The organism is Streptomyces sp. NPDC096105 (assembly GCF_044763335.1).
In the GTDB taxonomy this organism is placed as follows: Bacteria; Actinomycetota; Actinomycetes; order Streptomycetales; family Streptomycetaceae; genus Streptomyces.
Map to the genome: position 1 here is coordinate 1 of NZ_JBIWGC010000018.1, position 115,343 is coordinate 115,343.

The 115,343-nt window shown below is 72.6% G+C and carries 68 protein-coding genes and 13 pseudogenes (1 of these 81 running past the window's edge); 49 read left to right on the forward strand and 32 right to left on the reverse strand.

Annotated elements, in window-relative coordinates; all coding sequences use genetic code 11:
• Positions 1-18,077: amino acid adenylation domain-containing protein (locus ACIQ8B_RS24705; RefSeq protein WP_403549695.1), on the reverse strand; the 18,077-nt coding region annotated here is incomplete at its 3' end.
• Positions 18,078-18,524: 447 nt separating this feature from the next.
• Between ACIQ8B_RS24705 and ACIQ8B_RS24710 the strand changes: the two genes are divergently transcribed.
• Positions 18,525-20,054 carry an MFS transporter gene (locus tag ACIQ8B_RS24710; protein ID WP_403549697.1) on the forward strand — a complete coding sequence of 510 codons (1,530 nt, stop codon included), beginning with the start codon at positions 18,525-18,527 and terminating at the stop codon, positions 20,052-20,054.
• A gap of 431 nt (positions 20,055-20,485) precedes the next feature.
• On the opposite strand, the gene ACIQ8B_RS24715 is transcribed toward ACIQ8B_RS24710, so the two are convergent.
• Positions 20,486-21,250 (reverse strand): NAD(P)H-dependent oxidoreductase, encoded by a 765-nt coding sequence (locus ACIQ8B_RS24715; RefSeq protein WP_403549699.1) that lies wholly within the window; start codon positions 21,248-21,250, stop codon positions 20,486-20,488.
• Positions 21,251-21,294: 44 nt separating this feature from the next.
• On the opposite strand from ACIQ8B_RS24715, the gene ACIQ8B_RS24720 reads away from it, so the two are divergent.
• A complete protein-coding gene (locus tag ACIQ8B_RS24720; RefSeq protein ID WP_403549701.1) occupies positions 21,295-22,302 on the forward strand; it encodes a GlxA family transcriptional regulator in 1,008 nt (335 codons plus the stop codon).
• Positions 22,303-22,548: 246 nt separating this feature from the next.
• Positions 22,549-22,749 (forward strand): hypothetical protein, encoded by a 201-nt coding sequence (locus ACIQ8B_RS24725; protein ID WP_403549703.1) that lies wholly within the window; start codon positions 22,549-22,551, stop codon positions 22,747-22,749.
• A gap of 245 nt (positions 22,750-22,994) precedes the next feature.
• Here the strand turns inward: ACIQ8B_RS24725 and ACIQ8B_RS24730 are convergent, their stop codons facing one another.
• On the reverse strand, positions 22,995-23,312 hold the full coding sequence (locus ACIQ8B_RS24730; RefSeq protein WP_290003665.1) for a hypothetical protein: 318 nt from the start codon (positions 23,310-23,312) through the stop codon (positions 22,995-22,997).
• Between the two features lie 425 nt (positions 23,313-23,737).
• Positions 23,738-25,462, reverse strand: a complete 1,725-nt coding sequence (locus ACIQ8B_RS24735; RefSeq protein WP_403549845.1) for a discoidin domain-containing protein — start codon at positions 25,460-25,462, stop codon at positions 23,738-23,740.
• Positions 25,463-25,889: 427 nt separating this feature from the next.
• On the opposite strand from ACIQ8B_RS24735, the gene ACIQ8B_RS24740 reads away from it, so the two are divergent.
• From ACIQ8B_RS24740 to ACIQ8B_RS24755, 4 genes and pseudogenes are all read left to right on the forward strand, one after another.
• Positions 25,890-28,082, forward strand: coding sequence for a discoidin domain-containing protein (locus ACIQ8B_RS24740; protein ID WP_403549705.1), 2,193 nt, complete (start codon positions 25,890-25,892; stop codon positions 28,080-28,082).
• Between the two features lie 326 nt (positions 28,083-28,408).
• A pseudogene (locus ACIQ8B_RS24745) lies at positions 28,409-28,839 on the forward strand (discoidin domain-containing protein); the annotation flags it as partial.
• A 97-nt stretch (positions 28,840-28,936) separates the two neighbouring features.
• The gene (locus ACIQ8B_RS24750; RefSeq protein WP_403549707.1) at positions 28,937-30,013 is read left to right on the forward strand and encodes a DUF1996 domain-containing protein; all 1,077 of its coding nucleotides are present in this window, start codon (positions 28,937-28,939) and stop codon (positions 30,011-30,013) included.
• Positions 30,014-30,129: 116 nt separating this feature from the next.
• Positions 30,130-30,336 carry a hypothetical protein gene (locus ACIQ8B_RS24755; protein ID WP_403549709.1) on the forward strand — a complete coding sequence of 69 codons (207 nt, stop codon included), beginning with the start codon at positions 30,130-30,132 and terminating at the stop codon, positions 30,334-30,336.
• Positions 30,337-30,342: 6 nt separating this feature from the next.
• On the opposite strand, the gene ACIQ8B_RS24760 is transcribed toward ACIQ8B_RS24755, so the two are convergent.
• Positions 30,343-31,659 (reverse strand): ROK family protein, encoded by a 1,317-nt coding sequence (locus tag ACIQ8B_RS24760; RefSeq protein ID WP_403549846.1) that lies wholly within the window; start codon positions 31,657-31,659, stop codon positions 30,343-30,345.
• A gap of 200 nt (positions 31,660-31,859) precedes the next feature.
• Between ACIQ8B_RS24760 and ACIQ8B_RS24765 the strand changes: the two genes are divergently transcribed.
• The 4 genes from ACIQ8B_RS24765 to ACIQ8B_RS24780 are packed head-to-tail and all read left to right on the forward strand — an operon-like array spanning position 31,860 to position 36,464.
• Positions 31,860-33,176, forward strand: a complete 1,317-nt coding sequence (locus ACIQ8B_RS24765) for an ABC transporter substrate-binding protein (RefSeq protein WP_403549711.1) — start codon at positions 31,860-31,862, stop codon at positions 33,174-33,176.
• Between the two features lie 16 nt (positions 33,177-33,192).
• Positions 33,193-34,185: a carbohydrate ABC transporter permease gene (locus tag ACIQ8B_RS24770; protein WP_403549714.1), complete on the forward strand. Its 993-nt coding sequence runs from the start codon at positions 33,193-33,195 to the stop codon at positions 34,183-34,185.
• Positions 34,186-34,213: 28 nt separating this feature from the next.
• Positions 34,214-35,053: a carbohydrate ABC transporter permease gene (locus ACIQ8B_RS24775; protein WP_290003836.1), complete on the forward strand. Its 840-nt coding sequence runs from the start codon at positions 34,214-34,216 to the stop codon at positions 35,051-35,053.
• Between the two features lie 55 nt (positions 35,054-35,108).
• A complete protein-coding gene (locus ACIQ8B_RS24780) occupies positions 35,109-36,464 on the forward strand; it encodes a GH1 family beta-glucosidase (RefSeq protein WP_290003653.1) in 1,356 nt (451 codons plus the stop codon).
• 574 nt (positions 36,465-37,038) lie between these two features.
• Here ACIQ8B_RS24780 and ACIQ8B_RS24785 read toward each other — a convergent pair.
• Both ACIQ8B_RS24785 and ACIQ8B_RS24790 read right to left on the reverse strand, forming a co-directional pair.
• Complete coding sequence (locus tag ACIQ8B_RS24785; protein WP_403549716.1) at positions 37,039-39,054, reverse strand: SpoIIE family protein phosphatase; 2,016 nt, start codon at positions 39,052-39,054, stop codon at positions 37,039-37,041.
• A 448-nt stretch (positions 39,055-39,502) separates the two neighbouring features.
• Positions 39,503-39,946: pseudogene (locus ACIQ8B_RS24790) on the reverse strand (FAD-dependent monooxygenase); the annotation flags it as partial.
• Between the two features lie 43 nt (positions 39,947-39,989).
• Between ACIQ8B_RS24790 and ACIQ8B_RS24795 the strand changes: the two are divergent.
• Both ACIQ8B_RS24795 and ACIQ8B_RS24800 read left to right on the forward strand, forming a co-directional pair.
• Entirely contained in the window at positions 39,990-40,349 is a 360-nt protein-coding gene (locus tag ACIQ8B_RS24795; RefSeq protein WP_403549718.1) for a MarR family winged helix-turn-helix transcriptional regulator, read from the forward strand.
• A 437-nt stretch (positions 40,350-40,786) separates the two neighbouring features.
• Positions 40,787-41,164, forward strand: coding sequence for a nuclear transport factor 2 family protein (locus tag ACIQ8B_RS24800; protein ID WP_403549720.1), 378 nt, complete (start codon positions 40,787-40,789; stop codon positions 41,162-41,164).
• A gap of 81 nt (positions 41,165-41,245) precedes the next feature.
• On the opposite strand, the pseudogene ACIQ8B_RS24805 reads toward ACIQ8B_RS24800, so the two are convergent.
• The 4 genes and pseudogenes from ACIQ8B_RS24805 to ACIQ8B_RS24820 form a co-directional block, all read right to left on the reverse strand.
• Positions 41,246-41,656: pseudogene (locus ACIQ8B_RS24805) on the reverse strand (transposase); the annotation flags it as partial.
• 107 nt (positions 41,657-41,763) lie between these two features.
• Positions 41,764-41,823, reverse strand: a pseudogene (locus ACIQ8B_RS24810) (transposase); the annotation flags it as partial.
• Positions 41,824-42,016: 193 nt separating this feature from the next.
• Positions 42,017-42,592, reverse strand: a complete 576-nt coding sequence (locus tag ACIQ8B_RS24815; protein ID WP_403549722.1) for a transposase — start codon at positions 42,590-42,592, stop codon at positions 42,017-42,019.
• A complete protein-coding gene (locus tag ACIQ8B_RS24820; RefSeq protein ID WP_403549724.1) occupies positions 42,589-43,104 on the reverse strand; it encodes a winged helix-turn-helix domain-containing protein in 516 nt (171 codons plus the stop codon). The genes ACIQ8B_RS24815 and ACIQ8B_RS24820 overlap by 4 nt, the downstream gene beginning before the upstream one ends.
• A 131-nt stretch (positions 43,105-43,235) precedes the next feature.
• On the opposite strand from ACIQ8B_RS24820, the gene ACIQ8B_RS24825 reads away from it, so the two are divergent.
• Positions 43,236-43,703 (forward strand): hypothetical protein, encoded by a 468-nt coding sequence (locus tag ACIQ8B_RS24825; RefSeq protein WP_403549726.1) that lies wholly within the window; start codon positions 43,236-43,238, stop codon positions 43,701-43,703.
• Between the two features lie 18 nt (positions 43,704-43,721).
• Positions 43,722-44,521 (forward strand): IS5 family transposase gene (locus ACIQ8B_RS24830; protein ID WP_403549849.1). Its coding sequence is split into 2 segments (ribosomal slippage): positions 43,722-44,061 and positions 44,061-44,521, totalling 801 coding nucleotides; the frame shifts between segments, so codons are not numbered across the junction.
• 118 nt (positions 44,522-44,639) lie between these two features.
• On the opposite strand, the gene ACIQ8B_RS24835 is transcribed toward ACIQ8B_RS24830, so the two are convergent.
• Complete coding sequence (locus tag ACIQ8B_RS24835; protein ID WP_403549728.1) at positions 44,640-45,074, reverse strand: hypothetical protein; 435 nt, start codon at positions 45,072-45,074, stop codon at positions 44,640-44,642.
• A gap of 341 nt (positions 45,075-45,415) precedes the next feature.
• On the opposite strand from ACIQ8B_RS24835, the gene ACIQ8B_RS24840 reads away from it, so the two are divergent.
• The 3 genes and pseudogenes from ACIQ8B_RS24840 to ACIQ8B_RS24850 all read left to right on the forward strand — a co-directional run.
• Complete coding sequence (locus ACIQ8B_RS24840; RefSeq protein ID WP_403549730.1) at positions 45,416-46,324, forward strand: MerR family transcriptional regulator; 909 nt, start codon at positions 45,416-45,418, stop codon at positions 46,322-46,324.
• 1 nt (position 46,325) lies between these two features.
• A pseudogene (locus ACIQ8B_RS24845) lies at positions 46,326-46,553 on the forward strand (hypothetical protein); the annotation flags it as partial.
• Positions 46,554-46,826: 273 nt separating this feature from the next.
• Positions 46,827-47,420 (forward strand): annotated as a pseudogene (locus ACIQ8B_RS24850) (transposase); the annotation flags it as partial.
• On the opposite strand, the pseudogene ACIQ8B_RS24855 reads toward ACIQ8B_RS24850, so the two are convergent.
• Positions 47,349-48,494, reverse strand: a pseudogene (locus tag ACIQ8B_RS24855) (serine hydrolase domain-containing protein); the annotation flags it as partial. The pseudogenes ACIQ8B_RS24850 and ACIQ8B_RS24855 overlap by 72 nt on opposite strands.
• A gap of 181 nt (positions 48,495-48,675) precedes the next feature.
• Between ACIQ8B_RS24855 and ACIQ8B_RS24860 the strand changes: the two are divergent.
• Positions 48,676-48,842, forward strand: a pseudogene (locus ACIQ8B_RS24860) (transposase); the annotation flags it as partial.
• Between the two features lie 386 nt (positions 48,843-49,228).
• Here ACIQ8B_RS24860 and ACIQ8B_RS24865 read toward each other — a convergent pair.
• The 4 genes and pseudogenes from ACIQ8B_RS24865 to ACIQ8B_RS24880 form a co-directional block, all read right to left on the reverse strand.
• Positions 49,229-50,578, reverse strand: a complete 1,350-nt coding sequence (locus tag ACIQ8B_RS24865) for an oxygenase MpaB family protein (RefSeq protein ID WP_403549732.1) — start codon at positions 50,576-50,578, stop codon at positions 49,229-49,231.
• A 146-nt stretch (positions 50,579-50,724) separates the two neighbouring features.
• Complete coding sequence (gene uppS / locus ACIQ8B_RS24870; RefSeq protein ID WP_403549734.1) at positions 50,725-51,438, reverse strand: polyprenyl diphosphate synthase; 714 nt, start codon at positions 51,436-51,438, stop codon at positions 50,725-50,727.
• Between the two features lie 252 nt (positions 51,439-51,690).
• Positions 51,691-51,879 (reverse strand): annotated as a pseudogene (locus ACIQ8B_RS24875) (sigma factor-like helix-turn-helix DNA-binding protein); the annotation flags it as partial.
• Positions 51,880-52,338: 459 nt separating this feature from the next.
• Positions 52,339-53,637 (reverse strand): helix-turn-helix domain-containing protein, encoded by a 1,299-nt coding sequence (locus ACIQ8B_RS24880; RefSeq protein WP_403549736.1) that lies wholly within the window; start codon positions 53,635-53,637, stop codon positions 52,339-52,341.
• A 674-nt stretch (positions 53,638-54,311) separates the two neighbouring features.
• Here ACIQ8B_RS24880 and ACIQ8B_RS24885 point away from each other — a divergent pair.
• Complete coding sequence (locus ACIQ8B_RS24885; protein ID WP_403549738.1) at positions 54,312-54,989, forward strand: PAS domain-containing protein; 678 nt, start codon at positions 54,312-54,314, stop codon at positions 54,987-54,989.
• A 102-nt stretch (positions 54,990-55,091) separates the two neighbouring features.
• Here ACIQ8B_RS24885 and ACIQ8B_RS24890 read toward each other — a convergent pair whose 3' ends face one another.
• Together ACIQ8B_RS24890 and ACIQ8B_RS24895 are read right to left on the reverse strand one after the other, a co-directional pair.
• Complete coding sequence (locus ACIQ8B_RS24890) at positions 55,092-55,610, reverse strand: RNA polymerase sigma factor (protein ID WP_403549740.1); 519 nt, start codon at positions 55,608-55,610, stop codon at positions 55,092-55,094.
• Between the two features lie 62 nt (positions 55,611-55,672).
• Positions 55,673-56,977: a condensation domain-containing protein gene (locus ACIQ8B_RS24895; RefSeq protein ID WP_403549742.1), complete on the reverse strand. Its 1,305-nt coding sequence runs from the start codon at positions 56,975-56,977 to the stop codon at positions 55,673-55,675.
• A 470-nt stretch (positions 56,978-57,447) separates the two neighbouring features.
• On the opposite strand from ACIQ8B_RS24895, the gene ACIQ8B_RS24900 reads away from it, so the two are divergent.
• From ACIQ8B_RS24900 to ACIQ8B_RS24915, 4 genes are all read left to right on the forward strand, one after another.
• Positions 57,448-66,087 carry an amino acid adenylation domain-containing protein gene (locus tag ACIQ8B_RS24900; RefSeq protein WP_403549744.1) on the forward strand — a complete coding sequence of 2,880 codons (8,640 nt, stop codon included), beginning with the start codon at positions 57,448-57,450 and terminating at the stop codon, positions 66,085-66,087.
• A complete protein-coding gene (locus ACIQ8B_RS24905) occupies positions 66,080-69,967 on the forward strand; it encodes a type I polyketide synthase (protein ID WP_403549746.1) in 3,888 nt (1,295 codons plus the stop codon). Before ACIQ8B_RS24900 ends, ACIQ8B_RS24905 begins: the two co-directional genes overlap by 8 nt.
• A gap of 22 nt (positions 69,968-69,989) precedes the next feature.
• A complete protein-coding gene (gene ccrA / locus ACIQ8B_RS24910) occupies positions 69,990-71,219 on the forward strand; it encodes a crotonyl-CoA carboxylase/reductase (protein WP_403549747.1) in 1,230 nt (409 codons plus the stop codon).
• A 68-nt stretch (positions 71,220-71,287) separates the two neighbouring features.
• The gene (locus ACIQ8B_RS24915) at positions 71,288-71,482 is read left to right on the forward strand and encodes an antitoxin (RefSeq protein WP_106410836.1); all 195 of its coding nucleotides are present in this window, start codon (positions 71,288-71,290) and stop codon (positions 71,480-71,482) included.
• Positions 71,483-71,530: 48 nt separating this feature from the next.
• Here the strand turns inward: ACIQ8B_RS24915 and ACIQ8B_RS24920 are convergent, their stop codons facing one another.
• From ACIQ8B_RS24920 to ACIQ8B_RS24930, 3 genes are all read right to left on the reverse strand, one after another.
• Positions 71,531-72,142, reverse strand: coding sequence for an enterobactin synthetase (locus ACIQ8B_RS24920; protein WP_403549749.1), 612 nt, complete (start codon positions 72,140-72,142; stop codon positions 71,531-71,533).
• 436 nt (positions 72,143-72,578) lie between these two features.
• On the reverse strand, positions 72,579-74,063 hold the full coding sequence (locus ACIQ8B_RS24925; RefSeq protein WP_290003627.1) for a class I adenylate-forming enzyme family protein: 1,485 nt from the start codon (positions 74,061-74,063) through the stop codon (positions 72,579-72,581).
• Positions 74,063-74,311 carry an acyl carrier protein gene (locus ACIQ8B_RS24930; protein WP_290003626.1) on the reverse strand — a complete coding sequence of 83 codons (249 nt, stop codon included), beginning with the start codon at positions 74,309-74,311 and terminating at the stop codon, positions 74,063-74,065. The genes ACIQ8B_RS24925 and ACIQ8B_RS24930 overlap by 1 nt, the downstream gene beginning before the upstream one ends.
• Positions 74,312-74,633: 322 nt before the next feature.
• Between ACIQ8B_RS24930 and paaA the strand changes: the two genes are divergently transcribed.
• From paaA to ACIQ8B_RS24975, 9 genes are read left to right on the forward strand one after another with little or no spacing between them, the layout of a single operon-like run.
• Positions 74,634-75,659 carry a 1,2-phenylacetyl-CoA epoxidase subunit PaaA gene (paaA, locus tag ACIQ8B_RS24935; RefSeq protein ID WP_403549752.1) on the forward strand — a complete coding sequence of 342 codons (1,026 nt, stop codon included), beginning with the start codon at positions 74,634-74,636 and terminating at the stop codon, positions 75,657-75,659.
• Positions 75,656-75,967 (forward strand): 1,2-phenylacetyl-CoA epoxidase subunit PaaB, encoded by a 312-nt coding sequence (paaB, locus tag ACIQ8B_RS24940; protein WP_106410831.1) that lies wholly within the window; start codon positions 75,656-75,658, stop codon positions 75,965-75,967. The genes paaA and paaB overlap by 4 nt, the downstream gene beginning before the upstream one ends.
• A 10-nt stretch (positions 75,968-75,977) precedes the next feature.
• A complete protein-coding gene (gene paaC / locus ACIQ8B_RS24945) occupies positions 75,978-76,769 on the forward strand; it encodes a 1,2-phenylacetyl-CoA epoxidase subunit PaaC (RefSeq protein WP_403549851.1) in 792 nt (263 codons plus the stop codon).
• The gene (gene paaD / locus ACIQ8B_RS24950) at positions 76,766-77,278 is read left to right on the forward strand and encodes a 1,2-phenylacetyl-CoA epoxidase subunit PaaD (RefSeq protein WP_403549755.1); all 513 of its coding nucleotides are present in this window, start codon (positions 76,766-76,768) and stop codon (positions 77,276-77,278) included. Before paaC ends, paaD begins: the two co-directional genes overlap by 4 nt.
• Before the next feature lie 8 nt (positions 77,279-77,286).
• Positions 77,287-78,417 carry a 2Fe-2S iron-sulfur cluster-binding protein gene (locus ACIQ8B_RS24955; protein ID WP_403549757.1) on the forward strand — a complete coding sequence of 377 codons (1,131 nt, stop codon included), beginning with the start codon at positions 77,287-77,289 and terminating at the stop codon, positions 78,415-78,417.
• A gap of 39 nt (positions 78,418-78,456) precedes the next feature.
• Entirely contained in the window at positions 78,457-79,233 is a 777-nt protein-coding gene (locus ACIQ8B_RS24960; RefSeq protein ID WP_403549759.1) for an SDR family oxidoreductase, read from the forward strand.
• A gap of 25 nt (positions 79,234-79,258) precedes the next feature.
• On the forward strand, positions 79,259-80,107 hold the full coding sequence (locus tag ACIQ8B_RS24965) for a tryptophan 2,3-dioxygenase family protein (RefSeq protein WP_366252049.1): 849 nt from the start codon (positions 79,259-79,261) through the stop codon (positions 80,105-80,107).
• Complete coding sequence (locus ACIQ8B_RS24970; RefSeq protein WP_403549761.1) at positions 80,097-80,945, forward strand: alpha/beta hydrolase family protein; 849 nt, start codon at positions 80,097-80,099, stop codon at positions 80,943-80,945. Before ACIQ8B_RS24965 ends, ACIQ8B_RS24970 begins: the two co-directional genes overlap by 11 nt.
• Positions 80,942-82,201, forward strand: a complete 1,260-nt coding sequence (locus ACIQ8B_RS24975) for a kynureninase (RefSeq protein WP_403549763.1) — start codon at positions 80,942-80,944, stop codon at positions 82,199-82,201. Before ACIQ8B_RS24970 ends, ACIQ8B_RS24975 begins: the two co-directional genes overlap by 4 nt.
• Here ACIQ8B_RS24975 and ACIQ8B_RS24980 read toward each other — a convergent pair.
• Positions 82,179-82,322, reverse strand: coding sequence for a hypothetical protein (locus tag ACIQ8B_RS24980; RefSeq protein WP_290003615.1), 144 nt, complete (start codon positions 82,320-82,322; stop codon positions 82,179-82,181). The two genes, ACIQ8B_RS24975 and ACIQ8B_RS24980, sit on opposite strands and share 23 nt — an antisense overlap.
• A 593-nt stretch (positions 82,323-82,915) precedes the next feature.
• On the opposite strand from ACIQ8B_RS24980, the pseudogene ACIQ8B_RS24985 reads away from it, so the two are divergent.
• Positions 82,916-83,388 (forward strand): annotated as a pseudogene (locus ACIQ8B_RS24985) (MarR family winged helix-turn-helix transcriptional regulator); the annotation flags it as partial.
• Between the two features lie 197 nt (positions 83,389-83,585).
• Here ACIQ8B_RS24985 and ACIQ8B_RS24990 read toward each other — a convergent pair.
• The 5 genes and pseudogenes from ACIQ8B_RS24990 to ACIQ8B_RS25010 form a co-directional block, all read right to left on the reverse strand.
• On the reverse strand, positions 83,586-84,191 hold the full coding sequence (locus ACIQ8B_RS24990; protein ID WP_290003611.1) for a lytic polysaccharide monooxygenase: 606 nt from the start codon (positions 84,189-84,191) through the stop codon (positions 83,586-83,588).
• A gap of 424 nt (positions 84,192-84,615) precedes the next feature.
• Positions 84,616-85,080: pseudogene (locus ACIQ8B_RS24995) on the reverse strand (IS6 family transposase); the annotation flags it as partial.
• Between the two features lie 82 nt (positions 85,081-85,162).
• Positions 85,163-86,062 (reverse strand): S1 family peptidase, encoded by a 900-nt coding sequence (locus ACIQ8B_RS25000; RefSeq protein ID WP_403549766.1) that lies wholly within the window; start codon positions 86,060-86,062, stop codon positions 85,163-85,165.
• 2,259 nt (positions 86,063-88,321) lie between these two features.
• On the reverse strand, positions 88,322-89,851 hold the full coding sequence (locus tag ACIQ8B_RS25005; RefSeq protein WP_403549768.1) for an MFS transporter: 1,530 nt from the start codon (positions 89,849-89,851) through the stop codon (positions 88,322-88,324).
• A gap of 125 nt (positions 89,852-89,976) precedes the next feature.
• Positions 89,977-90,675 (reverse strand): LuxR C-terminal-related transcriptional regulator, encoded by a 699-nt coding sequence (locus ACIQ8B_RS25010; RefSeq protein ID WP_403549770.1) that lies wholly within the window; start codon positions 90,673-90,675, stop codon positions 89,977-89,979.
• A gap of 810 nt (positions 90,676-91,485) precedes the next feature.
• Here ACIQ8B_RS25010 and ACIQ8B_RS25015 point away from each other — a divergent pair.
• From ACIQ8B_RS25015 to ACIQ8B_RS25055, 9 genes are all read left to right on the forward strand, one after another.
• Positions 91,486-92,754 (forward strand): 3-deoxy-7-phosphoheptulonate synthase, encoded by a 1,269-nt coding sequence (locus tag ACIQ8B_RS25015; protein ID WP_403549772.1) that lies wholly within the window; start codon positions 91,486-91,488, stop codon positions 92,752-92,754.
• Positions 92,755-92,786: 32 nt separating this feature from the next.
• Positions 92,787-93,221, forward strand: coding sequence for a chorismate mutase (locus ACIQ8B_RS25020; RefSeq protein ID WP_290003570.1), 435 nt, complete (start codon positions 92,787-92,789; stop codon positions 93,219-93,221).
• A complete protein-coding gene (gene pabB, locus ACIQ8B_RS25025; protein WP_403549775.1) occupies positions 93,202-95,271 on the forward strand; it encodes an aminodeoxychorismate synthase component I in 2,070 nt (689 codons plus the stop codon). Before ACIQ8B_RS25020 ends, pabB begins: the two co-directional genes overlap by 20 nt.
• Positions 95,268-96,197, forward strand: coding sequence for a 2-dehydropantoate 2-reductase N-terminal domain-containing protein (locus ACIQ8B_RS25030; protein WP_403549777.1), 930 nt, complete (start codon positions 95,268-95,270; stop codon positions 96,195-96,197). The genes pabB and ACIQ8B_RS25030 overlap by 4 nt, the downstream gene beginning before the upstream one ends.
• 71 nt (positions 96,198-96,268) lie before the next feature.
• Entirely contained in the window at positions 96,269-97,495 is a 1,227-nt protein-coding gene (locus ACIQ8B_RS25035) for an aminotransferase class I/II-fold pyridoxal phosphate-dependent enzyme (RefSeq protein WP_403549778.1), read from the forward strand.
• A gap of 99 nt (positions 97,496-97,594) precedes the next feature.
• Positions 97,595-99,928, forward strand: a complete 2,334-nt coding sequence (locus ACIQ8B_RS25040) for a HemK family protein methyltransferase (RefSeq protein WP_403549780.1) — start codon at positions 97,595-97,597, stop codon at positions 99,926-99,928.
• A gap of 42 nt (positions 99,929-99,970) precedes the next feature.
• Positions 99,971-103,105, forward strand: coding sequence for an amidohydrolase family protein (locus ACIQ8B_RS25045; protein WP_403549782.1), 3,135 nt, complete (start codon positions 99,971-99,973; stop codon positions 103,103-103,105).
• Positions 103,106-103,236: 131 nt separating this feature from the next.
• Positions 103,237-103,800, forward strand: coding sequence for a GNAT family N-acetyltransferase (locus ACIQ8B_RS25050; RefSeq protein ID WP_290003555.1), 564 nt, complete (start codon positions 103,237-103,239; stop codon positions 103,798-103,800).
• 593 nt (positions 103,801-104,393) lie between these two features.
• Positions 104,394-104,744 (forward strand): IS3 family transposase, encoded by a 351-nt coding sequence (locus ACIQ8B_RS25055; RefSeq protein WP_403549784.1) that lies wholly within the window; start codon positions 104,394-104,396, stop codon positions 104,742-104,744.
• On the opposite strand, the gene ACIQ8B_RS25060 is transcribed toward ACIQ8B_RS25055, so the two are convergent.
• Positions 104,732-105,373, reverse strand: coding sequence for a fascin domain-containing protein (locus ACIQ8B_RS25060; protein ID WP_403549786.1), 642 nt, complete (start codon positions 105,371-105,373; stop codon positions 104,732-104,734). The two genes, ACIQ8B_RS25055 and ACIQ8B_RS25060, sit on opposite strands and share 13 nt — an antisense overlap.
• A gap of 737 nt (positions 105,374-106,110) precedes the next feature.
• Positions 106,111-106,392, reverse strand: coding sequence for a transposase (locus tag ACIQ8B_RS25065; RefSeq protein WP_403549789.1), 282 nt, complete (start codon positions 106,390-106,392; stop codon positions 106,111-106,113).
• 678 nt (positions 106,393-107,070) lie between these two features.
• Between ACIQ8B_RS25065 and ACIQ8B_RS25070 the strand changes: the two genes are divergently transcribed.
• The 6 genes and pseudogenes from ACIQ8B_RS25070 to ACIQ8B_RS25095 form a co-directional block, all read left to right on the forward strand.
• Positions 107,071-108,321 carry an MFS transporter gene (locus ACIQ8B_RS25070; RefSeq protein ID WP_004993370.1) on the forward strand — a complete coding sequence of 417 codons (1,251 nt, stop codon included), beginning with the start codon at positions 107,071-107,073 and terminating at the stop codon, positions 108,319-108,321.
• Positions 108,318-110,147 (forward strand): prolyl oligopeptidase family serine peptidase, encoded by a 1,830-nt coding sequence (locus ACIQ8B_RS25075; protein WP_403549791.1) that lies wholly within the window; start codon positions 108,318-108,320, stop codon positions 110,145-110,147. Before ACIQ8B_RS25070 ends, ACIQ8B_RS25075 begins: the two co-directional genes overlap by 4 nt.
• A gap of 308 nt (positions 110,148-110,455) precedes the next feature.
• Positions 110,456-112,357 (forward strand): RiPP maturation radical SAM C-methyltransferase, encoded by a 1,902-nt coding sequence (locus ACIQ8B_RS25080; protein ID WP_403549794.1) that lies wholly within the window; start codon positions 110,456-110,458, stop codon positions 112,355-112,357.
• A gap of 32 nt (positions 112,358-112,389) precedes the next feature.
• Entirely contained in the window at positions 112,390-113,049 is a 660-nt protein-coding gene (locus ACIQ8B_RS25085; protein ID WP_290003545.1) for a DUF5825 family protein, read from the forward strand.
• A 543-nt stretch (positions 113,050-113,592) separates the two neighbouring features.
• A pseudogene (locus ACIQ8B_RS25090) lies at positions 113,593-113,814 on the forward strand (transposase); the annotation flags it as partial.
• Positions 113,790-114,722 (forward strand): annotated as a pseudogene (locus ACIQ8B_RS25095) (IS3 family transposase); the annotation flags it as partial. The pseudogenes ACIQ8B_RS25090 and ACIQ8B_RS25095, both read left to right, overlap by 25 nt.
• 315 nt (positions 114,723-115,037) lie before the next feature.
• Here the strand turns inward: ACIQ8B_RS25095 and ACIQ8B_RS25100 are convergent.
• Both ACIQ8B_RS25100 and ACIQ8B_RS25105 read right to left on the reverse strand, forming a co-directional pair.
• A complete protein-coding gene (locus ACIQ8B_RS25100) occupies positions 115,038-115,265 on the reverse strand; it encodes a hypothetical protein (RefSeq protein ID WP_403549797.1) in 228 nt (75 codons plus the stop codon).
• A 10-nt stretch (positions 115,266-115,275) separates the two neighbouring features.
• Positions 115,276-115,343 carry the end of an alkene reductase gene (locus ACIQ8B_RS25105; RefSeq protein WP_403549799.1) on the reverse strand. Its footprint extends 1,018 nt past the window's final position, so the window shows 68 of its 1,086 coding nt (coding positions 1,019-1,086); its start codon lies off the right edge, out of view — the gene reads right to left on this strand; its stop codon occupies positions 115,276-115,278.

The following is a 115,343-nucleotide window of genomic DNA, read 5'->3' on the forward strand; positions in this document are numbered from 1 at the left end:
CCGGCGATGTACAGCTCCCCGGGCGCGCCGGGCGGCACCGGACGCAGCCGGCCGTCGAGCACATAGGCGCGCATGCCGTCGCGGGCGCGGCCGATCGGCACGGCCGACGGGACCGCGTCCCGGTTCTCCATGGTGTGCGCGGTGGCGTACACGGTGATCTCGGTCGGGCCGTACGCGTCGGTGACCACGGTCCGGGGGCAGTGCTCCAGCACCCGGCGCACGGTGGCGGCCGTGACGACGTCGCCGCCGACCATCACCTCGCGGACGCCGGCCAGGCAGCCCGGGTCCTCCTCCGCCACCACGCGGAAGAGTCCGGCCGTCAGCAGGAGCAGGGTGACACCGTGCTCGCCGACCGCCCGCGCGATGACCGCCACGTCCGGGTCACCGGGCGGGGCCACCACGATCTCCCCGCCGTTCAGCAGCGGGACCCACAGCTCGCAGGTGGACGGGTCGAAACCGTACGGCGAGTGCAGCAGCGTCCGGACCGGGCGCCCGGCGTCGAACGCGGTCGTCCAGTGGCGGTCGGCGGCCAGGCTCACCACACCGCGGTGGGTGATCTCCACGCCCTTCGGCTCGCCGGTGGAACCGGAGGTGAACATCACGTAGGCGGCGCTGTCCGGGTGGGGGCGCACGGCGGCCGGAGGGTGGCACGGGTCCTCGTCGGCCACCGTGACGAAGTGGTCGGCGCGAGGCAGCAGGGCGGGTGCCGTGTCATGGTGGGTGCCGTCCGTGACGACGACCGACGCCCCGGTCTGCCGCAGCATCGTGTCCAGCCTGGCCGGGGGGAGGTCGGGAGCGAGGGGCACGTAGACCGCCCCGGCCTTGAGCACTGCGAGGACCGCCGTCACGACGTCCGGCGAGCGCTCCATCAGCAGCGCGACCCGCTCCTCCGGGACGACGCCCAGGGACAGCAGCCGCGCCGCGAGCCGGTCCGCCCGCTCGTCCAGTTCGCGGTACGTGCGCACGCCGCCGTCCCAGCGGACGGCCACGGCCTCCGGCGTCCGCGCCACCTGCGCCGAGAACGCCTCGGCGACGCTCGTCGCGGGTCTCACCGAGTCCGCGTCGACGTCGTTCCAGTCGGTCAGGACGCGGTGCCGCTCCTCGGCCGTGAGGACCTCGACGGTGCCGGCGGTCCGGTGCGGCTCGTCCACGAACGTCCGCAGCACCCGGACGAACCGGTCGGCGAGCACGCGTGCCTCCTCCTCGCCGAACGCGGTGGGCGCGTACTCGATGCGCAGGGACACCCCCTGTTCGTGCGGTGCCGCGAGCAGCATGAGCTGGTAGTGGGCCGCCTCACGGGTCTCCGCGCGGGTGAGGACGAGGGACGTGCCGGTGAGGGCCGTGGCTTTCTCGTCGACCGGGTAGTTCTCGTAGACCATGGCCGAGTCGAACAGGCGGGGCAGTCCGGCGAGACGCTGGATGTCGCTCAGTCCGAGATGCTGGTGGGCCATCAGGTCGGCCTGCTCGTCCTGGAGGCCGCGCAGCAGGTCCTCCAGGGTCCGGTCCTGGTCGAGCCGTGCCCTGACGGGCAGGGTGTTGATGAACAGGCCCGCCATGGTCTCGATGCCGGGTATCTCCGGCGGACGGCCGGAGACCGTCGTGCCGAAGACCACGTCGTCGCGGCCGGTCAGCCGGGACAGCAGCAGCGCCCACGCGCCCTGGAGGACCGTGTTGACGGTGAGCCCGCGGGACCTGGCGTACGTGACGAGGCGGGTGGCCAGGCCCGGCGGGAGCTCAGGGTGCACCCGTTCGGGGCGCGCGGCCGGCGCGGTCCGGTCGGGGGCGGCGGGCGCGGCGAGCGTGGGCTCGTCCACCCCGTCCAGGGCCCGGGCCCAGGCGGTGCGCGCGGCGTCGCGGTCCTGTGCGGCCAGCCAGCTCAGGTAGTCGCCGTAGGGGGCGACCCGGGGCAGCGCGACCGCCACGCCCCCGGCCGCGTACAGGGCGAACAGGTCCCGGGCGAGGACGGGCACCGACCAGCCGTCCAGCAGGATGTGGTGGTGCGTCAGCACGAGCCGGTGGTGCTTGTCGCCGAGGCGGAGCAGCGCGGCCCGCAGCAAGGGCGGGCGCGCGGGGTCGAAGCGCTCGGCGAGCTGCGCGTCCGCGATCCGGTCGCTCTCGGCGGCCTGCTCGGGCTCGGGCAGGGCGCTCAGGTCGGCCGTGAGCCAGGGGAGTCCGGGAGCGCTGACGACCACCTGGACCGGGGTCTCCGTGACGTCGTGGACGAACGCGGCCCGCAGGTTGGCGTGCCGGTCCAGCAGCGCCGTGCAGGCGGCCCGGAGCGCGCCCGCGTCGAGGGGCCCTTCGAGGTCGAGGCAGAGCTGCGGGGTGTAGACGTCGCTCTCGCCGCCGTCGTAGACGGCGTGGAAGAGCAGGCCCTCCTGGAGCGGGGAGAGCGGCAGGACGTCCTCCAGGCCGGGGTAGGCGGCCTCCAGGGTCTCGACCTGCTCCTGGGTGAGCGCCGGCACGAGAGGGAAGTCGGACGGCGTGTGACCGCCGGTCCCGGTGTCCGTGCCCAGGTCCGCGAGGGTCTCCAGCGCCCGCAGCCACCGCTCGGCCAGGTCCCGCACCTCCGCCTCGTCCAGCAGCCCGCCCGCCCACGCGAACGTCGCCGACAGCACCGGACCGTCCGCACCGTCGACCGCGACCGCGTTGACGTCGAGCACGTGCAGCAGCGGTGTCGCCGGATCGGTGCCGGCGCCGAGGCCGTGCGCGTCGTCGGCCACCGTCCAGTCGCCGTTCTCCGAAGCCGACAACGACGTGCCCGTGCGGCCCAGGTAGTTGAAGCCGATCTGCGGCCGGGCGCAGTGCGTCAGGAGCGGGGCCGTCTGCGGGTTGAGGTAGCGCAGCAGTCCGTGGCCGGAGCCCTGGCCGGGCACCCGGCCGAGCTGTTCCTTGGCCTGCTTGGCGGCGCCCACGGGGTCGTCGCCCGTGACGTCGAGCCGTACGGGGTGGACGCGGGTGAACCAGCCCACCGTGCGGGAGAGGTCCACGTCCGGGCGGTCGCCGTCACGTCCGTGGCCCTCCAGGTCGATCAGCACCCCGCCCTCGGCGCCGCCCCCACGGACCTCGCGCCACTGGCGCACGGCGAGGGCCAGCGCACCCAGGAGCACGTCGTTGACGCCGCCGTGGAGGGCCGCCGGGACGGACGACAGCAGCGGGCCCGTGCGCGCCCCCGGCAGTGTCACCGTGAACTGCCGCGCCGTGGCCACCGTGTCCTGCACGGGGTTCAGCGGGCGGCCGCCCAACGGCGGCTCCGGGGCCGCGAACGTGTCCGTCCAGTACGGCAGTTCCTCCAGCAGCGCCGGGTCCTGCGCGCGCTCGCCGAGCAGGGCCGCCCAGCGCCGGAACGACGTGCCCACCGGATCGAGCCGGACCGGCTCACCGGCCGCCACCGACTCCCAGGCCTGCCGCAGGTCCGGCAGCAGGATGCGCCACGACACCCCGTCGACCGCCAGGTGATGCACCACGACCAGCAGCCGGCCGGAGTCCTCCGGCCCCGCGTCGAACCACACCGCCTGCACCATCACGCCCGACTCCGGCGCCAGCCGCGCCACCGCCGCCCGCGCCTCCTGCGCCACGTCGGCACCGGCCGGGGACACGCGGCGCACGCACCGGGCGGCGTCCACGGACCCGCGCTCACCCGCCTCCAGCGCCCAGACCAGTCCGCCCGCCGTGCGGGTCAGCCGCAGCCGCAGGGCGTCGTGGTGGTCGAGCAGTGCCTGCACGGCCGCCGTGAGCCGCTCCTCGCCCAGCCCCGCCGGGACCTGGAGCAGCACCGACTGGTGGAAGGCGTCGACGGGGCCGCGGCGCTCGCGCAGCCGGTGGACGATCGGGGTGAGCTCGACGGGTCCGGTCCCGTCGTCCTCGGCGCGCACGGCCGGCCGGTCGTCCTCGCGCCTGCCGACCCGCGCCAGCTCGGCCACCGTCTGGTGGGTGAAGACGTCGCGCGGGGTGAGGACCAGGCCGGCCCGCCGCGCCCGGCTGACCAGCTGGATCGACATGATGCTGTCGCCGCCCAGCGCGAAGAAGCCGTCGTCCATGCCCACGCTCCGGGCGTCGACGCCGAGCAGCTCGGCGAAGACGCGGCGGAGGGTCTCCTCGTCCGGGGTGCGCGGCGCGCGTCCTCCGTCCGCCGGACCGGCGGGGTCGGGCACGGGGAGAGCCGCGCGGTCCAGCTTGCCGTTGGGTGTGACGGGGAGCGCGTCGAGCACCATGACCTCGGCGGGGACCAGGTACTCGGGCAGGCTGTCGGCGGCCCGGCGGCGCACCTGTCCGCCGTCCAGGGTGCGGCCGGGCTCGGGCACGACGTACCCCACCAGGCGCTTGCCGCCGCCCGCGGGATTCTCATGGGCCACGACCACGGACGCGGACACACCGTCCTGCTCGCCGAGCGCGGCCGCGGCCTCGCCCGGTTCGACGCGTACGCCGCCCACCTTGACCTGGTCGTCGACGCGGCCCAGGTACTCCACCACCCCGTCCTCGGTCCAGCGGGCGAGGTCGCCGGTGCGGTACATCCGGGAGCCGGGCGGGCCGAAGGGGTCGGCGACGAAGCTCTCCGCCGTGGCGCCGGGACGGCCGAGGTAACCGCGGGCCAGCTGGGCACCGGCGATCCACAGCTCGCCCGGGGCGCCCGGCGGTACGGGCTGGAGGGCCGCGTCGAGGACGTACAGGCGGGTGTTGCCGACCGGACGGCCGAGCGGCGGCGGGCCCTCCGGGTCGGCCGGGCAGCGCCACCAGGTGACGTCGATGGTGGCCTCGGTGGGGCCGTACTGGTTGAACAGGGCCACACCCGACGCCCCGAGGGTGCTGTGGAAGCGCCGCACGAGGTCGGCGGGCAGGGCCTCACCGCCCGAGAACACCCGGCGCAGGCCGGTGCACTCGGCGGCGCCCGGCCGGTCGAGGAAGGCACGCAGGACGGTCGGCACGAAGTGCGCGGTGGTGACGGCCCCGTCCCGGATCAGCTCGGCGAGGCGGGCGGGGTCGCGGTGCGCGTCGGGCTCGGCGACGACCACGGCGGCGCCGGTGAGGACCGGCCAGAAGAGCTCCCACACGGAGACGTCGAAGCCGGCCGACGCCTTGTGCAGCACCCGGTCGTCGGACCGGAGGCCGTACTGCTCCTGCATGCCGAACAGGCGGTTGACGACGGCCCGGTGAGGGACGGCGACGCCCTTGGGGCGACCGGTCGAGCCGGAGGTGTGGATGACGTAGGCGGTGCTGTCGGGGTGGGGCGCCGGGAACGCGGCCGCCGGGGACGCGGGCGCCGTCCCGTCGAGGAGCAGCACCGGGACCCGCACGGCGGCGGGCAGCAGGCCGCGCGTCCCGGCCGTGGCCACCACGCACACCGGGTCGGTGTCGGCGAGCAGCAGGGCGACGCGCTCCGCCGGGAGGTCGGGGTCCACCGGCACGTACGCGGCACCGGTACGCAGGACCGCGTGCAGGGCCACGGGCAGGCCCGCCGAGCGCGGGACGAGTACGGCGACGCGGCGCTCCGGTCCGGCCCCGGCCGCGCGCAGGCGGCGGGCGAGGGCGTCGGCGCGGGTGTCGAGCTGCGCGTAGGTGAGCCGGTCGGCGCCGCAGACGACGGCCTCGGCGTGCGGGGTGCGCGCGACGCGGTCGGCGAGGAGTTCGGGGATCGTGGTGGACGGGACGTCCATGGTGGTGTCGTTCCAGTCGGTGAGGACCTGCCGGCGTTCGTCGTCGGCGGTGGTGGCGGCGCGGGACACGGTGAGGTCGGGGTCGTCGGCGAATGACTCCAGCAGCCGGGTCCAGCGCTGGGTGAGCAGCCGTACGGCCGCCGGGGTGAAGAGGTCCGCGCGGTACTCGACGCGGCCGTCGATCCCGTCCGGGACGCCCTCGGGGGTGCGGCGTTCGGCCATGTTGAAGGAGAGCTCGAAGCGGGCGGTGGTGGCGCCGACGCGCATCAGCTCGGTGTCCAGGCCCGGGAGCGCGACGGCGTCGCGGGTGAGTTCGGGCTGGGCGGCCAGCATCACCTGGAACAGCGGGTTGCGGTCCGCCGAGCGGGCCACGCCCAGGTGGTCGACGAGCCGCTCGAAGGGCACGTCCTGGTGGGCGTAGGCGGTGAGGTCGGTCTCCCGCACCCGCCGCAGCAGTTCCCGGAAGTCCGGGTCGCCGCCGGTGTCGGTGCGCAGGACGAGCGTGTTGACGAAGCACCCGACGAGGTCCTCCAGCACCTCGTCGCCGCGTCCGGCCACGGCCGTGCCGAACGGGATGTCCGTCCCCGAGCCGAGGCGGGTCAGCAGGGCGGCGAGGGACGCCTGGAGCGTCATGAAGACGGTGGCGGAGTGCTCGCGGGCCAGCTCCGCCAGGCGGGCGTGGAGCGGCGCGGGGAGACGGAAGGCGTACGAGCCGCCGGGCGCGGCACCGGCGGTGTCACCGGACGCGGCGGCGCGGGGGTCCACGGGCAGGTCGATGCGGTCCGGCAGGTGGGCGAGCTGCTGGCGCCAGTAGGCCAGTTGCCGGGCCGTCACACCGTCCGCACCGTCGTCCGCCAGCAGCTCGTGCTGCCAGAGGCTGTAGTCGGCGTACTGGACGGGCAGGGGCGTCCGGTCGGGAGCCCGCCCCGTCGTACGGCTCCGGTACGCGGCGGACAGATCGGCGGCCAGCGGTCCGAACGACCAGCCGTCGGCGGCGATGTGGTGCAGCACCAGCGCGAGGACGTGGTCGTCCTCACCCAGCTCGAACAGGGTCGCCCGCAGCGGGATGTCGGAGGCGAGGTCGAAGGGCCGCCGCACGGTCCGCTCCAGCGCGGCGGCCAGATCCGCCTCGGCGACCCGGCCGGTCTCCAGGACCGGGCGGGCCCGCTCGGCGCCGGTGTCCAGGATCTCCTGGCGAGGAAGGCCCTCGGCGTCGGGGAAGACCGTACGCAGCACTTCGTGGCGGTCCGTCAGGTCGGTGAGCGCGGCGCGCAGCGCGGGGACGTCGAGACGGCCGCGCAGCCGCAGCACCACCCGCATGTTGTAGGCGTCCGTGGTCCCCTGCGCGAGCTGGTGCAGGAACCACAGGCGTCGCTGGGCGGAGGACAGCGGGATGTCGTCCGGCCGGGCCACGGCGGTGGGCCGGGGCCGGGCCGGGGCGCCGGTGGCGGCGGCGACGTGTTCGGCGAGCTCCGCGACCGTGGGGGCCTCGAAGACGGCGCGGACGGGGAGATCGACGCCGAGCGCGTTGCGCAGGTGGGCGACGAGGCGGGTGGCGAGCAGCGAGTGTCCGCCCAGCTCGAAGAAGCCGTCGTCGATGCCGACGCGTCGGCCGGTGCCCAGGAGCCGCGCGTACAGCCCGCACAGCACTTCCTCGAGCGGTGTGCGCGCCTCGCGACCGCCGTACGCCGCGGAACCGTCGGTGGGGCCGGGGGCGGGCAGGGCGCGGCGGTCCACCTTGCCGTTGGGGGTCAGCGGCAGCCGGTCCAGGACGACGAACGCGGCGGGCACCATGTACCCGGGCAGCCGGGCCGCGGCGTGGCGGCGCAGCTCGGCCGGGGCCAGGGTGCTGCCGGACTCACCGGGACCAGTGGGCTCACCGGACTCCGGGAGGACGTAGGCGACCAGCCGGGGGTCGCCTTCCGGGGTGTCCCGGCGCACGTCCGCGACGGCGCGGGCGACCGCCCCGTGCCCCTCCAGAACCGCCTCGATCTCGCCGAGTTCGACGCGGTGGCCGCGCAGCTTGACCTGGTGGTCGGCGCGGCCGAGGTGGTCCAGGCGGCCGTCCGCGGTCCAGCGGGCCAGGTCGCCGGTGCGGTACATGCGGGTGCCGGGCCCGCCGTACGGGTCGGCGAGGAAACGCTCGGCGGTCGGGCCGGGGCGGCCCGCGTAGCCGCGGGTGACGCCGGGTCCGGCCAGGTAGAGCTCGCCCGGAGTGCCGGCCGGGACCAGGCGCAGGCGGTGGTCCAGGACGTAGGCGCGGACGCCCGGGCGGGGGCGGCCGATCAGGAAGCGGCCGCCGGACCGCAGCGCGCCCGGCTCGTCCACCGCCTGGAAGGTGCTGCTCATGGTGGCCTCGGTGGGCCCGTACTGGTTGACCACCAGCGGGCCCCCGAGAGCGGCCACCCGCTGAAGGTGACCCTCGGTGAGCGCTTCGCCGCACGTCATCACCAGCCGCAGGGAGGGGCGCTCGCCGGCGGGCAGCCGGTCCGCCTCCTCGTTCAGGGCGGTCAGCAGAGACGGTACGACGGACAGCAGCGCGGTGACCCGGTGGCGGCGCAGGGCGCGGACGAGGGCGCGTGCGTCGTTCGCCTCGCCGGGCGGCACCATGACCACGCATCCGCCGGCCGCCAGGGTGCCGAGGATGTCACGGACCGAGGGATCGAAGGACACGGACGCCAGGTTGAGCACGACGTCCTCGGGGCCGAGCCCGGCGACGCCGGACGTCAGGTACGGCACGTAGGCGGCGACCCCGCGGTGCGGCACCACCACCGCCTTGGGCCTGCCGGTGGAGCCCGAGGTGTGGATGACGTAGGCCGGGTGGGCGGGCGTCGGCGGTTCGGCGCTCCCGTCGTCGGTGAGGTCGCCGTCCGGCAGGGCGGACAGCGCGCGTCCGGTGGCCGGGTCGTCGAGCAGGACGGCGGTGCCGCGGGCGTCCTCGGGCAGCGATGCCGACGCCTCGGTGGTGGTCAGCACCGTCACCGGCCGGGCGTCGGCGAGCATGTGCGCGATGCGGTCCGCCGGGTAGCCCGGGTCCACCGGGAGGTACGCCGCGCCGGACTCGACGACCGCGAGCAGGGCCACCACCAGCTCCGGGGAGCGGGGCACCGCGACGGCGACGGTCCGCTCGGGGCGGGCGCCCCGGGCGACGAGCAGACGGGCCAGGCGGTTCGCGCGGGCACGCAGCTCCCGGCGGGTGAGCCGCTCGTCGCCGAAGAGGACCGCGGGCGTGTCGGAGCCGGTGGCCGTCCGGTCGCGGAGAATGCCGGTGACGGTGCCGGCCGCCGTGGCCTCGTCCCCGTCCGGTGCCCCCTGCCACGCGGTCAGCAGGCGGCCGCGTTCGCGCGGGGTGAGGATCCCGGCGTGTCCGGCGGGCCGGTCGAAGCCCTCGCCGAACTCCTCGAAGAGCCGCACCAGCCGGTCCATCAGCGTGTGGGCGGCCTCCCGGTCGTAGACGGAGGTGTGGTAGCCGAGGGTGAGGTGCATCCGTTCGCCGGGGGCGGCCAGGAGGCGCAGCGGGTAGCTCGTGGCCACGCCGCCGTCCACGGCGGAGACACGGACGCCGTCCGCCGGCCGGAACGCGTCCGGTTCCAACGGGAAGTTGAGGAACACCACCATCGTGTCGGCGAGCGTCGAGGCGGCGTCGGCCTGCCGCTGGATCTCCGGCAGTCCGAGGTGCTGGTGGGCGGCGAGGCGGGACTGCTCCTCCTGCAGCCGGCGCAGGACGGCGGCCGCAGGCCGCGCCGGATCGAGGCGGACCCGCACCGGGACGGTGCTGAGGAACAGACCGATGACGGACTCCACGTCCTCGACGTCGGCCGGACGGCCGGCGCTGGGTGCGTCGAGGACGACGTCGTCGCGGCCCGTCAGCGCGCCGATCAAGGTGGCCCACACGCCCTGCACCAGGGTGGCCGGGGTCAGGTCGTGGCGGCGGCAGTGCGCGGCCAGGCGGGCGGTGAGGTCCGGGGGCAGCAGCCGTTCGACGACCTCGTGTCCGGGTGCGCCGGCCGCGTGGCCGTCCGTCCGGCTGCCGGTCACCGGCACCACGAGGGTGGGCTCGGCGCCGTCGAGCGCCTGCCGCCACGCCTGCCGGGCGGCGTCCTTGTCCTGCCGGGCGAGCCAGGCCAGGTACCGCCGGAACTGGGGCGCCGGGGGCAGCGGGGCCGGCTCCGCGTAGGCGGTCAGCAGCTCGTTCAGCAGCAGCGGCTGCGACCAGCCGTCGAGCAGGAGGTGGTGGTAGGTCACGATCATCGTGTGCCGGTGCGGGGCCAGCCGGGCCAGCGCCACCCGCAGCAGCGGCGGCCGGGCCGGGTCGAACGGGGCCGTCCGTTCCCGGGCCCGCAGCACGGTGAGGCGGGACTCCCGCTCCGCCTCACCGGCCGCGGACAGATCCGTCTCCCGCCAGGGCAGGTCCACCGTGCCGGGGACGACCTGCACGAGGCCCGCGTCCGCGTCGTGCACGAAGGCGGCGCGCAGGCTGTCGTGCCGGGCCAGCACCCGGGCCCAGGCGGCACGCAGCCGGACCGGGTCGAGGGGGCCGTCGAGCGTGAGCGCCAGCTGGACGGTGTAGTCGTCCGCCCGGTCCGGGCCGTCCTCACCCGCCGCCGACGGGGTGCGCGGGGCGGCCAGGGACTCGAAGAGCAGGCCCTCCTGCAACGGTGTGAGGGGCAGGATCTCCGCCGGGCCCGGGTACGGGGCGGTCAGCCGCTCCCGTACCGGCGCGGGTACGGGCACCAGGTCCTCCTCGCGGGCCTCGCCCCGCGGCTCCGCCGGGTCCGCGGCCCGCGCCACGCCGGCGAGCGCGGCGACGGTGGGGTGCGCGAAGACGTCACGGACGGCCAGGACGACGCCCGCCCGGCGTGCGGCGCCCACCAGCCGCATGGCCAGCACGCTGTCGCCGCCCAGCGCGAAGAAGCTGTCGTCGATGCCCACGTGCGGAAGGCCCAGCAGCTCGGCGAAGGCGGCGCACAGGGCCCGCTCGGTCGCGTCGCGCGGTGCCCGGCTGTCCGGTGCGGCCGCGAAGTCGGGCGCCGGGAGGGCGGCACGGTCGAGCTTGCCGTTCGCGGTGAGCGGCAGTTCCGCCAGCACCACGAAGGCCGCGGGCACGAGGGCCTCGGGCAGGGTGCGTTCGGCGAGGGCGCGCAGTGCGGCCGGGAGCGCGGCGAGGTGGCGTGCGAGTCCCGGCTCGTTGGTGAGCCGTGCCGGGGCCGTGACGGATTCCGGTGCGGGGCGATAGGCGCACAGCACTTCACCGGACCCGGCGTCCGACGCGTCCGCGCGCCGGAAGACCGCGTCGACCGCGCCGGGGCCGGTGACCGACGGCGCGACGGCGACGCGGTAGCCGAGTTCCTCGGCGAGGGCGTACAGGTCCTCGGGGTCCACCGCGCCGGGCACGGGGACGTCGTCCGCCAGGAGGCGTGCGGCGAGGGCCGGTTCGGTTCCCTCGTCCAGCCGGCGGGCCGCCAGGGCCTGCCGGGCGGTGCGTTCGTCGGGGATGCCCGACAGCCGCAGCCACGCCGGGCGGGCCGCGGACAGGGTGTGCCGCAGCCTGTCCGGAGGTGTTTCGTCACCGGCCTCGGGAGGACCGGCCGGAGACGCCGCCGGGGCCGTGTGCAGGACGACGTCGTAGCGGTAGCGGCTGAGTTCGTTGCGGTAACGGCCCCGCTTCACCTGGACGTCCGAGGCGGTGAAGGGGGTGCCCGCGCCGGTCCGCGCGGTGAACCAGGCGGGGTCGACGAGGAGTTCGTTCTCGTTCAGCAGGGCCCGGCCGATGGAGCGGCGCAGCGCCGCCGTACTGGTGTGCCGGCCCGGAGCGAGGCGGACGAGGTGCTTCTCCGTCTCGAACACGCGGGCGGCCCGCAGGTCCCGTACGTCACCGACGAAGATGCGGCCGCCGGGCGCCAGCAGCGGCGTGACGGCGTCGATCACCCGGTCCAGGTAGTCGGCGTCCGGGAAGTACTGGATCACCGAGTTGAGGACGACGGTGTCGAAGTACCCGGCGGGCAGGCCCCCGGTGTCGTCCGCCGCCCGGTGCCGCAGGGTCACCCGGCCGGCGAGGTGGTCCGGCATCCGGCCGCGCAGGGTGTCGATCACCGCGGCGGAGAAGTCGGTGGCCCAATAGGCCTCGGTGTCCCCGGCGAGCCGCGACAGCAGCAGGCCCGCGCCGACGCCGATCTCCAGCAGGCGCACGGGACGCAGCGCGCGGATCCGCTCGACGGTCGCGTCCCGCCAGCGGCTCATCTCCTTGAGCGGGAGGGGCCGGCCGTCGTAGCTGCTGTCCCAGGTGGAGAAGTCCTCACCGAAGGCGGCGGTGAGGTCTTCCTCGCCCGGTGCGCCGGGCGTGCCCGGTGCCCGGCCGGGCGCGTAGGCGGACTCCCAGACGGCCTGCCACTCCCGCACCTGCTCGGACGTGGCGGGCCCGGGCGCGGACGCGGAGCGCCCTCGGACGTCCGGTACGACATAGGCGGTGAGCTGCCTGCGGCCCGGCTCCTCCTCCCGCACGGTCACCACGGCCCGGCCCACCGCCGGGTGCGTGCCGAGCACCGCCTCGATCTCGCCGGGTTCGACCCGCACTCCGCGGATCTTGACCTGGTGGTCGGTGCGGCCCAGGTACTCCAGCGTGCCGTCACCGCGCCACCGCGCCAGGTCGCCGGTGCGGTACATCCGGCTGCCCGCGGGGCCGAAGGGGTCGGCGACGAAACGGAGCGCGGTCGTGCCGGGCCGGGCCGGGTAGCCGCGGGCGAGCTGGCGTCCCGCCAGGTACAACTCGCCCGCCACACCCGGGGCGACCGGCCGGAGCGCCGCGTCGAGCACGTACACGCGGGTGTTGTCCACCGGAGCGCCGATGGGCACCGTGCCCGTCCACGCGGGGAGGCACTGCCACCGTGTGACGTCGATGGCCGCCTCGGTGGGCCCGTACAGGTTGAACAGCGGGACGCCGAGGAGGGCGAGGGACGCGTCGGCGAGGCCGGCCGGGAGTGCCTCGCCGCTGCAGATCACGCGCCGCAGCCGGAACCCGGCCGCGGCGGGCCCGTCGACGGAGTCGAGGAACACACGGAGCATCGACGGCACGAAGTGCACCGTCGTCACCCCGTGGTTCCCGACGGCGCCCGCCAGGTAGTGCGGATCGCGGTGCCCGCCGGGGCGTGCCACGACCACCGCGGCGCCCGTGGTCAGCGGCCAGAGCAGCTCCCACACGGACACGTCGAACCCGACGGGTGTCTTGTGCAGCACCCGGTCGTCGGCGGTCAGCGTGAACTCCCGCTGCATGCCCAGCACCCGGTTGGCGATGGCCTCGTGGGAGACGACGACGCCCTTCGGGCGGCCGGTCGAGCCCGAGGTGAAGATCATGTACGCGGCCGAGCCGGGTGCCACGGGGACCGGAGCGGTGCGGGCGGCGCCGGTGCCGACGGGGGCGTCGGCGCCGAGGAGGACGGTGTCCGGGCCGTCGAGGCGGGGGAACCGCTCGGCGAGGTCGCGCGTGGTGAGGGTGCAGGCCGGGGCCGCGTCGTCCAGCAGCAGTCCGATCCGCTCCGCCGGCAGCTCCGGGTCCACCGGCACGTACACGCCGCCCGCGCGCAGCACGGCGTGCACGGCGACGAGCAGGTCCGCCGAGCGCGGCAGGGCGACGGCGACCCGGGTCTCGGGCGCCACGCCCCGCTCGCGCAGCCGTGCCGCGAGTGCCGCCACCCGGGCGTCGAACCGGGCGTACGTCAACTCCTCGCCACCGGCCCCGCCGTCCGCGTACACCACGGCGGTCGCGTCGGGCGTCGCCGCCGCTTGCGCCGCGACCAGCTCGGGCACCGACACGGGCGGCACCGGCACGGCGGTGTCGTTCCACTCGGCCAGCACCTGCCGCCGCTCCTCCGGGAGGAGCACGTCGACGGCACCGACGGTGCGGGCGGGGTCGGCGGCCAGCGCCTCCAGCAGCCGCACCAGCCGTGCGCCGACGCGGGTGATGCCGTCGGGCGTGAAGACGCCGGTGCGGTAGCCGAACCGCAGGCTGAGCCCGGCGTCCTCCGGCACCACCAGCAGCGTCAGCGGATAGTGGGTGCCCGCGTGGACGTGCGGGTCGGTGACGGCGAGGCCGGGACCCGGCCGGAAGGTGGCCGGGTCGACGGGGAAGTTCTCGAAGGTCAGTACGGTGTCGAAGAGCCGGTCCAGGCCGGTGAGGCGGGTGATGTCCGGCAGGCCCAGGTGTGCGGCGGCCGCGCGGCGCGACTGCCGGCGCTGCATCCCGCGCAGCATGTCCCGCAGGTCGTCCGCCGGACGCAGTTGTACGCGCACGGGAACGGTGTCGACGAACAGGCCGACCATCGACTCGGCCCCGTCGACCTCGGCCGGACGGCTGGCGACCGTGGTGCCGAACACGACGTCGTCGCGCCCGGTCAGCCCGGCGAGGAGGAGTGCCCACGCGCCCTGGACGACGGTGTTGAGGGTGAGCCCGTGCGCGGCGGCCAGGTCCCGCAGGGCGTCGGTGGTGCCGGTGGGCAGGTCGACGGTGTGGCGGCCCTGGGACGGCTCCGCCTCCGCCGCGGCGTCCGGCACGAGGAGCGTCGGCGCGTCCAGTCCGTCGAGCTCGGCGCGCCACGCGGCGCGGGCCGCGTCACGGTCCTGCCGCCCGAGCCAGGACAGGTACGTGCGCGGCGGGGCCGCCGGCGGCAGGGGCTCGCCGTGGTAGAGGGCGAACAGCTCACGGCCCAGCAGGGGCAGTGACCAGCCGTCGAGCAGCATGTGGTGGTGGGTGAAGAGCACGGCGTGCCGTTCGGGGGCGAGCCGTACCAGGGCGACGCGCAGCAGCGGGGGACGCGCCAGGTCGAAGCGTCCGGCCCGTTCCCCGGCGGCCACCTGCCGCAGCCGCCGGTCCTGTTCCCGGGGGCCGGCGGCCGTCGGCGGCCCGGTGAGGTCGACGTCGCGCCAGGGGAGTTCGACGTCGTCGAGCACCACCTGCGCCGGCACGTCGGTGGTGTCGGCGACGAACGCCGAGCGCAGCACGGGGTGCCGGCGCAGCAGGGCCTGCCAGGCGCCGCGCAGCCGGGTCCCGTCCAGCGGACCCTCGACCGTGAAGCCGAGCTGCACGGTGTAGTCGTCGTCCCCGGCGTTCTGCGCATCGTGCAGGGACTGGAACAGCAGACCCTGTTGCACGGGGGAGAGGGGCAGGACGTCCGAGAAGGACGGATAGCGGGCCCGCAGGCGCCCGAGGTCGTCCTCGTCGAAAGCGGACGGGGCGGCGTCCTGCGCGGGAGCCGCGTGACCCGTGCCGCTGCCCTGCGGAACCGCGACGGCGGACAGGTCCGCCACGGTCGGGTGCTCGAACACGTCGCGCAGGGTGAGGGCCAGCCCTTCGCGGCGTGCGGCGGCGACCAGGCGCATCACCGAGACGCTGTCACCGCCGAGGGCGAAGAAGTCGTCGTCGATGCTCACGCCGGACGGCGTGTCGAGCAGGTCGGCGCAGAGCCGGCAGAGGGTCTCCTCCACCGCGTTCCGGGGCGCCCGGCCGGCGTCGGCGGCGGTCGCCGCCGGGGCGGGCAGCGCGGCCCGGTCGAGCTTGCCGTTCGCCGTCAGGGGCAGCTGCGGGAGGGCCACGAAGGCCGCGGGCACCATGTACGGGGGCAGGCGCCGGGCCAGCGCCTCGGCCAGCTCCCGGTCGCCTGCCACGGGCTGCGCACCCGGGACGAAGTACGCGGTCAGCTGCCGCCGGCCCGGCGTGTCCTCGCGGAGCACGACCGCGGCGCGGGCCACGCCCGGCTGTTCCGCCAGCACGGCCTCGATCTCGCCCGGCTCGATGCGGAACCCGCGCACCTTGACCTGCTGGTCCGCCCGGCCCGTGCAGACCAGCCGGCCGTCCGGCGTCCAGTGTGCGAGGTCGCCGGTGCGGTACATCCGGGTGCCGGGCGCGCCGAAGGGGTCGGCCACGAAGCGTTCGGCGGTCAGGCCGGGCCGCTGTGCGTACCCGCGTGCCAGTCCGGCGCCGGCGATGTACAACTCGCCCACCACGCCGGGCGGTACGGGCTGCATGGCCCGGTCGAGGACGTACACCGCCGTGCCGGTGATCGGCCGTCCGATGGTGGCCGGCGCCGATGCCGCGGCGTCGGAGTCCTCGGGCGACAGCTCCGCCGCGGTCGACCAGACCGTCGTCTCCGTGGGGCCGTAGACGTTGGTCACCGACGCGGCGGACGCGAGGAGTTCACGGGCCAGCGCGGCCGGCAGCGCCTCGCCGCCGACCAGGACGCGGACACCGCCGAGGACGGGTGCGACCTCGGCGGCCACCGCCTGCCAGAGACTCGGCGTCGCCTGCATCACCGACACCCGCTCGGCCGCCAGCAGCTGCCGCAGCCGCGCGGGGTCGCGTACCTCGTCGGCCCCGGCCACCACCACGGCGGCCCCGGCCACCAGGGGCGCGAGCAGTTCCAGGTTGGCGATGTCGAAGCCCAGCGTGGTCACGGCGAGCAGGCGGTCACCCGGGCCCAGTCCGGCCCGCCCGGCCATGTCCAGCAGCAGGTTGCCGAGGCCCGACCGGGGGACGACGACGCCCTTGGGCCGTCCCGTGGACCCCGAGGTGAAGATGACGTACGCGGCGGCCGATCCGTGCACCGCGGCGGGGAGCACGCCCTGCGGCTCCTGGGGCCGTTGCTGCCCGTCGGTCAGGACGCGTCGCGGGCCGCTCGGCACCCGCTCGGCCAGTGCGGCCGTCGTCAGGACGACGGCCGGGCGCGCCTCGGCCACCATGAGCTCCAGCCGTCCGGCCGGATGCGACAGGTCCAGCGGCAGATAGGCGGCGCCGGATCGCAGGACGGCCAGCACACCGGCCACCAGGTCCGCCGAACGCGGCAGCGCCAGCGCCACGCGGTCCTCCGGGCCCACCCCGTGACCGGCCAGGACGCCGGCCAGACGGGTCGCCCGGGCGACCAGTTCGCGGTACGTCAGGGTTTCCGGGCCGGCGGTGACCGCGACGACGTCCGGCGTCCGGGCCGCCTGGGCCGCGACCAGCTGCCACGGGTCGCCCGCCGGATCGCTCACCAGGGCGGGCGCGGGAACGGCGCGGTCGTCGGCGTTCCCGGGACCGGACCAGTCGCCCAGCACCCGCCGCCGCTCGTCCTCGTCGAGCAGGTCACCGTGGCCGATGGGCCGCGCGGCGGCGTCGTCCCCCTTGGTGAGCCGTTCCAGCAGCCGCAGGAACCGCCCGTGGTGTCCGGCCAGTTCACCGTCCGAGTACAGGGCGGGGTTGCCGTCGACGACGACCTTGATGGCGCCGCGCTGTCCTGGGCGTCCGCCGTAGCTGGCGATCGACAGGTCGGCCACCGGCCCGACGGCCAGGCTGTGCAGGGACCCGGGCAGACCGCCGAAGGAGAAGTCCTGGCCGAACGGCATGACGTTGACGACCGGCCCGTAGAGCCGGCCGCCCGCGGAGAGGCCGAGGTCGCGGGCGAGGTCCGCCTCCGGGTAGCGCTGATGCCGTACCGCGTCCTTCATCTCGGCCGCGACCCGGGCGGTCAGCTCGCCGTAGGTCAGGCCGGGATCCACCCTCAGGCGCAGCGGGACCACGTTGGACACCATGCCGGGGACGGCGTCCGAGGCGGACCCGGTGCGCGCGGTGACCGGGAAGCCCAGCACCAGGTCGTCCGCCCCGGTCATCCGGTGCAGGTAGGCGGCGGCGCCCGCGACGAAAGCGGCCGGCCAGCTCGACCGGGCGGTCCGCGCGACCGCCCGCATCCCCGATTCGGCCTCCCCGCTCAGGTACGCGGTGCGCCGGTGCGCCGGGGCGCAGGGCGGCGCCGACCGTTCCACGAGAGCGGCCGGCGCGGGCCGGCCGGCCATCCGCTCCCGCCAGTACGCCCGGTCGGCGCGGAAGTCGTCCGAGGCCCGGTAGGCCGTCTGCTCGTCCAGCAGTTCACGGAACGGGCGCAACACCCCCTCCGCGGGATCGCGCCCTTCCAGGAGAGCGGTGTAGATGGCCGCGGCGCGCCGCACGGCGATGCCGGCGCCGGCCCCGTCGCTGATCACATGGTGGACGCCGGAGTACCACCAGTGGCGCTGCTCGGCGACGCGGATCACCGCGCTGGTGAGGTTCGGGGGGTGGCCGACACGGCGCGGGCGCGCCATGTCGGCCGTCATCCAGCGGTGCGCGGCGGCCTCGGGGTCGGCCTCGGCGGACACGTCGACGAAGAGCTGCTCCCACGCGTCGTCCGGCTCGGCCCACTGGCGCAGTTCGCCCTCGTGCTCCCGGATCCGGACGCGGAACCCCTCGGCCTCGTCCAGGAAGCGGCGCGTGGCCTCGGCCAGCAGCGCGACGTCGAGGGGGCCGGCGATGTCGACGTAGATGCCGAGGTTGTAGGCACGGCTGTCCGGGGCCAGTTGCTGGCCGAACCACATACCCGACTGTCCAGGGGTCAGCGGCAGGCCACGAAGGTGGTCGTCTTGCACGTACGTACTCCCAGGCGCATACGAGGGGGGTGAGCGGCGAGCGTGGTGCGACGGCGGTATCGGTCCGGGAAGGGCCTGGTGACCACGGCGTTCGCCGCGCCGGCCGACCGCGATCCGGAATGATCGACTGCCGATCCGGTGTCTAGCACGGCGAGTTGACCGTCCGGGGTGTCCGCCGGCCCGAAATGATCTTTGGGTGAACTGCCCCGCTCGGAGCGGTGGGCACGGAGCCCGCCGCCGGGTGGAGGAACCGGGGGTTCCGCCCACGGCACGTCCACGGCATTCACCCCGGCATCACCCGTGCGAGCCGCCTGTTCACCCAGCTGAACTCTTCCCCAACTGCGGTGACACGTACGGCGCGTGCGGCGTCCCGTGCCCTCACGGCCGGATGCCATCATCCAGCCGTCACGGCGTCTCTCCGTGACCCCGCAGACCCCGAGGATCCCCATGGCACAGCCCGCCGCCCCGCTCGTGAGCGCGGTGGACAAGAGCGCCGTACGGACGCGCCGAGCGCTCCGCGCCCTGCTGCTCGGCCTCTTCGCCGGCCTGCTGTCCAGCACGGTGGTCGTCACCGCGCTGCCGCGCGTCGTCGCCGACCTGGACGGCGGTCAGGCCGCCTTCACGTGGGTCGTCGCGGCCACGATGGTGGCCTCGACGCTCAGTCTGCCGCTGTGGGGGAAGCTCGCCGACCGCGCCGACCGCAAGACGCTGGTCCAGATCTCACTGGGCCTGTTCGCCCTGGGATCGGCCTGGTGCGCGCTCGCGGGCGACGTCGGGCAGTTGATCGCCGGGCGGGCGGTGCAGGGGCTGGGAGCCGGCGGGGTGAACGCGCTGGCCCAGGTGATCGTGGCCGCGCTGGTCCCGCCACGGGAGCGCGGCCGGTACAACGGCCGCATCACGCTGGTCATGACGGCCGGAACGGTCGCCGGCCCCCCGCTCGGCGGTGTGCTGGCCGACACTCCGGGGGTGGGCTGGCGCGCCTGCTTCCATCTGGGCGTGCTCCTCGCGGCCGGCGCCGCCCTCACCCTCCACCGCACGCTGCGGCTGCCCGACTCCGGGCGCACGTCGCGCGGGCCGCGTCCCGACCTGTGGGGTGCGGCCCTGCTCACCGCGACGGTCGGGGCTCTCCTCCTCGCCGTCACCTGGGCCGGCAACGGCGTGCCATGGGTGTCCTGGCCGGTGACGGGAACGGCCTGTGCCGTGCCCGTCCTCGCCGCGCTGTTCGTCCGGCGGCAGTCACGGGCCGTCGACCCGCTGCTGCCGCCACGCCTGCTGCGGGACCGCACCGTCGCGCTGTCGGCACTGGCCGGCTTCGCGGTCGGCCCGGCGCTGTTCGCTGCTCCCGCCCTGCTGGCCCAGTACTTCCAGGTCGCCCGGGCGCAGTCGCCGGCCGTGTCGGGACTGCTGACCCTGCCGATGATCGCCGGCCTGCTGTCCGGGTCCGTCGTCTCCGGCCGGCTCATCAGTGCGCGGGGCCGCTGGAAACTCCCCCTGGTCTCGGGGGCCCTGCTGCTCGTCCTCGGCTTCTCCGTCATGGGCGCCGCGGGGGCCCGTACGCCACTGCTCCTGGTGGGCGCCGCCCTGTTCGCGGGAGGCTCCGGCGTCGGCGTCGTCTCGCAGAACCTCGTGCCGATCGCCCAGAACGCGGCGCCCCCCGACGACCTCGGCGCCGTCACCTCCTTCGTGATCCTCTCCCGCAGCCTCGGCGGTGTGCTCGGCCTCGCCGCCCTCGGCTCCCTGCTGACCGCCCGCGTGGACGCCCTCGCCGCCGCGCACGCCCCGGCCGGGACCGGACTCGACGGCGGCCTGCCGGACCTGCGCGCGCTGGGTCCCCCGGCCGTGGACAGCGTCCGGACGGTGTACGGCCAGGCCTTCGGCGACGTGTTCACCGCCGCCGTACCCTTCGCCCTGCTCGCACTGGCCGCCGTCCTGCTGCTGCGGGAGGCGCCTCTGCGCCCGACCCTCGACGAGCACTGAGCGCGGGGCGCCGACTGCCCTCCGGCTGCCCGCCGCGGCCTTCCAGCCGGCCGGGAACCGGCATCGTGTCGCTACGCCCCCATTCCGCGTCACTCATGCCGGACGGATACCTCGGCCGCCTGTACGGCCGGTTCCCGGCGTTCCCGAACCGGTGAGCGAGGCGATCACACATCGCCGGGTGCCGGGTGGGACGACCGCGATGCCGACACGAGGAACTGGAGCACCAGGGGCCTCCTGTTGCCCGGTGGATTTCGACACCCTCGAACTGTGCGGAAGCACCCGCTTTCCCGCTCAGCCGGCCAGGCGGCCTCACGTTCTCCGACGGCCTGCGGCCGACGGCCGGTTGATCGCGGCCGTCGGCTGGTGCCGATCCCAGTAGCTGAGCGAGACCGTCCTCACGCGCGGGCCGCCATTCCCCTGGTGTGCCGGTGTCAGGCCACGTGCGCTCCCAGACCGGTCAGCCCCGGTGCCACGTCCGGTCGCAGCACGAGGTCGTGGCCGTAGTCTCCGCCGTTCTGCGGTCGGTACGCGATCGGCTCGGTCGTCGGAATCGCGAGCAGGCGCTCGCGCAGTTCCTCGGCCGCCGCCTCGCCCTCCTCGGGCGTGAACCGGTCGGCACCCGTGATCAGCACCGGGGGCAGCACCTCCGCGCCCGCGTAGAACAGGGTGCCGTGCTGCAGCGGGAACAGCAGCTCGTCGACGGATCCGTGAATGCCCCGCTCACCGTAGAGCCCTGCCGGCCCGCCCATGGTCACAACCGTCATCGCACGCTTGCCCGCGAGGAACCCGTCCCCGTAGCCGATCCACTCGCCGTTCGGACCGCGCAACCCGTATGCGAAGCCCTGGTGCCACACCCGGTCGAACCAGCCCTTGAGGATGGCGGGCATTCCGAACCACCACATCGGGAACTGGACCACGATGGTGTCTGCCCGGTTGATCTTTTCCTGCTCGGCTCGGATGTCGGCGCTCAGCGCGCCGCTCTCGTACGCCTGCTTCGCAGCGGCAGCGACCTGGAACCGCTTCGCCGGGGGGTGGGTGTAGTCGGCGGTGTCGACGACGGGGTTCCAGCCCATTGCGTACAGGTCCGACACCTCGACCTGGTGACCTTCAGCGCGGAGCGCGCGCTGTCCCTCCGCGGCGAGGTAGCTGTTGAGCGAGCGGGGTTCGGGGTGGGCAAGAATCCAAAGAACGTTCATGACGTCGATGGTGACCGTGCGGCACCGCCACGACGACTGGCCTGATGGACAATATCTGCGAGGATCAGGCCATGGCTGCTTTCGCTGAGGACGGGCGCCACCGAGTGGCGGTCCTGGTCCGTGACAAGGTGCTGTCGTTCGAGCTCAGCATCGTCCACCGGATCTTCGGCCAGGCGCGCTCGGCCGCCGGCGCCGCGCTCTACGAGATCGTGACGTGCGCGACCGAGCCCGGCGCGATGCACACGGACGCCGATTTCTCCATCACCGTCGCTCACGGCCTCGAGGCACTGGCCGAGGCCGACACTGTCATCGTCCCCGGCTCCGAGGACGACTTCGAACCCTGGAGCGGGCCGCTTGACCCCTCGCTCACCGCCGCGCTGGCGCGGACCCGACCGGGCACACGGATCGCTTCGATCTGTACGGGCTCGTTCGTGCTGGCCGCGGCGGGCCTGCTGACAGGGCGGCGGGCAACCACGCACTGGCGCTCATCCGCCCGGTTCCGGGAGCGGTTCCCGGAGGTCGTGTTCGACCTGGACGTCCTCTACACCGACGACGACGGCGTCCTCACCTCTGCCGGAGCGGCGTCGGGCATCGACTTGTGCCTGCACATGATCCGCACCGACTACGGCGCAGCAGTCGCCAACGACGTGGCGCGCGGTTCCGTCGTCCCGCCACACCGCGAGGGCGGGCAGGCGCAGTACGTGCAGCGGCCGATGCCGGACCCGAGTGTCTCCTCGACCGGCAAAGCGCGCCAATGGGCACTCGCAAACCTCCACCGGCCCATCACGCTCCGGGAACTGGCAGACCAGGAATCGACGAGCACGCGAACCTTCACCCGCCGCTTCCGGGACGAGATCGGCACATCGCCGGGACGGTGGCTCACCCGACAGCGCATCGAGCGAGCCTGCTCCCTGCTGGAACGCACCGACCTGCCCATCGAAGAGGTCGCCGCCACCGCGGGCTTCGGCACCGCCGACTCATTGCGATTGCATCTGCGATCCGAACTGGGGGTCTCACCCAGCGCCTACCGCGCCACGTTCCGCGGCCCCTGACCCGCCATGCGCGAGGGTCATGGCGACCGTCCCGTCAGGAGTTCTGAGCTTCAGAGTCAAGCTGAGCACACCACCGGCCTGGATGGCGTCCCGCGAAATGGTGTGGGCGATCACCGTGCGGGTGTGCGCGGGCGGATGCCCGGAGCGTGCATCCGGCGACGGTCTCCGCTCCCTGCGCACAGGGCAGGCCACCGTGCAAATCTCCCTGGTGAACAGCCGGTTCAACACTGGAGGTGCCCGGCGGTCTTGTCCCGGTCTGACCTGCAACGCCTGCTGGAGTCACTACGCACGGGGGACGGGATCGAGCTCGTCCGCAACGTCGCCGAGCGCATGCTGCAGGGGCTGATCGAGGCCGAGCTCAGCGGCCGGATCGGCGCCCGGTGGAACGAGCACACCGACGCCCGCACCGCCTTCGTCCCGTTGTCGGCGGCGTTTCCGAACCGGTGAGCCGGGCAGTCACACTCCCAGGTGACCGCGCTGGACTGCCCGGCCATCGGCACGCAGGACTGCTGCACCAGGGCCTTCCCGCTGCTGCTCGGTGATTCGACACCGACGAGCTGTTCGGGAGGCCCTGTTCGTATGCGCCCAGCACTCCGCGACCACCCGGTCGGGACTCCCGTTCGACGTGCGTCTCCCAGGATCGAGAAGACAACAGCTTTCAGGAGTCGTCCTGCAACTCCACGAGACTGAGGTCATGTTGTGTCAGGGGCGGTGCCGATGGCGCCGACCGAGCGAAGCGAACGCCCGAGGTCTCCGGTGAGGATGCGGGGGTGTCGCCGCCACCACCACAGGCCGGGGCCGGGCAGCCTGTGGAGCTGCTCGAGCGCCTGGCCGTCGTCGTCGACGGTCGCCGCCTTCGAGGTCGGCGTCTCCAGCGCGGGATCTTCGAGGGTGCGGGCACCGACGAGGTCGAGGAGGTCACCACCCGTCTCCCGCAGTCCCTGGCGCAGGGGCGGCCCTCTCGACTGGGGTCGTTCCTCAGCCGCAACTACCGACTGGCGTGTGAGCACTGCTCCATCGGCGTCAACCTGACCAGCGGACCGTGGCCCTCGCCTGCGCCCTCCACACTGATCGACCTGGTCCCAAGCTGCACATCGAGTCGGTATCCCGGCCCCCGGGGCCACACGAGCGGGTGAGGAGGGCCGTCGCCGACTCAAATATCTCAACGAGGAGTACCACCGCCGCCAAGAGCGACCGGGTGGGCGGCCGGCCTGGAACGCTGCCGATGGTCCCGGAGCCTGTCCGGACTTCGGGGGGACCGCCGGCCATGATGCGCCGGCGGATCCACCGCGCCGTTCCCCTGGGGCGCTCCGCGCGGGGATGGATCGCGTTTCGGGGGATGCCCGGCGAACCGGACCGGGTCAGGGTCCGGGCTTCCCGAGGGGAGGGGCCGGGACCGCTGATCCCGGCCCCTCGGTTCACGGCGGACGGCGTGTCACTGATAGACCCGAACGTAGTCGACCAGCATCTTCGCCGGGAACGGGGTCGAGGTGTCGGGCGGTCCGGGCCAGTCGCCGCCGATGGCGAGGTTGAGAATCAGGTAGAAGGGGTGGTCGAAGACCCACGGGCCGCGGGTCTGTTCGATCTGGGCCTTGTCGAGCGTGAGGACGGTCCGGCCGTCGAGGCTGTAGACGATGCCCTTGCTGTCCCAGTGGGCGGCCCACACGTGGAAGTCGTCCGAGTAGTCGGCGTCACCCGGCAGCTTGTAGGGGGCGCCGATTCCGCCGCCGCCGTTGTAGGCCGGTGCGTGGACGGTCGAGTACGAGGTCTTCACGTCCTTTCCGAGGACTTCCATGATGTCGATCTCGCCGTTGTACGGCCACGGACGGCCGTCGAGGAAGTCGGCGCCCATCATCCAGAAGGCGGGCCACAGACCGTTGCCCTTGGGCACCTTGATCCGCGCCTCGACCCGGCCGTACGTGAACGCGAACTTGTTGCCGGTGTTGATCCGGGCGGAGGTGTACTGGCAGGTGCCGCTCCCGGTGAGCGGGTCGGCCGGGCACGAGGTGCCGGGCGTGGCCTGCTTGCGTGCCTCTATGACGAGGTGACCGGCGCCGTCCATGCTCACGTTGTCGTGGTGGGTGTAGTACTCCAGTTCGTTGTTGGGGCCGGTGCCGGGGTCCGCGGACCATTTGGCCGGGTCGGGCTTGGTGCCCGCCGGGGAGTTGAACTCGTCCTGCCAGACGATCCGGGGCGGGTCGGCGGGGTCGGGTGGCAGAGGTGGCGGGGTGATCGGGGCTCCGCCGGCGCCGTACACCTGGAACTCCCACAGCGAGTAGCCGTACTGGGTGGCTCGTTGGGTGCCGTACATGCGGACGTACCGGCCGGTTCCGGAGACGGCCAGGGTCTGCTTGAAGCCGGTGCCGGTGGTGGTCGAGTAGATCGGGGTCCAGTTCGTGTTGTCGGGCGAGACCTGGATCTGGAACGACTTGGCGTAGGCCGGGTCCCACTGGAGCACCACCTTGCTGATCTGCGCCGTCGCGCCCAGGTCGACGGAGATCCAGCCGGGGTCGGTCCAGCCGTTCGTGGGGCTGGTCGCCCAGCGGGTGGCGGGGTCGCGGTCGAAGGCGCGGGCGGGGGAGCACTCCCAGCAGTGACCGTCGTGCTGCGAGCTGGAGGCCGTGCCGGTCCTGCCGTAGGACAGGAGCCTCTCGCCGGGGGCGGGATCCGGGTCGCCGCCGGTGTCCTTGCTGCCGTACACCTGGAACTCCCACAGGGAGTAGCCGTACCGGGTGGCTCGTTGGGTGCCGTACATGCGGACGTACCGGCCGGTGCCCGAGACGGTCAGCCGCTGGTCGCCACCGGTACCGGCGGCGGTCACGTGGACCGTGGACCAGGTACGGGCGTCGGCGGACACCTGGATCTGGAACGCCTTGGCGTAGGCGGCCTCCCAGTTCAGGGCGACCTCGCTGATCTTGGCGGAAGCACCCAGGTCGACCTGGATCCACTGAGGGTCGGCGAAGGCGCTGGACCAGCGAGTGCCCGGATCACCGTCCACGGCGTTGGCGCCGGCGAACGGGTTCTCCGCGGACGAGACCGTCACCGGTCTGCCCTGGGAAAGCAGGGGGTCGGCGGCGTGGGCGGACGGGGGGCCCGGCAGGCCGGCGAACGACAGCAGGATGACCGCGAGGGCTATGAGCAGGCCCAGGCGGCGGCGCATCGGACTCACGGCGGCTCCTCGAAGCGATCGGGTGGGGCCAGAAGGACAGGGAGCGTTCTCTGGTGGGGGAGCCTGCTGGCGTCGAGAAGGTGTGTCAAGGGTTTACGTTCACCTTGAGAAAACGTGTAATCCGCACCTGACGGTGCATCGACTCGCCTGTGGGGCAAACGGTTTCCCTCATGCCGTGCCTGTCCGCGGTGTCCCCTCCGGAAGCCTTGCCGGCCGCCGCGCGGTGGGGCTGACCGGTGGTGCGGCCGGGTCCCCCCCCGATGCCGCACCAGCCGTGCCTCGGACGTACCGGCGCTCAACTGCCACTTAATGAAAGATGAAAGATAAGTAATGACAGATCCTTGACCGCCCGTCTCGTTGCGGGCAAGGTTCCGGAGAACGCTCTCCCCTGTCGTTTTCGTTTCCAAGGAGCCCCCACATGCCCGCAGTTGGCATACCGTCAGTTGCGCCACCACCCCGCAGACCCGTGCGCCGAGGTGTCGTCGGCGCGTTGGTCACCGCTCTCGCCGCCACCCTGCTCACCCTCGCGCCCGCCCGGCAGGCCGAGGCCGCACCCGTGCTGCTGTCCCAGGGCAAGCCGGTCACGGCCTCCAGTCAGGAGCACGGCGGCACGCCGGCCGTCGACGCCGTCGACGGCAACTCCGGCACCCGCTGGTCCAGCGCCCACTCCGACCCGCAGTGGATCCGCGTCGATCTCGGCGCGACCACCCAGGTGAGCCAGGTCGTCCTGGACTGGGAGGCGGCGTACGGCAAGAGCTACCGCATCGAGCTCTCCACCAACGGCACGGACTGGTCGACGGCCTACCGGACCACCACCGGCGACGGCGGCACGGACACCGTCAACGTGACGGGCGAGGCCCGATACGTCCGGATGTACGGCACGGCCCGCGCCACCCAGTACGGTTACTCGCTCTGGGAGTTCAAGGTGTACGGCGAGAGCGGCGCCGGCGGCCCGCAACTGCCGGGCGGCGGTGACCTCGGCCCGAACGTGCACGTCTTCGACCCGTCGACGCCGGGCATCCAGGCCAAGCTGGACGAGGTGTTCCGCCGGCAGGAGTCCGCGCAGTTCGGCAACGGCCGGCACGCGTTCTTCTTCAAGCCGGGCACGTACCACAACCTCAACGCCCAGATCGGCTTCTACACCCAGATCGCGGGCCTCGGCCTGAAGCCCGACGACACGACCATCAACGGTGACGTGACGGTCGACGCCGGCTGGTTCAACGGCAACGCCACGCAGAACTTCTGGCGGGCGGCCGAGAACCTGGCGCTGAACCCGGTGAGCGGCACCAACCGGTGGGCGGTCTCCCAGGCGGCGTCGTTCCGCCGTATGCACGTCAAGGGCGGGCTGAACCTCGCGCCGAACGGCTACGGATGGGCCAGCGGCGGCTACATCGCCGACAGCAAGATCGACGGCCAGGTCGGCAACTACTCGCAGCAGCAGTGGTACACCCGTGACAGCGCCATCGGCGGCTGGTCCAACTCCGTGTGGAACCAGGTCTTCTCAGGTGTCGAGGGCGCCCCGGCGAACAGCTTCCCCGAGCCCCGCTACACGACCCTGAACACCACCCCCATCTCCCGCGAGAAGCCGTTCCTCTATCTGGACGGCAGCGAGTACAAGGTCTTCGCGCCGGCCAAGCGCACGAACGCCCGCGGCACCACCTGGGCGAGCGGCACCCCCCAGGGCGAGTCGATCCCGCTCAGCAAGTTCTACGTCGTCAAGCCCGGCGCCACCGCCGCCACCATCAACCAGGCGCTCGCCCAGGGCCTGCACCTGCTGTTCACCCCGGGCGTCTACCACGTCGACCGGACCATCAACGTCGACCGGGCCGACACCATCGTGCTGGGCCTCGGCCTGGCCACGATCATCCCCGACAACGGGGTGACCGCGATGAAGGTCGCCGACGTCGACGGCGTGCGACTGGCCGGCTTCCTCATCGACGCCGGCACCGTCAACTCCCCGACCCTGCTGGAGGTCGGCCCGCGGGGAGCCTCCGCCGACCACGCCGCCAACCCCACCACCGTCCAGGACGTCTACATCCGGATCGGCGGCGCACACGCGGGCAAGGCGACCACCAGCATGGTCGTCAACAGCGACGACACGATCATCGACCACACCTGGGTCTGGCGCGCCGACCACGGCGAGGGCGTCGGCTGGGAGACCAACCGCGCCGACTACGGCGTCCGCGTCAACGGCGACGACGTGCTCGCCACCGGTCTGTTCGTCGAGCACTTCAACAAGTACGACGTCGAGTGGTACGGCGAGCGCGGACGCACGATCTTCTACCAGAACGAGAAGGCGTACGACGCGCCCGACCAGGCGGCCATCCAGAACGGCTCCACCCAGGGCTACGCCGCCTACCGCGTCGACGACTCCGTCGACACGCATGAGGCGTGGGGCCTGGGCAGTTACTGCAACTACAACGTCGACCCGTCCATCCGCCAGCACCACGGCTTCAAGACCCCGGTCAAGCCGGGGATCAAGTTCCACAGCCTGCTGGTGGTGTCCCTCGGCGGCATGGGCCACTACAACCACGTCATCAACGACACAGGAGCGTCCACGGTCCCCGCGGGAACCTCGACCGTGCCGTCCACCCTCGTGTCCTTCCCCTGACACGCCGTCCGCCGGCCGGCCGGGTGGTCCGTCCGCCGGCACCGACTCCCCTCCGGTCCGGGTGACACACCCGCGCCCCGGCCCGGAGGGGCCCCGCGGTCCGGTGCCTGAACCGGGCGCCCGGGGCCGCACCCCGCAACGCCCCGGGCGACCGTGCCTTCCCGCACTGAGCGGCACGCCGCAGCCATGCGCCGTACGGGGACCGGGACTTCCTGGTGAGCGCTCCCCACCCGGCACTTCGACCTGCCAGGAGCAGATGTGTCCAGACCTCCCTCACCACCCGCCCCGGCCTCGCCGCGCTGGCCCTCGGCGCGCTGGTGGCCTCGTCGCTCACCCTCACCGCCCCGCCCGCCCAGGCGGCCGACACCCTGCTGTCGCGTGGCAGGACCGCCACCGCCTCCTCCTTCCAGCAGTCGTACGGCGGCTGCCCCTGCGAGCCCGCCGGGCGACCGACGGCAGGGCCGACACCCGCTGGGCCAGTGACTGGAGCGACCCGCAGTGGATCCGCGTCGACCTCGGCGCCCCCACCGCGATCCGCAAGCTCCAGTTGCGGTGGGACCCGGCCTATGCGAAGTCCTATGAGGTCCAGGTGCCCGACGACGGAAGCACCCGGCACACGGTCCACTCCACGACGACCGGCAACGGCGACATCGACACCATCGACGTCACGGCGACCGCACGGCACGTCCGTCTCCACCTGACGGCCAGAGGGACGGGCTGGGGCTGCTCGCTCCACGAGTTCGGCGTCTACGGCTGACGCACGTCTCCTGCTGACGCACCACGCCAGGCCCCGGCAGGGGGCCGCTCAGCCCCCTGCCGGATCACCACACCCCCCCATGGGCTGGAGGCCCTCCATGAGATGGCGTACGAAACGACTCCCCGCGCTCCTTCTCGGAAGCGCTCTCGTCGCATCCGTCCTCGGTCTCGGTACGGTCGCCACCGCGGCCGATCCGGAAAGTGCCGCAGCGGCCGGCGGCCACGCCAGGCACACGACGGCCGTGTCGGCCCAGGCGTCCGGCGACGACCACGACGGGGACGGTTACATACCGGCCGTCCCCCAGGTCACCGGCGTCACACCGTCCACGCACACTCCGCCGCCGCGCTACCACAAGGAGTTCCAGGCCAACTGCTCCGTCACGCACACCGCGCCGGACGACCCGATCGTGTACCCGGGACAGCCGGGCAGGTCCCACGACCACACCTTCATGGGGAACACCTCGACCGACGCGCACAGCACCACCGATTCGCTCTACGGCGGCGCCACCAAGTGCCTCGCACCCGCCGACGGCTCCGCGTACTGGATGCCCTCCCTGTACGACGGGGACAAGAAGATCCTTCCGGTGGGCCCGCAGGTCATCTACTACAAGGCAGGTGTCACCGACTACACCAGCGTGCGGCCCTTCCCCAAGGGGCTGCGGTTCGTCGTGGGCGACCCGATGCAGAGCGCCGACGAGTTCCGCCGCCATCGAGGCTTCGTCGAGGGCTGGGAATGCGGTGACAGCTTCTTCCACACCGACTTCCCGGCGAGCTGCCCGAGCAGGCCCGACGTACAGCTCAACCTCCGCATGCAGGCGCCCAGTTGCTGGGACGGCAAGTACCTCGACACCCCCGACCACAAGAGTCACATGGCCTACCCGGTCGTCAAACCCGGCACCAACGACACCATGTGCCCGGCCTCCCACCCGGTCGCCGTGCCGATGATCGAGTTCAAGATGGCCTTCCCGGTCAACGGCGACATGAGCCAGGTCCGCCTGGCCGGCGGTCGCGGCTACTCCTTCCACTACGACTTCTTCAACGCGTGGGAGGAGCGCACCCTCGAGGCACTGGTCGACGGGTGCATCAGGGGCGGTTTCCAGTGCGACGCGCGCGGCTACGACCTGTACCACCCGGAACGGGACGCGGTCCTGAACGCGGACTACCGACTGTCCTGACCGGCCGTACCTCCCGGGCCCGGCCGCTCCCGCTCACGCGAGGGCGGCCGGGCTCCCTGCCCTGCCCGGGGCCACCGGCAAGGGCCATGACCGAGTACCTGTGAGAAAGGCGGGGCGTGGACGACAGCACGCTCGGCCGGCACATGGGCAAGCTGACCCTTGAGCAGGAAGTACGGCTGCTCACCGGCACGACGACTTGGTCGCAGGACGAGCACGCCTGGGCAGTGGAGCCCGGACCCCATCGGCTCATGGCGGGCAGGTCGGCGGGAGACCTGCGGTGGCAGGGCGAGGTGACGGTGGAGCCCTCAGCCCTCCACGGCTGAGGCCCCTCACTGCGCCGCCCGCTCCCGCAGGCTGGTCTGCCACACGGGACTCTGCTGCTCCGGGGCCGCCTCGGCGCGGCGGCCCCCGCGGGCGAAGAACGCGGCGAGCGGCAGGATCGCCGCTCCGACCGTGACGGCGTCCGGCCCCAGGGTGCCCAGGTCGATGTCGACGCGCCCGCCCGGATACTTCAGCGAATACGAGGTGGCGTATGCCCGCACGGTGTCGAGGAAGCGCCGCCCGAGTTGGAGTCCGGCCCAGCCGCCGACGAGGATGCGTTCGGGCTGGAACAGGTTGATCAGGTCGGAGAAGCCGGCGCCCAGGTACTCGGCGGTCTCCTCCAGCACGGCCAGAGCGGTCGCATCCGCCGGCGCGGTGACCCCCTCGGCGTCGGGGGCCGGGTACGCGGCGGCGAGCATCGCGGTCAGCGCGGTCTCCTCGTCCGCGCCCGCCGGTGGCCGCCCGCCCGCCTCCGCCCACCGTTCCAGGAGCGCTTCCGCGCCGGCGTACGCCTCCAGGCAGCCCGTCGCACCGCAGCGGCAGTTCCGGCCCCGCACCCGTACGGTCAGATGCCCCCACTCCAGGGCCCGGCCGGACCGCATGTCGTCGGTGACGACGCAGGCGCCGACGCCGGAGCCGAAGAGGACCACCACCGCGTTCTGCGCCCCCCGCCCGGCCCCGAACCACATCTCCGCCTGGCCGAGCGTCTTGGCACCGTTGTCGATGTAGTACGGCACGGCCTCGGGCAGCAGCCGGGACTCGCGCAGCAGACGCTCCAGCGGGACGGCGTCCCAGCCGATGGTCTGGCCGTGCACGACGGCGCCGTCCTGCGCACTCCGGGCGACGATGCCCGGCACGCCGATCCCGACGCCCAGCAGCCGCTCCGCCGGGATACCGGCCAGGTCCAGGACCTCGGGGATGCCCTCGCGGAGGTGACCGACCACGACACCGACGTCGTAGCGGTCCACCCGCCGGGAACTCTCGGTCGCCAACGGACGTTCCACCCGCGCGAGTTCGGTAAGAGACAGGTCGAACAGCTCGATCCGTACCCGTGTCTCGCCGACGTCCACGCCGATCATGTAGCCGCTGTGCGCGCTGATACGCAGCAGCGTCCGGGGGCGCCCGCCGGCCGAGTCCACGCTGCCGGCCTCCTCGACCAAGCCCTCGGCGACCAGCTCGGAGACCACGTTGCTCACCGAGCCCGAGCTGAGCCCGGTGACCGGACCGAGCGAGAAGCGGCTGAGGGGGCCGTCGAAATACAACCGTTGCAACACCGCAGTGCGATTCTCACGCCGCAGGTCACGCACCGTACGGCCGCTGCGCATCTTCACCCTGCCCCCTCGTCCTCAATGTCCTGCACGCAACATACATGGGACAAGGGCCTTGACGCGACCTTCACTTGAGGTTTAACTCACACCGTGAATTAAGCGGCGGGGTGCTTCAGGGCTCGAACGCGGGACGTCACTCGTGTCGCCCCTCCCCGCAGACGAAGTCCGTCAACCTTTCCGGAAGGGCCCCTGAAGACATGCGCAGAATCAGAGCCGCAGCCGTCGGCGTCGTCACCCTTTCCCTCGTTCTCACCGCGGCCGCCTGCGGTGGGGGCTCCTCCGGCTCGGAGGGTTCCAACGACCAGCCGAAGACGCTCACCTACTGGGCTTCGAACCAGGGCGCCAACCTGGAGGCCGACAAGAAGGTCCTCCAGCCGGAACTCGACAAGTTCGAGAAGGAGACCGGCATCAAGGTGAAGCTGGAGGTCGTGCCCTGGTCCGACCTGCTGAACCGGATTCTCACCGCCACCACCTCCGGCCAGGGCCCCGATGTCCTCAACATCGGCAACACCTGGAGCGCCTCCCTCCAGGCCACCGGCGCCCTGCTGCCCTGGGACGCCGAGAACTTCAAGGCGATCGGCGGCCGGGACCGGTTCGTGGAGTCCGCGCTCGGCTCCACCGGCATCCAGGGCCAGGACCCGGCCGCCGTGCCGCTGTACTCCATGGCCTACGCGCTCTACTACAACAAGAAGCTGTTCGCCGAGGCCGGGATCGCCAAGCCGCCGGCAACCTGGGACGAGCTGGTCGCCGCCGGCAAGAAGCTCACCGCGAAGGGGTACAACGGTCTGGGCGCCGAGGGCTCCAACCTGTCGAACAACATCCACCAGGTGTTCGTCCTCGGCAAGCAGCACGGTGCCGGCTTCTTCACCCCCGACGGCAAGCCGGACTTCACCTCCGACGGCGCGGTCACCGCGGTCAAGCAGTACGTCGACCTGATGGCCAAGGCCAAGATCATTGCCCCGGGGAACGCCGAGTACGCCCAGAACCAGTCCCTGAGCGACTTCGCGAAGGACAGGACGGGCATGGTGCTGTGGCAGACCGCGTCGGCCACCTTCAAGGCCCAGGGCATGAACGACGACGAGTGGGGAGTGGCGCCCGCCCCCGTGCAGTCCGGCGAGCCCGGCCCGGGCCAGGCCACCAACTCCATGGTCGCCGGCATCAACATGGCCGTCTTCAAGAACACCAGGAACATCGACGGTGCCAAGAAGTTCGTCAACTTCATGACCAGCGAGGAAGAGCAGGTCATCCTCAACAAGGCCTACGGCTCCATCCCGCCGGTCAAGGCCGCGCAGGAGGACCCGGCCTTCAACACGCCTTCGCTCGCCGTGCTGCGCGAGACTCTGGCGAGCAGCGCCACCGCGCTCCCGCAGGTGCCCGAGGAGTCCCAGTTCGAGACCGTCGTCGGCACCGCGGTCAAGGAGCTCTTCGCCGACGCCGCCGCGGGGCGGCCGGTGACCACCGAGTCGGTGCGGGCCAAGCTCGAAAAGGCCCAGCAGCAGATGCCCAAGAACTGAGTGGCGGACCACCACGATGACTCTCACCGCTGCCCCTGACACAGGCGAGCGGAAGGCACGCAAGAGTTCCCCCGGAGCGCCGCGCAGGCGCCGCTCCGGGCGGCTGCGGCGCATCAGCCTGCCGTACCTCCTGCTCCTGCCCGCGCTCCTGCTCGAACTCCTGGTCCACCTGGTGCCGATGGTGATCGGCATCGTCGTCAGCTTCAAGGAGCTGACCCAGTTCTACATCCGCGACTGGACCACCGCACCGTGGGCCGCCTTCGACAACTACTCCCTCGCGGTCGACTTCGACGCCCCCGTGGGCGAAGCGCTGCTGAACTCCTTCCTCACCACCTGCCTGTTCACCGTCCTCTCGGTCGGGCTGTGCTGGCTGCTCGGGGTGGCCACCGCCGTATTCATGCAGGAGAGCTTCCGCGGCCGTGGCTTCCTGCGCACGCTCTTCCTCGTCCCCTACGCGCTGCCCGTCTACGCCGCCGTCATCACCTGGGCGTTCATGTTCCAGCGCGACAACGGCCTGATCAACCACGTCGTGCACGACCAGCTCGGCCTCACCGACAGCCCTCCGTTCTGGCTGATCGGCGACAACAGCTTCGTCGCCCTGCTCATCGTCTCGGTGTGGAAGGGCTGGCCCTTCGCCTTCCTCATCATCATGGCCGGACTGCAGAACATCCCGAAGGAGATCTACGAGGCCGCCGCCCTCGACGGCGCCGACGTCTGGCAGCAGATCCGCCGCATCACACTGCCGGCGCTGCGCCCGGTCAACCAGGTCCTCGTCCTGGTGCTGTTCCTGTGGACGTTCAACGACTTCAACACCCCCTTCGTCCTCTTCGGCGAGGCGGCGCCCGAGGCCGCAGACCTCATCTCCCTGCACATCTACCAGTCCTCGTTCCAGACCTGGAACTTCGGCACCGGCTCCGCCATGTCGGTCCTGCTGCTGCTGTTCCTGCTCGTGGTGACAGGCGTCTACCTCCTGCTCACCTCCCGAGGAAGGAAGGCCTCCGATGCCTAGCCCGTCCCGGCGTCAGGCCCGCTCCCCGATGGCTGCCCCGCAGTCCTTCCTGTGGAGCCGGCGGATCTTCCTGACGCTCCTCGCCGGCTTCGTGCTGCTGCCGGTGTACGTGATGGTCTCCAGCTCGCTGAAGCCGCTGGAGGACGTGTCGGGGAAGTTCGCGTGGATCCCCTCGGGCCTCACCGTCCGCCCGTACTTCGACATCTGGGACACGGTCCCGCTGGCCGACTACTTCATGAACTCGCTGATCGTGGCCGGCGCGGCGACCGTCTGCTCCGTCACCATCGCCGTGTTCGCGGCCTACGCGGTCAGCCGCTACTCCTTCCGCGGCAAACGCGTCTTCACGGTGACGGTCCTGTCGACCCAGATGTTCCCCGGCATCCTGTTCCTGCTGCCGCTGTTCCTCATCTACGTCAACATCGGCAACGCCACCGGCATCGCGCTGTTCGGCTCCCGCGGCGGCCTGATCCTCACCTACCTCACCTTCTCGCTGCCCTTCTCCATCTGGATGCTGATCGGATACTTCGACTCGGTGCCCAGAGACCTCGACGAAGCGGCCAAGGTGGACGGCTGCGGACCGCTCGGCGCCCTCTTCAGAGTCATCGTGCCCGCCGCGATCCCCGGCATCGTCGCCGTCGCCGTCTACGCGTTCATGACCGCCTGGGGCGAGGTCCTCTTCGCCTCCGTCATGACCAACGACACCACCCGCACCCTCGCCGTCGGCCTGCAGGGCTACTCCACCCAGAACGACGTGTACTGGAACCAGATCATGGCCGCCTCACTCGTCGTCAGCTTGCCCGTCGTCGCCGGCTTCCTGCTCCTCCAGCGCTACCTCGTCACCGGACTGACCGCCGGCGCCGTGAAGTAGCGGCCCGCGCCCCCGCACCCTCCGATCACCCCCGTCACCCAGAGAGGCACCCTCAGTGTCCGAAGCGATAGACCTCGCCGCCTTCCCCCACGACTTCGTGTGGGGCACGGCCACTTCCGCCTACCAGATCGAGGGCGCCGTCTCCGAGGACGGCCGGGCCCCGTCGATCTGGGACACCTTCTCCCACACCCCGGGGAAGGTCGACAACGACGACCACGGCGACGTGGCCTGCGACCACTACCACCGCTGGCCCGAGGACATCGCCCTCATGAAGGAGCTGGGCGCCGACGCCTACCGGATGTCCATCGCCTGGCCCCGCGTCGTCCCCGGCGGCGACGGCCCCCTCAACGCGGCCGGCCTCGACTTCTACGACCGCCTCGTCGACGGCCTCCTCGACGCCGGCATCACACCCAACATCACCCTCTACCACTGGGACCTGCCCCAGGCGCTCCAGGACCGCGGCGGCTGGACCAGCCGCGATACCGCCGAACACCTCGCCGCCTACGCCTCCGCAGTCTCCGGGCGGCTCGGCGACCGGGTCACCCGCTGGGCCACCTTGAACGAACCCCTCTGCTCCGGGTGGATCGGCCACCTCGAGGGCAGGATGGCTCCGGGCCTCACCGACCTGACCGCCGCCGTGCACGCCTCGTACCACCTGCTGCTCGGCCATGGACTGGCCGCGCAGGCGATCCGCGCGGCGGTGCCGGGCGCCCAGGTCGGGCTCGTCACCAACCACTCGACCGTGGAGGCCGCCTCCACCCGGCCGGAGGACCTCGCGGCGGCCACCCGCATGGACGGCCACACCAACCGCTGGTGGCTCGACCCCGTGTACGGCAGGGGCTTCCCCGCCGACATGCGCGAGCTCTACGGCGTCGAACTGCCTGAACGGGCGGGCGACCTGGAGACGATCGCCGTCCCGCTCGACTGGCACGGCCTCAACTACTACTTCCCGGTCACCGTCGCCGACGACCCGGCCGGCCCCGTCCCGTACGCCCGCGAGTTCCGCCTGCCCGACGTGCCCCGCACCGGCATGGACTGGCAGATCGACGCCGACGGCCTGGAGGCGTTCCTCATGCGGCTGACCGACGACTACGGCGTCCGCGAGCTGTACGTCACCGAGAACGGCTCCGCCTTCCCCGACACCGTCGCCCCCGACGGCACCGTCGACGACCCCGACCGGGCCCGCTACCTGGAACAGCACATCAGCGCCTGCGCCCGCGCCGTGCGCAAGGGAGCCCCCCTCGCCGGCTACTACGCCTGGTCCCTGCTCGACAACTTCGAATGGGCCTACGGCTACGACAAGCGCTTCGGCCTCGTCCACGTCGACTACGCGACACAGACCCGCACCATCAAGTCCAGCGGCCACCACTACGCCGACATCATCCGTGCCCACCGCCGGCTCCAGGCCTGACCGGCGCCCCGGAGCATGCTCCTGCCGGCGGAGACGGATGCGCCGCCGGGAGCGCGACGGGCCGAGAGGGCGCCAGTTCCGGCCGGTGCCCGCACGGTGCCTTCTGCGGCGTGGGCGCACACCTCGGCCAGGGGTCTGGCTGTCGGCTTCCCCTCCCGAGCGGTAAGTCACATCAGAGCGGCGTCTTTGCTGAGAAGCCGTGTCCCAACCCCACGCGGTCCCTTGATCCCTGCTGGTCAGGCATAGTTTCGCTCGGGTTGAGGGAGGCATCGCGACGTCTTGTGTCCGCTTCATCGGTCGAGGGGTGCGCGGTGGCGTCGGTGCCGGGGGCGCTGGAGGAGCGAGAGGCGGCTGCCCGCGTGCGGGTGGAGGGCTTGCGGGAGGAAGCCGCGCGGTCGGCTGAGGTGCTGGAGGCCGCGGAGGCCGAGCTGGACCGGCGGGTGATCGCGCGGGAGGAGCTGATCGAGGCCCTGGCAGCCTCCGCGGCCGCGTCCACTGCCGTGACCACGACCGAGGCGGGGGAGGAAGCGGCGCCGTCGCTCGCCCTTGCTCGTGGCGGGGGGCGGGCGGGGTGCTACGGCACGGACAGGCGCAGGGCCACCAGCGCCGTGTCGTCGTCGTTGTCGGCGGTCAGCATCCCGGCGAGCAACTCGTCGCAGAAGGATTCCAGTGGGCGTCGGGCCGCGGTTGACGCGTGGCGGCGCAGCCGGTCCAGTCCGTCGGTGAGGTCTTCCTTCCGGCGTTCGACCAGCCCGTCGGTGTACAGCAGCAGCGTGGAACCGGGGGGCAGGGGGTGGACGGCGGTGCTGTGGCGGGGGTCGGGGAGCAGGCCGAGCATGGGGGAGCGGCCCTCGTCCAGGAAGTGTGCGGTGCCGTCCGCCTCGACGAGCAGCGGCGGGGGGTGTCCTGCCACGGAGTAGTGGAGCTGCAAGCGGCCTGGCGCCGGTCGTTCGATCCGCGCCAGGACGCAGGTGGCGGTGCACTCGAGGTACAGGGTCTGTATGGATGCGTCCAGACGCCGCAGGATCTCGCCGGTGGGTTCCTCACGGTCGAGGGCGAGTCCGCGCAGCATGTTGCGCAACTGGCTCATGGTGACCGCGGCGGGCAGGTCGTGGCCTGCGACGTCACCGACGGTGAGGACGGTGGCGCCGTCGCGCAGCACGAAGGAGTCGTACCAGTCGCCGCCGACTTCGGCGGCCGAGCTGCTGGGCCGGTAGCGGACGGCGATGCCGAGGCCGGGGACGTCCGGCGGCTCGGTGAGCAGGCTGTGCTGGAGGGCGAACGCCACCTGCCGGGTTCGCTGGTACTCCAGGGCGTTGCTCAAGGGGGTGTGGGCCCGTTCCAGGAGCGTCTGCAGCAGACTGATCTCCGACTGGCCGAGGGGTGGGCGGTCTCCGTTGACGCAGGCGACGACCAGGGCGGCGGTGGTGCCGTCGACGACGACCGGAAGCAGGACGACGCTGTTGGCGTCGGGCGCCAGCCAGGGTTCGGCGCCGGGCAGGGCGATATCGGGCGGCGGTGAGCCGGGCGGGAAGACGGCGTGGACCGGGCGGCGCCGGTCGGCGGCGCGGACGAGGGCGCTGTCCGGGCCCAGATGCTCGGCGTCGTGCGGGGGCGGGACGGGAGGGCCCTGGCGGGTCACGGCGGCGACGCGTTCGGCGGTCAGGGCGGTCCCCGGAGTGCGGTGCAGGGCCTGTGGGAGAAGGTAGGAGGTACAGCTGTCGGCGAGCTCGGGCACGATCACCGCGGTGAGGGCGGCAAGCATCTCGTCCGGCCGGGCGGTGTCCGCCGTCACGGCGGTCGCCCGGGCCAGCAGCTTCTCCCGGCGGGCATCCTGCCACTCCTGCTCGACGTCCCGGCACGTGCCTATCCACTCGATCACCGTGTCCCCGTCGCGGACCGGCGCGGCGTCGACGGCGAAGTGCCGGTAGCCGCCCGTGGCCAGCCGCAACCGGTAGGCGTGGGTGAAGCGCGGCTGCACCTCCCGCAGGGCGCGGCTCCACCGCTCGATGACGGCGGCGCGGTCGTCGGGATGGACCGCGTCGATCCATCCGTCGCCGCGGAACTCCTCCCAGCTCTGCCCGGTGACCCGCTGCCAGCCCGGGCTCGGCTCGGTCACACCTCCTTCCGGGCCCGTCACCCACACCATCTCGGACCCGGCGCGCACCAGGCTGCGGTAGCGCAGCAGTGCGCGGCGTCGCTCCTCGGACAGGACACGGATCCGCCGTGCGGCGGTCACCTGCTCAGTCGTTTCCACGACCACGCCCAGTACGCCACGACTTCCGTCACTCACCGTCGCGCGGGAGACGCTGAACGTGAAGTAGCGTGTTCCCTTCCGTGGTGAGTCCGCGAAATCGAGGTCGATGGGAACGGCCGTGAGCACCTCGGCCTCGCCGGTGGCGAGGACCCGGTCGAAGATGTCGAAATAGCCGGACTGCGCGAGGTCGGGAAAGGTGCGCCGGAGGGGCCGGCCCAGCGGACGGTCACCGAAGGTCTTCCGGTAGACGGCGTTGGTGTACGCGAGTCGGTGCTCCGGCCCCCGGGTGAACACCACACCGATCGGCGCGGGATCGAACATCTCCAGCCTCATGCGGGCCTCCACCTGCCCCTGCCCGGGAAGTGAACGTGGGCAACGAATCCCCAGTACCCCGCGTCCAGGGCCCGACGCTCGACCTCCGTCATCTGGCTCGTCGAAGGCGGGCGTCATCCACGCGGCGCTGACCTGGCCGCCTTCTCCACGGCACGTCGGCCGAGGTGGTCCGGCGGCCGTACGACAGCACCGAGGGCGTGCTGGACGGCACGCGCGCGGGGCCGGAGGCCGTAGCGGGCACGCCGGACTCCCTCGAGGCACTGCTGACGCCGCACGGCCGGGCCGTGCCGGCCCACCCACCCCACCGGACGGCCGGCTGCGGTCCTGCGCACCGCCGACGGGACACCGGGGGCTTCCCGTACGGCTGTACCACGCCGATGGACGGCCCGAAATCAGATCAGTCTCACCAAGGGCCTGTCCGGCGGACCGGGGCGGGGGAGAGGAGGGCTCAGAGCGCCGTCGCGTACTCCGGCAGCGTCCGGGAGGAGTGTGCCGCCCGTCGGGTCTCGGCCTCTGCCGTCGCCAGTTCCTTCGCCATCGCTTCCGGGTCGCGGAGCAGCGCGTTGCGGGCGTTCACCTGGGCACGCGTCGTCGGTGTGACGATTGTGCCGCCGCCGGCGGCCAGCGCCTGGTTGCGCTCCGCGAAGGGGCGCATCCGGCGCTCGTACGCCGTGAAGGCCTCGGCGTGGTCCGCGTGTGAGGCGAGCTCGCCGGCCAGGACGCAGGCGCCGACGAGCGCGACGCTCGACCCCTGCCCGGAGAGGAAGGACGTCGCGTGCGCCGCGTCGCCCGCCAGCGCGACCCGCCCGTGGGACCAGGCGGGCATGTGGATCTGGCTCACGATGTCGGAGAAGAGGTCTTCGGACGCCCGCATCGCCGCCACGAGCCGCGGAGGCGGCCGGTCCGTCCCTGGACCGTCCCTGGACCGTCCCGCCGTGGGGGTGCTGGTGTCCCTGCTCGCGGCCGGGGAACCTCTGCGTATCGGGGAGATCGCCGACCGCATGCAGGTCGTGGGCCCGCACGTCATCCGCCAGGTCCAAGTCCTGGAGAAGCGCCGCCTCGTGCGGCGCATCGCCGGCCCCCGCGACCGCCGTGCCGGCCTCATCGAGCCCACGGAGGCGGGCAACGAGGCCGCCCACCGCTATGTCGCCTCGCTGCTCGGCTGGTTCGCCGAGGTCCTCGCCGACTGGCCCCGGCAGGACCGCGACGGCCTTCTCCGCCTCCTCGCCCGCTTCGCCGACGAGGTGACGGCCCGGCTGGCACTGCCGGAGGGAGGGGAGGGCGCGGGGGTATGACTGGCCCTGACAGAAGGGGGTTGATCATGTGACTGTCGGCTTGATCGCTCGTTGATATGGGCATGGGGAAGCGTCGATCGCGGCCGACACCGGTGTCGCGCTCTCCACCGAGCTGGGCAGTTCGGCGCCGGCGGCCGGGCCCTGTACGCCCCACGCCCCGACGCCCCGGATCGCTGGGACCGGACCGGCGGCACTTCCTCACCGTCCCGGGCCGACTTGCCGGCGACACCTTCGACCGGATGTCGGAGGAAGGTTGGCCGTGCTGCTCGGAGGTGGAGGTGTGCATGCCGGGCCCGGCCCCGCACGGCGGTGGCGGCGCTGGGCTGACGGGGTCGGTCCGCCGACCGACTCGCTGGTGCTGTGACCGGAATGGTTCACCGTGATCGGAAGGCGGCTCGCGGGACGAGCGCACGCGCAACGACTGGTATTACTGGGGCATGCAGGAAGAAATTGCACGCTCCGCGATCGACACGTTCATCTCCGCGTTCAACGCCCCGGACGACAGCTATGTGACCGCCCTGCTCTCCCAGGCTCTGACCTCAGACGTGGTCTTCTGGGGGCCGTTGGGTCGCAGCGAAGGAATCGCGGCGGTCGAGCGGTTCGTGCTGGACATCCGGCGCCACCCGGCGGGAACCGGCACGATGGTGCGCTGCTCGGCGGTGGACATGCCGGACGAGTGGGCCCGGTACCAGTGGGTCTTCACCACGCCGGATGGAGGTCCCCGCCTGGCGGGAACGGACGTCGTCCATCTGCGGCGGAGCCTCATCGACCAGGTCATCGTCTTTGCGGGGGAGATCGAACCGTCCGCCTCCTGAGCCGTCCTTCTGTCGCTGTCCTTCCCCTGAACTTGCCCTTCCGGCGCTCGGGGCTGCGGTTCGCGGTTGGCCGGACTGCGGTGTTGAAGGGCGTCCGCCCCAGCGGATGCCCTTCTCGCCGCGGACGAGGGCGCGTTCCTCGCGTTGGGCGGCGAGTACGTCGGGGTGGCGGGCGTCGGTATCGTGCCAGCGCGGGTAGCGGTGCGGTGCCTGGGTTTGCGCGGGGTGGCTGCGGTGGTGGGAGTCGGCCAGGGTGAACTGCCGCAGCGGGCCGAGATGGGCCTCGATCGGATTGGCCCAGGAAGCGTAGGTCGGGGTGAAGCACAGCTCGGCCTTGTTCTTCTTCGCCCAGCGGCGGATGTCCGCGCCGGTGTGGGCGGAGAGCTTGTCCAGGACGATGTGGATCGACTTGAGCACGGCCAGGGTGTTGGCGGTGCCCTTGCGCCGTCGGTCGACGCCCCACAGCCGGTCGTCGCCCACGGAGCAGCAGCCAGGCGGCGATTTTGCGGATCGACCAGCGGGTGAAGGGCTGGCCGGGCCTTCGGCCCACCCTGCGACCAGGCTCTGCGCCAGCGCTGCACCGACCGGACGCTGACCCGCAGGTCGTGCGCGATGTCCGCGTTTTCCTCGCCCTGCCGGAACCGCTCGGCCGCCTCCATCCGTGACTTCTCGCAGAAGGCCTGCCGTTCGTCGGTCAGGCCACCGCCATGGGCCTACCTCATGTACTCGGCATACCCCAGGAATCACGGGTCGTCAGCCCTGTCGGCACCATGCTTCGAAGGTCAGTGATCGTGACCGCTTCACGGAAGTCGTGCCAGAACCAGAAATGGCTCTGGCTTACTGAGTTTTTCGTTAGTTCTGTGGTGTTTGGGGATGAATGGTCAGGCCGGTGTGGGTGAGGAAGGACCACGGGAGTTGCTCGCTGGAGCAGACTCGGTGGATGCCGCGTTCGGCTGCGTCAGCGACATCGGCGAGGTGGTCGCCGGCGAGGTTGGCGAGCTCGCGGGTCTTGATGGCCGACCACAGCAGTTCGACCGGGTTGAGTTCGGGTGCATAGGCCGGCAGCCGCTCGAGGGTGAGCCAGTCCTGCTCGGCCACCCAGGCCCGCATGCCCCGACTCCAGTGGGCGGACAGTCCGTCCCATACCAACACCACCGACTCACCGGCGTAGAAGGTCTTGATCTGTTCCAGCACCTCGATCAGGGAAGCGGTGTCGTAGCCGCCCGGCTTGAGGTGGAAACACAGCCGCGGGCCGCGGTCGCAGTCGGCGGCGTGGTAGCCCAGCGCGGCGGCCATCGAGGCTCGTTTCCAGTTCAGCCGGTGCCGCAGAGTAGGGGTGCGGCCGCGGGGTGCGTAGGTGCGACGCACCTCGGGCAGCAGCGACACGCCCGATTCGTCGAAGAACACGATCCAGGCACGTTTCTTCACCGCCCCTTTTTGATGCGCGGCCACTCCTGGGCGACCCATCGGGCGATCTCGGATTTGTCCCGCTCGACGGCCTGGCGCCGGGGCCGCTGCAGACTCCACCCCAGCCGCCCGGTCAGCAGGCGCCATACCGAGGCCCGGGCCAACGTCACCCCGGTCACCCGCTCAACCACCACGCCGACCCGCTCCAGCGTCCACAGATCCGCCTCGAACCCGTGCGCCCGGGCGCCCCGCTCCAGCGCAGTCCGCACCGCTTCGACCTGGGCGTCATCCAGCTTGGGCGGCCGACCGGTGGCCGGACACCGCCGCAATGCCTGAGCCCCGCCCTGCTCCCACAGGCGTTTCCACCGGCGCACACTCTCGGGATGCATCCCCACTGCCCGGGCAACCTCGGACGAAGGACGTCTCTGCTCGAACAACTCGGCCGCGCGCATGCGACGGGCCTCGGCCAACTGCGGCCGCGTCAACGGCAGAACGGAGACATCAGCGACAGCATCCTGCGGCTTGGAAGACACACCATCAGGCTCGCACTGCCGAAGCCCCTGCACCCACAGAACTAACGAAAAACTCAGTAAGACGTCATCTCATTTGGTGAGTCTGTGCGACGATTCGTCGGCCAGTAGGAAGCCATGAGGGAGCCAGGCTGATGGAGTACGTCAATCTCGATGCGCAGGTCGGCGACCTGTCAGGGGTGTTGGACCCCTCTCGCTACCTGAAGCAGCTGCCCTCAATCTGTGGTGATCTGCCGCCGGGTGCCCGGTCCTTCGCCACTGATACGGATCACTACGACTTCCGCAGCAGGCAATGTGTGAAGGACCTGACGCTTCGGGCGGTCCGGGGTGCCGGCGGTGAGGAGATGGAGGTCGAGTTCCAGCACAACTGCTGGAAGCACGACCAAGACCTGCTGATCCGCTACGCAGGGGTGTCCAGCTTCATCATCGATTCCGCCGACGAGGACCGAGGAGCGGACCTCGGGGCTGTGATTCTCGACGAGATCCTGCCGTGCAGGGACGGCTGCAGTCACGAGATCGCCTGCTGGGACGGCACACTCACCATTGTCTGCCGTGACCTCCAGGTGATCTGGACTGAGACCGTGTGTTCTAGCAAGCCGTAGGCGGAGCACGGCGTGGGGATTGTTGAGCGGCTGGTGCCGGATGAGCTGTGGGAGCTGTTCCAGCGGGTGGTGCCGGAGGCGCCGGCGCGGCCTCAGGGCGGCGGTCGGCGCCGGCACGGCGACCGTGAGGTGCTGGCGGCGATCGTGTTCGTCGCGACCTCCGGCTGCACCTGGCAGCAGCTGCCGGCGGCCTCGTTCGGTCCGTCCGGGGCGACGGCGCACCGCCGGTCCACCGAGTGGACCAAGGCCCGGGTCTGGGCCAAACTGCACCGCCTGGTCCTGGACGAACTTGGAGCCCGCGGCGAGCTGGACTGGTCGAGGTGCGCGATCGACTCGGTGAACATGCGGGCCCTAAAAAGGGGGACCTGACGGGTCCGAATCCTGTCGATCGGGGAAAGTATGGGTCGAAGATCCATCTGATCACCGAGCGGACGGGTCTGCCCCTGTCCGTCGGAATCTCCGGCGCCAACGTCCACGACAGCCAGGCCCTGCTCCCGCTGGTGAAGGGCATACCGCCGATCCGGTCCCGCTGCGGCCCCCGTCGGCGCAGGCCCGGCAAGCTCCACGCGGACAAGGGCTACGACTACCGCCACCTGCGGCAATGGCTGTCCCGGCGGGGCATCCGGCACCGCATCGCCCGCAAGGGCATCAAGACCTCGCAGCGGCTGGGGCGGCACCGGTGGACGATCGAACGCACCATGGCCTGGCTCGCCGGCTGCCGCCGCCTCCACCGCCGCTACGAGCGCAAGGCCGAGCACTTCCTCGCTTTCACGAGCATCGCCTGCACCCTCATCTGCTACCGCAGACTCGCTAAATGAGATGACGTCTAATTCCCGTGAGCACGTAGCCGTGAGGGACACCGGCTGGGCAGGCAGCGAGGATCGACCCGAGTACGCGTGCTGCCCGCATGTCAACCGAGCTGCTGACGAAGGAGTCTCAGTCGACAAGGTCTCTCGCTTCGTAGCTGGCCAGCCCCATGGCGAGCAGGGGCGGTACCAGTGCGTTCAGATACCACGCCATGTCAGTCAGGGCTGGTGCTCCAGAGAGCCTTCGCCGGTCGATCGTCGGGATGAAGGAACAGCGTGATCGGCCAGCGTGAAAAAGTAGCTGGCCACCGGTTTCCGCAGTCGAGTGATAGATGCAGACGCCGACGTGGTGGTCGATGTTGTCCGGTGAGTCCACCACGGTCAGGACCTCAGCTGCCTGATCGGTTGAAGCCGACTGCCAGTCGAACAGGTCGTCGTTGTTGACCATGTAGGAGAGACCAAGCGGTTCCTGCAGCGACCACCCCTCACCGCCCAGAGCTCGCACCACGGCGTCAACGGTGACGGCACGGGCGAACGCGAGATCGATGTCGGCGGTCCTGGACATTCGCGGCTCCTGTGGTGGGGATGTTCGATGTCGGAAGCGTTTCACGTGTTGGCATCGGTTGGGCGACATCCCGCGGGTTCCCGTGGTTCTTGCCAGGGCCCGGAACCGCTGGCCTGGAGCTTCTCTCTCGTTCGCGTGAGCGGCCGGTCAGTGATGTGACTTCGGGATTCCTGAAGCTCTCTCGTCCGATCCGATCAGTCTGCAGTCCGGTCGAAGGCAGGGAGGCGCATGCTGTCGACGCCGGCGGTGGTGAGGAAACTCGGCAGAGTTCTGGAGAACTCACGGGATGTCGCACTGAGGCGCTTGAGTCTCCAGCCGCCGGAGGGTTCAGGATCTTACTCATGGACGACGAACGCCCCGACGTGCTCACCATTGGCCGGCTCGCGCACCGCACCGGACTTCCGGTGCGTACCCTGCGCTTCTGGTCGGACGAGGGGGCGGTGCCGCCTGTGGGCCGTTCCGCGGGCGGCTACCGGTTGTACGACGCCGAGTCCGTGGCCCGCGTCGAGCTGGTCCGCACCCTGCGGGAGCTGGGCCTCGGTCTCGATGACGTGTGCCGCGTCCTGAGCGGCCGCACCACGGTCGCCGGGGTCGCCGACGCGCATGTGGCCGCGCTCGACGCGCAGATCCGCTCCCTCAGGGTGAGCCGGGCCGTCCTGTCCACCGTGGCGAAACGGGGTTCGACCGTTGAGGAGACAGCACTGATGAACCGGTTGGCGCGGCTTTCCGCCACCGAGCGCAAGCAGATCATCGACGAGTTCAAGGAGGAGGTGTTCGGCGGCCTCGACGACCCGCGCCTGCGCGACCGCATGCGCGCCTACAGCATCGAATTGCCCGACGATCCCACACCTGAGCAGGTCGACGCCTGGATCGACCTGGCCGAATTGGTGCGGGACCCCGGGTTCCGCGCCCGGTTGCGTACATGGACGGAGCTCAACACGCCCGTACCGGGGCAGGGCCGTCCCCCCGGGGCGTCCATCTGGTGGGCCAGACAGATCGTGCGGACCGTCGCGGAGGTCAGAAAAAGCGGGGTCGCTCCCGAGGGGCCGGCAGCGGCCGAGGTGTTGTCCGAGCTGTTCGGTGACGCCGATCGGGCCGCCGTGCTGCGCAGCCTGGAGGCCGGGATCGAGGCAGGAGCAGAGCACTACCGCAGGCTCGTCGCCCGTGTGCGCGGGCAGGATTCGTCGCCCGACGCGACCGAGGAGCTGGAATGGCTGGCGCGGGCCCTGCGCGCCGCGGACCAGACCTGACCTGGCGCTCGGCCTCGGCACCGGGACGGGCCGCCGACCTCGCGGTGCCACTCGACCGGGACGGGCTGATCGCCTACGGGCTGCGGCTGTCCGACAACGGCGCCACCCGGCTGAGGACGGCGGCGTTGGCCCGGAGGCCGGACCCGGACACGGCACGCGCCGTCCTGGCCCCGGACCGGTATGCCGGCCCTGGGTACACAACCGGCAGTTCGGCAGGCGGTCGCAATGACCGAGGACATCCAGGCGACGTCACCGCCGAGACCTTTCGGATCCCTCAGCACCCTCGCGTTTCACCCGAACCCACGGGTCCATCGGCCTGACGCACACCGATGGACCCATGGGTTCGCGCTGAAGGACCTCCGGTTTCCCCGAACCCACGGGAATCCAGGGGATGGAGGAACATCCATGTCAGATCGTGCGCTAACCTCGCGCTTTCACCAAGCGGGCTGTCCGAGGGGTGATCAAAAAAGCGGGAAGTGTCTCTGACCTGCAACGACGGGACTTGCTGAGGGTCCTGTGCTACCCGCGTGTCCGCGTCGGGGGCGGCGGTCGTGGGGCAGTCTCGCAGGCCGAGGCCGTGCTGCTGGTGGAGACGGTCCGCAAGACCGGCCTGCACCAGGCGCTCTCGGCGGCGTTCGCGCCGTGGCGCAAGGCCCGGGCAGCGCACGATCCGGGCAAGGTGCTGCTGGATGTGGCGCTCGCGGTGGCGCTGGGCGGGGACCGCCTGGCCGATGTCGCGATGCTGCGGGCCGAGCCGGCCGTGTTCGGGCCGGTCGCCTCCGACCCGACCGTCTCCCGGCTCGTCGACACCCTCGCCGCCGGCGGGATACGGGTCCTGACCGCCCTCCGCGCCGCAGTACGCGACTCCTGTCGAAGAAATCAAGCGGTGTCTTCTGCGGGTGCGCGCCCCTGGTCACCCGTTTTTCCGGTCGCCGCACACCGCCCGGTCCAGCAGGCGGACCGCGGCCTCCGCCTGCTCGAGGAAGCGCTTCTCGTCACCGAAGCGCGTGGTGAAGACAGCGGCCGCGGCCGACACCCGGCCGTCGGGCGTGACGGCGGTCTCGGAGGCGGTGCCGAAGGACGTGCCGCCGTGGTACCAGATCCCGCCCCCGCAGCCCTCGGCCGGGCGCCAGGCGAGGCCGAGCCCGTAGCGGGTCCTGCCGTCGGTGGCGTAGCCGGGCGCCGGGACGGTGGTGCGCATCTGCTCCAGCTGCTCCGGCGGCAGCAGCCGGCCGCCCATCAGGGCGCGCAGGAAGGTGTTCATGTCGCGGGTGGTGCTGATGATGCCGCCGTCCGCGCCGCCGCCCACGGCCAGCGTGGTGTCGGTGAGGTCGTCCCGGCCGGGGAACTGCGTGTACCCGGTGGCCGTCGGCATCGGCACGTACGGCGAGGTGTCCGGTATCAGCGTGCGGCGCAGCCCCAGCGGCTCGATGATCCGGTCGTGCACCTCCTGCGCCCAGGGGTTGCCGGTGGCCTTCTCGATGACCATCCCGAGCAGCACGTAGTTGGTGTTGGAGTACGCCCACTGCGTCTCGGCGCCCGGATCGTCCGCGTCCGGCAGCCAGCCGGGGGCGCGCTCCATCGCCACGGCGACCTGTTCCTCGGGGGTCTGCGAGCGGAACCGCTGTGCGTGGAAGCGCTCGGGCGTCAGCTCCGCCGGGTCCTCGAAGGCGATGTCCGTGTAATTGGCCAGGCCGCTGGTGTGCTGGAGCAGGTTGCGCAGGGTGATGCGGCTGCCGTCGTTGCCGTTGCCGGCGACCACCCCGGGCAGCCACTGCTCGACGGTGTCGTCCAGGCCCAGCGTGCCCTCGCCGACCAGCTGGAGCGCGGCCACGGCCGTGAAGGTCTTGGTGTCGCTGCCGATGCGGTAGTAGGCGTCGAAGGGCACCCGGCCCCCGTCCTTCAGGCTCGCGGTGCCGGACCGGGCCTGCGTCTCGCGCCCGGCCGCGTCCCGGACGAGCACCGTCAGCCCGGTGGCTCCCGCGTCCCGTACCGCGTCCGCGTCCCGCTGCAGCCGCGACCGCGCGTCCCCGCCGCCGGAGCCCATGGCCTCGGCCGTGGTGCCCGGCCCGAGAAGCGATGCGGTCCCGATTGCGGCGACCCCGGCCACGGCCAGCCCCGCACGCCACCGTCCGGACCGTCCCCACCGCGCACTCTTCGTGATCTCCATGGCCGGAACGCTACGGAGGGCCGGCGCCGCGGACCATCCAGCTGGCTGCCCGGACGGGGGTGGTGCTGGCCCCCTGCCACCCGGCGGCCACCGCCCTCCTTGCCGCACCCTCTGGCACCGTGACGGCGGTTTCCGGTCGACCTGGGCCCGGGTGGGGACGCCGCCGCCGGCAGTGCCCCGGTTCGCGGTGGTCCCGCGTCGTTGGGTGGTGGAGCGGACGTTCGCCTGGCTGGGACGGTGCCGCCGCCTGTCAAGGACTACGAGTACCTGCGCGTCTGCCCGGAGAACGCCGTCTACCTCGCCATGGCCATGCTCCTGGTGCGTCGCCTCGCAAGACCAGTCCACTGAGGGGCTTTTCAGACGCCCCCTGGGCGAGGGCGCGCGATGAGGACGCGCCGGCGCTCGCCGCCGGAGAGCCGGTCGAAGGGGCAGTCGGTCAGGGCCTGTCTCTTTGACCCGTCCTGGCAGCGCCACCAGGAGATGCCCCGGCGGTCCTGACGCTGTTCGTCCCCGGGTGCTCCTGGGCGTGATGCTCGTGCTGGACACCTTCGAAGGGTTCCTGTTCCCTCCGCCCGGTACGCCGTCGCAGGACTTCAGAAGCTCACCTGACCGCGGAAAGCGGCACCTTGCGCAACCGCCTTCACAGGAAGGCCGGTCGTAGGGCACGACCGCTGTGCCAGCGGCCGTGCTCGTGCCAGGAGGCGCCGTCTCCGGCTGGTTGCCTGTCCGGGCGGTCATGCTTCGGCGAGGAGGGGATCGTAGGGGGTGGTGCGCCGGCGTGCGGACATGAAGGACAGGAAGTCGTTGATGAACGCGCTGCGGCTGTATGTCTCACCGGTCCCAGTGGTGTCACGGTGGAACGCGGTCCGGAACAGGGACCGGTACTCGTCCGCGTCGATGCTCTGGTCACCGTTCTTGTCAGTCACGTCGAAGAGGACTTCGGCGACCCTGATCAGTGCGGGACCGGCGAGCGACGGGACGGCGGAGGCGTACTCGTGGGCGCTGATGCGGCCGTCGCCGTCGGCGTCGAGGGCCGCCTGCAGTTCCCGCCACCAGTCCGCGTAGGCGTTGTAGAGCCGGGTCTCCTCGGGCTCGTCCAGGTCGAGCCGACTGGAAAGCTCGCGGGCCATGGCGGCGAGGTCGGGCCAGTCCAGGTATCCGTCCCCGGTCTGGTCGAGGACGTCCGTGAAGAACTCCTCCGCACCACGCTGCGTCGTGGTGGTCGCGGCGGGCTCCGGTTCCGGGGGCAGTGGGGCGATGAGGCGAATAAGGGCGCCGGCCCGCTTCATCCGATCACGCAGGGCGGCGATCGTCCTCGCGCGGGGATCGTCGCTGTCGGGGGAGAGTGACAGCAGTTCGGCGATGCTTTCGGCCTGGATCCACCCTTCGGGCAGGAACCGGGCCAGACCGGCCGCCAGGTACACACCCTGCATCAGGGTCTGCACCCCCGCGATCTCGGGCAGACCGGCTCGCCGCCGGAACGGCTCCGGCAGGGACGCCACGGTGATCGCTCCGATGACCGGGCCGGCGACGGCCCGGCCGGTCGCCCACAGGGCGGGAAAGCCGTTCAGTACGGGTGGTGCGGGGAGGTGGTCGAAGAGCTTGTAGAGGATGATCCGCATCGCCTCGGTGTTCTCCAGCTCCTCAGCGACCACCCGGTCGTAGTAGGGCCAGAACTCGTCCAGAGTGAGCGGCAGATGGCCGGCTTCATCCCCCATCGCGGCCAGGAAGGCCTGGAACTCGGCGTACAGCTGCTCCATGGTCCTCTGCTCAAGGGGCTGTCCGCTGAGCCGGCACATGGTGACGGCGCTTTCGAACATGGTCGCCACCACCCAGGCACGCACACCCGGGTCCATCGCGTCGTAAGGCCGGTCCCGTGCGTCGGTGCCGTGCAGCCGTGCGTGCATACGGTTGAGCCGGGTCGCCTCCCTCTGCCGTACGTGGTCGTCGGCACCGAACATCCGCCGCAGGCTCATGAAGGTGTTGCTCAGTCTCCGCCAGGGATGGACGACGAAGGTGGAGTTCTCGATCAGGGCGGCACCGATCTGCGGGTGCGCGGCTTCGAGCACGGTTGCCCGAATCATGGCCAACGCCCAACGCGGGTCGTTGAAGAGCGTGTGGAACTGTGAGCCGGGACCGAACAGGGGCTCTCCTCCGAAGTCGCGATCCCCCGTTCCGTGGCCCCCTGTGCCGGCGCCAGCGGTGGGGGACTGAGAACGGTCTGCAGTCGTCACGATCGGGTTTCTCCGTTCTGGTTCGGCAGTACGCCGCCGAAGCGGCGCTCGCGCTGCCGGTAGGCGTGCAGGCACTCGAGGAAGTCGGACGCGCGGAAGTCGGGCCACAGCGCCGGCGGGAAGACCCATTCGGCGTAGGCGACCTGCCAGAGCATGAAGTTGGAGATGCGCTGTTCGCCGGAGGTGCGGATGACCAGGTCGACATCGGGGGTGTCGGGAAAGGGCAGATGAGCGGCGAAGCTCTCCTCGGTCACGGCCTCGGACGGCACGCCGCTGCGGATCAGCGACCGTGCGGCCTCCACGATGTCCCTGCGGCCACCGTGATCGAAGGCGACGGTCAGCGTCATCTGCCGGTTCTGGTCGGTCAGCGTCATCAAGTCGGCGATGTCCCGGGCCAGCCCGGGAGGGATGCGGGGATCGGTCATGCCGAGGAAACGGCAGCGGATGCCCCGCGCGTGCAGCAATGGGGCGTGCTTGCGTACCACTCGGCGCACCAGGTGCATGAGGAATTGGATCTCTGTGTCCGGGCGGCGCCAGTTCTCGGTGGAGAACGCGAACAGACTCAGCCAGCCCACTCCGGCCGCCCGCGCTGCCTCGATGACGTCGATCACTGTTGTCTCTGCAGCGCGGTGGCCGGAGGTTCGTGGAAGCGATCGTTGCGCTGCCCACCGGCCGTTTCCGTCCATCACACACGCGACGTGACGCGGCACCTCACGCGGCCTCGGCGGAGCCGTGCCCTTGGCAGCGGCAGTACGGGCAGCGGGCTCAGTTGTGGACTGCCTTACTGTCACGTCCGCCCCTCTCAGCGGTCGGGACGGACGCCGCCCCGCAGTGGAGGAGGCATCGTCCAGCGGCACCGCCACCGTCTTACGGTCATCAACGGAAGGCTGACAGCGTTCGACGCCGTATGGTCCGCACATCTCATGAATTCACCCTTAGTACGTATGTGCGGGTCGGAATGAGGCCCGGTGCGCGATCTGGCGAACCGCGACCGGACTCTTGTCAACGGCCTCCGCGATCTCGTCGTATCCCAGATCGAACACTTCGCGCAGCACGAACACCGCCCGCTCGGTCGGGGCGAGCGTCTCCGACACCAGCAGCACCGCCATCGAGACGCTGTCGGCCAGCTCGACATCCTCGGCCACAACGGGCCCAGCTCAGCCACGGGTTCAGCGATCACCTCGGCCGACAGGCTCGTGATCCTCCGGTCGCTGATGGTCGCTGCACGAGACGCGTTCCCCACCACACGACCATGACCGACGATCAGAAGTTCGACGTTCCCCCGCCTACCGTGCACCAGCTCGCTAGCCGGACCACTCACTCCCTGAGTCGGCTGCCCGGCGGGCAGCCGACTGCCGTCGTGCGGGGGCTGCGACGGGAGGTGTCGCCGTCACGGGCCCGTGACGGCGACAGCGTTCGCCACCGCGCCCTTCCGCCTGGAGTACATCGTTCCAGCGCCGGTTGACGCGTTCCTGCTCAGGCTCGCCCTTCTCGGCGCCGGTTCTCTTCGCCTGGCCGTCCTGCTGCGCGGCCCACACGGTCCTCGCCTTCCGGCCCGGCGGGCTGCCTCCCCCTCTCGGACGGCTCCGCTTGCCCCACCGGCGCGGCTTTCAAGCTGGTCGGCGGCCCGATGCCGGACGAGGCCCGTCCGGCCGGGCCTCGTCCGGCATCGGGCCGTCCTGCGGGGAGTGGACGTGGGCCGCCAAGGTGGTGGCCAGGGCCTGCCAGACGTGGGCCGCGAGGTCACGGTTGCCGGACTCGCTCGCCTGACGCGCCAGCCGTTCCAGGGCGGTGACGCCCTCCTCGACACGGCCCGCCAGGATCGTGAGCCGGCCGTCGAGGACCGACAGCCGCACCCGGTCGCGGTAGGACAGCCGCAGGTTCTCCTCGGACAGCACGGCCCGGCTCAGCGCGCGGGCGTCGTCCAGCCGGCCCTGCGCGAACGCGAGGTGCGCCTGGAGCATGCGCAGTTCCTGCAGTTGCGCGGGCGTGCCGGTCAGGCCGAGGACGGGGGCGGCCTCGGCCAGCCAGCGCTCGGCCGCTGCCACCCGGGGTGGTGACATGTGCAGCACTGTCGCGGTGGCGGCGGCCCGCAGCCGCGCCCACAGGGCCAGGTCGTCCCCGCTCTTGAGGAGGCCCAGGGCGGTGTCCAGCCGGGCCAGGGCGGTCGCTTCGTCGCCCTGGCGGTCGCTGACCTCGGCGGCCGCCCACAACGCCTCGGCCGCCGGCGCGGAGGGGGCCCGGGGCAGCAGATCGCGTTCCATCTCGTCGATGTGCCGGGAGGCCGCCTCCCACCTGCCGAGTTCCGTCTCGATGCCGATCAGCACCGTCAGGGCGGCCAGGGTGTCGGACACGCCCAGCTCCGCGGCGCGGGCGACGGACAGCGCCTCGGCGGCCGCCGGTTCCGCGCCGCCGGCATCGCCCAGGGCACGGGTGCAGCGGGCGTACCGCACCAGCGACCTGGCCCGCAGGTCGGGTGCCTCCAGCATGCGGCTCAGCTCCAGCAGTTCCAGCAGCCGGGCGCGCTCGAGCTCGTAGTCGCCGTCGCGGCCCGCGGCTCGGCTCAGCAGCCACAGGGCCTGCCAGCGAGCGGCGGGATCCTCGCCCGGGTCCTCCTCGACCGCACGGACGAGCGCCTCCGTGCCGTCCGTCCCCGCGGGCGCCGAGGCCACGGAGGCCAGCACCTCGGTCAGGGACCTGCCGTCCGAGGGTCCGGTCAGGGCGGAGGCGTCGACGCCGAGCCGCCGGGCGAGATAGGCCACGGTCCGCTCCGTGGGGCGCCGTTCACCGGACTCCAGGCGCGACAGATGCCCCGTCGACATCCCGTCACCGGCGACATCGGCCTGGCTCAGGCCCCGCGCGGCACGCAGCCTTTTCAGCCGGCGGCCGAACTGCGGCTGGTCCAGCATCTCCCTCCTCGGGTTCGGTGGCCCGATCGGCACGGTACCCGCGGTTCCGTTTGCCCGAACGGGTGCGTGAGTTGTCAACACTTTAGGAAGCGCGGCAAGGGGCGACAAGCCGTTGTGCGTGGCCGTCGGCGCATTCCGGAGGCGGTGTCGCCACTCCGCCGGGATTGTTTGCATCGAGGGTTCTCCGTGCCCGAAACAGGCCCGGGTGTGGAACATTTGACGAGTTCACCTGACAAACTCTTGTCTCAGGGGTTGCCTCCCCTTAGTCTCGAAGGCGACCCCCTCCAACGAACCCCCTCTCCGTAACTGTGGAGGTTCCAGTGCCGCGCACTGCCCGAACGGGCTTCTGTTCACGGCAGGACGTACGGTTGGCCCGCCCGGCCGCCCCGTCGTCCGCCGACGGGACCGCGCCGCAGGGTCGAATGATCATGACAACGTTATCCAGGTGACCCGGACGACGGTCGCTCTGGCGCCGCTTCCTCCGCTCACCCCGACCCGCCCCGGGGGCCCGGCGCCCGCCGTTCCCCGGAACGACGCGGACACCCGGCCCGGGCCACCGACGAGGTGGCGCGCCGTCACCGGGCGCTCGCCGACACCCAGGCACAGCGCACGGCCCGCTCCGCGTCGGCACACCCTTCCCAGCCCCCACGCGCAGGAAGAAGGACGGTACGTCCGTGGCGACCACGAGTTTCCCCGACGCCTCGCCCCGTAAGAAGACCGCCGCTGCGGCTGTTCCGGTCCGCCGTGACCCGATCGGCACGCCGGACGGTGCCACCCCGGAAGCCGGCTGCACGGCCCACGTGTCCCCCCGGACGCTGGCCGTCACGGCAGCGGAACCGGAATTCGCCCGGCAATTCGGCCTGAGCGCCGACGAGATATGCGGACGCGGCCTGCTCGAACTGCTCCGTTCCCCGGTTCCCGGACAATTGCGGGAAAAGTTCACCGCGCTTTCCTCGGGACGTTGCCGCAGATTCAGGGAAAGGGTGACGGGTCGCGACGGAGAGGGCCGGAATTTCCCGGCCGAAGTCACCGCGATCGCCGTCGGACAGCCCACGGGTGAGATCGTTGGTCTGGTCGTGTTTCTGCGCCGGGCCGAAGAAGCGGCCGACGGCGGACCCGTACTCAGCGCCCTCGACGCGCAGGTGCTGGAAGGTGTCGCGAGTGGTGAATCCACGGTGCAGTTGGCCTCCCGTCTCTATCTGAGCCGTCAGGGGATCGAATACCGCGTCGGCCAGATGCTGCGGCGTTTCGACGCCCCCAACCGGCCCGCCCTGGTGGCGCGGGCGCACGCGCTCGGGATGTTCGCCACCGGACAGTGGCCCCCGCGGGTCCTCCCGGAGCGTGTGCGGTAGCGCGGAGTCCGGGCCCGCCGAGCCCCGCGCCGGCGGCCGTGGCGGAGACACACCGCCACGGCCGCCGGAGTACCGGCCCGCCCCGGGGGTGGGGCGCCGGCGTCACGCCGCCGAGGGCTGCCACGCCTCCTGGAACCGGCGGCGGGCCCGGAACAGACGCGAGCGGACGGTGCCCACGGGCAGCGCGAGCACCTCGGCCATCTCCTCCTCGTTCAGCCCGTAGGCGCGCAGGGTGAGGACCTGCCGGTGCGCCTGGGACAGCCGCTCCAGCACGTCACTGATGTACACCGCGTCCAGGGGATTGGCCTCCTCCTGCGAGTCCACCTCGGAGCAGCAGCTCTCCGCGCCGTAGCGCCTGGCGGTGCGGATGGCCTCGCGGACCGTCACCGAGCGCACCCAGCCGTAGAACGCCGCCGGTTCGCGCAGGGAACCCAGGCCGCGGTAGACGGCGAGCAGTGCCTCCTGCGTGGCGTCGGCACCGTCGTCGTGGGTGATGGACCTGCAGATGCGGGTGACGTAGGGCGTGATGGCGGTCAGCAGGTGGTTCATCGCGTGCTCGTCGCCGGCCTGGGCCCGGGGGAGCAGCGTCAGGGGGGAGGGCAGTTCGCTGACGGTCGTCATGGCGGACAGAAGTTCCTTACACAGCCGGGCGGGCGGGGGTCGGGAGGGCGAACGGGCGGTGCTCAGCCGGTGGCGCGGGCGAGCCCCGGCTCCACCGCGTCCGTGAAACGCAGCAGCCCGGCGCGCACGTCGTCGCGGAACGCCCGCATGAAGGACGGGCTGTAACAGGCGGTGGAGTGCGGGAACTCGATGGAGAGCCGGCCCTCGAAGGAGACCACGCACGCCATGACGGGGCTGCGTCCCGCCTGCGGGAAGTAGTGCTCGCGGGCCGGAACGAGGCGTACGTCGGCCGCCCGCAGCCCGTCCGGCAGCCGCGGACCGGGGACCACGCCCATGTTCGTGGCGATCACCGTGGCCAGTTGCAGCGCGGGATTCCGGGGGATCTCCGGCGTGATGCGCATCTCGTGGAAGTGGTCGCCGCGGGCCAGGAAGTCGCCCAGCCGGGTGTGCACGGCACGGGCCAGCTCCAGCGGCTCGGAACGCGCGTCCACGTCCAGGGTCTGCAGATGGGTGGTGACCGCGGGGACCAGGTCGGAGGCGGGCACCGGCGGGGTGAGCCGCGCACGCAGGTCGACGGGGGAGAGGCAGCCGAGCGTGCGTGCCCCGTCGTCCCCGGCCAGGCGCCGCCGGGCCGCCGCCAGCAGCGTCGCGGCGATCAGGGCGTGCACGGAGACACCCGAGGCGCGCGCCGTACCGCGCAGCCGGGAGGTGAGGTCCGCGTCCAGGGTCAGCCGGCGGACCTCGATGTGCCCGTCCGGGTCGTCACCCTCATCGCCCGCGGCATCGTACGGGACCAGCTCGACCGGGTGGCGCCGTATCTCCTCCAGCCGGCCGTCGAGGTACTTCGCCGTGTCGGCCTCGTCGGCCGGAGGCAGCAGTCGGCTCACGGGCTCGGGCCAGCGCGGGAGTCCCGGAGCGGCAGTGCCGTCGGTGGTGCCTTCGGCCAGCGCCCGGTAGCGGTCCCACAGCGCGTTGTGCGCCGCGATGCTGCTGTGGCCGTCGGTGATGGTGTGGTCGATCACCAGCATGAACAGGTGGCTCCGGCCGTCCGGCGCGCTGACCAGCACGGCACGGCTCAGCGGGCCGCCGACCGGCAGCGGCCTGTTCAGCTCCGCCGCGTAGGCCTCCTCCTCGTCGCCGGTCCGGGTGATCAGCCGGGGCCGCTCGTCCGCGCCGAGAAGGCGCAACACGTGCCCGCCGCCGTCCTGTTCGATGCGGGACCGCAGTGGCGGGTTCGCCTCCGTCAGGGCGTCGAACGCGGCGGACAGCGCCGCGAGGTCCACCGGTCCACGCAGGGTGCAGGACAGCACGGCCCTGCTTCTCTGGCCCACGTAGAGCGTCTCGACCGGACACAGCGCACGGTGCATGCCGTCAGCCTTCTTTCCGTCGTTCGTTCCGGAAACCCACGGCCCCGGGACGCAGCTGCCACCGCGGCGGTCCGCGGGGAGGTCGGGGGCCTTTCGAGAGTGCACGGCCGACCGCGGCCGAATCCAGCCGAGGGCCCGGCGCGCGGTGAAGTCGCGTGATTTCCCTAGAAGTTGCGTCCCGGCGCGCACTCCCCGGCACCCCGAACTTCAGGGAAACCCCTGAACCGGCGCCCCGGGAGCCGGTTCACCTTGACCCCGCCGGTGCCGGTGCAGCACCGTGCTGTGCCGTGAAACCGGGTCAGGTGACGTGATCCCCCTGACCTCGGCGTGCGGTCCCTTCCCCGCCCCGTGGGCCGGCGGCCCGGCGCGTACCCACCCGCGCGGGCGGCACGGGGGTGGCCGCACCCGTCCGATCCGGCCGGGCCTTCGCCGTCCGGGACATCTACGGCTTGCCACGTGAGGGTTGCGCTATGTCACTCCAGGAGGACGCACGTCGACCGCTGTCCGGAGCCCAGGAGGGCCTCTGGTACGCCGGACGGCTCGCACCGGACAGTGCCGCGTACAACACCGCGGAGGCCGTGGAGATCCACGGACCCCTCGACACCGCCCTGTTCGAGACCGCGCTGCGGCGCGTCGTCGCCGAGGCCGACACCTTCGCCCTGCGTTTCGCCGACACCGACGACGGCCCCCGCTGCCACCCCGCACCGGACGCGGACGACTGGCCCCTCCACCGGGTCGACGTCAGCGGCGCCGGGGACCCCGAGGCCGCCGCGTGGGAGCACGTCCGCACCGACCTCGCGACCCCCGTCGACCTGGAGAAGGGCCCCCTCTTCGCGCACACCCTGCTGACCCTGGCGCCCGACCGCCACCTCTGGCTGCTGAGGGCACATCACCTGCTCCTGGACGGCTACAGCTACAAGCTCCTCGGGCGCCGCCTGGCCGACGCCTACAACGCCCTGGCCGAGGGGCGCGAACCGGAGCCCAGCGCCTTCGCACCGGTGAGCCGGCTCCAGGAGGAGGAGGCGGCCTACCTCGCCTCCGAACGGCACGCCCAGGACCGTGACCACTGGGCGCGGCGCCTGGCCGACCTGCCCGAGCCCGCCCGGCTCACCTCCCGCACGGCGGCCCCCACGGCGCCCTTCCTGCGCCGCACCGCCGAACTGACGCCCGCCGAGACCGAAGCGCTCGACGCCGCGGCGGCCCGCCTCGGGGTCCGGCGCACCGACCTGCTCACCGCCGCGACCGCCGCCTACCTGCACCGGATGACCGGCGCCGAAGACCTGGTGCTGGGTCTGGCCACGATGAGCCGCCTCGGCAGCGCCGCCCTGCGCACCCCGGGCACCGCCTCCGACGTCCTCCCGCTGCGCGTGGCAGCCACCCCCGGCACGCCCGTCGCGGAGCTGGTCCGAGCCGTCGCCGGTGAACTGAAGGCCCTGCGCCGCCACCAGCGCTACCGGGGCGAGTTCCTCCGCCGCGACCTGGGCCTGCTGGGCACCGGGCGCCGGCTGTACGGACCGGTGCTCAACATCGTCCCGTTCGACGAGTCCCCGGTCTTCGGCGGACACCCCACCACCTGGCACCACCTGTCCGGCGGAGCCGTCGACGACTTCCAGATCTCGGTGCGTCCCGGACCCCGCGGCGGCGGCCTGTGGCTGGCCTTCGACGCCAATCCCGCCCTGTACGAGGAGGACGAACTCGCCCTGCACCGCGAGAGGTTCCTCGCGGTGCTGCACCGGCTGGCCGCGGCCGAACCGGTGACGCCGCTGGGCGACCTGGACGTCCTGCTGCCGGGTGAACACCCCCGCGACACACCCGTCCGCACCTTCCCGGCCGAGCGGACCCTCACGGAACTGTTCGAAGCACAGGTGGCGGCCGGGCCCGGGCGCACGGCCGTCAGCCACGGGCACGAACGGCTCACGTACGCCGCGCTCAACACCGAGGCAAACCGGCTCGCCCGGCTGCTGACCGCGCACGGCGCGGGGCCTGGCCGGGTCGTGGCGCTCACCCTGGAACGCGGCCTGCGGCTGCTGCCCGCCCTGCTGGCCGTCCTCAAGACCGGCGCCGCCTACCTGCCCCTGGACCCCGGCCAGCCGGCCGAGCGGCTGCGGCTCGTCGTCGAGGACGCGGCCCCCGTGGTGCTGGTCACCGAGCAGGCCCACGCCCACCTCGCCCACGACGCCGTCCCCGTCGTGCTGCTGGACGACCCGCAGGTGACCGCGGACCTCGCCCGCCGCTCCGGCGCCGACCTGACCGACGCCGAACGGCACGGCCCGGCCGGCCCGTCCGACACCGCCTACATCATCCACACCTCCGGCTCCACCGGCCGCCCCAAGGGCGTACCCGTGCCGCACGCCAACGTCGTACGGCTCTTCGCCGCCGCGGCCGAGCACTTCGACTTCCGTGCCGACGACGTGTGGACGCTGTTCCACTCCTACGCCTTCGACTTCTCCGTGTGGGAGATCTGGGGCGCCCTGCTGCACGGCGGCCGACTCGTCGTCGTGCCCCACGCCGTCAGCCGTTCGCCGCGCGAGTTCCTGGACCTGCTGCACCGGGAGGGCGTCACCGTCCTCAACCAGACGCCGTCCGCGTTCGAGCAGCTCGTCGACGCCGACGCGGAACACGGGGGCGACGCCGGGGCGTTGCGCTACGTCGTCTTCGGCGGGGAGGCCCTGCGCCCGGCGCGGCTGCGCCCCTGGACCGAACGGCACGGCCTGGACCGCCCGGCGCTGGTGAACATGTACGGCATCACCGAGACCACCGTGCACGTCACCCACCACCGGCTCACCGCGGCCGACCTGGACGACCCGCGTCGCGCCGGCGTCATCGGCACTCCGCTCGCCGACCTCCGGGTCCACCTGCTGGACGCCGCGGGACGCCCGGTGCCGCCCGGCGCGACCGGCGAGATGTACGTCTCCGGCGCCGGTGTCGCCACCGGCTACCTGCACCGCCCCGAGCTGACCGCCGAACGCTTCCTCGACGACCCCTACGGCCCGCCCGGCACCCGCATGTACCGCTCGGGCGATCTGGCCCGGCGCCGCCCCGACGGCACCCTCGACTACCTCGGCCGCGCCGACGCCCAGATTCAGCTGCGCGGCTTCCGCGTCGAACCCGGCGAGATCGAGGCCGTCCTCGCCGCCCACCCGGGTGTCACCCGCGCCGCCGTCGTGCCCCGCCACGCCGGCAACGGCGCCCTGCACCTCGTCGCCTACACCGTCCCCTCCGGCGACGACGCGCCCGTGAGCCCCGCCGACCTGCGCGCCCACGCCGCCGCCCACCTGCCCGAGCACATGGTCCCCGCCGCCTGCGTCCCGGTGGAGACCCTGCCGCTGACCGCGAACGGCAAGCTCGACGTCCAGGCCCTGCCCGACCCCGACTTCACCGCCGCCGCGTCCGGCACCCGCCCCGCCACACCCGAACAGACCCTGGTGTGCGCCCTGTTCGAGGACGTGCTGCAGCTGCCGCGGGACTCCGTGGGGGTGGACGCCGGCTTCTTCGACCTGGGCGGCGACTCCCTGCTCGCCACCAGACTGCTGGCCCGTCTGCGGCACGGGACCGGCGCGGAGATCCCCATCACCGCCCTGTTCGAGACGCCGACCCCGGCGGCGCTCGCACGTCGGGTCGCCGTACGGGCGCACGATGCCCTGCCCCGGCCGGTCCTCGGCGACATCGCGCGCCCCCAGCGGGTGCCGCTGTCCTTCGCGCAGGAACGCATGTGGTTCCTCAACCGGCTCGACGAGGGCGCGGCGACCTACCACATCCCGCTCCTCGTCCCCGTCGGGCCGGAGCTGGACGCCGAGGCCCTCGACGCGGCCCTCGGCGACCTGGCCGACCGGCACGAGAGCCTGCGCACGGTGATCGCCGAGCACGACGGAGTGCCCTACCAGCGCATCCTGGCGCCGGGAGAGCTGCGCCCGGTGCTGCGGCGGATCGACTGCCCCGCCGCGGAGACCGCCGCCCACGTGACCGCCGCGCTGCGGCGCCGCTTCGACCTGACCGCCGAAAGCCCCCTCGCGGCCTGGCTGCTGGGCACCGGCACCGAACGGGTCCTGCTGTTCGTGCTGCACCACGCCACCGCCGACGGCTGGTCGCTCGGCCCCTTCGCCGCCGACCTGTCCGCCGCCTACGCGTCCCGCCGCCAGGGGCGGGCACCCGACTGGACCCCGCCGACGGTGCAGTACGCCGACTACGCACTGTGGCAGCGCGCCCTGCTGGCCCCCGGACCGGACGGCCCCGGCCGGCTGGAACGGCTCACCGCCCACTGGCGCACCGTGCTGGACGGCCTGCCCGAGGAGTGCACCCTGCCCGGCGACCGGCCGCGGCCCACCGCGCCGCGCGGCGGCGGCGCGCACGTCGAACTCGCCGTCGACCCCGCCCTGCACCGTGAACTGCTGCGCCTCGCCGACCGTGAGGGCGCCAGCCTGTTCATGGTGCTGCACGCCGCCGTCAGCGCCCTGCTCACCCGCTGCGGCGCCGGCGAGGACATCGCCCTCGGCACCCCCGTGGCGGGCCGCACCGAACCCGGCCTCGACCCCCTGATCGGCCTGATCACCAACACCCTGGTGCTGCGCGCCGACACCTCCGGCGACCCTGCCTTCCGGGACCTCCTCGCCCGGCTGCGCACCGCCGACCTGGCCGCCCTGGACCACCAGGACCTGCCCTTCGACCGGCTGGTGGAGGACCTCAACCCGCCCCGCACGCCCGGCCGTCACCCCCTGTTCCAGGTGATGCTCGCCCTGCAGAACAACAGGCCGGCCGTCCTCGAACTCGACGGCGCCCGCACCGAGTTGCGGCCCACCGCCACCGGCACCGCCAAGTTCGACCTCTTCGTGGACGTCCTGGAACGCCACGGCCCCGAGGGCACCCCCGACGGCCTGACGCTGCACGTCGAGTACGCCACCGACCTCTACGACGCCGTCACCGCCGAGGCGTTCGCCCGCGCGCTGCACGACGTCCTGAGCACGGTGAGCGCCGACCCCGGCACCCGCCTCGGGGACCTGCCCGCCCTCCCCGAGCGCACCCCCGCCCCGGCCGAGGCCGACCCCGCCGTCCTGGAGGACGCGGCCCTGTCCGTGCCCGGCATCCGCGACGCCCACGCCCTGCCCGGTGGTGGCGACGCCCCGTCGCGCCTGTACGTGGTGCCCGGGCGGTCCGACGCCGCGGAACGCGTCGAGGAGTTCCTGGACCGCGCGGGCCACGGCTCCGTCCGCGTCACGGCGGTCAACGCCCTGCCCCGGGCCGAGGACGGCACCGTGGACGGCGCGGCACTGCGCGCCCTGCCCGCCGTCGACGCGACCGCGGCCCGGACCTGGCGGGAGCGGCTCGCCCAGCTGCCCGGCGTCACCACGGTCGACGTGTCGGTCGAGAACGCCCCGGAGGAACTCGACCGCCGCCACACCGGACTGCCCGACCGCTCCGCCGAAGCCGCCCCCGCCGCCCGCACCGCGGAAGCCTCCGGCGTTGCGGCCGTCAGCGAAGGCCCCGCCCTCGCCGAGCCGTCCGTGCCGAGCTGGGCCGAGGCCCTGCGCCGCGCCGCCGCGCGGGACCGGGGCGACATCGTCCACGTGCACGCGGACGGCCGCGAGCACCGGCGCACCTACGCGTCCCTCATCCCCGAGGCCTCCCGCGTCCTGGCCGGACTGCGCCGGGCCGGACTGCGTCCGGGTGACCAGGTCATTCTCCAGTGCGACGTCACCGAGGACTTCCTCGCCGCGCTGTGGGGCTGCGTCCTCGGCGGTTTCGTCGCCGTCCCGCTGACCGTCCCCGCCTCCTACGACACCCCCTCCGCGGCGCTGACCAAGCTGGAGGGCATCTGGCGGATGCTCGGCCGGCCCTGGATCGTGTGCTCCGCCGGCCGCGAGGCCGGTCTGCGCGCGGTCGCCGCCCGGCAGGACTGGCCCGGGCCGCGCATCACCACCGCCGACGCCCTGCGCGAGGCGCCCGAGGACCACGACTGGCACTCCGCCGAGCCGGACGACCTCCTGCTGATGCTCATGACGTCCGGCAGCACCGGCCTGCCCAAGGCGGTGCGCCTCACCCACCGCAACGTGCTGACCCGCTCGGCCGCCACCGAGCAGATGAACGGCCTCGGCGCCGACGACGTCTCCCTCAACTGGATCCCGCTCGACCACGTCACCGGCGTGGTGATGTTCCACCTGCGCGACGTGTACCTCGGCTGCCGCCAGGTCCACGCCCCCACCTCCTGGATCCTGCAGGACCCGCTGCGCTGGATGGACCTCGCCGACCGGCACCGGGTCACCGTCACCTGGGCGCCCAACTTCGCCTTCGGGCTCCTCGCCGAACAGGCCCACCGCTTCACCGGCCGTGCCTGGGACCTGTCGCCGATGCGGCTGGTCATGAACGCCGGTGAGGTGGTCGTCGCCTCCGCCGCCCGCGCGTTCCTGCACACGCTCGAACCCTTCGGCCTGCCGCAGGACGTGATGCACCCCGGCTGGGGCATGTCCGAGACCTGCTCCGTGGTCACCGACGCCGTCCTGCCCGCCGAACCCGTGCCGGGCGAAGGGACGTTCGTCAGCTGCGGCCGGCCCTACCCGGGGTTCGCCATGCGGATCGTCGACGAACAGGGCACGGTCCTCACCGAGGGCGAGGCGGGCCGCTTCCAGGTCCGCGGCACCTCGGTGACCGGCGGCTACCACGACAACCCGGCCGCCAACGCCGAGGCGTTCACCGACGACGGCTGGTTCGACACCGGCGACCTGGCGTTCCTGCGCGACGGCGAGCTCTACATCACCGGCCGGGCCAAGGACGTCATCATCGTCAACGGGGTGAACCACTACAGTCACGAGATCGAGGCGTGCGTCGAGGAACTGCCCCACGCGGAGCGGAGTTTCACCGCCGCGGTCGCGGTGCGCACCGACCCCTCGTCACCCACCGACGAACTCGCCCTGTTCCTGCACCTCACCCCGGAGGCCACCGCCGACCCGGCCCGCGCCCTGCGCGAGATCGCCGGCAAGGTCACCCGGGAGATCGGCGTGAGCCCGTCCTTCCTCATCCCCGTGGCGCGGGACGCCGTCCCCAAGACGGAGATCGGCAAGATCCAGCGCACCAGGCTCCGCAAGAGCTTCGAGGCGGGCGACTTCGACGACGAGGTGCGCCGGACCCAGCTGCTGCTGGGCACCGCGGCCACCGTCCCCGACTGGTTCCTGCGCCCGGTGTGGCAGCGCGCGGAACGCCCCGCTGCCCGCCCCACGGCGTCCGGCCGGCACACCCTCGTCCTCGCGGGCGGCGACCCGCGGGCCGGCGCACTCGCGCAACGGCTCGCCGACGCGCTGCGCTCCGCCGGGGGCCTGTGCACGGTGGTCGGCGAAGGACCGTCGTACACCCGGATCGACGCCGCGCACTACCGCGTCCGGCCCGCCGAGGAGTCCGACTACGCCGCGCTGCTGGACCGGCTGGAGCACGACCACCGGCCCGTCGACGCCGTCCTCCACCTCGACGGACTCCGGGCAGGCCCCCCGGCGGCGCCGGACGACACGACGGGTGCGGAGCGGCTGCTCGCCTTCGCCCGGGCCCTCACCGCCCGGCCCGGCCGGCAGCGCCCCGTGGACCTGGTGCACGTGTCCGCGGGCGCCCAGGCCGTCCGCGCCGGCGACCGCCCCTCCCCGCCCCACGCCCTGGCCGGAGCACTGCTCAAGTCGCTGGCCGAGGAGTGCGGCTGGCTGCGGACCCGGCACCTCGACCTGCCACCGGACGACGGCACCGACCCGCTGGCCCTCCTGACGGCCGAGACGGCCGCCACCGCGGACGGCACGGACGTGGCGTACCGCGACGGACTGCGCTACGAACGCCGCCTCGCCCCCCTGCCCGACAGCCCGCCCCGCACCGAGCCGCCCGCGCACGACGGCTTCACCCTGCTCACCGGAGGCCTCGGCGGCGTCGGCGCCGAGATCGCCGCCCACCTGCTGCGCACCCCGGGCGCCCGGCTGCTCGTCCTCGGGCGCACCCCGGAGGACGAGGCCCACGCCCTGCCGCGGCTGCGCGAACGCGGGGAGGTCCGCTACGCCCGCGCCGACGTCACCGACGAAGCCCGGGTCCGCGCCGCGGTCGAGGCCGCCACCGAGGCGTGGGGCGTGCCCCTGACGTCGGTGCTGCACCTGGCCGGGACGCTCGTGGAGCGCCCCGTCCGCGAACTGGACGCCCCCACCTGGCGCCGGGCGCTGGAGGCGAAGGTGCGCGGCGCGTGGATCCTGCACCGGCTCACCGCCGACCACCCGGTCCACTCCTTCGTCACCTTCTCCTCGGTCAACGGCTTCTTCGGCGGCGCCATGAACGCCGCCTACGCCGCCGCCAACGCCTACCTGGACGCCCTCGCCGGGTATCGCCGCGGCCTCGGCCTGCCCGCGCAGTCGCTCGCCTGGAGCATGTGGCGCGAACGCGGCATGAGCCGCGGCTACGGTCTCACCGCGCTCACCGAGGCCCGGGGCTACCGGCTGCTCGACGTTCCCGCCGCGCTGCGCTCCTTCGACCTCGCCCGCACCCTCGACGAACCGCACCTGCTGGTCGGCGCCGACCGCACCGCCCCCTGGGTGCGCAGCCACGTCGTGGCCCCGGTGCGCCAGACCCGCCGCCTGGCCGCGCGGGTCGGCCTGCAGGACGGCACTGACCTCGGCGCCCTGTACCGCGCCGTCACCGGCAGCGCCCGCGCGGCCGGCCTGTCCGACGACGAGTGGACGCTGCGCTCGGCGGGCACGAGCGCTCGCCCGGACGAGACGGGGACGGAAGACGGCCTGCGGCGACTGGAGAGCCGGCTCGCCGAGGTGTGGTGCGACGTCCTGAGTCGCGACCGGGTGGGCCTGGACGACAACTTTTTCGACCTGGGCGGCAACTCCCTGCTCCTGGTCACCGCCCAGACCGCCGTCAATCGCGCCTTCGACAGCGAACTGTCGGTGGTCGACCTGTTCGCGCACCCCACCGTCCGGGACCTGGCCCGCCACCTGTCGGCCACCGGCGCGGGCCCGGTGCCGGACGCCGAGGCGCCCTCCCGGCCGGAGACCGGCGACGGCCTGGACCGCGCCCGGGAACAAGCCCGCCGGCAACGCGCCGCCCGCGCCCGCCGCACCGCCCGCCAGGGCAAGGACCGCGGCCATGCGTGACCGGGCCGACGGCACACCGCACACGAACGAACCGGGAGAGGACGAGGCACAGGCCGTGCACGACACCACCGCACCCCACGACGAGGACGCCCCCGCCGTAGCCGTCATCGGCATGGCGGGCCGCTTCCCCGGCGCCGACGACCTCGACGCCTTCTGGGACAACCTCGCGGCCGGCCGGGAGTCCGTACGGCCCGTCACCGACGAGGAGTTCCTCGCCGCGGGCGGCGACCCGCGCGACCTCGACGACCCGTCACTGATCCGCAAGGCGTCCGTCGTCGAGGGCATCGACCGCTTCGACTCCGGCTTCTTCGGCTACAGCCCCGCCGAAGCCGCCGTCGTCGACCCGCAGCAGCGACTGCTGCTGGAGACGGCCTACCACGCCCTGGAGGACGCCGGCTGCCTCGGCGCCGACCGGACCGGAGAGGCGTTCGGCGTGTACGCGGGAGCGGGCGACAGCCGCTACTACCCGGCCCACGTCCACCCCCGCTTCGCCGGGCAGCCCGGCTCGGTGGCCCTCGTCCACGCGGCCACGGCCAACTCCCTCGGCACCCTCGCCACCCGCATCTCCTACGAACTCGGCCTCACCGGGCCCAGCGTGTCCCTGCAGACGGCCTGCTCCACCGCGCTGGTCGCCGTGCACACCGCCTGCCAGGACCTGCTCGACCACCGCTGCGACACCGCGCTCGCCGCCGCCGTCTCCCTCAACCCCTCCGCCGCCCTGGGCTACCGCCACGTGCCCGACGGACCCTTCTCACCCGACGGGCACTGCCGGGCCTTCGCCGCGGACGCCGCCGGCACCTCCTCCGGCGACGGTGTGGGAGCCGTCGTCCTCAAGCGGCTGGAGGACGCCCTCGCCGACGGCGACCGCATCCGCGCCGTCATCCGCGGCAGCGCCGTCAACAACGACGGCCGCCGCAAGGTCGGCTTCAGCGCCCCCAGCGCCGCCGGACAGACCGAGGTCATCCTCGCCGCGCAGGCCCAGGCGGAGGTCGACGCCGGCACCATCGGCCTGATCGAGGCGCACGGCACCGCCACCAGACTCGGCGATCCGATCGAGGTGTCCGCCCTGACGGAGGCCTTCCGGCACAGCACGGACCGGACCGGATTCTGCGCGCTCGGCTCGGTCAAGACCAACATCGGCCACCTCGGAGCCGCCGCCGGCATCGCCGGACTCATCAAGGCCGTCCTGGCCCTGGAACACCGGCAGATCCCGCCGAGCCTGCACTTCGACCGGCCCAACCCGCTCATCGACTTCGACGCGAGCCCCTTCCGCGTGCCCACCGCCCTGGAGGACTGGCCCGAGGGGGAGCACCCCCGCCGGGCCGCCGTCAGCGCCTTCGGCATCGGCGGCACCAACGCCCACGTCGTCCTGGAGGAGGCACCCCCCGTCGCACCCGCCGCGCCGCGCCCGCCCGAGCAGGAGCGCCGCGTGGTGCTGCCGCTGTCGGCGCGCACCGCCGGAGCCCTGCGCGGCCAGACCGAGGCACTCGCCCGGCACCTGGAGCGCCGGCCGGAGCTGCGCCTGGACGACGTGGCCCACTCCCTGCGCACCGACCGGCCCGCGCTGCGCCACCGGCTCACCGTCTCGGCCGCCGCCCGCGCCGAGGCCCTCGACGCGCTGCGCTCCGCCGCCCCGGCCACCCCGCCGCTGTCCGGCGACCCGGTCCGGGTGGCGTTCCTGCTGCCCGGCGGCGGCACCCAGTACCCCGGCATGGGCAAGGACCTGTACCGCGACCACGCCGTCTACCGCGACACCGTCGACGAGTGCGCCCGCATCCTGCGGCCGGTCCTCGGCACCGACCTGCGCACCGCCCTCTTCGAGGATCAACGGCCCGACGACCTCTCCGCGTTCCTCGGACTCGTCGTCACCGAGTACGCCCTGGCCCGCACCCTCATGGAGTCGGGCGTGCGTCCCGACGCGCTGATCGGCCACTCGCTCGGCGAATACACGGCAGCCTGCCTGGCCGGCGTCATCGACCTGGCGGACATGCTGCCCCTGGTCACCGAACGCATCCGGCTCATCAGCTCCGCCGGCGGAGCCACGGTCGGCGTCGCCGCCCCGGCCGAGGAGATCCGGCCCCTGCTCGACGCCGACCTGTCCCTGGCCGCCGTCAACGGCCCCAGCGCCTGCACCGTCGCCGGGCACCTCGACGCCGTCACCCGCTTCGAGGCCGAACTCACCCGCCACGGCGTCCCGTTCCGCCGCCTGCGCATCCCCGTCGCGGCCCACTCCCACGTCCTGGACCCCGTCCTGCCGGCCTACGAGACCCACCTGCGCCAGGTCACCCTGCGCCCGCCGCGCATCCCGTACGTCACCAACGTCACCGGCACCTGGATCACCGACGCCCAGGCCACCTCCGTGCGGCACTGGATCGACCACACCCGCGACACCGTCCGGTTCGCCGACGGCATCACCGCCCTGTGGGACCGGCTGCGCCCCGTCCTCGTGGAGATCGGGCCCGGCGACACCCTGACCAAGCTCGCCACCGGCCGGCTCACCGGCGAGGCACCGGTCACGGTGACCACCATGCGGCACGCCAAGGCCGAGGCGTCCGACGAGTTCGTCCTCGCCGAGGCACTGGGACGGCTGTGGAGCGCGGGCGTGGACAGCGCGCTGCCCCACGTGCCGGGCGCGCCCCGGCGGGTGCCGCTGCCCCCGTACGCCTTCGAACGCCGGCGCCACTGGATCGACGCACCGGGCGCCCGGACGGACCCCGCCACGTCCGACGACGCCCCGGCCGCCGCGGACTCCGGCCTCGCCCCACGGCCCCGGCTGACGACCGAGCACGTACCGCCGCGCACCGACCGCGAACGCGAGGTCACCCGGCTCTGGGAGGAGACCCTCGGCATCGGCGGCATCGGCCTGCACGACAACTTCTTCGACCTCGGCGGCGACTCGATGCGCGCCGTGCTGCTGGCGGGCCGGCTGCGCCAGGCCGGTGTCCTCGACGTCCCCGCGGCGACCCTGCTGGCCGCACCCACCGTGGCCGGGGTCCTCGCCACGGCCGACCAGCAGACCGAGGAGGCGCCGGACAGCACCACCACCGCGCTCGGCCCGCTGCTGCCGCTGCGCACCGAGGGCACCGCCGCGCCCCTGTTCTGCGTCCACCCCGGCGCGGGCATCGCCTGGCGCTACACGGGCCTGCTGCCCCACCTCGGCGGCGACCAGCCCGTCCACGGCATCCAGGCGGCCGGCCTCGACGGCACCCGGCCGCCCGCCCCGGACGCCGCCGCCATGGTCGCCCACTACCTCGACCTGGTACGCCAGGTGCAACCCCACGGCCCCTACCGGCTGCTGGGCTGGTCCTACGGCGGATTCGTCGCCCACGCCATGGCCTGCGCCCTCCAGCGCGACGGGGAGCAGGTCGAACTCCTCGCCATGCTCGACGCCCCCCAGCCGCACGGCACCGCCCACGACCCCGAGGCGGCCGAACGCCAGGTCGCTGCCCTGCTGTCCAGGGTGGCCGGGCTCGCGGTCGACGGGGCGCCCGTGGACACCGTCCTGGACCGGATCGACGCCCGGGTCACGGCAGACCCGTCCAGCGTCCCCGTCACCCGCGCCGAGGCCGCCGCCATCGCCGCCGTCATGCGCAACAACCTGCGCATCGCGCCGCAGTTCGCCCCGGGCGTCTACCGCGGCGACGTGCTGTTCTTCAGCGCAGCCGAGGAGCAGCCCACCGCCTTCCCGGCGGACCTGGCGGTGCTGCCCGGCAAGGCCGACAGCTGGCGGCCCTACGTCGACGGAACCCTCCACGACCACCACGTGCCCTGCGGCCACTACGAGATGACCGAACCCGAACCGATCGCCCGTATCGGCGAAGCGGTCGCCAAGGCCCTGCGCGGCCTCGGCGACCGGGCCTCCACCTCCCCTTCCCCCTGAACCCGCGTTGAGGAGAACCAGCGTGCACGCGACCCAGGACCTCTACGAACTCGGTGACGCACCCGAGATCGGCACCGCCCCGAAGAAGATGTACGCCTCGCTCATCCGCCGTGAGCGCTACGGACAGCCCGTCGACGCCTTCCGCACCGAGGTGGTCGACGTCCCGCCCGTGGGGCGCGGCCAGGTCCTGGTGAAGGTGATGGCGGCCGGCATCAACTACAACAACGTCTGGGCGGCGCTGGGTTCGCCGCTCGACGTGATCGCCGCGCGGCAGAAGGCGGGCGCGACCGAGGACTTCCACATCGGCGGCTCCGACCTGTCCGGGATCGTGTGGGCGGTCGGCGAGGACGTGCGCGGGGTGAAGCTCGGGGACGAGGTGGTCGTCCTCGCCAACCGCTGGGACGAGAAGGCCGAGGACATCCGCCTCGGCGGCGACCCCACCTGGTCCACCAGCCAGCGGGTGTGGGGCTACGAGGAGAACTACGGCTCCTTCGCCCAGTTCGCGGTGGTCGACGACTACATGTGCCACCCCAAGCCCGCCCGGCTGTCGTGGGCGGAGGCCGCCTGCTACATGGCGACCGCCGCCACCGCCTACCGCCAGTTGTTCGGCTGGCCGCCGCACACGGTGCGCCCGGGGGACCCGGTGCTGATCTGGGGCGGCGCCGGCGGGCTCGGCTGCATCGCCATCCAGCTGGTCCGGCACGTCGGCGGCATCCCCGTCGCGGTCGTCTCCAGCGAGGAACGCGGCGAGTTCTGCCTCAAGCTGGGCGCCGAGGGCTATGTCGACCGGCGGAAGTTCGACCACTGGGGACGGCTGCCGGACACCTCCGACGACGAGGCCATGGGCCGCTGGCTGTCCGGGGCCCGGGCCTTCGGGCGGGCCTTCTGGGAGGTGCTGGGAGAGCGCCGCAGCCCGCGCATCGTGCTGGAGCACTCCGGTGCCGACACCATCCCCACGTCCCTGTACCTGTGCGACAACGGCGGCATGGTCGTCCTGTGCGGCGGCACCACCGGCTACAACGGCGACGTCGACCTGCGGTTCCTGTGGATGCGGCAGAAGCGCCTGCAGGGCTCGCACGTCGCCACGGCCCGCGAGGCGCGTGAGGTGACGCGGCTGATCGACCAGGGAATCATCGACCCCTGCCTGTCCCGGACCTTCGATTTCGACGAGATCGGCCTCGCGCACCAGCTGATCCACGACAACCGTCACCCGGCGGGCAACATGGCCGCCAGGGTCGGCGACCGCGGGTGATTCACCCCCGGCCACGGGGGTACCTGCGGCGGGGTACGACGCACACGCACGTTCCCGGAGGTACCCCCGTGGGCAAGCTGGGCGACATGATGAACAAGGCCAAGCAGATGGCCAAGGGTCACCCCGACCAGGCCGACAAGGGCGTCTCGGGCGCCGAGCGCATGGTCGACGAGCGGACCGGCGACAAGTACGACGCCAAGACCGACAAGGCGGCCGACGCGGCACGACGTTCCTACCGGGACGGCGGCACGCCCGAGCGCTGAACCGACCCGCCGTCCGTCCCCCATGCGCCGGGGACGGGCGGCGTCCGTTCAGCCGCGAGTGCCGGCCCGGCCGGTGACGTAGCTGAACGCTCCCGCGCCGACGCGCACGACCCCCACCCGCACGGCGTGGGCGGGATCGGCGCGCAGGCACACACGCAGACCGTCCCCGCAGGGCGAGACCCGCAACTTCCGCAGACTCCCCTCCGGACCCTCCCGGCCCTCACCCGTCATCACGGTGAGGGCCTTCCACGCCGCCTCCTTGGCGGAGAACACCTCCGTCACCGACCAGGCCGCGTTCGCACCGAGCGGCAGCCCCGCGTCGGCGAGCAGGGACTCCTCGTCCTCGCGCAGCACCAGGCGGGCCGCTGCGCGGGGGAGGGACCGCAGCTCCAGGTCGCAGCCGACCGGCAGGTCCCGGCCGGGGGCACCGGCCACGGCGACGGCTATGCCCGTACTGTGCGAGATGGACGCGGTGCGGCCCGGCGGGAACACCGGCAGGCGCCCCGACCGGGGAATCTCCCCGCAGTCCAGCCCCACCGCACGCAGGGCCCGCCGGGCGGCCCGCCGGCCGGCCAGGAACTCCAGACGGCGCCGCTGCGGCATCGCCGCAGCCGCGGCCGCCTCGGCGGGCCCGGCCGGTTCCGCACCCGGCTCCGACACGGCAGCCACACCCAGCCCGAGCCCCGCAGCAGCCAAGAGCGGCCCGAGCGCCATCAGGCCCCCACCGACCGCAGACAGCGCCTCCCCACCACCCGGTGCTGTCCCCACGGACTCCGCACCGACCCGGACCCACGAAGCGGCCGTCCACACGACTTCCTCATCGGCCTGCGCCGGCCGCACGGCTTCCGCACCTGCCCGGGCCGCCCTCGAGGGCTTCACATCGGCCTGGCTCGCCCACGTGGGCTCTGCAGCGGCCGAGGCTGTCGGCTCGGATCCCGGATCGGCCGGGGCCGTCCACGTGGGTTCTGCACCGGTCCGGGCCGGCCGCGCGGATTCGCGTACGGCAGCGACCCGGGTCGGCCACGACGGAGACGCCGTGGCCGACCCGGGTCGCATCGGGCTCCCGGTCATCGCCGTTCGCCGCCGCACGCGCTCATCATGCCCGCAGCAGCTTCTTGACGATCTTCCCGGCGGGATTGCGCGGCACCTGCTCGATGAACTCGACCCGCCGCGGCCGCTTGTACGGCGCCAGCAGCCCCGCGACATGCGCGAGCAGCTCCGCCGTGCCCGGCTCCGCGCCCGCCTCCAGGGCGACGTACGCCAGCGGCACCTCGCCGTAGTCCTCGTCGGGCATGCCGACGACCGCCGCGTCCCGGACCGCCGGGTGTGTCATCAGGGCGCGCTCGATCTCCGAGGGGTAGACGTTCTGGCCCGCCCGGATGATCACGTCCTTGGTGCGGTCCACCACACTGATGCGGCCCTCCTCGTCCATGAAGCCGAGGTCGCCCGTCCTGATCCAGCCGTCCCGGGTGATCTCCCGCGTGGCCTCCGGGTCGTTCCAGTAGCCCTGCATGACGCCCGGCCCGCGCACCACGATCTCGCCGATCTCGCCGGGCGGCAGCTCCCGCCCGGTCTCGTCCACGGCGCGGGCGGACATGCCCGGCACGACCCGCCCGCACGGGATGCGGGCGGTGACGTCCCCGGGCGCGGGGTGCTCGTCGGGACCGAGCGTGACGAACGGGCCGCCCACCTCGGTCATGCCGTACACCTGCCGGAAGCCGCACCCGAGCCGTTCCACCGCGTCGGCGTAGACGTCGAGCGGCATCGGGGCAGCCCCGTACAGCACCTCCCGCAGGGAGGACAGGTCGGTGCGCAGGGACGCCTTCGCCTGGAGCATGAAGCGCAGCATCTGCGGCACCAGCCACATGTGGGTGGCGCGGTGCGCCTCCACCGCGGACAGCGCCCGCTGCGGGGTGAACCCGGGCATCAGCACGACCGTCGCGCCGGCCGCCAGGTAGGTCAGGGAGACGACCATGCTGCCGTGGTACAGCGGGCAGCAGTTGACCATGACGATGTCGTCCGTGGGGCGGGCCATCACCAGCCAGCCCAGCGCGATGGCGCGGAACGACGCGCTGTCGACCGTCACCCCCTTGGCCTGCCCGGTGGTCGCCGAGGTGTGCAGCACGGCGATCGGGTCCGTGTCGGCGACGTCCGGCAGCTCCCGCTCGGCGGCCAGGGTGCCCAGCGCCGCGAAGGCGGGCTTGTCGAAGGCCACCCGGATCCGCACCGAGGACGGCAGTCCGGTGTGCCGGTCCAGCAGCTCGGACTCACCGAGGACGGCCACCGCGCCGACGCGCTCGACGATCCCGGCGACCTCGGGCTCGGCCAGACTGTGGTTCAGCGGCACGAACAGCGCGCCGAGCCGGGCCAGCGCGAAGTAGCTCTCCAGGACCTCGATCCGGTCCTTGGACAGCACGGCCACCCGGTCGCCCCGCCGGATCCCCAAGTCGGCCAGTCCGCGCGCGAGTCGCAACGTACGGTCATGCAGTTCGGCCCAGGTGACGCTGCGTTCCTCGTCCACCAGCGCGGTCCGGCCGGGCCGGCACTGGCGGTTGCGTTCCAGCAGCTGCGTCAGCCACATCACACACCGCCGCTCGCGCCGGCGACCGTGCGCTCGGCCACGAAACGCTCGTAGTCGCCGATCGTGCGCAGCTCCTCCATGTCCTCGGCGGTGATCTCGACGCCGAGCCGCTGCTCGACCAGCAGGACGAGACGCACCAGGTCCCCGGAGTCGATGCCGCTGGCGGCCAGGTCGGCGTCGTCGCCGATCCGGTCGGCGTACTCGACGGTGCCGGTGAGTTCGACCAGCAACTCCCTGATGGTGCTCATGGTTTCCCCTTTCGCCCCGGCGTGCCGGCCGCCGTGGTCCACGACTGTCACCCCCTAAGAGGCGGCGACGGCCGGCCCCACTCCCCGGGCCCTCCCGTGAGCTTTGTCACGCGCCCGAACCTGACGCGGCGGGGATAGCCGGGCCCCGGCCCCGGCCTCTTACCGCAACGAAGCAACCCGCTCCGCCCGGCCCCGCGGCGGGCGGTTCCCCAGCCGAAGGAGTGATGCGCGTGCCCAGGCAGCCGGTACGGGTCCGGGCCCCGGGACGGTGCCCGCAGCTCGGCACCGCCGCGACGGTCACCGGACGCCCGGGCGGTGTCCGGTGACCGCGCCGGCCACCACCCCCGCCACCGCGGCGGCCGCCCCGGACGAGGACGCGCTGCTCGCCCACTTCGACGCGCTCATCGCCGACGGCGAGACGATCGAACCGCGCGACTGGATGCCCGACGGCTACCGCCGCATGCTGGTGCGCCAGATCGCCCAGCACGCCCACTCCGAGATCATCGGCATGCAGCCGGAAGGCGCCTGGCTCACCCGCGCCCCGTCCCTGCACCGCAAGTCGGTCCTGCTCGCCAAGGTCCAGGACGAGGCGGGCCACGGCCTGTACCTGTACTCCGCCGCCGAGACGCTCGGCGTGGACCGCGCCGACCTGCTGGACGCCCTGCACCACGGCCGCCAGCGCGCCTCGGCCACCTTCAACCACCCCGCGCTGACCTGGGCGGACACCGGCGCCATCGCCTGGCTGACGGACGGCGCCGCCGTCATCAACCAGGCACCCCTGTGCCGCACCTCCTACGGGCCCTACGCCCGGGCGATGCGCCGCGTCTGCCAGGAGGAGGCCTTCCACGTGCGGCAGGGCTACGACCTGATGCGCGCCCTGTGCGAGGGGACGCCGGAGCAGAAGGAGATGGCGCAGGACGCGGTGGACCGCTGGTGGCTGCCGGCCGTGGCGCTCATGTTCGGACCGCCCGACACCGAGGCGGGCGGCGCCGACGCGCGCACCGCCGCGCTGGGAGCGGCCGTCTCCCGCCGCGCGATGGCCTGGGGCATCAAGCGTCACACCAACGACGAGCTGCGCCAGCGTTTCGTCGACACCTGCGTCCCGCAGGCCGAGCGCCTCGGCCTGACGCTGCCCGACCCCGCGATCCGCTGGAACGAGGAGCGCGGCCACTACGACTTCACGCCCGTCGACTGGGACACCTACCGCCGCGCCCTGGGCGACGACACGCACTGGGCGCGGCAGCGCATCGCCCACCGCCTGGCCGCGCACGAGGACGGCGCCTGGGTCCGGGAGGCCGCCGTCGCGTACGCCGCGAGGACGGACGAGCCGGCCGGAGCGGCCGCATGAGCGCGGCACGGGAAGGCGCGCCGGCGTCCTGGGAGGTGTTCCTGCGGGCCCGCAGGGGCCTGGCCCATCAGCACGTGGGGTCGGTGCGCGCCGCCGGCCCGGACGCGGCCCTGGCCGCCGCCCGCGATCTGTACACACGGCGGGGCGAGCCCCTGTCGCTGTGGGTGGTCCGCTCCGACGCCGTGCACACGGCCTCCCCGGACGAACGCGACCCGTACTTCGCGGGCGCCCGCCACAAGCCGTACCGCTACCCCGAGCACTACGCGCCGCTGACCGAGAAAGGCCCCGCAGGTGAGCACCACGAGTGATGTCACGGCGGTGCGTCCCGGCTCCCCGCCGGGCGAGCCGCCGTCCGCCGCCGATCCCGACCTGGCCCGGCACCTGACGCGCCTCGGCGACGACGCCCTCGTCCTCGCACAGCGGCTGTGCCAGTGGATCACCCGCGCGCCGACCATCGACGAGGACCTGGCCCTGTCCAACATCGCCCTCGACCTCATCGGCCACGCCCGCACACTCCTCTCCCGCGCCGGCCGTCTCGACGGGACCGGCCGCAGCGAGGACGACCTCGCCTACACCCGCTCGGAACGCGAGTTCACCAACGCCCTGCTGACCGAACTCCCCAACGGGGACTTCGCCGTGACCGTGGCCCGGCAACTCGCCTACACCCACTACGCCGTCCTCCACTACGAGGCCCTGGCGCACTGCGCCGACCCCGGCCTCGCCGCGTTCGGCGTCCGGGCCGCCAAGGAGGTCGCCTTCCACCGGCTGCACGCCGACCGCTGGACGGCGACGCTGGGACGCGGCACGCCGGAGAGCACCCACCGCATGCAGCGGGCCCTGGAGCGGGTGTGGCCCTACACCGGCGAACTCTTCGAGGAGGACGACGTCCTGCGCCGCCTGGCCGCGTCCGGCACCGTGCCCTCACCGGCAGCGCTGCACGACACCTGGCTCGCCCGGGTCACCGAGGTCGTCACCGGGGCGGGACTCGCCGTGCCCGCTCCCAGCTGGTCGGCCAGCGGCGGCCGCTCGGGCCTGCACACCGAGGAGTTCGGCCCGCTGATCGCGGAACTGCAGTCCGTGCGACGGCAGTTCCCCGGAGGCACCTGGTGAGCGGGCCCGCACCGGTCACGGCCCGTCTCTCCGCCGGGGAGGTGCGCGAGCGGGTGGCCGCGCTGCCGGACCCGGAACTGCCGGTGATCGGCCTCGGTGACCTCGGCGTGGTGCACTCCGTCGCTCCCGGCGACGACGGCGTCCTGGAGGTGCAGATCACTCCCACCTACCTGGGCTGCCCCGCGCTGCCCGAGATCACCGCGGCGGTGCGGGAGGTCCTGACCGCCTGCGGTCACCCCGACGGCCGCGTCCGGCACGTCCTCACGCCCGCCTGGACGACGGACCGCATCACCCCCGAAGGGCGCCGCGCACTCGCCGCGCACGGCATCGCCCCACCCGTGTCCCCGGCGCCCGGCAGCCCGGTCCCCGTCGCGCTGGGCGCGGTGCCCTGCCCGCACTGCGGCTCGACGGCCACCCGGCCGCACAGCGTCTTCGGGCCGTCCCGCTGCCAGTCGGTGCTGTGGTGCACGGCGTGCCGCGAGCCCTTCCCCCACCTGACCGCGCTGTGAGGCCCACCGTGAACACCACCCCGCCCGCCCTGCGCGACCAGGCGCCGGCCGGTCCGCGCCGCCGCACCGGCCGGCACACACTCGACGTCACGGAGGTCCGGCACCTGACCTCCGACACGGTGGCCGTCACCTTCCACGTGCCCGCCGCGCTGCGCGACGTCTTCGCCCACCGCCCCGGCCAGCACGTCGTCGTCCGTCACCGCCGGGACGGTACCGAACTGCGCCGCACCTACTCGATCTGCCCGCCACCGCACACACCCGGGGCGCTCCGCCTGGTGATCAAAAGGTCCGGCCCCGGCGGCTTCGGCGACCACGCCACCACCCGCCTCGCACCGGGCGCGCGGCTGGAACTCTCGCCGCCCACCGGTGCCTTCGCTCTGCCGGAGGTGCCGGGCGCCCACCACGTCCTCCTCGCGGGCGGCACCGGCATCACCCCCCTGGCCCCGATGGCCGCCCACGCCCTGCGCCGGGACCCGGCCTGCCGGGTCAGCCTCGTGCACTCGGTCCGCACGTCCGCCGACGCCCTGCTGGCCGACGAACTGGCCGAGGTCAAGGACGAGTTCGTGGACCGCTTCACCGTCCTGTACGTGCTGACCCGGGAGGACCGGGGGAGCGGGAGCGGGCCGCTCGCCCGGCGGCTGGACGCGTCCGGGGTGCGCCGGCTGCTGGCGGCCGTGGACGCCCGCCCGGGCCCGGACACCACGTTCGCCCTGTGCGGACCGCCCGGTCTCGTCGCCACCGCACGGCGCGTCCTGGCCGACTCGGGAGCCGACCCGTCGCTCGTCCGCTGGGAGCTGTTCACGGCCGACGGCACGCAGCCGACGCCGCCGGAGCCGGCCGGACGGGCACCCGGGGCGGGGGAGTACCGGGTCACCGCCCTGCTCGACGGGCGCCGCCGGGCCGCCACGGTGCTGCCGGACGACCCGGCCCTGCTCGACGCACTGCTGCGCAGCCACCCCGACGTGCCGTACGCCTGCCGTGAGGGCGTCTGCGGCAGTTGCCGCGCGAAGGTCCTGTCCGGGCAGGTGACGGCGGACCGTGAGCACGCCCTGGACGAACGGGACCGCGCCGCCGGTTACACACTCGTCTGCCGCGCGAGGCCCCGCACCCCCGAGCTCGTCCTCGACTTCGACACCTGATCCCGCCCGCCACGCCACCCTCAGCGAAGGAGACCCACGATGACCGCCACCGACCGCCACGCGGGAAAGACCGCCCTGGTCACCGGAGGCAGCCGCGGCATCGGCCGAGCCATCAGCCACCGCCTCGCCCGCGAGGGCGCCCTCGTGGCGGTCCACTACGGCCACGACCTGACGGCCGCCGAGCGGACCGTCAAGGAGATCCAGGCCGACGGCGGCCGCGCCTTCCCCGTACACGCCGAACTCGGCGTCCCCGGCGACGCCGACACCCTGTGGACCGCCTTCGACGAGGCCCTGGCGGAACAGGACGCCCCGGCCGGCCTGGACATCCTCGTCAACAACGCGGGCATCACCGTCCCCCGCCCCATCGCCCAGGTGACCGAAGCCGACTACGACCGCGTCTTCGCCGTCAACACCAAGGCGCCGTTCTTCATCATCCAGCGCGGACTGGACCGCCTCCGGGACGGCGGCAGGATCATCAACATCTCGTCCGTCGCGACCCGTATCGCCTTCCCGCCGATCGTCTCCTACACCATGACCAAGGCCGCCCTGGACTACCTCACCCTCTCCCTGGCCCAGGAGCTCGGCCCCCGGGGCATCACCGTCAACGCCGTCGCGCCCGGCTACACCGAGACGGAGATCAACCCCACCCTCGCCGTCCCGGAGATCCGCCGCCGCTACTCCGAGGCCTCCACGTTCGGCCGGCTCGGCGACCCGGTGGACATCGCGGACGTCGTCTCCTTCGTGGCGAGCGACGACGCCCGCTGGGTGACCGGCCAGTGGATCGACGCCTCCGGCGGCGCCCACCTCGGTGTGTGACCCGTCCGCACCTCCAGGAGATGTGATGAACGACCGCACGACCACCCTCGACGGGCCGGCCACGGACGACACCCTGACCCGCCCCTTCGAGGGCGCCAGCCCCTACGACACGTACGTGCACGCGTCCGTCCTCAACACACTGCAGCACCCGCTCACCGAGGCCCCGGACGAGATGGGCTTCCTCGTCACCACCCAGGTGATGGAACTGTGGTTCACCCTCATCGTGCACGAGTGGCGCACGGCGAAGGTCGCCCTCGCCAAGGACGACCTGCCCGCCGCCATGGACGCGCTGGTGCGCAGCCGCCGCGCGCTGACCGCCCTGGGCGGCGCCTGGGCGCCCATCGCCGCCCTGACGCCGGCCCAGTTCAACGGCTTCCGGGCCGCGTTCGGCCGGGCGTCGGGCTTCCAGTCGGCGATGTACCGGCACATGGAGTTCCTCCTCGGTGACAAGTCCGCCGGGCTGCTGCGCGCCCACCGCGGAGACCCGGCCGTCCACGAGGCGCTCGCCGAGACCTACCGCGAACCGTCCCTGTACGACGAGGTGCTGGCCTACCTCCACCGCCAGGGCCTGCCCGTCCCGCGCCACGTCCGCGAACGGGACGTGACCAGCCCCTACGACAGCGACCCCGGCGTGGCGGAGACCTGGCGGCACGTCTATGCCGGGCCGCAGCACCACCCCCACCTCGCACTCGGCGAACTGCTCACCGACATCGCCGAACTCGTCACCCGCTGGCGGTCCGACCACGTCCTGGTGGTCCGCCGGGCCATGGGAGCCAAACCGGGCAGCGCCGGATCGGCCGGGCTGGCCTGGCTGGAGCAGCGGGCGGCCCGGCCGGTCTTCCCCGAACTGTGGGAGGTGCGCGGTGACGTCTAGGACGATCTCCGCCTTCGCGGCCGAGGAGGAGCAGCGGGTCCTGAGCCTGAAGCCGGTCCTGGCACCGGTGCACGGCCGCTACGGGGACCACCCCCACCAGTCCTACGACGCCTGGCCGTCCGAAGACCCCCACGCCCCGCTGGTGATCCTGCTGCACGGCGGCTACTGGCGCTACGACCGGATGCACCTGACCCCGTTCGCGGCCTGGCTCTCCTCGCAGGGCTTCAGCGTGCTGCTCCCGGGCTTCCGCCGGTCCGGCGGCGCGGGCGGCTATCCCGAGACCTTCGACGACGTCGCCCGCATCGTGGACACGCTGCCCGAGGGGCGGCCCTACGTCCTGGCCGGCCACTGCTCCGGCGGGCACCTGGCCCTGTGGTGCGCCGCCCGCGGCCTGCTGCCGCCCGGCTCCCGCTGGCACACCCGCACCCTGCCGACGAGCGTGCTCGCCCTCGCACCGATCACCGACCTCACCGCCACCCGCCGCGACCGCCTCAGCAATGACGCCGCCCTGCAACTCCTCGGCGGCGAGGAGCACTTCACCGAACGACTGGCCGAGGTCGACCCCCTCACCCTGCTGCGCGACGCCGGCGCCACCGGTGTCCCCACCGTGCTGCTGCACGGCGCCGCCGACGAGGAGGTCCCGCTCACCCAGTTCAGCGACTACGCGGCCGTGCACCGGGACCTCAGGACGGTCGTCCTGCCCGGCACCGGCCACTACACCCTCATCGAACCCGGAGCACCCGGCGCCCACGCGGTCGCCGACACCCTCCGGGACATGGCGGCCGCCTTCACCCCGGCGGACGCCGGCCGCGCGGGCGAGGAGGCCGCACACCGATGACCACCGCACTCCCCGCAGCCGCCGCCCTGCGCGAACAGGCAGCACGGCTCGACGCCGACGACCCCCTGGCCCCCGTCCGCGAACGCTTCCTGCTCCCGCCGGACGTCGTCTACCTCGACGGCAACTCCCTGGGCCCGCTGCCCGCCGCTGTGCCGGCGGCCCTGGACGACGTCGTACGACGCCAGTGGGGCACCGGACTCATCGGCTCCTGGAACGCGGCCGGCTGGTGGCAGGCGCCGCTGCGCGTCGGCGACGCCATCGGCACGCTCATCGGGGCCGCGCCGGGGCAGACGGTCGCGGGCGACTCCACCAGCGTGCAGTTGTTCACCGCGCTCGACGCCGCCGCCGCGCTCCGCCCGGACCGCCCGCTGCTGGTGACCGACCCCGGACACTTCCCCACCGACCGCTACCTCGCCGACGCGGTCGCCCGCCGCCGCGGCCTTCAGGTACGGCACGTGCCGCCGTCGGACCTCCCGCACTTCCTCGCCACCGAGGGCCCCCGGGTCGCCGTCGTCAGCTACTCGCCCGTCGACTTCCGCACCGGGGAGCTGTACGACATGCGGGCGCTGACCCGGGCCGCCCACGACGCCGGCGCCCTCGCGCTGTGGGATCTGTGCCACGCCGCCGGCGCCCTGCCCCTGGAGGTCGACGCCCTCGGCGTGGACCTGGCGGTCGGCTGCGGCTACAAGTTCCTCTCCGGCGGCCCGGGCGCCCCCGCCTTCCTCTACGTGGCACAGCGCCACCACGCCGCGCTGGAGACGCCGCTGCCCGGCTGGACCGGCCACGCCGACCCGTTCGCCCTGGCGCGGGACTACACGCCCGCGCCCGGCATCGCCCGCGCCCGCATCGGCACCCCGCCGATCCTGTCCCTGCTCGCCCTCGAAGCGGCCCTCACCGCCTTCGACGGCGTCGACCTGCACCAGGTGCGTGCCAAGAGCCTGTCCCTGACGGGCTTCCTCCTGTGCTGCGCGGACGCACTCCTGGCACCCCTGGGCTTCACTTCCGTCACCCCGTCCGACCCCGGCCGCCGCGGCAGTCAGATCACTCTGCGCCACCCCCACGCCCACGGACTGGCCGTCGCCCTGGCCGGGCGCGGTGTCGTGGCCGACATGCGCGCGCCCGACCTGCTCCGCTTCGGCGTCAACGCCCTCTTCACCAGCCACGGGGACCTGCTCACCGCCGTTTCGCGGCTGCGCGGCCTCACCGTGGAGGCCGCCTACGATCCCGCACCGCTCACAGGGGGTCCGGTGACCTGAACGGCACGCAGGCGGGCGAGTCCTCCCTCAGCCGCCGCCCTCGAGGGTCGCGGTCGCCGAGCCAGGCCGGCATGGCCACCAGCGCGAACAGGCCGGCCCAGTCGAGGTCACCGCGTGCCACGCCTGCGGCCTGCGAAAGGCCCGCGCGCGGCTGCCGATACCGGAGGGGCCCGGCCGGGAGCCGGCCGTTGGCGGTTGCGGAGGAGCCCCGCAGGATCATGATCACCGAGCCCGCTTGCACGGCCGGCTGTTGCGCGACGGGCGGGTCCTCGCGGAGGTCGGCAGGAGGGACCGCCGCCGGGGCTCTCCCGCCGGCCTGGTGGGGGGCCGTCGAGTTCACGGAGGACCCGGGGGATCCGCTGTGGTCCGGCGAGACACTGACCATCGAGGTCAACGCCCGGGTCGGAGGGGGCATGATCCCCCTGCTGCACCTCATGGGCGGTGGCCCGGACCTCGCGCTCACCACCGCCGACTTCCGTGCGGCCGAACTCGGCATCGGCTTCGCCGAGGACCGCCAGCGCCGCTCCGCCACCCGCCTCGCCGAACCGGCCCGGAAGCTGCCGACGGCACCTCGAGGACCACGATCAGCGCCACCTGCCCGCTCTCCGCAGCGGCCATGGCCCAGCAGGTCAGTGACGCGGGCCACAACCGAGGCAAGATCGTCCTCGCGTCGACTGATCCGTCACCGCAGTCAAGTGATCCGGGGGAGCAGCAGTGTCAGACACCACCTCACCGGAGCTGCCGGATGCGGCGGCGAGGGGCCATTGAGCTACGCCACCTTCCAGCTCGCACGCACCCACCGCGGCCACGCCGCCGCCATGCTGCGCGCGATGAATCTCCACCCGGGGCAGGAGCTGCTGCTGATGCAGCTGATCGACCACGACGGCCTGACTCAGGCGGAGCTGCTGGAGCGAGTCGGGCTCGACCACTCCACCGTCTCCAAGTCCCTGCGGCGGATGCAGGACGCAGGGCTGCTGACCCGGGAGCCCGCTGCCCATGACCGGCGGGTCATGGCCGTCCGTCTCACCGATGCCGGCCGTGCCCTCAGGGAGCCCCTCGCCGACATGCGGCGATCCCTCGAAGAAATCCTCGTACGAGACCTGACGGCTGATCAAGTCGAGGCGTTCATCAGGTGTGCGCGCGTCATCGAGAAGGCGGTCAGGGACCGCAGCCGCCGATCTCCGGCCGAGTGGACAGGGCGAGCCGTGCCGACAGTCCTGGGAAGAAGGCGGGCAGGCACCCGGAGGAGCAGGAGCGTGGGGAGCCCCGCCGGGGCAGGGTGGCCACATGGGTTCCCCTGCTCCGACGGAGCTCGGTCGGCACGGCCGGGCGGTGGATCACCGGAGCCCGGCAGAGACGGGTGCCGCGTGCAACGCTTCTCGGCTCAGCCGAAGTTCACGTCGCTGCACCACATGTAGGCCTGGTCCAGGTGCGAGGCCTGCCAGATCACGAACAGGACGTGGTGTCCGGTGTAGCCGGAGGTGTTGACGTTGAACCTGATGTCCTGTGCAGGGGCGAAGCGGCCGGTCTGCGTGATGAAGTCGAGGTTGCCCCAGCCCAGGGTCTGGGTCTTGGGGTTGAAGCCCTGCTTGCTCACGTAGACCCGGAAGTAGTCCGCCCCGTGGGACGCCTGGTCGTGCAGCTGGATCGTGAAGTTGTTGCTGACGTTGGTCGTCTTCCACGGCCCGGGCCTGTTCAGGCTGTCGTTCCTCGAGAGGTTGTTGCTGCAGAGCGTCCCGTCGGGCGTCCGCGCCTGGAACTGGCCACCGAGGCCGTCGCGGAGGGCGCTCATCCAGTTCCACATGGTGTCGGAGTTGGCCCGGAACGCCTGGTAACACATGGGGTCTTCGGTCTGCATGGCCGGGCTGGTGTGGTTGCTGCCCCACGTCTTCCAGCACTGGTACGCGCGGGTGGCGGGGCTGACGATGGTGCCGTGCGCCTGGGCAGGGGTCGACCAGGCCAGTGCGCCGATGACGACGGCGAACACCATGACGAGCGCCTGAAGGGGCCGGCGGAGGGACCGCGCACGCCCGGTTGACGGACTTTGTTTGCGCATGTGGGGGGAACTCCTTCCAGATACGAGACTGTGATGGGAGCGCTCCCAAAGGTACGACTGCTGAGTCAAAAGTCAATAACGCAAACGGAGTTGAGTGCAGGAATGGCGAATACCGCCAACTCGGCAGCCGCACCGCCGTCCCGCACGGAGCCCTTTCCGGCTTGGTGGCCGAGCAGGCCGGTCGGCCTGACAGGCAGGTGAAGCCCCTGGTAGATGGGTTTTCGACCAAGAAATCCGTCTCCACCAGAGGCTTCGTGTGCTTGCCTACCCGTCCGCCGTCGACGTGTCCAGCTCTGGACGTTGTCACGTTGTCACGTTGTCGGGTGTGTGGGCGTCTGGTGTGCGTTGAGGTGTGGTGGGGTCGGAAGTGGGGTGAGATGCCGCTGGACGCGGACAGGAACCTCTGCGCCCCGCCCACGGAGCGGAAGCCCTTCATGACCCGTTCGCGTTGCCTCGTCGGCTGGTGGCTGTGCTCGGCCCGGTTGTTCGGTCCCTTGTGCGAGCGGTGCTCGACCGAGGGCATGACCTCGCGGTGGGCGGTGCTGCGGGAGCGGAGCTTGTCGGTGACGATCACCCTCGGCACTGCCCGGGTCCTCGTCATCAGCCTGCGGAAGAACCGTCTGGCCGCGGCCTCGTCGCGGCGGTTCTGCACGAGGATGTCGAGGACGTTGCCGTCCCGGTCCACAGCCCGCCACAGATACTTCTGCTCACCGTTGATCTTGATGAAGACTTCGCCGGGATGCCGTTTGCCGTCGGGCCGGGGACGCCTGCGGCGAGGCCCGTTCGCGTAGGCCTGCCCGAACTTCCGGCACCGCCGCAACGTGACACCCCCCGCACGGACCGGAGGCCGCCGGCGACGGCCGGCGGCCTCCGGGGCCTGCCTGTGACGCGGTACTGCTGCGGGGCTAGAAGACGCTGAGGCCGTACAGGCTCAGCGGCCGGGTGACCGGCTCGTAGAACGTGGTGCCGCCGGTGGTGCAGTTGCCGCTGCCGCCGGAGAGCAGGCCGTAGGCGGTGTTGCCGGCGAAGAGCGGGCCGCCGCTGTCGCCGGGCTGGGCGCAGGCGTTGGTCTGGATCGTGTTGTAGACCAGCTGGCCGTTGCCGTAGTTGACGGTGGCGTTCAGGCCGGTGACGGTGCCGGTGCGGTAACCCGTGGTGCTGCCGGAGCGCTCGATGCGCGTCCCGACGGTCGGGCTGCCGGCGTTGACGATGTCGCGGTACGTGCCGTTGTACAGGTACACGCGGCCGTCGGATGCGGCGGGGTTGGAGTGCTGGATGACCCCGTGGTCGTAGGTCGGGAAGACGGTCTGGCCCGGCACCGCGGTGCCGATGCTCCAGCTGGACCGGCCGCTGGTGCAGTGTCCGGCGGTGAGCGCGAAGTTCGTGCCCGCGGAGTTGCGGACGTTGAAGCCGAGGGAGCAGCGGGCGCCGGAGGAGGTGATGGCCTCCCCGCCGGCGATCAGACGGCTGAACTTGCCCGGGGTGCGATTGATCTGCAGCGCCCCGGACTGCGAGCCTGCCGCCTTCCTGATCTTGTTGATCTCCGCCGCCGAGACCGTGCTGTCGGCGGTGACGACGACCTTGCCCGACGCCTTGTCGGTGTACCAGGCCGTGCCGCCGACGTCGGCGGTGAGCACCGCGTCGCCGACCTGGGCGAGCTGGGCCGCGGTGGGCTTCGCGTCCGCGGACGCCGACGCCATGGCGGTGGGGGTCACGAGCGCGGACACGGTCGCCAGGGCGGCGACGACGGTGGCGGCACGGGCTCTTCGAGAGGCGCCCGACGACAGGAACGTCTTGACCTTCACTTGTCCTCCGGTGAGGGGGTGTGGGCCCGTTGGACGTCCGGGCCCTTGGTTCATGTCTGCGGCAGTCCGGCGGACAGTGCGGACGTCCTGGAGGTGCCGCATCGGTGGTTGAACCTTCGCCGTGATATGCCCCTGTCAACAAGCGCCGCTTTCGGACGCTTCGGCGAGAGCCCCCGGGTGCGCAAGCCGGTTGGCGAGGAAGGGGCTCTTGCGGGATCCCGCCCGCAGGGTGAGACGACGGAAACCTGTCGGACCATGGGGTGATGGCCCGTCGGTCGTCCCGGATTCCGGCAAGGTCCCGGCGGTGCGGCGACCGGTGGACAACGCGCCATTCGTTGCGGCGCACCGAACTCTCCGGCGCCGCCGGCTCCGCACGGCGGCGCGGCTGCTCAGGTCGCCGTCGGCCCCGGGCAGGCGGTGCGGCCGCGTCGGGGCGCCGAAAATCATGGCCGATTCATGAAGATCAAGTGGAGTATTCTGGTATGTCGTGTGATGTGACGGGGGAGGCCGGGCTCATGCCGCGTCCCCCGCCCGTCGTCGGCGCCGGGACGGGAGGGAGGCCGCGCCGTCCCGCGCGCGTTACGGCGGGAATGCTCGCGGCGGCTTCCCTGAGGCCGAACCCGTATGGGCGGATTGCCCCTTGCGGCGCCCAGGGCCGGTGGCCGGTTCGGCACCGTCGGTCGAAAGGGCTTTCCCGACGCCGTTCGGCGCCCGGCCCCTCCAGCCACCGGGCCCCCTCTGGTCTCGGGTGAACACCCGCGACGTCCCCTGCCGGATGCACTCCGCACGCCGAACCGAGCAGCCGCACCACGGGCACAGCGCACTGCTCACCGCGGGCGGGGCGGGAGCGAGGGAGCGGCGGAGGCCGTTGTCGTCGTCTGCGTCGTGTGAGCGGCCTGTGTGGCCGGGGCGCCGACGAGCCCGGCGACCACCGCGGCCGGCGCCGTACGGTGTCCGCCCAGCCCGCGCCGGACGACGCGCGGCCTCCGGCGGGAGCGGCCCACGACCGGCCCCGACCCCACGCCCCGATGCCAGTGGCGCCGCCGACGGTCCGCCCATGAGTGATGATCTGTTGCCGTTGCCGTCGATCCGTCACTTCGCGGTGGGGGAGCCAGTGGTGCGCCTCCTGGCCGGCGTTTCGCACAGCCGCACCGCCGGCTGCATGGCGCGGAACGGATGGAGCCTGCACGAGCGCGCTGAACGGACGTCGGCGGCCCGTCCCGCCGAGGAGGACTGGGAGCGGGCGGTGGAGCCGATCCAGCGGGCCCTGGCGGGCGGCGGAGTCGACGAGGTCCGCTTCACTGCGGAGGTCCGGCCGACGGGAAGGACCACGGTTGGTCCGGTCTGGCCCTGCCCGGCGGTGGAGGAGGGCGCAGGGCGCCTTCTCGGGGTGCTGCTGGTCGACGGCGTCCCCGGTCCCTGGCGCTGCTGGAGTGCACGCTCCGCGAGCGGTTCCCCGGCGCCGACGCCACGGAGGAGGAGATCGCCGCCGCGGAGGCCCGCCCGGGCGTCACGCTGTCCGACGAACCGAAGGTGCTCTACCGCGTGACACGGGCGTGACATGCCGTCGTTGGCCAGGCGGACGGCAGGGGTGCTCACGTGGTCGGCCTCGATCGGCACGTACCTGGGGAGAGCCGCCGTGTGAAGTTCCCCCATGACCTTGGACACCCGTTTCTTACGCTGCCAGGGAATGACCTTGCTGGTGTCGCTGTCGGATCCCGAGCGGGGGAGGTAGCCCCAGAGGGGGTGCTTGCGTAGTCGCCGGCGGTTGTAGAAGGTCTCGATGTAGGTGAAGATCGCCGCTCGGGCGGTGACCCGGTCCGGTCACCGCCGGCGCCTCACCGAGGACGGCCGCGGCTTCCTCGGCCAGCAGCCCCTTGGTGCTTTCCACCCAGAACGCCGCTCCGACGTGCCGCTGGCACTTCGGATGCCCCGGGGACCTCAGCTCCGGACGCACCGCCTGATCCGCTGCCTGCTGACGACGAACCATCCAACACCTCTGCGATCAGGGGGTGTTGCGACGACCAACTGAATCCGCCCTCTTCCGCCGGCTGCACCGCTACAACACCGTCCGACGCCACCCCCGCCTCGACCACCGCGGCCCGATCGCCTACGAGCGAGCACTCCCAACAACATCGACTACGCTGACCGAAGCCGCATGACCCGTGGTCAGGGTCAGGGGTCGAGGCCCCGGCGTTCATACCCTGCGAATGTTTCGGACTGTCCGCCGTTCGGGTGGCTGTATGCAGTCCGCCGACGTCAGCCTTGGGAGCGGCCCCGAATCGGCCGCAGGACGACGGCGGTCGTCGCTGCAGCCGCCACCAACAGGGCCGCCGCAGTGGCGCCGGTGACCGCGACGGCGTCGGTGAACGCCGTGTGCGCCGCGGCCGTCAGCCGTTCCGCCTCCTCCGTCGGCAGGGTGGACGCGGTGTCGGCGGCGCCACCGAGGGTGTCCTGGGCGGCGGCCACCGCCTCGTCGGGCACGCCGGGCACCTCCCGTAACCCGCCCCGGTAGGACGCCGCCAGGACACTGCCAAGGATGGCTACGCCGAGCGCCGCGCCCAGCTCGTACCCCGTCTCGGAGACGGCAGAGGCGGCCCCGGCGCGGTCCTCCGGCGCGGCGGAGAGGACGGCGTCGTTGGTAAGGGTCTGCGTGAGCCCCATGCCGAAACCGACGAACGCGAAGCCGCCGGCGGCGAGCGCGGCCCCTGAGCCAGGGGAGAGTGCGGTGAGGACGAGGAAGCCGGTGGCCATGATCAGCAACCCGGCGCAGAGCACGGCGGCCGTGCCGACCCGCCGGGCCGCCCCGACGGCCAGGAACCCGGCACCGACGGCCAGCAGCATCCCGGGCACGAGCGTCAGGCCCGCCCACAGGGGAGAGATGCCGAGGACGATCTGGAGATATTGGGTGAGGAAGAACAGGGCGGCAATCATCGCGAAGAGGGTGATCAGGTTGAGTCCCACGCCCACGCTGAACGTGCGGTTCGCAAACAGGCCGATGTCCAGCATGGGCCGCTCCCGCACTCGCTGGCGGCGGACGAACGCCACGCCGCACCCCACGCCCAGTGCGATGGCGGCGAATGGCAGGGCCGCCGGACCGCCCTCGGCGAGCTTCTTGACGCCGTAGACGGCGGGCAGCATCGTCGCCACCGACAGCAGCACGCTCAGCGGGTCGAGGCGGCCCGGGTCCGCCGCCTTCGACTCCCGCACCAGTGTCGGGGCCAGCACCAAAATCAGCACGGTCACGGGCGCGTTGACGAGGAAGAGCGAGCCCCACCAGAAGAATTCCAGCAGCAGTCCCCCGAGTACCGGACCCAATGCCGAGCCCGCCGAGAGGGCCGCCGCCCACACCGCGATGGCGATCTTGCGCTGGGCGTCGTCGGGGAACATCGACCGCACCAGGGAGAGTGTGGAGGGCATCAGTGTGCCGCCCGCGAGGCCGAGGAGGGCCCGTGCGGCGATCATGGCCTCCGCCGTGGGCGCGAAGGCGGCGGCCACCGAGGCCGCGCCGAACCCGGCGGCGCCGAACATCAGGAGCCTGCGGCGGCCGATGCGGTCACCGAGCGATCCCATGGTCACCAGCAGCGCCGCGAGCAGGAACGAATAGACGTCGACGATCCACAGCAGTTCGGTGCCGGTGGGGCGCAGGTCCTCGCTGAGGTGCGGGACCGCGAATCCGAGGATCGTCATGTCCACGGAGATCAGGAGGACAGGGAGGGTCAACACGGCCAGTCCGGCCCACTCGCGGGGTCCCGCCCGGTTGACGTGCGTGTTCTGGGTGGTGGTCATGTCTCCGGGGGCTCGGTGAGATGGGGGCGGATGAACGGTAGCGGGCCAACGGGCCGGTTCGGCAGATCACCGGGACGTGCGGGAGCGGCCGATGGCCGGGCCGGGGCGCGTCTTCAGCGGGAGTCTCACATGCGCTGCGCGGCGGACTCGCCGAGGGGGGTCAGGGACCGCGCTGCGATGAGGGCGAGCTGCACCCGGTCTCGGGCGCCGAGTTTAGCCATGAGCCGGCTGACGTACTTCTTGGCCGTCAGGGGACTCAAGCACAGGTGTTCGGCGATCTCCGTGTTGGTGCACCCCCGCCCGATGAGGGCCGTGACCTCGCGTTCGCGGGCGCTGAGCTGCGGTGGCAACGGAACGCGGGGGCCGATGCCGGCCGGGGCGGCCCCTGTCCCTGCGACGTATTCGTTGATGAGGCGCCGGGTGTGCTGGGGTTCCAGCCACGAGTCGCCCCGCGCCACGGCTCGGATGGCGGCCAGCACCGTGCGGGGTTCGGTGTCCATGGTCAGGAACCCGCTGGCGCCCGCGGTGAGGACGGGCAGCAGGAGCTCGTCCTCGTGTTCGGGATGGGTGCTGTAGGCGAGAACCCGGGTGCGGCGCGGGCCGGGGCGGGAGGCGATGCGGGAGACGGCGTCCAGGCTGACTGCGGCCGGGAGCCGTACTTCCAGCAGGGTGATGTGCGGGCTGGTCTCGCCCGTCAGGGCCACGGCCTCCTCGCCGCCCGCCGCGCTGCCGACGACCTCGATGCCGGGGTCGGTGGCGAGGAGCAGGGACAGGGCTGCCCGGGGGGTGGCGCGGGATTCGGCGATCACGACGCGGATGGACACGCGTTCCTCCGTGCGGAGCTAAGCGAGGGGTGAGACGACATGGCGCACGATAAAGTGCAGGCAAAGGATTAGTAACAGAAGCAGAGTGTCTTCGTCGCATTAAGTCCGGTCTAACTGTTCTTTACGGCCAGATATTGGCTGAATTCCCGTTAGATCGCTCGCACATTCCCCCGGCAACTGCGCTCAGCGCCGCACTTCTCCAAGGAGCCCCGGCCAGGTACTTCCGGAGGACACGACGGAGCGCGGGGTGCCTCTCGGCGGGCCCGGAGCATCTTCCTGAGCGGGGTGGGGCCCGGCGGAGAGGAGGGGAGCGCTCTCGAAGGCGCCTCCGGGGGGAGTTTGAGATCTTGCTATCCGCCTCCTGGGCCGTCCGGCCCGGCCGCTTCCGGACTCGATTTCCGGCGCGGGGTGCCCAGCCGTCGACATGATGTCTGCCACGGAGGATGCCCGAGGTCACCCATGAGGGCTCCGCGCGAGTAAGTGTCTCCCATGGTGTCTGGTGAGAGCCGCTCCCGGCTGCTTACCGTGCAGCAGGCCTGACCGTGAGTGCACAGGCCGTACAACATGAGCCGACGGGTGTCCCGCCCCTTCGACCGGGGGCGGCTGATGGGGGGAGGAAATGGCCTTGCCCGCTGCTGCTCCACCGCACCTGCCGCGTCGGCCGCCTCCGTCCCGGTCCCGAGGGCCGCGATCCCGGCCCGCCGACGGCCCTTCCCGCCCCTGGTGATCGCTTCCCGCACGGCCCCTGAACGGAGTGCGCGGTCCCCCGGACCGTCCGTCCCGCCGCACCGAAACGGAGCGCCAGCCGAGATGAACCTGCCTTTCTCCCCCTCGCCTGTCCTGCTGCCCGACACCGGTCTCCTCAGCCCTCGAAGCACCGCGCCGCCTGCGGAGGCCGCCCAGCAGCCGCCGTGGCCCGACCTCACCGCCCTCGCCGATGCCGTCGAACGGCTGGCGTCCCTCCCTCCGCTGACCACCCCCGCCGAAACCGGTCTGCTCCGCGCCGAACTGGCCGCCGTCTGCCGGGGGGAGGGGCTCGTTCTGCACGGGGGTGACTGCGCCGAACCGTTCGCGGACAGCGCTCCGCCCACCGTGCTGCGCAAGGTCTCCCACCTGCGCGCGCTTACCGACCTGCTGCGTGACGGGGCCGGGGCGGCCCGGGGCATCGCCATCGGCCGGATCGCCGGGCAGTACGCCAAGCCCCGCAGCGAGGCGTACGAGACCACCCCCGACAGGTGCCGGATGCACAGTTATCGGGGTGACGCCGTCAACGCGTTCGAGCCTGATCCCACCGCCCGGGTGCCCGACCCGGCGCGACTGCTCGCCGCCCACACGCACGCCACGCGGGTGCTGGAGACCATCCGGAGCCGCTGGCGCGGCAGCGCGCCGGGGGAGCGCGTGTACGTCTCCCACGAACTGCTTCTCCTGCCCTTCGAACGGGCGCTGCTGGTGGCCGGGGAGCGACCCGGGGAGCCCGCGCACGCCGGGTCCACCCACTTCGGCTGGATCGGGGAGCGGTCCCGCGCCCTGCACGGCGCGCACGTCTCTCTCGCCGCGTCCGTCACCAACCCCGTCGGCGTCAAGCTCGGCCCCGGCACTGCGCCGCAGGACGCCGTCAACCTGGCACTGCGGCTCAACCCGGAGCGGGTGGCGGGGCGGCTCACCTTCATCGTGCGAATGGGTGCTGAGCAGGTCGCGGCACAGCTGCCAGCGGTCGTGCGCGCCGTGACGGCGAGCGGTGTGCCGGTGGTGTGGCTGTGTGACCCAATGCACGGCAACACCGTGCGACTGGCGGACGGTACCAAGACCCGCCGGGTGTCCGTCCTGTGCCAGGAGGTCACCGGGTTCGCACACGCGGTGCGCGCTCACGGCGGCCACCCCGGCGGTCTCAGCCTGGAGCTGACGCCCGACCCGGTCACCGAGTGCCTCGACGGCCCGCCGCCCGGCGCCGCGGACCTTCCCGCCCCGGCTGAGGCGACCGGCCGCGATCTGCTGCCCGACTACCGGTCCCTGTGCGACCCCCGGCTCAACCCCGCCCAGGCGGAAGCGGTGGTCCAGTCCTTCCTGGCCGCCTTATGACCACGCCCAGCGACGTCCTTGGAGAGCCACCGATGACCAGCGGTGAGACCGACACGACGCAAACCGTTCTCGCTGCGCGGACCCGCCGCGACACCGGCCGTCCCTCGCCGGCCGAGGAGCGGCAGGCCGTCCTCAGCGAGCTGAGGGCCGAACTCGACGCCGTGGACGCCATCCTGCTCAACGCCCTGCTGATCCGGTACCAGTGCACGCGCCGCATCGGCCAGGCGAAGGAGTCCCACGGCATTCCCGTCATGCAGACCGGTAGGGTCCGGCTGGTGCTGGAGCGGGCCACCGCGTTCGGGCTGGAGCACGGCATGAACCCGCTGGCCCTCCAAGACGTGTTCGTCACGCTCATCGAGGACGCCTGCCGTGCCGAAGAGGGCGCGGTGCCGCCGATCGAGACGGCCTGGGACCGCATCGCCGAGCTGACGGAGAGGGTGAAGTCCGGTGCGCACATTGCTCATTGACAACTACGACTCCTTCACCTACAACCTGCATGACCTGATGCACCGGGTGTACGGTGTTCCGCCCCGCGTTGTCACGCATGACACCCCCTGGCGCGACATCGACCTCGACGCCTTCGACGCGGTCGTCGTCTCCCCGGGGCCGGGCCGTCCGCAGTGCGAGGAGGACCTGGGCATCTCGGCCCACGCCCTGCGCCAGGACCGCGTGCCGCTGCTGGGCATCTGCCTCGGTCACCAGGGTATCTCCCACTTCGCCGGGGCCCGGGTCGAGCACGCCCCGGAGCCGGTGCACGGTCGGACGTCCAAGGTGTTCCACGACGGGGCGGCGCTCTTTGCCGACATCCCCTCGCCGTTCACCGTGGTGCGCTACCACTCGCTGGCCGTCACCGACCTGCCCCCCGACCTGGAACCGCTGGCCTGGACGGCGGACGGGGTGGTCATGGCCGCCCGGCACCTCCGCGCCCCGCGCTGGGGCGTGCAGTTCCACCCCGAGTCCGTGCTCACGGAGTACGGGGCCGATCTGATGCACAACTTCCGTACTCTGGCCCGGGCCGCCGCTCCCCGGCGGCCCGGCGTCGCCCGGCTCTCCGCGGCCGGCGGCGACCGGGACCGGCCCCGGATGCGGGTCGAGGCGAGGACCGTGGACCACCACCCCGACGCCGCCGCCCTGTTCGGCGCGTTGTACGGAGAGGCGGAGTGCGCCTTCTGGCTCGACAGCTCCCGCCACGACCTGCCGACCAGCCGCTTCACGATCATGGGTGACGACAGCGGGCCGCTCGCCGAGAACCTGGCGTACTCGGTGCACGACGGGGTCTGGACGGTGACGGCCGCCGGGCGCACCTCCACCGTCGAGGCCGGGTTCTTCGACTACCTCAACGAGCAGCTGACGCGGCGCAGGCTGCCCAAGCCGCCCGGACTGCCGCTGGACTTCAACCTCGGCTACGTCGGCGCCTTGGGCTACGAGCTCAAGGCGGAGTCCGGGGGCGGGGCCCACCACCACGCGCCGCACCCCGACGGACGGCTCGTCTTCGCGGACCGTGCGGTCGTCATCGACCACCACGAACGCCGCGTCCACCTGCTGGCGTTGACCGACCCGCGCCGCCCGGACAGCGTCCGCGCCAGCGCGGAGTGGTTCCGCGCGACGACCGAGACGATCGTGCGGCAGCCGGAGGGCGCGGCCTCGGCCGTGCCCTCCGGCCCGGCGGCGGACTCCGGGCTGCGGTTCCGGTTCGACCAGACCCGCACCGAGTACCTTGGTTCGGTCAAGGCGTGCCTGGACGCCATCACCGACGGCGAGTCCTACGAGGTCTGCCTCACCAACACCGCCGAGGCCGGGCCGCTGGCGGCGCCGTTGGAGAGCTACCTGCGGATGCGCGCCACCAGCCCCGTGCCGTTCGGTGCGTTCCTGCGCTTCGGTACGGAGTCGGTGCTCAGCGCCTCACCCGAGCGCTTCCTCCAGGTGCGCGCCGACGGGCTCGTGCAGGCCAAGCCGATCAAGGGCACCCGGCCTCGCGGCGCGACGCCCGAGGAGGACGAAGACATCATCCGAGAGCTGCGGTCCAACCCGAAGGACCGGGCCGAGAACCTCATGATCGTCGACCTGCTCCGCAACGACCTCAACCGCGTCTGCACGGTGGGCTCAGTGCACGTGCCCGGCCTCTTCGAGGTCGAGACCTACTCCCACGTTCACCAGCTCGTCTCCACCATCGAAGGGCGGATCGCGCCGGACCGCACGACGGTCGACTGCGTGCGCGCGGCCTTCCCCGGCGGTTCGATGACGGGCGCGCCCAAGGTCCGCACGATGGAGATCATCGACCAGCTCGAACGCCGGGCGCGCGGCTACTACTCGGGTTCCGTGGGCTGGCTGTCGCTGTGCGGGGCAGCCGACCTCAACATCGTCATCCGGACCGTGGTAGCCACTGAGCACGCGACCACCTTCGGCGTGGGCGGGGCGATCGTCGCCCTTTCCGATCCGGCGGACGAGCACGAGGAGACGTTGGTCAAGTCACGCGCCATGCTTGCGGCGCTCGGCGCCGCGGTGGAGGAGCCGTGAGCCGCGCAGTGGTCGCCGGTTACGGCAACGTGGGCCGCCTGCTGGCCCTGATGCTGGCCGACGCCGGCTGGGAGACGGTCGCCTGGGACCGGTGTGCCGAGCCGGGCGCTCCCGGGCGGGCTGCCGGGGCGGACGGGCGGCTGGTGCCGCGCACGCGGCTCGCCGACGTCACCGCGCCCACCGCCGAGCAGCGCGCGGAACTCGCCCGTGCCGAAGTCGTGTTCCTCGCCGTGCCGGAGCAGGCCGCACTCGCCGCCCTCGACGTCCTGGAGTCGACGCTCGCACCGCACGCCACCGTCGTCGAGACGCTCTCACACAAGCACCGCTTCCTTGACACCGCGGACCGGCGGCTGGCGCCCCGGGCGCTGCTCAGTCTCAACCCCCTCTTCCACCCCTCGCTGGGCTGGGCCAACAACGCCGTGACCGCCTCGGTGCTGCGGCCGGACGCCCGGTGCGCGGAGGTGCTGCGGCTCATCTCGGCGACCGGTGCCCGGGTGGTGCGGCTCAGCCACGAGGAACACGATCGGCACGTCACCGCCGTGCAGGCAGCCACCCACGCCGCGCTGCTCGCCTTCACGGGGGCGCTGGCCCGGCTGGGCGTGCGCGCACCGACGGTGGCCGACTGCGCGCCGCCGCCCACCCGGGCCTTGCTGGCGCTCGTCGCCCGGGTGCTGAGTGCGGACGTGGAGACGTACTGGGACATCCAGGCGGCGGGTGGAGAAGCGGCGGCGGCCCGCGACGCGGTGGCCGCCGCCCTGGCCGACCTGGCGGAGCGCACCACGGCGCCCACCGGGGGCGAGAAGGCGTTCCGGCAGCTCTTCGAGGAGGTCGCGGACTGGTTCGGCGAAGGCCGCGCCACGGCCGCGGACGACGCCGCCCGGATGCTGCACGCGCTCATCGCCACTGGCCCGCCGTCCCCCCGTTGAAATCGAGCCCCCGCCCCACGCCAACCATCCGGCTCACGCCCCCGCACAGCCCATCCCCCTAGGAGGCCGTCATGAACGACCCCCAGCCCAACTGGATCACCCGCAGGTCGGCCGCGACCACCGACATGTACGACCGCGCCGTCCAGGCCGGGCTCACCGGGCACACCATCACCCGGCGGTCCGGCAAGAAGGTTCGCCTGGACGACGGCGACGAGTGCGTCGAGTTCGTCTCCTGCTCCTACCTGGGGCTGGAGGACCACCCCCGGCTGACGCAGGCGGTGCGCACCGCGCTCGACACCTACGGCACTCACTTCTCCTCCTCCCGCAACAGTGTCCAACCGGCGGAGGCACACACGCTGGAGGAGCTGCTCGGTGAGATCTACCCGGGCATGTCAGCCCTGGTCTTCAACTCCGTCAGCAGCGTCCACCTGGGCGTCCTGCCACTGCTCGGCGCGGGCGTGCTGCCGGGCTACCCCGTCGGCCCCGGCGGTGTCCTGTTCGTCATCGAACGCACCGCGCATGCCTCGATGCAGGCGCTGCGCGGCGTGCTGGAGCAGGTTGGCCCGGCCGTCCGGTTCCGGGAGGAAGAGCCCACGACGCTGACGGCGGCGATGGACCTCGCCCGCGAACAGGGACGCACCCCGGTCATCCTGGTCGACGGCATCGGCTCGATGGGCGGACTGATCGACGTGCGCTCGCTGGCGGACACGGCGGCCGAACTCGACGGTTACGTCTACATCGACGATGCACACGGCATCTCCATCAGCGGACCGGCGGGCGCGGGCTACGCGTTCGAGGCACTGGGCGGCCACGTCCCCCCCTCGGTACTGCTCGTCGGCTCGCTCTCCAAGGCGTTCGGCGGCTCCGGCGGCTTCCTGCTCACGCACGACCCGGCGGACGTGACGCTGCTGCGCCGCGAGGCGAACCCAATGGTGTTCGGCCACTCCAACATGGTCACCCACATGCTCGTGAACGCCGAGTCGGCGCGAATGCACCTGGACGGCACCGTCGCCGAGCTCCAGGACGCCCTGTGGGCCAACACGGAGCTGTTCGACAAGGTCAACAGCGGCAACCAGCTCGTCAACGCGGGCACCCGCTCGCCGGTGCGCGGCCTGGCGATGGACACCGAGGAGGCGGCCTTCGACAGCGCGGTCCGCTTGCGCCGGGCCGGCATCCTGTGCTTCCCGGTCTTCTACCCCGTCGTCGCGCAGGGCACCGGGCTGCTCCGCTTCGCCCTCTCCGCACGGCACACGCCCGAGCAGATCCAGGCCGTCGCGGACGTCCTCGCCGACCGCTGACGTACCGCTCCCCTCTCCTTCCCCCGGCCGGCCCGGCCCCGTCCTGGGCTCTTCCCGGCGCACCACCCCGACGTCCCTCCCAGAGAAGGAATGTGCTCGATGAACGACAGCTCCTCCCTCCCCACGGGCTTCGACGCGATCGTCGTCGGCAACGGCTCGCTGGGGACCTCCCTCGCCGTCGAACTCGCCGGTCGCGGCGGGTCCGTCGCGCTCGTCGGCGAACGGTCGCGGCCCTTCGCCGCCTCCGCCGCCGCCGGCGCGATGCTCGGCTGCTTCGGTGAGGTCACCTCCAGCTTGCTCGACAACGCCTACGGCCAGGCCAAGTTCGAGTTGGACCTGCGGGCCAAGGACGTCTGGCCGCAGTGGCTGGAGACCATTTCCGACGGCACGACGGACGCCCGGGACATCCTCACCGCCAAGGGCACCACCGTCATCCTCAACACCGTGGGCACCGGCCCCATCGACACCGACAACTACGAGGCCATCCGCGCCACGCTGGACAAGCACGGCGAGCCGTACGAGACCGTCGACCCCGAGGACATCGACTGGCTCGACCCCGACCCCAACTCCCGCCCGCTCAAGGCTCTCCACATACCCGGCGAGCACGCCGTGGACTCGGGCCGGCTGCTGCGCCGCCTGGAGGCCGCCGCCGTGCGCCGGGGCGTGACGCTGGTGGACGCCCACGCCACCTCCGTCACCCACGAGGGCGGGCGGGTCAGCGGGGTCGTGCTGGCCGACGGCCGCACCCTCACCGCCGACCAGGTCGTCCTGGCCAGTGGCGTCGGCGCGCAGGGCCTCATCGACTCGGTGCCCGGCCTCGGCGACTGCATCCCCCGGCTCGTCGCGGGCTACGGCGTGGCGGCCTCCGTCTCCACCCACGACGGCACGGCCCCCGAGTCGGTCATCCGCACCCCCAACCGCGCCTTCGCCTGCGGGCTGCACATCGTGCCGCGCGGCACGGCACGCGTCTACGTCGGCGCCACCAACATCATCAACCCCCGACCGCTGGCCGACCCCGTCATGCGGGACCTGCTGTTCCTGCTCGACTGCTCGCACCGGCAGATCCGCCGCAACCTGTGGTCCAGCAGCGTCGTCGGCGTCCACGTCGGCAACCGCCCCGTCTCGCTGGACGGCTTCCCGCTGCTCGGTGAGACCTCGCTGGCCGGGTTGTGGATGATGACCGGCACCTACCGCGACGGGCTGTTCCTCTCGCCGCTGCTGGCACAGGAGTTCGCGCGCCGGTTGCACGGCGACGCCCCGCAGCTGGACCTCGACGTCTTCACGCCCGAGCGTGCCCCGCTGGAGGGCGTCAGCCGCAAGTCGTCGATCGACACCACCGTCGAGCACATGCTGGCGACCGGGTACGAGCACCACTGGCACGTGCCCACCGACTGGCAGGAGTACCTCGCCGCCGACCTGCACCCCCTCTACACCGCCTGGGCCGACACCATCGACCCCGACTTCACCCCGCCGCCCGAGCTGATCGCCTCCTCCCGGCTGCACCCGAGGATGGTCGAGTGGATGCGCACCTACTACGCCAACTGCCGTGAGCGGTTCGGCGTCCCGGACCGCACCGGCGCCCCCTCGGTGCGCGGCCAGGTCGACTGGGCCCGGGAGGTCCTGACCACCGCCCGGGTGTGGACGCCGCAGCAGGACGCCACCGTGCTGGCCGCCGAGGTGCTCTCCACCGACCCCGACGGCCTCGACCTGGACGCGACGTTCACCCCCGAACAGGGGGACGCCTTCCGCGCCCTGGTCTCGCGTCGCGCCGACCGGGTGCCGCTGGAGTACCTGACCGGCCGCGCCCGCATCTTCGACCTGGAACTCACCATTAACGAGAAAGTGTTCGTCCCCCGCGTCCACTCCGAGGCGATGGTCACCGAGGCACTGGGCATTGTCCCTGCCGGACCGGCGCGGATGGTCGACCTGTGCACCGGCTCGGGCGCCATCGCCCTGGCCCTCGGCGCCCGTCACCCCGGCGCCGTTGTCACCGGGGTCGACCTGTCCGCGGACGCCGTCGCCTGCGCCGGAGAGAACGCCCGCCGCCTGGCCGACCGCGTCGGGGCCGTGGACTTCCGCCAGGGCGATGTGGCCGACCCTGCCCTCCTGGCCGAGCTGGACGGCACCGTCGACCTCGTCACGGCCAACCCGCCCTACGTGCCGGATCGGCTGGTCATCCCGGCCGAGTGGTCCGTCCACCAGCCGGCGGAGGCGATCTACTCCGGCTGGGACGGGCTGACCGTGCCGCGCGCGGTGGTCGCCACCGCCGCCCGCCTCCTCAAGGACGGCGGTGTCCTCGCCATGGAGCACTACGACGCGATCGTCGACGAGATCGTGGAGCTGGTGCGGTCCGCCGGTTTCGAATCCGTCACCAGCCACGTCGACCACGACGGCTTCCCCCGCTACGTCATCGCGCGCCGCGCCGCCCGTTGACGGGACGAGGACGGCGGGAACGGGAGACCAGGAACACCGCACATGGAACTCACCAGACGCACGATGCTCATCAGCGGTGTCGCCCTGGGAGGTGTGGCCGCCATGTCCGGCGGCCACACCGGCCCGGCACACGCCGCCGAACCGGCCGACCTCGCCGGAACCGACCAACTTACCGCCGCACCGCGGGCAGCGGCCGCCGACGGCGGGATCACCATCGACCAGGCCGTCAACGTGGCCCTCACCTGCGACCCGGCCACCGGGCGGATCGTCCACGACGCGGTCAACGTGCTGTGGCTCGTGCCGCCGTCCGGCGGTGCGGCCCGGCGGCTCACCGACGACGTGGAGGACGCCACCTGGCCGTCGTTCTTCCCCGGCGGCGCCCGGGTCGCCTTCCAGTCCTTCCGCCGCGGCACCTACGACCTGTGCGCCGTCGACCTCGCCACCGGCACCGTCGAACGCATCACCCGCGGCCCGCAGTACGACATCGAACCCGCCGTCTCCCCCGACGGGCGCCGCATCGCCTACGTCTCGGAGGACGATGGCACGAGCGTCCTGCGCTGCCTCGACCTGGTTACCGGCCGCACCCGCACACTCGCCGGCACCGGCGACGGCCGCTCCTACCGCTCACCCACCTGGCATCCCGGCGGCCGGTCGCTGGCCTACGTCGTGGGGGAGACCGAGGTGGAGACCCTTCGCCTGGCCGACGGGCGACGCACCCTGGCCTACACGGCCCCCGCCGGGCAGGTGGTGCGCGGCACCTCCTACAGCCCCGGAGGGGCGCTCGCTCACGTCCTCGTCGACGGGCCACGAGCCCGACTCTACGTCGAAGGACGGCCGGTCAGCGCCCCCACGGAGGAGCCCGGTCCCTTCCCCGTGGCGTGGCTCTCGGCGACCGAACTCGTCCACGGCGGCGCGGACGGGCTGCTGCGCCGCCGCACCACCGTCGGACCGGCGGCCACGGACGCCTCCACGGTGATCCCGTTCATGGCGCTGCTCTCCGCCCCCGGCGCCCGGCCTGTCAACCGGCGGCCGGTGGTGCTGCCCGACAGCGCCCCGGTGCGTGGCATCGCCGGGCCCGTCCTGTCACCCGACGCCTCGGCGGTCTGCTTCCGCGCCCTGGGCGCCCTGTGGTTGTTGCCGTTCGGCGGCACCGCCCGCCAGCTCACCGACGACGGCGACTGCCGTGACCCGCACTGGTTTCCCGACGGCCGCGCGATCGTCCACTCCAGCGACCGCACCGGCGTCCCCCAGCTCTGGTGGCACCCCCTGGACGGCGGGCCCCCCAAGCAGCTCACCGACCGGCCCGGCGGGGCACTGCTGCCCAGCGTCTCGCCCTCCGGGCGGCAGATCGCCTTCCAGGACGAGGCGGGGGCGCTGCACGTCCTCGACCTCGACGACGGGACGAGCCGGGAGGTCCTGCCCGTTCAGGACCACGCGGGCAAGGCGTCATGGTCCCCCGATGGCACCCGGCTCTCCCTCGCCGTCCTGGTGCCCGCCTCCGAGCGGGAGACCGCCGGGTTCAACCGGGTGCTGACCGTCGAGACCGCCACGGGCCGCACCACCGTCCAGGCCATCGCACCCGGCCGCTCCGTCGGCACCCGCGGCGACGACGGCCCGGTGTGGGCGCCCGACGGCACGTCGCTGCTCGTGGTCGCCGAGAGCCTGGTGCACCGGGTCCCCGTCCGGCCGGACGGGCGGGTCAGCGGCAGGCCGCGGCGGCTGAGCGATCGGATCGCGGACGCCATCTCCGTCTCAGCCGACGGCCACATCCTCTTCCTCTCCCTGGGGGAGTTCGTTCTGCTGCCGCCGGACCGCCCCGGTCGCACCACCCGGCCCGCCCGGCACGGCTCCGGCCTCACGTGCCGCGCCCGGCCGGCGCCGCCGCGCACCGTCGTGCGCGCCGGGGCGCTGTGGGACGGCACGGGGGAGGAGTACCGGCGCGACGTCGACATCACGGTCGAGGAGGGCGTCATCACCTCCGTCGTCCCCGTGCGGGGCGACGCCCCCGCGCCCACCGTGGACGCCTCCGACCGCACGGTCCTGCCCGGCCTCATCGACGTCCACAACCACTGGCACCTGCGCGGACGGCAGTGGGCCGGGCGGCAGGGACCGCTGTGGCTGGCGTACGGGGTGACGACGAGCCGTTCCACCGGCGACCCCGTCTACCGCATGCTGGAGACCCGCGAGGCGCTGCACTCCGGGGCTATGCCCGGCCCGCGCTACCTGGGGTCCGGCGAACCGCTCGACGGCACCCGGGTCCGCTTCGGCTTCATGCGCCCGGTGCACTCCCGCGCCCAACTCCACCGGGAGCTGCGTCGGGCCGAGGAGCTGGGGTACCACGTCCTGAAGTCCTACCAGCGGCTGCCGGTGGAGCTGGAGCGCGTCTCGCTCAGACGGATGCGCCGGGCCGGGACGCAGGTCGTGTCCCACTACCTGTACCCGGCTGTCGGCACCGGTCTCAACGGCATGGAGCACACCGGCGGCGAGAACCGGCTGGGCTACTCCCGCACCCTCAGCTACGCCGCTGGGCGCACCGCCGAGGACACGGTGACGCTGCTCGTCCGCTCCGGCATGTACGTGTCGACCACGCTCCTGTTCGCGCACGAGCTGTATCTGGACAGCCGTGACCTCATTGAGGACCCGCGCACCCGGATCCTCTTCCCCTCGTGGGAGTACGCAGCCCTGCTCGCCCGCGCCGAGGCCGCTGCAGGCCCCGGCTCAGAGCTGGACCGCGCCTGGACGGAAGGGGATGTGGATCTGCTGCTGCGGGTGCAACGCGCGGGCGGCCTGGTCGTCGCCGGGACCGACGCCCCGCTGGACTTCGTCGGCATCAGTATCCACCAGAACCTACGAGCTCTGGTCCGGCACGGCTTCACCCCGGTCGAGGCGCTGCGGACGGCGACCACCAACGCGGCCGAGGCACTGGGCGCCGCCGGAACCCTCGGCGTCATCCGGCCCGGTGCCCGCGCCGACCTGCTGGTCGTCGACGGCGACCCGCTGCGGGACATCGCGGCGGCGGCGCGGGTCGAGCAGGTCCTCGTCGACGGACACCACCACACCGTCCGGGAGTTGCTGGCCCCCTACGCAGGCTTGCCCCGGGAACCCGCCCCGACCACCGCCCCCAAGGCCCGCCCGGTGGCCGGATGCTGTCGCTCCCGGCCCGCCACCCCGCGCTGACGTGATCGACTGGTGTCGGCAGCCGCGCGGCTCGCACGGCCACTGCGTACCGCCGTCGGACCCGGGCCGCGCCCGGCCCGCCACACCTTCGACCGACCGACTGACACCCCTCGACACATCAAGGACAGCCGATGTTCGAACTCGTTGAGCCCATCAAGACCCAGCGCCTCGTCCTGCGGCCGTTCACGGCCCGGGACGAGGAGGACATGCTGGAGTTCGAGTCCCGGGAGGATGTGGCCCGTTACCTCTTCAACGAACCCCGCACCCGCGAGGACAACGCCGCCGAACTCGCCACCCGCATCACCCAGACCGCCCTGCGGAAGGAGAAGGACACCCTCATGACCGCCGTCGAGCTCGACGGCAAGGTCATCGGCTACGTCCTGCTCATCTGGCTGAGCGAGGAGCACCAGCAGGGCGAGTTCGGCTACGTGCTGCACCCCGACTACCACGGCAAGGGCTACGCCAGCGAGGCCGCCGTCGAAATGCTGCGCATCGGCTTCGAGAAGCTGAACCTGCACCGCATCATCGGCCGTTGCGACCCCCGCAACGGCGACTCCGCCAGGCTCATGGAGCGGCTGGGGCTCCGTAAGGAGGCGCACTTCGTCGAGTCGGAGATCTTCAAGGGCGAGTGGGGCGGCGAACTGCACTACGCGATGCTGGCCTCGGAGTGGCGCGCCATGCACGGCGCGAACTGACCCGGTCCGCCGGGAGCGGCCGCGTGCCGCCCTGCCGCCCTGGCCGCCGGAAGACGGCCCGGGCGGCTTCGCCGTCACGCCGCCCCGGCAACGGCACACTGAGCTTCTTCGAGTTGGGCCCCGATCAGGTGACGCCCGCCAAGCCCAACGAGCGAGGCCCCCGGGCAGTTGATCGAGATGTCTGACGTCTCAACCACACTGCTCAGGGGCCTCGTTGGTCATCTGTCCTGCCGCATGCGCTCGTGGAGTGGGTCACCGTGCTCATCGTCACCCGTGAGGGCGGCCGGCGCTGACTGTCGGTACGTCGTCGAACAGGAGCACTGTGACCATGAGGTTCCTCCTCTGAGCTGGACAGCCTGATGCCGGGACGACGGGCCCCGGAGGAAGCAGTTCCAGGTAGTGGGCAAGAAGAGCAGTACGAGCAAGCGGTACACGGCCGACCACCACCGGGCCGGCCTCGTCGCCGACACCCTGCGATGGCCGCCGGCCGGGGTGTCCTGAGGGAGGGCCGTATCACACACTCGGAGCGCGGAGCGGAGTACACCTCACGTGAATACCGCGCCGTCACGAAGGAGTCGGGGCTGCGGCGGAGTATGGGCAGAACGGGCTCCTGCTGTGATAACGCCGGGGCTGAGAGCTTTTTCGGCCTCCTGGAGGCAGAGATCGGGACCACCGTCTGGGAGTCCTACGACCAGGCCCGTGCCGATGCCTTCCACTTCATCGAGGTCGGGTACAACCGCACCCGCCTGCGGAAACACCCCGTCTGCGGATACGTCACCCCGGTCGAAACCCGGGCCCTGACGGCACAAGCTCTCACCCCGCAGCGTAACCACTCGCTGTCCATGCTCAGGAGGGAACTTCACCATGACGACGTCCCTGCCCTGGGAACAGGTGCCCTGGCGGGCAGGGACGTTCGAGACCTGCAGGCCGGTCAGATCGTGTAGAGGTTGAACTCTTCCCACGAGCCGGAGACGTCGGTCGAGCGGGCGCGCAGGGCGTACTGGAGCGTGCCGGCGTAGCTGTTCTCCATGGCGACGAACAGACCGTTCAGCTCGGACTGGATGGCGAAGCGGTCCAGCGTCTCGTTGTAGTAGAGGACGAACCGCTCCCAGCCGGCCGCGCTCGTGGAACGGGCACGCAGCAGGTTCTGCGAGGCGCCGGTGTAGTTCTTCTCGACGGCCACGTAGAGGCCGTTGGCCTGGGACTTCATGGCGAAGGTGCTCTCCTCCCCGATCCATTCGAAGGTGAAGCCCTCCCAGGAGCCGCCGTAGACGTCGGAACGGGCGCGCAGGGCACCGGTGTTCGGGGCGGCGTACGTCTTCTCGGTGGAGACGAACTTGTTGTTCCTGGCCGATTCCACGGCCAGCGCGGTGGGCTCCGGGGCGGCGGCTGCGCGCGCGGTCTGCGCGTCACCCGACTTCTCGGCTATCCGCGCCAGTTCGGCGGCGTCGTCGATCTTCTCCCAGCCGGCCGGCATCGCGGCCGGGGCGACCTGCGGGGTGGCCCCCACGGCGGGCGCGCCCAGCGCCGATGTCGCCGCCAGGGCGCTGAGGGACAGAAGGACAGTGGTCATGCGTCGCATAGTTGGGTCCCCACCATTCGTGAAAAAGGACGTGGCGCGGCGGCCATCGCTCCCGCCTGCCGCTCCCGCCCATGACAACCGCTGCCAAGCCCCTCCCCGGGGCGGCGGCTACGTCAGAGTAACGGGCGTGACGCAAATGACGACAGGGATTAATGAGTTCACGACCAGGGCCTTTACGGAAAACATGCGGCATTCCCTATTCCTCAACCCTCCGTTAACGTGCATAAAATGCGATGTTTTCGGTCGCCTCCGGAACCGGGCTGTGCGGTGTCCGGGGCCTTCCGGCATTCCCCTCGATGCAGCTGGTGCAGCCGCACGTCTGTCCCGCGTTCCGCCGTCTCGACGTGGGTGATCCGCGTGAACCGCACCAGCTCGTACTTCGGGACCAGGGCGGAGCCGGGGCGCCGCGGGAACACCGTGCGGGCGATGAGCAGGACATCGCCAGGTGCAATGAGCGCCATGCCGTGCAGCCGGTTCCACGTGCTGCCCCACTGACGTTTTCGTCAGTTGTGCGAGTGTGGCGGACTCGTCGGCGGGAGCCTGTTGTCGCGTCTTTCAAGCTGCCGTGTGCTGTCTCTGAGTCTGTCGTTCCCCCTTTGACGCGGCCGCGGTCGACCGATTGACGTGCGCCCGTACCCACTCGGCGGGGTGTGGCTCCCGAAACGCTGTAGGAGACATGGAACTTCCTGCTGATGAGCGTGGTTACCGACCTTCAAAGCGTGGTGTCGTCATGGTGGCTTGCGTGGGAGGCCCGTGCCGGTGAGGCAGCCGTCGAGGACGTCGGGGCGGTACGGGAGTCGGCGTAGACCGCGTCGGATCGCGGTGGTCAGGTCGTCGGGGTCGGCGAAGGCGCGACTGGCCGTGGCGGTGCGCCGCAGCACGGACCAGATGCCCTCGACCGGGTTGGGGTCGGGTGCATGGGGCGGCAGCTGGAAGACGGTGAGCCAGTCGCGGTCGCTGTTCCCCTGCGTCCGCCGACCGGAGCGGCATCGGCCGGCTTCGACGCTCACCCAGCTCGTCCTGACCGAGATCGGCGAACCGGACGACGCCGAGCGGCCTGGGCGATCAACGAGCCCGCCTCGTCCTGCGTCCCGGGCGACCTTCTCCGCAGCCTTCACCCGTGACTCCTCGGGCACCGCTGCCGTTCGACGGTCAGCCCGCCCTTCGACCGCCCGTGCTCCGCGCTGCCGCACCGCGGACGGAGACGAGGGCCCGCCGTGCGCGGTCAGGACCGGGCGGGCAACCGGAAGGGGACCGCGGTACTCCACGGGGCGGGCGGCTCCGAGTCCGCCGCGGCCCCCGCGTCCGGCGGCGGCCCCGGGGCCGCGGCGGCGGGGGAGCGTCCGGCCAGGCGGGATCACCCTCCGGGCGGAGGACGCGGCGACTGGCCGCGTCCGCCGCCCGACACCGAGGGCTGCGGCGCACGTTGCGCGTTTCCCGCCGTTCCGGAATCGACGGCTGTGCGAGATGGCGTGGCACCAAAGCGGACCGTCCGCCGTGCCGGGGCGAGCCATTTCTTGATCGAAAATGTCATTTCAGGGACGGTATTGTGCGCCGTGAATCCCTTCGCTACGATCGCACCCTCACCGGCCGTAAGTCCGCTCATTGCAGGGGGGCAATGTGGGTGCGTCAGCGTCAGAATTACTCCCCGAGCGGGATGACTGATGGGCGATGCCGAACGGAATTTAATGCCTTCCGGCCCTGAATTAGCGGAAGGCGAGCGATTATCAAAAGGCTCGCCTTCTTCTCCTTTCCGAAGACGGGATTACTCCCTCTTCTGGGTGGCGGGCGCCGTCGACGGTCTCGGGACCTGTGCGTCCGCCCTCTTCCTTCCGCTGATCCTCCTGGGCGCCGGGTACTCCTCCGGGCTCGCCGGCCTCGTCGCCTCGGTGGCACTGGTCAGCGGGCTCGTCGTCTCGCCGGTCGCGGGCGTGTTCGCCGACCGGCTGCCGCGCAAGCCGATGATGTACACGGCGGCCCTGGTCGCCGCGGGCGCCATGGGCTCGGTGTTCGTGACCGTGGCACTCGGCCATGTCGTCCTCCTCCACGTACTCGTCGCGGCCGTCGTCGAGCAGGCGGCCAGCGCCACCTACGGGGCGGCCGCCTCCGGTACGATCCGGCGGCTCGTGCCCCCCGAGGAGTACCCCCGGGCGATCGGGTACCTCCAGGCACGGGACCAGGCGGTCCAGATCGTCGGCCCGACGCTGGGCGGGGTCCTCTACCAGGCGGCGCGGTGGGTGCCGCTGCTCGCGGACGCCGTGTCGTTCCTGCTGGTGGCCGTGTTGAGCAGGGCGATCCGCGCGGACCTGACGCCCGTACGGGAGACGACCGCCCCGTCCTTCGCCCGTGAGCTGGCCGACGGCCTGCGCTTCGTGTGGGCGCACCCCTTCCTGCGCTTCGTGGTCGTGTGGACGGCCGGGGTCAACGCCCTGCTGGGAGCGCTGTACTTCCACGCCGTCTTCGCCTCGCACGCCGAGGGCGCCAGCCCCTCCTCGATCGGTCTCATCCTCACCCTCGCGGGCGTCGGCGGGCTGCTGGGCGCGCTCGCCGCACCCTGGCTGGTGCGGCGGGTGGCGGCTCCCCGGATCGTCACGGGCGCCTCGTGGGTCATGGTGCCGACGGCGGCCGGGCTCGCGTACGCCTCCCAGACCTGGGCCTACGGGCTGCTGCTGAGCGGGGTGTCGCTGATCGTGCCGTCGGTGGCGGTCGTGCTCCAGACCCGGGCGGTGCTGGTGACCCCCGACGGTCTGCTGGCCCGGATGGGCACGGTGCTGGGCACCGCCGGCCAGGGCGTCGCCGCGCTCGCCCCGGTGCTGGCCGGGGTCCTGGTGGCCGCGTACGGCGGCCGCACGGTCGCGTGGGGCTGCGCCGGGGCCTTCGCCGCGCTGGCCCTGTACGCGACGGCCAGATCCGCTCTCGTCGTCCGGGAGGTGCCGTGACGGCGTTCTCCCCGCGGACGGTCACGCGCGGCTACGGCGTCTACCGCCCGGTGCTGCCGGTGACCAGTCCCCGCAACCCGGACCGGATGGTGTACACGGGGGACGCCGACGGCCGGTGCGAGATCTTCACCTGGGACCGGTCCAGCGGCGGCGGACGGCAGTTGACCGACCGTCCCCACGGCACGCTGCTGTGCGCCATCGACGGCGACGAGGCCGTGTGGTGGTTCGACGAGGACCGCAGCGGCAACGGCGGCTGGCGCACCCAGGACTTCGACGGCGGCCCGGACCGCCCGGCGCTGCTCGACGTGCCCTGCGGGCGGCCCGCCGGGCTGGCGCTGACGGAACGGGGCACGGTGGCCGTCGGCATCCGCGGGAGCGAGGGATTCAGCGTGCACCTGGGGCGGCGCGGCGGCCGGGGCACACCCGTCCTGCGCACGACGAACTCCGCTGCCCTGTGCGATCTGGCGCCGGACGGCGGCCTGCTGGCGGTGACCGGCCCCGCGCACTCGGCCCGCGCCGTGACGCTGCTGACCCCGGACGGGAGCACCGCCGCGGTGCTCTCCGGCACCCGGGAACGCACCTGGGCGCTCGGCTTCGCGCCCGCGCCCACCCCGCCCCCGGGCCCCCGGGGCACGTCCGGCCATACGCTGCTGCTGGTCATGCGCGAGCGGGCCGGCCGCTACCACCTCGGTGTCTGGAGCCCCGGCGCCGGACTGGAACTGCTGCCCTGGTGCTCCTTCGACACCGAGACGACCGCCCGCTGGTACCCCGGCCCAGGCAGCGCGCGGGTCCTGCTGCGACAGGACCGGCACGGCCGCAGCCGGTTGTTCACCGCGGACCTGGAGCGCGGCGAGCTGACCCCCGTGCCCACCCCCGAGGGAAGCATCCTGGCCGCGTCACCCACCGCCGGTGGCGACGTGCACTACATCTGGACCGACGCGGTGACCGTGCCCCGCGCGATGTCCCTGTCGGGTGCGCCGCTGCCCGGACAGAGCCAGTGGAGCGTCCCCCGTTTCGGTCACCGCCGGGACCTGTGGACGCCGGGACCCGACGGCCCCGTGCACACCTTCGTCACCACACCCGCGGACCGCCCCGGACCCCACCCGCTGGTCCTCCTCGTCCACGGCGGCCCGGCCGACCACGACCGCGACGCCTACGACCCCATGGTGCAGGCCCTGGTCGGCTCGGGCCTCGCCGTGGCCCGCGTCAACTACCGGGGGTCGACCGGCTACGGGCCGCGCTGGCGCTCCGCGTACTCCGAGGGCGTCGGCCACACCCAGGTCGCCGACCTGGTGCGGGTCCGGGCCGACCTGCTGGAACGGGGCATCGGCCGCCCGGGCGCCGTGGGCCTGTGCGGCACGTCGTGGGGCGGCTATCTGACCCTGCTGGCGATGGGAACCCGCCCCGACCTGTGGGATGTCGGGGTGGCCGTCAAACCACTCGCCGACTGCGCCACCGCCTTCCGGCACTCCACGCCCGCCCTCCAGGCGCTGGACACCTCGCTGTTCGGCGGCACTCCCGACGAGGCGCCGGGCGCCTACGCCCACGCCTCCCCGTCCTCGTACGCCGCCGCCATCCGCTCCCCGCTGCTGGTCGTCGCCGCGCGCCGGGACGCCAAGTGCCCGCCGGAGCAGATCGAGGCGTACCTGGCCGTGCTGCGTGCGGGAGGTGTCCCGCACGAGGTGATGTGGCTGGACTCGGGCCACGACGGCTACGACGGAGCCGACCACCTGGCCGTCATACGACGGTCCCTCGCGTTTCTCGGCGGCGGGCTGCCTTCCGGGCCCGATCAGGCCGAGCCGCCACCACCCCCGGGGAGGAGGTGAACACCATGCAGAAGGACATCATCCACGGCGACCCGCTCGACGGCGACGAGGAGAGCCGCAAGCCGGGCGTCGGCGTCGTCGTCTACTTCCGCTCCGCGGAGGAGATGGAGGACGAGGACCAGTAGCGCCGAGGGGCCGGTCCCGCCACCGTGCGCGGCCGACCCCGTCCGGAGGGCACCGGCCGGACTCCCCGGCCGGTGCCCCGTCACGGAGGTCGTCAGGCGCCCCGCCCGGCGCCTGACGACTTCCCGGCCGACGCCCGGCCGACCCGTCATGCCGTGCACTGATCACATGAGAAGAGGCGAGCCGTGCGCGTACTCCTGGTGAACATGCCCTGGGCCCCGATCGATCTCCCGTCGCTGGCTCTCGGAATTCTCAAGCGCAGCGTCGACGAGCGCGTACCGAACAGCACAGCGGACGTTCTGCACGCGAACATCGAATACGTGGACTGGATCACCAAGAACACGGAATTCACTTTGGAGGACTACTCCTACTACGCGCTCGGATCGTATTTCCTGGGCTGCGGCGACTGGGTCTTCTCCTCCGCTCTCTACGACGATCCCGAATGGCGCGTCGCCGAGTTCACCGCGGCGATGGCCAACCGGGTGCCCGGGGCCCGGATGGAGATGACACAGGCCCTGCACGTCACCGCACCCGACTTCGTCCGGCACATAGCGGAACGCATCGTGGAACTCGCCCCGGACGTGGTCGGGTTCACCTCGACGTTCCAGCAGAACACCGCCGCCCTGGCCGCCGCCAGATACGTCAAGCGGCTCGCCCCGCACATCGTGACGGCCATGGGCGGCGCCAACTGCGACGGCAAGCAGGGCGAGGCCGTCCACCGCAACTTCCCCTTCGTGGACCACGTGCTGCGCGGCGAGGGCGAGGTGTCGTTCCCCGCGCTGATCAGGGCCCTGGACGCGGGCGAGCCCCTGTCCGAGGTCCCCGGGCTGTGCTGGCGTGACACGGACGGCACCTCCGTGGTGAACGCCATGAGCACCAAGCCGCTGCCGCCCGCCGCGATCCTGCCGCCGGACTACTCGGGGTACTTCGAGCGGCTCGCCTCGTCCCACGCCCGGAACTGGGTCGAGCCCAAGCTGGTCGTCGAGGGGGCGCGCGGCTGCTGGTGGGGCGAGAAGCACCACTGCACCTTCTGCGGGCTGAACGGCTCGTTCATGGAGTTCCGCAGCAAGAGCCCCGACGTGTTCTACGACGAGATCATGGACCTGGCGCGCAGGCACCGGGTCCTGGACATGTACGTCGTGGACAACATCCTGGACATGGGGTACGTGAAGTCGGTGCTGCCCCGCATCATCGACAGCGGTTACGACCTGCGCATGCACATCGAGATCAAGTCCAACATGCGGCGCGGACAGCTCCAGACCCTGGCGGACGCGGGCCTGATCTTCGTCCAGCCCGGCATCGAGAGTCTCAACAGCCGGGTGCTGACCCTGATGGACAAGGGCGTGACCGGCGGCCAGAACGTGCGGATGCTCCGTGACGCCGCCACCGTGGGCCTCTCGGTCGCCTGGAACTACCTGCACGGCTTCCCGGGCGAGGACGCCGAGGACTACGACGACGTGGTGGACCAACTGGCCGCGCTGGAACACCTGAACCCGCCCGTCGGCCCGTCCTCCCGGATCGCGATCGAGCGGTTCAGCCCGTACTTCGACAACCCCGGGCTCGGCTTCTCCGAGCTGCGCCCCGCCGAACCGTACCGGCTCACCTACGACCTCCCCGACGAGGAGATGTTCGACCTGGCGTACGTCTTCGACGTACCGCCCCGGGGGATCGGCGAGGACGTCGTCGAACGGCTCGACGCGGGCATCGCGCGCTGGAAACGGAACTACGCCGGCAGCCGCCTCACCCACTGCGACCTGGAGGACCGGATCGTCCTGGTCAGCAGGCGCCGGGCCTTCGACTGGACCCGCCTGGAACTGACCGACCCGCGCGAACTGGCCTTGTTCCGGCTGCTCGACCAGCCGCACACGGTGAAAGCGGCCGCGCGCAAGCTGGACGCGGACCACCCCGTCGGCGAGGCCGACCTGCTCCGGGTCCTGAAGCGGTGGCGGGAGCTGGGCGTCGTGTTCGAGGACAGCGGGCAGTTCGTGCAGATCGCGCCGCCCGCCCTGAACGAGGAGTTTCTGCGGATCGACCACATGCGGCACACCGCCGCCCGCGAGGCCGAACTCGCCCCGACGACCGCCTGACGACCGCGCCACCGCCCGACCGAGGGACGACGATGACTCCTGCTCTCACCGCCACCGCCCCCTTCACCGTGACCGCCTCACGGGACTACGACCCCGAGGTGGGCTCCCTGCCCGCCATGTCCCTGGGCCGCTACGAGATCGACATGTCCGGCGGCGAGGCCGCCCGGCGGCTGTTCGCCGCCGGGGCCCGGCACGTCACCCTGCCCCGCCCCGTGGACCTGACGGATGCCGCCGACGCGGCCTGGACGGTCAGAGCGCTGAGCTTCGTGGGCGACCTGACCAGCCTGGCCGTCTCGGTCGACTGGCAGCTCCGCACCGGCCCGGACCCCGACGCCTGGCGCCACTTCTGCCACCTCCACCCGCCGACCGCCGTCCTCGGCACCGCGGACCCGGTCGCGACGGCGCTCGCCTGGCGCACCACGTACTACATCTGCAAATGCATCTTCCGTTACGGCCCCGGCTTCATCCAGGTCCGCGACCGGCGCTACGGCGAGCTGCGCCGCTTCACCATCGACGAACCGGAGTACCACGAGGCCGTGGCGGCCCTCGCCGACGGCGCGCCCGCCGACGCGATCCCGGGGCCCGTCCTGGACGACCTCGTCTCCGAGCACCTCGTCCTGCGCTTCGGCGACCATCTGTGGTGGGCACCGTACCGAGTCCGCCGCTGGTCGGAGGCACCGCTGGTGATCTGAGCGCACGGCCGTGATCGTGCGTCAGCAGCGTGCTGAGGACAGACCTGATGACAAACGGTGGACATGACGCGCGAGATGTCCCTCTCGGCAGCCCGGTCGGCGTCGACAACGCTCGTGATCAGTGCACCGGGTGTGTGGTTCCGCTCCGGACGGGCGCGGGCGCCGGACGCCCGTGAGCGCGTCCTCGCCGTCCGTGCGACGGCGCTGTCACGTTGTTGGGTGGGTAGGTGACTGATGGTGCGTCGTGGTGTGGTGGAGCCCGGTTCCGGGTTGTGCTCAGGCCGTGGTCGAGGGGCCGGCGGCGCCGGTGATCAGCTCCCGGATTGCGAAGCGGACGGTCATTCCGGCTCGGTAGTCGTGTGCGGACAGCCGGTGACGGTGGGGCCGGAAGTGAAGCTTCCCCGTGGTGCTGGGCACTCGGAGACCGGGATGTGAGGTTCCGGAGGAAGTAGTGCCGGGTGGGGCGCGAGAGCAACCGCAGCAGGCGGTGCCCGGAGGAGTTCAAGCGGGACGCGGTCGCGCTGGTCCGCTGCCTCCGGCAGGACCGTCACCGAGAGGGCCCGGGAGCTCGGGGTCAGCGCCGGAGGGCTGCGGAACTGGGTCCGGCGGGACCGGGCCGGCCGAGGCCAGGGGGCGCCGGGCGAGCTGACGACGGCCGAGCGGGAGGAACCGCGCCGACTGCGTCGGCAGGACCGTGAGCAGGCCGAGACGATCGAGGTGCTGCGAAGAGCGGCGGTCTTCTTCGCGAAGGAGAGCGGTCGATGACCGCGGTGTACGCGTTCATCGAGGCGGAGAGGACCACCCACACCGTCGCTCTGCCGTGCCGGCCGCTGAAGGTGGCCCGGTCCTCGTTCCAGGCCTGGAGGTCCGGCGAACAGGCCCGCCGGGCGAGGCAGGCCGCTGGCGACGCTCCGGCCCACGAGATCACCGTGCTGCACATCGCCTCCCGGCACACCTACGGTGTTCCCCGGATCCACGCCGACCTGCGCGGACTCGGCCGCCGGGGCAACCGCTGGGGGCGCCCCCGCTTGCGGGGGAGGGTCGAGCGGGTCATGCGCGAGCGCGGTGTCACCGGAGTCACCCGGCGCAGGCGCCGGGATCTGACCCGTCCGGCGAAGCGGGCCGTGCCGGCGGTCGGCCTGCCCGGCCGCGACTTCACCGCACCCGAGCCCGGCACGCGGCCGGCCGGCGACATCACGTCCATCGCCACCGACGAGGGCCGGCTCCATCTGGCCGCCTGGCTGGACCTGGCCACCCGGGAGATCGTCGGCTGCTCGACGGCCGGCCACCACCGGGCGGGCCTGGCCGTCGACGCGCCGGCGACGGCCGCCGGCCGCGGCGGGCTCCGGCCCGGCTGCATCGCGCACTCCGACCGGGGCTCGGAGTACACATCCGAAGAACTACGGGGAGAAATACGCAGGTGGGGACTGCGGCAGAGCACGGGAAGAACAGGGTCCTGTTTCGACGACGACGCCGAGTCCTTCTTCGCGGTCCTGAAGGAGGAGACCGGGACCCGCCGCCGGCCCGGCCGGACCACCGCCCGCGCCGGGATTTTCGCCTTCATCGAGACCTTCTGCAACCGCAGGCGGCTGCGGAAACACCCGCACTGGGGCCACCTGACCCCGCTGGAGATCAGGCAGCGACACGAGCAAGGACATGCCCTCGCGGCGTAAGTACGGAGTGTCCAGCATCACGGGGAAAGTTCAGTCCCGCCTTTGAGGGAGAACGGGTTCTGCGAACGAATCCGGGATCGGCAGGGGTTTGGCGGCCCGTGATTGATCTTGCTCGCGCAAAGGACCGTTTGTGAGAGTTCCTGTGCGTACCACTCTGGCCATGCCCGTTCCGGGAAGAGCACCAACGGGTACCGGCGGCTCTCACGGAGTCGGCCGGGAGGTATCGCCCGTCGGCGGTGGACCGCGGCATGCCCTTGGTCCCTCCGGGCCGTCCAGGGCTGCGGATCCCTGGACGGCCCGGCGAGCGCGGGGGTGTCAGCCGACAGTGGTACTGGGCTCGCCGTCCCATGCCACCGGCAGGCTGGCCGGTCGGATGAAGGCCACGTCGTGCTCCCACGGGATGTCACGTTCGTTCATCCCGAAGATGAGGCTCGGGAAGCGGTCGAACAGTGCCTGATAGGCGACGCAGAGGAACAGCTGCGGTGCGTTTTCCCGCACCGCCGGATGTTCGGCGGTGCAGGATGCGTGAGCAGCTGCGCGCATCCCAGGTGGATCAGAGGTCGGCGCCCCACGCCAAATGTGGGTAATCGGTGTAGCCACGGTGGTCGCCGCCGTAGAAGG

Coding starts and splice junctions, on each gene's coding strand:
- ACIQ8B_RS25070 (WP_004993370.1), top strand. CDS start 107,071: ATGCCTTCCGGCCCTGAATTAGCGGAAGGCGAGCGATTATCAAAAGGC.
- ACIQ8B_RS24895 (WP_403549742.1), bottom strand. CDS start 56,977: ATGCACCGTGCGCTGTGTCCGGTCGAGACGCTCTACGTGGGCCAGAGA.
- ACIQ8B_RS24890 (WP_403549740.1), bottom strand. CDS start 55,610: ATGACGACCGTCAGCGAACTGCCCTCCCCCCTGACGCTGCTCCCCCGG.
- ACIQ8B_RS24740 (WP_403549705.1), top strand. CDS start 25,890: ATGCCCGCAGTTGGCATACCGTCAGTTGCGCCACCACCCCGCAGACCC.
- ACIQ8B_RS24800 (WP_403549720.1), top strand. CDS start 40,787: ATGCAGGAAGAAATTGCACGCTCCGCGATCGACACGTTCATCTCCGCG.
- ACIQ8B_RS24785 (WP_403549716.1), bottom strand. CDS start 39,054: ATGAGGCTGGAGATGTTCGATCCCGCGCCGATCGGTGTGGTGTTCACC.
- ACIQ8B_RS25050 (WP_290003555.1), top strand. CDS start 103,237: ATGTTCGAACTCGTTGAGCCCATCAAGACCCAGCGCCTCGTCCTGCGG.
- ACIQ8B_RS24770 (WP_403549714.1), top strand. CDS start 33,193: ATGACTCTCACCGCTGCCCCTGACACAGGCGAGCGGAAGGCACGCAAG.
- ACIQ8B_RS24865 (WP_403549732.1), bottom strand. CDS start 50,578: ATGATTCGGGCAACCGTGCTCGAAGCCGCGCACCCGCAGATCGGTGCC.
- ACIQ8B_RS24750 (WP_403549707.1), top strand. CDS start 28,937: ATGAGATGGCGTACGAAACGACTCCCCGCGCTCCTTCTCGGAAGCGCT.
- ACIQ8B_RS25085 (WP_290003545.1), top strand. CDS start 112,390: ATGACTCCTGCTCTCACCGCCACCGCCCCCTTCACCGTGACCGCCTCA.
- ACIQ8B_RS24715 (WP_403549699.1), bottom strand. CDS start 21,250: ATGAACGTTCTTTGGATTCTTGCCCACCCCGAACCCCGCTCGCTCAAC.
- ACIQ8B_RS24735 (WP_403549845.1), bottom strand. CDS start 25,462: ATGCGCCGCCGCCTGGGCCTGCTCATAGCCCTCGCGGTCATCCTGCTG.
- ACIQ8B_RS25020 (WP_290003570.1), top strand. CDS start 92,787: ATGACCAGCGGTGAGACCGACACGACGCAAACCGTTCTCGCTGCGCGG.
- ACIQ8B_RS24765 (WP_403549711.1), top strand. CDS start 31,860: ATGCGCAGAATCAGAGCCGCAGCCGTCGGCGTCGTCACCCTTTCCCTC.
- ACIQ8B_RS25060 (WP_403549786.1), bottom strand. CDS start 105,373: ATGACCACTGTCCTTCTGTCCCTCAGCGCCCTGGCGGCGACATCGGCG.
- ACIQ8B_RS25045 (WP_403549782.1), top strand. CDS start 99,971: ATGGAACTCACCAGACGCACGATGCTCATCAGCGGTGTCGCCCTGGGA.
- ACIQ8B_RS24710 (WP_403549697.1), top strand. CDS start 18,525: ATGGCACAGCCCGCCGCCCCGCTCGTGAGCGCGGTGGACAAGAGCGCC.
- ACIQ8B_RS24965 (WP_366252049.1), top strand. CDS start 79,259: ATGAACGACCGCACGACCACCCTCGACGGGCCGGCCACGGACGACACC.
- ACIQ8B_RS25040 (WP_403549780.1), top strand. CDS start 97,595: ATGAACGACAGCTCCTCCCTCCCCACGGGCTTCGACGCGATCGTCGTC.
- ACIQ8B_RS25055 (WP_403549784.1), top strand. CDS start 104,394: ATGGGCAGAACGGGCTCCTGCTGTGATAACGCCGGGGCTGAGAGCTTT.
- ACIQ8B_RS24880 (WP_403549736.1), bottom strand. CDS start 53,637: ATGCTGGACCAGCCGCAGTTCGGCCGCCGGCTGAAAAGGCTGCGTGCC.
- ACIQ8B_RS24960 (WP_403549759.1), top strand. CDS start 78,457: ATGACCGCCACCGACCGCCACGCGGGAAAGACCGCCCTGGTCACCGGA.
- ACIQ8B_RS24775 (WP_290003836.1), top strand. CDS start 34,214: ATGGCTGCCCCGCAGTCCTTCCTGTGGAGCCGGCGGATCTTCCTGACG.
- ACIQ8B_RS24720 (WP_403549701.1), top strand. CDS start 21,295: ATGGACAATATCTGCGAGGATCAGGCCATGGCTGCTTTCGCTGAGGAC.
- paaB (WP_106410831.1), top strand. CDS start 75,656: ATGAGCGCGGCACGGGAAGGCGCGCCGGCGTCCTGGGAGGTGTTCCTG.
- ACIQ8B_RS24905 (WP_403549746.1), top strand. CDS start 66,080: ATGCGTGACCGGGCCGACGGCACACCGCACACGAACGAACCGGGAGAG.
- ACIQ8B_RS24760 (WP_403549846.1), bottom strand. CDS start 31,659: ATGCGCAGCGGCCGTACGGTGCGTGACCTGCGGCGTGAGAATCGCACT.
- ACIQ8B_RS24900 (WP_403549744.1), top strand. CDS start 57,448: ATGTCACTCCAGGAGGACGCACGTCGACCGCTGTCCGGAGCCCAGGAG.
- ACIQ8B_RS24925 (WP_290003627.1), bottom strand. CDS start 74,063: ATGTGGCTGACGCAGCTGCTGGAACGCAACCGCCAGTGCCGGCCCGGC.
- ACIQ8B_RS24840 (WP_403549730.1), top strand. CDS start 45,416: ATGGACGACGAACGCCCCGACGTGCTCACCATTGGCCGGCTCGCGCAC.
- ACIQ8B_RS24835 (WP_403549728.1), bottom strand. CDS start 45,074: ATGTCCAGGACCGCCGACATCGATCTCGCGTTCGCCCGTGCCGTCACC.
- ACIQ8B_RS24930 (WP_290003626.1), bottom strand. CDS start 74,311: ATGAGCACCATCAGGGAGTTGCTGGTCGAACTCACCGGCACCGTCGAG.
- ACIQ8B_RS24975 (WP_403549763.1), top strand. CDS start 80,942: ATGACCACCGCACTCCCCGCAGCCGCCGCCCTGCGCGAACAGGCAGCA.
- ACIQ8B_RS25100 (WP_403549797.1), bottom strand. CDS start 115,265: ATGCGCGCAGCTGCTCACGCATCCTGCACCGCCGAACATCCGGCGGTG.
- ACIQ8B_RS25015 (WP_403549772.1), top strand. CDS start 91,486: ATGAACCTGCCTTTCTCCCCCTCGCCTGTCCTGCTGCCCGACACCGGT.
- ACIQ8B_RS25035 (WP_403549778.1), top strand. CDS start 96,269: ATGAACGACCCCCAGCCCAACTGGATCACCCGCAGGTCGGCCGCGACC.
- ACIQ8B_RS24825 (WP_403549726.1), top strand. CDS start 43,236: ATGGAGTACGTCAATCTCGATGCGCAGGTCGGCGACCTGTCAGGGGTG.
- ACIQ8B_RS25005 (WP_403549768.1), bottom strand. CDS start 89,851: ATGACCACCACCCAGAACACGCACGTCAACCGGGCGGGACCCCGCGAG.
- ACIQ8B_RS24990 (WP_290003611.1), bottom strand. CDS start 84,191: ATGGTGTTCGCCGTCGTCATCGGCGCACTGGCCTGGTCGACCCCTGCC.